Origin of the sequence: Paractinoplanes bogorensis (genome assembly GCF_018829635.1) — a bacterium.
In the GTDB taxonomy this organism is placed as follows: Bacteria; Actinomycetota; Actinomycetes; order Mycobacteriales; family Micromonosporaceae; genus Actinoplanes; species Actinoplanes bogorensis.
On sequence record NZ_JAHKKG010000004.1, the window covers coordinates 570874 to 683442 of the forward strand.

The 112569-nt window shown below is 71.7% G+C and carries 109 protein-coding genes (2 of these 109 cut by a window edge); 43 read left to right on the forward strand and 66 right to left on the reverse strand.

Annotated features, from left to right (window positions below; genetic code table 11):
* The 3 genes in view from KOI35_RS14450 to KOI35_RS14460 are tightly spaced (at most 60 nt apart) and all read right to left on the reverse strand, a layout consistent with a single transcriptional unit that may run on beyond the window.
* Positions 1-485, reverse strand: partial view of a carbohydrate ABC transporter permease gene (locus tag KOI35_RS14450; protein WP_215787544.1) — the 5' portion only. Its footprint begins 385 nt before the window's first position; the window shows 485 of its 870 coding nt (coding positions 1-485); its start codon is at positions 483-485; its stop codon lies beyond the left edge, outside the window.
* A complete protein-coding gene (locus KOI35_RS14455; protein WP_308120975.1) occupies positions 482-1363 on the reverse strand; it encodes a carbohydrate ABC transporter permease in 882 nt (293 codons plus the stop codon). Before KOI35_RS14455 ends, KOI35_RS14450 begins: the two co-directional genes overlap by 4 nt.
* Before the next feature lie 60 nt (positions 1364-1423).
* Complete coding sequence (locus KOI35_RS14460; RefSeq protein WP_215787548.1) at positions 1424-2755, reverse strand: ABC transporter substrate-binding protein; 1332 nt, start codon at positions 2753-2755, stop codon at positions 1424-1426.
* 150 nt (positions 2756-2905) lie between these two features.
* On the opposite strand from KOI35_RS14460, the gene uxaC reads away from it, so the two are divergent.
* A complete protein-coding gene (gene uxaC / locus KOI35_RS14465) occupies positions 2906-4303 on the forward strand; it encodes a glucuronate isomerase (RefSeq protein WP_215787550.1) in 1398 nt (465 codons plus the stop codon).
* Positions 4300-5520 carry a mannitol dehydrogenase family protein gene (locus KOI35_RS48905; RefSeq protein ID WP_308120976.1) on the forward strand — a complete coding sequence of 407 codons (1221 nt, stop codon included), beginning with the start codon at positions 4300-4302 and terminating at the stop codon, positions 5518-5520. Before uxaC ends, KOI35_RS48905 begins: the two co-directional genes overlap by 4 nt.
* Here KOI35_RS48905 and larC read toward each other — a convergent pair.
* The 6 genes from larC to KOI35_RS14500 form a co-directional block, all read right to left on the reverse strand.
* Complete coding sequence (gene larC / locus KOI35_RS14475; protein WP_308120977.1) at positions 5503-6750, reverse strand: nickel pincer cofactor biosynthesis protein LarC; 1248 nt, start codon at positions 6748-6750, stop codon at positions 5503-5505. The two genes, KOI35_RS48905 and larC, sit on opposite strands and share 18 nt — an antisense overlap.
* On the reverse strand, positions 6747-7421 hold the full coding sequence (gene larB, locus KOI35_RS14480) for a nickel pincer cofactor biosynthesis protein LarB (protein WP_215787552.1): 675 nt from the start codon (positions 7419-7421) through the stop codon (positions 6747-6749). The genes larC and larB overlap by 4 nt, the downstream gene beginning before the upstream one ends.
* Positions 7414-8274 (reverse strand): ATP-dependent sacrificial sulfur transferase LarE, encoded by an 861-nt coding sequence (larE, locus tag KOI35_RS14485; RefSeq protein ID WP_308120978.1) that lies wholly within the window; start codon positions 8272-8274, stop codon positions 7414-7416. The genes larB and larE overlap by 8 nt, the downstream gene beginning before the upstream one ends.
* Positions 8275-8418: 144 nt before the next feature.
* A complete protein-coding gene (locus KOI35_RS14490) occupies positions 8419-8634 on the reverse strand; it encodes a DUF397 domain-containing protein (RefSeq protein WP_215787556.1) in 216 nt (71 codons plus the stop codon).
* 232 nt (positions 8635-8866) lie between these two features.
* On the reverse strand, positions 8867-10483 hold the full coding sequence (locus tag KOI35_RS14495; protein WP_215787558.1) for a fatty acyl-AMP ligase: 1617 nt from the start codon (positions 10481-10483) through the stop codon (positions 8867-8869).
* 175 nt (positions 10484-10658) lie between these two features.
* Positions 10659-11516, reverse strand: coding sequence for an SDR family NAD(P)-dependent oxidoreductase (locus KOI35_RS14500; protein ID WP_215787560.1), 858 nt, complete (start codon positions 11514-11516; stop codon positions 10659-10661).
* A 57-nt stretch (positions 11517-11573) separates the two neighbouring features.
* Between KOI35_RS14500 and KOI35_RS14505 the strand changes: the two genes are divergently transcribed.
* A complete protein-coding gene (locus tag KOI35_RS14505) occupies positions 11574-12236 on the forward strand; it encodes a TetR/AcrR family transcriptional regulator (RefSeq protein WP_215787562.1) in 663 nt (220 codons plus the stop codon).
* Here KOI35_RS14505 and KOI35_RS14510 read toward each other — a convergent pair.
* Entirely contained in the window at positions 12211-12582 is a 372-nt protein-coding gene (locus KOI35_RS14510) for a hypothetical protein (RefSeq protein WP_215787564.1), read from the reverse strand. The genes KOI35_RS14505 and KOI35_RS14510 overlap by 26 nt on opposite strands.
* Positions 12583-12773: 191 nt before the next feature.
* Here KOI35_RS14510 and KOI35_RS14515 point away from each other — a divergent pair, with 191 nt between their 5' ends.
* Complete coding sequence (locus KOI35_RS14515; protein WP_215787566.1) at positions 12774-13130, forward strand: ArsR/SmtB family transcription factor; 357 nt, start codon at positions 12774-12776, stop codon at positions 13128-13130.
* A gap of 9 nt (positions 13131-13139) precedes the next feature.
* Entirely contained in the window at positions 13140-13937 is a 798-nt protein-coding gene (locus KOI35_RS14520; protein WP_215787569.1) for an SDR family oxidoreductase, read from the forward strand.
* Here KOI35_RS14520 and KOI35_RS14525 read toward each other — a convergent pair.
* The 3 genes from KOI35_RS14525 to KOI35_RS14535 form a co-directional block, all read right to left on the reverse strand.
* Positions 13869-16115, reverse strand: a complete 2247-nt coding sequence (locus KOI35_RS14525) for a putative bifunctional diguanylate cyclase/phosphodiesterase (RefSeq protein ID WP_308120980.1) — start codon at positions 16113-16115, stop codon at positions 13869-13871. The genes KOI35_RS14520 and KOI35_RS14525 overlap by 69 nt on opposite strands.
* Before the next feature lie 36 nt (positions 16116-16151).
* Positions 16152-16874 (reverse strand): copper homeostasis protein CutC, encoded by a 723-nt coding sequence (locus tag KOI35_RS14530; protein WP_215787571.1) that lies wholly within the window; start codon positions 16872-16874, stop codon positions 16152-16154.
* Between the two features lie 129 nt (positions 16875-17003).
* Positions 17004-17924 carry an SDR family NAD(P)-dependent oxidoreductase gene (locus tag KOI35_RS14535; protein ID WP_215787573.1) on the reverse strand — a complete coding sequence of 307 codons (921 nt, stop codon included), beginning with the start codon at positions 17922-17924 and terminating at the stop codon, positions 17004-17006.
* A gap of 102 nt (positions 17925-18026) precedes the next feature.
* Between KOI35_RS14535 and KOI35_RS14540 the strand changes: the two genes are divergently transcribed.
* Complete coding sequence (locus KOI35_RS14540) at positions 18027-18890, forward strand: helix-turn-helix transcriptional regulator (protein WP_215787576.1); 864 nt, start codon at positions 18027-18029, stop codon at positions 18888-18890.
* 57 nt (positions 18891-18947) lie between these two features.
* Positions 18948-20090 carry a hypothetical protein gene (locus KOI35_RS14545; RefSeq protein WP_215787578.1) on the forward strand — a complete coding sequence of 381 codons (1143 nt, stop codon included), beginning with the start codon at positions 18948-18950 and terminating at the stop codon, positions 20088-20090.
* A 59-nt stretch (positions 20091-20149) separates the two neighbouring features.
* On the opposite strand, the gene KOI35_RS14550 is transcribed toward KOI35_RS14545, so the two are convergent.
* Positions 20150-20983, reverse strand: a complete 834-nt coding sequence (locus KOI35_RS14550) for an oxidoreductase (protein ID WP_215787581.1) — start codon at positions 20981-20983, stop codon at positions 20150-20152.
* 60 nt (positions 20984-21043) lie between these two features.
* Here KOI35_RS14550 and KOI35_RS14555 point away from each other — a divergent pair, with 60 nt between their 5' ends.
* Together KOI35_RS14555 and KOI35_RS14560 are read left to right on the forward strand one after the other, a co-directional pair.
* On the forward strand, positions 21044-21904 hold the full coding sequence (locus KOI35_RS14555) for a LysR family transcriptional regulator (protein ID WP_215787583.1): 861 nt from the start codon (positions 21044-21046) through the stop codon (positions 21902-21904).
* Positions 21905-22230: 326 nt separating this feature from the next.
* Entirely contained in the window at positions 22231-22692 is a 462-nt protein-coding gene (locus KOI35_RS14560; RefSeq protein ID WP_215787585.1) for a nuclear transport factor 2 family protein, read from the forward strand.
* A gap of 12 nt (positions 22693-22704) precedes the next feature.
* On the opposite strand, the gene KOI35_RS14565 is transcribed toward KOI35_RS14560, so the two are convergent.
* The 4 genes from KOI35_RS14565 to KOI35_RS14580 all read right to left on the reverse strand — a co-directional run bounded on the left by KOI35_RS14565 (position 22705) and on the right by KOI35_RS14580 (position 27776).
* Positions 22705-24621: a glycoside hydrolase family 127 protein gene (locus KOI35_RS14565; RefSeq protein WP_308120981.1), complete on the reverse strand. Its 1917-nt coding sequence runs from the start codon at positions 24619-24621 to the stop codon at positions 22705-22707.
* Positions 24622-24811: 190 nt separating this feature from the next.
* Positions 24812-25630 carry a carbohydrate ABC transporter permease gene (locus KOI35_RS14570; RefSeq protein WP_215787587.1) on the reverse strand — a complete coding sequence of 273 codons (819 nt, stop codon included), beginning with the start codon at positions 25628-25630 and terminating at the stop codon, positions 24812-24814.
* Entirely contained in the window at positions 25627-26490 is an 864-nt protein-coding gene (locus tag KOI35_RS14575; protein WP_215787589.1) for a carbohydrate ABC transporter permease, read from the reverse strand. The genes KOI35_RS14570 and KOI35_RS14575 overlap by 4 nt, the downstream gene beginning before the upstream one ends.
* Positions 26487-27776 carry an ABC transporter substrate-binding protein gene (locus KOI35_RS14580; protein WP_246613059.1) on the reverse strand — a complete coding sequence of 430 codons (1290 nt, stop codon included), beginning with the start codon at positions 27774-27776 and terminating at the stop codon, positions 26487-26489. The genes KOI35_RS14575 and KOI35_RS14580 overlap by 4 nt, the downstream gene beginning before the upstream one ends.
* 196 nt (positions 27777-27972) lie before the next feature.
* Between KOI35_RS14580 and KOI35_RS14585 the strand changes: the two genes are divergently transcribed.
* Positions 27973-28977 (forward strand): LacI family DNA-binding transcriptional regulator, encoded by a 1005-nt coding sequence (locus KOI35_RS14585; protein ID WP_308120982.1) that lies wholly within the window; start codon positions 27973-27975, stop codon positions 28975-28977.
* Here the strand turns inward: KOI35_RS14585 and KOI35_RS14590 are convergent.
* The 9 genes from KOI35_RS14590 to KOI35_RS14630 form a co-directional block, all read right to left on the reverse strand.
* Positions 28946-31663, reverse strand: a complete 2718-nt coding sequence (locus KOI35_RS14590; RefSeq protein WP_215787591.1) for an AfsR/SARP family transcriptional regulator — start codon at positions 31661-31663, stop codon at positions 28946-28948. The genes KOI35_RS14585 and KOI35_RS14590 overlap by 32 nt on opposite strands.
* A 118-nt stretch (positions 31664-31781) precedes the next feature.
* Positions 31782-34532 carry an MXAN_6230/SCO0854 family RING domain-containing protein gene (locus tag KOI35_RS14595; RefSeq protein ID WP_215787592.1) on the reverse strand — a complete coding sequence of 917 codons (2751 nt, stop codon included), beginning with the start codon at positions 34530-34532 and terminating at the stop codon, positions 31782-31784.
* A gap of 112 nt (positions 34533-34644) precedes the next feature.
* Positions 34645-35460, reverse strand: coding sequence for an ATP-binding cassette domain-containing protein (locus KOI35_RS14600; RefSeq protein ID WP_215787595.1), 816 nt, complete (start codon positions 35458-35460; stop codon positions 34645-34647).
* Complete coding sequence (locus KOI35_RS14605) at positions 35450-37300, reverse strand: dipeptide ABC transporter ATP-binding protein (RefSeq protein WP_215787596.1); 1851 nt, start codon at positions 37298-37300, stop codon at positions 35450-35452. The genes KOI35_RS14600 and KOI35_RS14605 overlap by 11 nt, the downstream gene beginning before the upstream one ends.
* Positions 37297-38136 (reverse strand): ABC transporter permease, encoded by an 840-nt coding sequence (locus tag KOI35_RS14610; RefSeq protein ID WP_215787597.1) that lies wholly within the window; start codon positions 38134-38136, stop codon positions 37297-37299. Before KOI35_RS14610 ends, KOI35_RS14605 begins: the two co-directional genes overlap by 4 nt.
* Entirely contained in the window at positions 38133-39056 is a 924-nt protein-coding gene (locus KOI35_RS14615) for an ABC transporter permease (RefSeq protein WP_215787598.1), read from the reverse strand. The genes KOI35_RS14610 and KOI35_RS14615 overlap by 4 nt, the downstream gene beginning before the upstream one ends.
* The gene (locus KOI35_RS14620) at positions 39053-40678 is read right to left on the reverse strand and encodes an ABC transporter substrate-binding protein (RefSeq protein ID WP_215787600.1); all 1626 of its coding nucleotides are present in this window, start codon (positions 40676-40678) and stop codon (positions 39053-39055) included. Before KOI35_RS14620 ends, KOI35_RS14615 begins: the two co-directional genes overlap by 4 nt.
* Positions 40675-41817, reverse strand: coding sequence for an acyl-CoA dehydrogenase family protein (locus KOI35_RS14625; protein WP_215787602.1), 1143 nt, complete (start codon positions 41815-41817; stop codon positions 40675-40677). The genes KOI35_RS14620 and KOI35_RS14625 overlap by 4 nt, the downstream gene beginning before the upstream one ends.
* Entirely contained in the window at positions 41814-42992 is a 1179-nt protein-coding gene (locus KOI35_RS14630; RefSeq protein WP_215787604.1) for an LLM class flavin-dependent oxidoreductase, read from the reverse strand. The genes KOI35_RS14625 and KOI35_RS14630 overlap by 4 nt, the downstream gene beginning before the upstream one ends.
* Before the next feature lie 137 nt (positions 42993-43129).
* On the opposite strand from KOI35_RS14630, the gene KOI35_RS14635 reads away from it, so the two are divergent.
* The 4 genes from KOI35_RS14635 to KOI35_RS14650 are packed head-to-tail and all read left to right on the forward strand — an operon-like array spanning position 43130 to position 47550.
* Positions 43130-44386, forward strand: coding sequence for a sensor histidine kinase (locus tag KOI35_RS14635; protein ID WP_215787606.1), 1257 nt, complete (start codon positions 43130-43132; stop codon positions 44384-44386).
* A gap of 36 nt (positions 44387-44422) precedes the next feature.
* Positions 44423-45031 (forward strand): FKBP-type peptidyl-prolyl cis-trans isomerase, encoded by a 609-nt coding sequence (locus KOI35_RS14640; RefSeq protein WP_215787608.1) that lies wholly within the window; start codon positions 44423-44425, stop codon positions 45029-45031.
* 50 nt (positions 45032-45081) lie between these two features.
* A complete protein-coding gene (locus KOI35_RS14645; RefSeq protein ID WP_215787610.1) occupies positions 45082-47058 on the forward strand; it encodes an alpha-1,4-glucan--maltose-1-phosphate maltosyltransferase in 1977 nt (658 codons plus the stop codon).
* Positions 47059-47064: 6 nt separating this feature from the next.
* The gene (locus KOI35_RS14650; protein WP_215787612.1) at positions 47065-47550 is read left to right on the forward strand and encodes a ribonuclease FAU-1 family protein; all 486 of its coding nucleotides are present in this window, start codon (positions 47065-47067) and stop codon (positions 47548-47550) included.
* On the opposite strand, the gene KOI35_RS14655 is transcribed toward KOI35_RS14650, so the two are convergent.
* Positions 47462-48358: an SDR family oxidoreductase gene (locus KOI35_RS14655; protein ID WP_215787614.1), complete on the reverse strand. Its 897-nt coding sequence runs from the start codon at positions 48356-48358 to the stop codon at positions 47462-47464. The two genes, KOI35_RS14650 and KOI35_RS14655, sit on opposite strands and share 89 nt — an antisense overlap.
* Positions 48359-48426: 68 nt before the next feature.
* Between KOI35_RS14655 and KOI35_RS14660 the strand changes: the two genes are divergently transcribed.
* Complete coding sequence (locus tag KOI35_RS14660) at positions 48427-49098, forward strand: TetR/AcrR family transcriptional regulator (RefSeq protein ID WP_215787616.1); 672 nt, start codon at positions 48427-48429, stop codon at positions 49096-49098.
* A 70-nt stretch (positions 49099-49168) separates the two neighbouring features.
* On the opposite strand, the gene KOI35_RS14665 is transcribed toward KOI35_RS14660, so the two are convergent.
* Positions 49169-49567, reverse strand: a complete 399-nt coding sequence (locus KOI35_RS14665) for a VOC family protein (protein ID WP_215787618.1) — start codon at positions 49565-49567, stop codon at positions 49169-49171.
* Positions 49568-49629: 62 nt separating this feature from the next.
* Between KOI35_RS14665 and KOI35_RS14670 the strand changes: the two genes are divergently transcribed.
* From KOI35_RS14670 to KOI35_RS14690, 5 genes are all read left to right on the forward strand, one after another.
* Positions 49630-50559 (forward strand): helix-turn-helix transcriptional regulator, encoded by a 930-nt coding sequence (locus tag KOI35_RS14670; RefSeq protein ID WP_215787620.1) that lies wholly within the window; start codon positions 49630-49632, stop codon positions 50557-50559.
* Between the two features lie 92 nt (positions 50560-50651).
* Entirely contained in the window at positions 50652-51278 is a 627-nt protein-coding gene (locus KOI35_RS14675; RefSeq protein ID WP_246613060.1) for a hypothetical protein, read from the forward strand.
* Positions 51275-52789 carry a glycosyltransferase family 2 protein gene (locus tag KOI35_RS14680; RefSeq protein WP_215787622.1) on the forward strand — a complete coding sequence of 505 codons (1515 nt, stop codon included), beginning with the start codon at positions 51275-51277 and terminating at the stop codon, positions 52787-52789. The genes KOI35_RS14675 and KOI35_RS14680 overlap by 4 nt, the downstream gene beginning before the upstream one ends.
* A 351-nt stretch (positions 52790-53140) precedes the next feature.
* Positions 53141-53380, forward strand: a complete 240-nt coding sequence (locus KOI35_RS14685; protein WP_215787624.1) for a hypothetical protein — start codon at positions 53141-53143, stop codon at positions 53378-53380.
* A 9-nt stretch (positions 53381-53389) separates the two neighbouring features.
* A complete protein-coding gene (locus KOI35_RS14690; RefSeq protein ID WP_215787625.1) occupies positions 53390-53782 on the forward strand; it encodes a hypothetical protein in 393 nt (130 codons plus the stop codon).
* Here KOI35_RS14690 and KOI35_RS14695 read toward each other — a convergent pair.
* From KOI35_RS14695 to KOI35_RS14710, 4 genes are read right to left on the reverse strand one after another with little or no spacing between them, the layout of a single operon-like run.
* The gene (locus tag KOI35_RS14695; protein WP_215787627.1) at positions 53738-53950 is read right to left on the reverse strand and encodes a DUF2283 domain-containing protein; all 213 of its coding nucleotides are present in this window, start codon (positions 53948-53950) and stop codon (positions 53738-53740) included. The two genes, KOI35_RS14690 and KOI35_RS14695, sit on opposite strands and share 45 nt — an antisense overlap.
* A complete protein-coding gene (locus KOI35_RS14700) occupies positions 53950-54348 on the reverse strand; it encodes an ester cyclase (RefSeq protein ID WP_215787629.1) in 399 nt (132 codons plus the stop codon). Before KOI35_RS14700 ends, KOI35_RS14695 begins: the two co-directional genes overlap by 1 nt.
* Positions 54349-54376: 28 nt before the next feature.
* Positions 54377-55042 (reverse strand): DUF6891 domain-containing protein, encoded by a 666-nt coding sequence (locus tag KOI35_RS14705; protein WP_215787631.1) that lies wholly within the window; start codon positions 55040-55042, stop codon positions 54377-54379.
* Positions 55039-55764, reverse strand: a complete 726-nt coding sequence (locus KOI35_RS14710) for a TetR/AcrR family transcriptional regulator (RefSeq protein WP_215787633.1) — start codon at positions 55762-55764, stop codon at positions 55039-55041. The genes KOI35_RS14705 and KOI35_RS14710 overlap by 4 nt, the downstream gene beginning before the upstream one ends.
* Before the next feature lie 74 nt (positions 55765-55838).
* Here KOI35_RS14710 and KOI35_RS14715 point away from each other — a divergent pair, with 74 nt between their 5' ends.
* Complete coding sequence (locus KOI35_RS14715) at positions 55839-56741, forward strand: NADP-dependent oxidoreductase (RefSeq protein WP_215787635.1); 903 nt, start codon at positions 55839-55841, stop codon at positions 56739-56741.
* Here the strand turns inward: KOI35_RS14715 and KOI35_RS14720 are convergent.
* The 4 genes from KOI35_RS14720 to KOI35_RS14735 all read right to left on the reverse strand — a co-directional run bounded on the left by KOI35_RS14720 (position 56738) and on the right by KOI35_RS14735 (position 61745).
* Positions 56738-57355: an ATP-binding cassette domain-containing protein gene (locus KOI35_RS14720; protein ID WP_215787637.1), complete on the reverse strand. Its 618-nt coding sequence runs from the start codon at positions 57353-57355 to the stop codon at positions 56738-56740. The two genes, KOI35_RS14715 and KOI35_RS14720, sit on opposite strands and share 4 nt — an antisense overlap.
* Entirely contained in the window at positions 57348-60020 is a 2673-nt protein-coding gene (locus tag KOI35_RS14725; RefSeq protein WP_215787639.1) for a hypothetical protein, read from the reverse strand. Before KOI35_RS14725 ends, KOI35_RS14720 begins: the two co-directional genes overlap by 8 nt.
* Positions 60021-60065: 45 nt before the next feature.
* Positions 60066-60965, reverse strand: coding sequence for an LLM class flavin-dependent oxidoreductase (locus tag KOI35_RS14730; RefSeq protein ID WP_215787641.1), 900 nt, complete (start codon positions 60963-60965; stop codon positions 60066-60068).
* A 219-nt stretch (positions 60966-61184) separates the two neighbouring features.
* Positions 61185-61745: a hypothetical protein gene (locus KOI35_RS14735; RefSeq protein ID WP_215787642.1), complete on the reverse strand. Its 561-nt coding sequence runs from the start codon at positions 61743-61745 to the stop codon at positions 61185-61187.
* Between the two features lie 522 nt (positions 61746-62267).
* Between KOI35_RS14735 and KOI35_RS47355 the strand changes: the two genes are divergently transcribed.
* On the forward strand, positions 62268-64406 hold the full coding sequence (locus KOI35_RS47355; RefSeq protein WP_308120988.1) for a bifunctional copper resistance protein CopD/cytochrome c oxidase assembly protein: 2139 nt from the start codon (positions 62268-62270) through the stop codon (positions 64404-64406).
* A gap of 34 nt (positions 64407-64440) precedes the next feature.
* Positions 64441-64815 carry a hypothetical protein gene (locus KOI35_RS14750; protein WP_215787644.1) on the forward strand — a complete coding sequence of 125 codons (375 nt, stop codon included), beginning with the start codon at positions 64441-64443 and terminating at the stop codon, positions 64813-64815.
* Positions 64816-64821: 6 nt separating this feature from the next.
* On the opposite strand, the gene KOI35_RS14755 is transcribed toward KOI35_RS14750, so the two are convergent.
* Entirely contained in the window at positions 64822-65220 is a 399-nt protein-coding gene (locus KOI35_RS14755; RefSeq protein ID WP_215787646.1) for a RidA family protein, read from the reverse strand.
* Between the two features lie 88 nt (positions 65221-65308).
* On the opposite strand from KOI35_RS14755, the gene KOI35_RS14760 reads away from it, so the two are divergent.
* A complete protein-coding gene (locus KOI35_RS14760; RefSeq protein WP_215787648.1) occupies positions 65309-66280 on the forward strand; it encodes a helix-turn-helix transcriptional regulator in 972 nt (323 codons plus the stop codon).
* A 7-nt stretch (positions 66281-66287) separates the two neighbouring features.
* On the opposite strand, the gene KOI35_RS14765 is transcribed toward KOI35_RS14760, so the two are convergent.
* Entirely contained in the window at positions 66288-67670 is a 1383-nt protein-coding gene (locus KOI35_RS14765; protein WP_215787650.1) for a PepSY-associated TM helix domain-containing protein, read from the reverse strand.
* Positions 67671-67779: 109 nt separating this feature from the next.
* Between KOI35_RS14765 and KOI35_RS14770 the strand changes: the two genes are divergently transcribed.
* A complete protein-coding gene (locus tag KOI35_RS14770) occupies positions 67780-68580 on the forward strand; it encodes an alpha/beta hydrolase (protein WP_215787652.1) in 801 nt (266 codons plus the stop codon).
* On the opposite strand, the gene KOI35_RS14775 is transcribed toward KOI35_RS14770, so the two are convergent.
* The 7 genes from KOI35_RS14775 to KOI35_RS14805 form a co-directional block, all read right to left on the reverse strand.
* Positions 68562-70145 (reverse strand): diguanylate cyclase domain-containing protein, encoded by a 1584-nt coding sequence (locus KOI35_RS14775; RefSeq protein WP_215787662.1) that lies wholly within the window; start codon positions 70143-70145, stop codon positions 68562-68564. The two genes, KOI35_RS14770 and KOI35_RS14775, sit on opposite strands and share 19 nt — an antisense overlap.
* 284 nt (positions 70146-70429) lie before the next feature.
* Positions 70430-72610: a glycoside hydrolase family 3 N-terminal domain-containing protein gene (locus KOI35_RS14780; protein ID WP_215787664.1), complete on the reverse strand. Its 2181-nt coding sequence runs from the start codon at positions 72608-72610 to the stop codon at positions 70430-70432.
* 1463 nt (positions 72611-74073) lie between these two features.
* Entirely contained in the window at positions 74074-74946 is an 873-nt protein-coding gene (locus tag KOI35_RS14785; protein ID WP_215787666.1) for an NmrA family NAD(P)-binding protein, read from the reverse strand.
* A 36-nt stretch (positions 74947-74982) separates the two neighbouring features.
* Positions 74983-75201, reverse strand: coding sequence for a hypothetical protein (locus KOI35_RS14790; RefSeq protein WP_215787668.1), 219 nt, complete (start codon positions 75199-75201; stop codon positions 74983-74985).
* Positions 75202-75219: 18 nt separating this feature from the next.
* The gene (locus KOI35_RS14795; RefSeq protein ID WP_215787670.1) at positions 75220-76281 is read right to left on the reverse strand and encodes an SEC-C domain-containing protein; all 1062 of its coding nucleotides are present in this window, start codon (positions 76279-76281) and stop codon (positions 75220-75222) included.
* Between the two features lie 48 nt (positions 76282-76329).
* Positions 76330-77304 (reverse strand): hypothetical protein, encoded by a 975-nt coding sequence (locus tag KOI35_RS14800; protein ID WP_215787672.1) that lies wholly within the window; start codon positions 77302-77304, stop codon positions 76330-76332.
* 108 nt (positions 77305-77412) lie between these two features.
* Positions 77413-77838 carry a PPOX class F420-dependent oxidoreductase gene (locus KOI35_RS14805; protein ID WP_215787674.1) on the reverse strand — a complete coding sequence of 142 codons (426 nt, stop codon included), beginning with the start codon at positions 77836-77838 and terminating at the stop codon, positions 77413-77415.
* 77 nt (positions 77839-77915) lie between these two features.
* On the opposite strand from KOI35_RS14805, the gene KOI35_RS14810 reads away from it, so the two are divergent.
* The 7 genes from KOI35_RS14810 to KOI35_RS14840 all read left to right on the forward strand — a co-directional run bounded on the left by KOI35_RS14810 (position 77916) and on the right by KOI35_RS14840 (position 84009).
* The gene (locus KOI35_RS14810) at positions 77916-78221 is read left to right on the forward strand and encodes a GlsB/YeaQ/YmgE family stress response membrane protein (protein WP_308120989.1); all 306 of its coding nucleotides are present in this window, start codon (positions 77916-77918) and stop codon (positions 78219-78221) included.
* Between the two features lie 38 nt (positions 78222-78259).
* A complete protein-coding gene (locus tag KOI35_RS14815; protein WP_215787677.1) occupies positions 78260-78724 on the forward strand; it encodes a hypothetical protein in 465 nt (154 codons plus the stop codon).
* A 258-nt stretch (positions 78725-78982) separates the two neighbouring features.
* Positions 78983-79543, forward strand: coding sequence for an STAS domain-containing protein (locus tag KOI35_RS14820; protein ID WP_215787679.1), 561 nt, complete (start codon positions 78983-78985; stop codon positions 79541-79543).
* A 281-nt stretch (positions 79544-79824) separates the two neighbouring features.
* Entirely contained in the window at positions 79825-80541 is a 717-nt protein-coding gene (locus KOI35_RS14825) for a tetratricopeptide repeat protein (RefSeq protein WP_215787681.1), read from the forward strand.
* 232 nt (positions 80542-80773) lie between these two features.
* Positions 80774-81865, forward strand: a complete 1092-nt coding sequence (locus KOI35_RS14830) for an NAD(P)-binding domain-containing protein (RefSeq protein ID WP_215787683.1) — start codon at positions 80774-80776, stop codon at positions 81863-81865.
* A gap of 94 nt (positions 81866-81959) precedes the next feature.
* The gene (locus KOI35_RS14835) at positions 81960-82460 is read left to right on the forward strand and encodes an NfeD family protein (protein WP_215787685.1); all 501 of its coding nucleotides are present in this window, start codon (positions 81960-81962) and stop codon (positions 82458-82460) included.
* 40 nt (positions 82461-82500) lie between these two features.
* Complete coding sequence (locus tag KOI35_RS14840; protein WP_215787687.1) at positions 82501-84009, forward strand: flotillin family protein; 1509 nt, start codon at positions 82501-82503, stop codon at positions 84007-84009.
* On the opposite strand, the gene KOI35_RS14845 is transcribed toward KOI35_RS14840, so the two are convergent.
* The 7 genes from KOI35_RS14845 to KOI35_RS14875 form a co-directional block, all read right to left on the reverse strand.
* Complete coding sequence (locus tag KOI35_RS14845; RefSeq protein ID WP_215787689.1) at positions 84006-85130, reverse strand: Kelch repeat-containing protein; 1125 nt, start codon at positions 85128-85130, stop codon at positions 84006-84008. The two genes, KOI35_RS14840 and KOI35_RS14845, sit on opposite strands and share 4 nt — an antisense overlap.
* Positions 85131-85179: 49 nt before the next feature.
* Positions 85180-85797, reverse strand: coding sequence for a hypothetical protein (locus tag KOI35_RS14850; RefSeq protein WP_215787691.1), 618 nt, complete (start codon positions 85795-85797; stop codon positions 85180-85182).
* A gap of 103 nt (positions 85798-85900) precedes the next feature.
* Positions 85901-86887, reverse strand: a complete 987-nt coding sequence (locus KOI35_RS14855; protein ID WP_215787693.1) for an LLM class flavin-dependent oxidoreductase — start codon at positions 86885-86887, stop codon at positions 85901-85903.
* On the reverse strand, positions 86884-88086 hold the full coding sequence (locus KOI35_RS14860) for a threonine synthase (RefSeq protein WP_215787694.1): 1203 nt from the start codon (positions 88084-88086) through the stop codon (positions 86884-86886). Before KOI35_RS14860 ends, KOI35_RS14855 begins: the two co-directional genes overlap by 4 nt.
* A complete protein-coding gene (locus KOI35_RS14865; protein WP_215787696.1) occupies positions 88083-89246 on the reverse strand; it encodes a M24 family metallopeptidase in 1164 nt (387 codons plus the stop codon). Before KOI35_RS14865 ends, KOI35_RS14860 begins: the two co-directional genes overlap by 4 nt.
* Entirely contained in the window at positions 89243-90244 is a 1002-nt protein-coding gene (locus KOI35_RS14870; RefSeq protein WP_215787699.1) for a TIGR03619 family F420-dependent LLM class oxidoreductase, read from the reverse strand. Before KOI35_RS14870 ends, KOI35_RS14865 begins: the two co-directional genes overlap by 4 nt.
* Positions 90241-91539 (reverse strand): cytosine permease, encoded by a 1299-nt coding sequence (locus KOI35_RS14875; protein WP_215787701.1) that lies wholly within the window; start codon positions 91537-91539, stop codon positions 90241-90243. The genes KOI35_RS14870 and KOI35_RS14875 overlap by 4 nt, the downstream gene beginning before the upstream one ends.
* Positions 91540-91670: 131 nt before the next feature.
* On the opposite strand from KOI35_RS14875, the gene KOI35_RS48910 reads away from it, so the two are divergent.
* Positions 91671-92786 (forward strand): PucR family transcriptional regulator, encoded by a 1116-nt coding sequence (locus tag KOI35_RS48910; protein WP_215787703.1) that lies wholly within the window; start codon positions 91671-91673, stop codon positions 92784-92786.
* Here KOI35_RS48910 and KOI35_RS14885 read toward each other — a convergent pair.
* A complete protein-coding gene (locus tag KOI35_RS14885; protein WP_215787705.1) occupies positions 92746-94761 on the reverse strand; it encodes an MMPL family transporter in 2016 nt (671 codons plus the stop codon). The two genes, KOI35_RS48910 and KOI35_RS14885, sit on opposite strands and share 41 nt — an antisense overlap.
* Before the next feature lie 73 nt (positions 94762-94834).
* Between KOI35_RS14885 and KOI35_RS14890 the strand changes: the two genes are divergently transcribed.
* Positions 94835-95179, forward strand: coding sequence for a PadR family transcriptional regulator (locus KOI35_RS14890; RefSeq protein WP_215787707.1), 345 nt, complete (start codon positions 94835-94837; stop codon positions 95177-95179).
* Positions 95180-95192: 13 nt separating this feature from the next.
* Entirely contained in the window at positions 95193-95852 is a 660-nt protein-coding gene (locus KOI35_RS14895) for a permease prefix domain 1-containing protein (protein ID WP_215787709.1), read from the forward strand.
* Here KOI35_RS14895 and KOI35_RS14900 read toward each other — a convergent pair.
* From KOI35_RS14900 to KOI35_RS14910, 3 genes are read right to left on the reverse strand one after another with little or no spacing between them, the layout of a single operon-like run.
* Positions 95818-96819, reverse strand: coding sequence for a vWA domain-containing protein (locus tag KOI35_RS14900; RefSeq protein WP_215787711.1), 1002 nt, complete (start codon positions 96817-96819; stop codon positions 95818-95820). The genes KOI35_RS14895 and KOI35_RS14900 overlap by 35 nt on opposite strands.
* On the reverse strand, positions 96809-97381 hold the full coding sequence (locus KOI35_RS14905; protein ID WP_215787713.1) for a class F sortase: 573 nt from the start codon (positions 97379-97381) through the stop codon (positions 96809-96811). Before KOI35_RS14905 ends, KOI35_RS14900 begins: the two co-directional genes overlap by 11 nt.
* Before the next feature lies 1 nt (position 97382).
* Positions 97383-98666, reverse strand: coding sequence for a hypothetical protein (locus KOI35_RS14910; protein WP_246613063.1), 1284 nt, complete (start codon positions 98664-98666; stop codon positions 97383-97385).
* Positions 98667-98836: 170 nt separating this feature from the next.
* Between KOI35_RS14910 and KOI35_RS14915 the strand changes: the two genes are divergently transcribed.
* Complete coding sequence (locus KOI35_RS14915) at positions 98837-100243, forward strand: serine/threonine-protein kinase (protein WP_215787714.1); 1407 nt, start codon at positions 98837-98839, stop codon at positions 100241-100243.
* Positions 100244-100480: 237 nt separating this feature from the next.
* Here the strand turns inward: KOI35_RS14915 and KOI35_RS14920 are convergent, their stop codons facing one another.
* Positions 100481-101671, reverse strand: a complete 1191-nt coding sequence (locus KOI35_RS14920) for an alpha-amylase family protein (protein ID WP_215787716.1) — start codon at positions 101669-101671, stop codon at positions 100481-100483.
* A 107-nt stretch (positions 101672-101778) separates the two neighbouring features.
* Here KOI35_RS14920 and KOI35_RS14925 point away from each other — a divergent pair, with 107 nt between their 5' ends.
* The gene (locus KOI35_RS14925) at positions 101779-102690 is read left to right on the forward strand and encodes a sigma-70 family RNA polymerase sigma factor (RefSeq protein WP_215787718.1); all 912 of its coding nucleotides are present in this window, start codon (positions 101779-101781) and stop codon (positions 102688-102690) included.
* Here KOI35_RS14925 and KOI35_RS14930 read toward each other — a convergent pair.
* The 4 genes from KOI35_RS14930 to KOI35_RS14945 all read right to left on the reverse strand — a co-directional run bounded on the left by KOI35_RS14930 (position 102639) and on the right by KOI35_RS14945 (position 105728).
* On the reverse strand, positions 102639-103814 hold the full coding sequence (locus KOI35_RS14930) for a right-handed parallel beta-helix repeat-containing protein (protein ID WP_308120991.1): 1176 nt from the start codon (positions 103812-103814) through the stop codon (positions 102639-102641). The two genes, KOI35_RS14925 and KOI35_RS14930, sit on opposite strands and share 52 nt — an antisense overlap.
* 9 nt (positions 103815-103823) lie before the next feature.
* Positions 103824-103994: a hypothetical protein gene (locus KOI35_RS14935; RefSeq protein ID WP_215787720.1), complete on the reverse strand. Its 171-nt coding sequence runs from the start codon at positions 103992-103994 to the stop codon at positions 103824-103826.
* A 53-nt stretch (positions 103995-104047) separates the two neighbouring features.
* A complete protein-coding gene (locus KOI35_RS14940; protein ID WP_215787722.1) occupies positions 104048-104788 on the reverse strand; it encodes an SDR family oxidoreductase in 741 nt (246 codons plus the stop codon).
* Positions 104789-104975: 187 nt separating this feature from the next.
* The gene (locus KOI35_RS14945; protein ID WP_215787723.1) at positions 104976-105728 is read right to left on the reverse strand and encodes an NYN domain-containing protein; all 753 of its coding nucleotides are present in this window, start codon (positions 105726-105728) and stop codon (positions 104976-104978) included.
* 39 nt (positions 105729-105767) lie between these two features.
* Between KOI35_RS14945 and KOI35_RS14950 the strand changes: the two genes are divergently transcribed.
* Positions 105768-106763, forward strand: coding sequence for a proline racemase family protein (locus KOI35_RS14950; RefSeq protein ID WP_308120992.1), 996 nt, complete (start codon positions 105768-105770; stop codon positions 106761-106763).
* 79 nt (positions 106764-106842) lie between these two features.
* Here the strand turns inward: KOI35_RS14950 and KOI35_RS14955 are convergent, their stop codons facing one another.
* Positions 106843-107427 carry a peptidoglycan-binding domain-containing protein gene (locus KOI35_RS14955; RefSeq protein WP_215787728.1) on the reverse strand — a complete coding sequence of 195 codons (585 nt, stop codon included), beginning with the start codon at positions 107425-107427 and terminating at the stop codon, positions 106843-106845.
* A 392-nt stretch (positions 107428-107819) separates the two neighbouring features.
* On the opposite strand from KOI35_RS14955, the gene KOI35_RS14960 reads away from it, so the two are divergent.
* Genes KOI35_RS14960 through KOI35_RS14975 form a run of 4 tightly spaced genes read left to right on the forward strand, consistent with a single transcriptional unit; the run spans position 107820 to position 109990 of the window.
* Positions 107820-108227 carry a hypothetical protein gene (locus tag KOI35_RS14960; RefSeq protein WP_215787730.1) on the forward strand — a complete coding sequence of 136 codons (408 nt, stop codon included), beginning with the start codon at positions 107820-107822 and terminating at the stop codon, positions 108225-108227.
* Between the two features lie 38 nt (positions 108228-108265).
* Positions 108266-108871 carry a hypothetical protein gene (locus tag KOI35_RS14965; protein ID WP_215787732.1) on the forward strand — a complete coding sequence of 202 codons (606 nt, stop codon included), beginning with the start codon at positions 108266-108268 and terminating at the stop codon, positions 108869-108871.
* Entirely contained in the window at positions 108868-109185 is a 318-nt protein-coding gene (locus KOI35_RS14970) for a type VII secretion target (RefSeq protein WP_215787735.1), read from the forward strand. Before KOI35_RS14965 ends, KOI35_RS14970 begins: the two co-directional genes overlap by 4 nt.
* Before the next feature lie 13 nt (positions 109186-109198).
* A complete protein-coding gene (locus KOI35_RS14975) occupies positions 109199-109990 on the forward strand; it encodes a hypothetical protein (protein ID WP_215787736.1) in 792 nt (263 codons plus the stop codon).
* On the opposite strand, the gene KOI35_RS14980 is transcribed toward KOI35_RS14975, so the two are convergent.
* Positions 109977-111218, reverse strand: a complete 1242-nt coding sequence (locus tag KOI35_RS14980) for an APC family permease (protein WP_308120993.1) — start codon at positions 111216-111218, stop codon at positions 109977-109979. The two genes, KOI35_RS14975 and KOI35_RS14980, sit on opposite strands and share 14 nt — an antisense overlap.
* A 23-nt stretch (positions 111219-111241) precedes the next feature.
* Complete coding sequence (locus KOI35_RS14985) at positions 111242-111823, reverse strand: GNAT family N-acetyltransferase (protein WP_215787738.1); 582 nt, start codon at positions 111821-111823, stop codon at positions 111242-111244.
* 157 nt (positions 111824-111980) lie between these two features.
* On the opposite strand from KOI35_RS14985, the gene KOI35_RS14990 reads away from it, so the two are divergent.
* Positions 111981-112307, forward strand: coding sequence for a hypothetical protein (locus KOI35_RS14990; RefSeq protein WP_215787741.1), 327 nt, complete (start codon positions 111981-111983; stop codon positions 112305-112307).
* Here the strand turns inward: KOI35_RS14990 and KOI35_RS14995 are convergent.
* Positions 112304-112569, reverse strand: the end of a protein-coding gene (locus KOI35_RS14995; protein WP_246613064.1) for a TetR/AcrR family transcriptional regulator. 325 nt of this gene lie beyond the right edge of the window; 266 of the gene's 591 nt are visible here — the last part of the coding sequence; the start codon falls outside the window, past its right edge; the stop codon is at positions 112304-112306. The genes KOI35_RS14990 and KOI35_RS14995 overlap by 4 nt on opposite strands.

Genomic DNA, 112569 nt, shown 5'->3' on the forward strand with positions numbered 1-112569 from the left:
GGCAGCGCGAACGTCAGGTAGGCGATGAACAGGCCCCAGCGCGTACCGATCACGGTGATGCCGAGGTAGTTGCCGGCCGACGAGAACAGCACGAACACCGGCAGCAGCATGAGCGTGCCGGGGATGCTCTGCAGGCCGACCAGACCGCGCAGGATGGTCAGGCGGCCGAAGAACGTGTAGCGGACCAGAACGTACGCGGTGGTGGTGCCCAGGATCGCCGACGCCACCGCGGTGAACGCGCAGACGATCAGGCTGTTCAGGATGCCGCTGGACAGGTCGGCGGTCCGCCAGATCCGGCTGTAGCTGTCCAGGCTCCACGAGCTCGGCCAGAATTCGCCCGACGCCACGCCCACGTCGCTGTTGAGCGAGGCGAGCACTATGTAGAGCACGGGGATCAGAACGAGCGCGACGAGCACGGTGGTGAGCGTGGCGAGCAGCCACCGGGGGAGCAGCCGGGTGGCCTCCAAAGAGGCGGATGTGCTCACTTACGGCCCCCTTCCTCATGCACGTCCAACCGGACCGCGCGCAGGTAGACGAACAACGGGATCGCGATCAGCACCAGCGACAGCACCGCCATGGCCGCGCTCAGCCCGAACCGCAGGCTCTGGAAGCTGGTGACGTACACGATCATCGGCATCACGTTCACATCGTCCGGGGCCGGCGCCCCGAACAGAACGAACGGCAAGGTGAAGTTGTTGATGTGATTGAGCGTCGCCAGCAGGCAGGCGAGCAGCACCGGCCCGCGCAGGTAGGGCAGGATCACCCGGGTCAGCTTGGGCCACCAGGTCGCGCCGTCCACCGCCGAGGCCTCGTGCACCTCGTGGTCGACCGACTGCAGGGCGGCCAGCGCCATCAGATAGATGAACGGCCAGGCGGCCCAGATCTCGACCAGGATCAGCGTCCAGTACGAGCGCGGCCCGCTCAACCACAGCCCGCCGTCGACACCCACCTTGGACAGCCACGCGTTCACGATGCCGTCCGGCTGGAGCATGGTGCGCCACACCGAGGCGACCACGAACGACGGCAGCACGTACGGGATCAGGAAGGCGGCCCGCACCAGGCCGCGCCCCCGGTACTTGTTCTGCGTGACCAGCGCGGCGGCGATGCCGATGGGCACGGTCGCGAGGGTCGAGAGCACGGCGAACGAGACGCTGATCCAGATCGAGTTCAGCAGGCCCGAGCTGAACGACTCGACGTAGTTGCCGAGCCCGATGAACGGCGCCTCCACCCACCGCCGCAGCGTGTACTGGTCGAGGTCGATCAGCGAGATCCACACGGCCAGGATGAGCGGCAGCACGATGACCACGGTCATCAGCAGCCCGCCCGGCGTGAGCAGCCACAACGGCCGCTGACGCTCGGTCACACCCTTTCGCCGTACGTGTTGAGGTGGCGCTTTCTGCTCGGGAGGTGCGAGGGTGGCCATCTATTTGGCCCTGTCCAGCGAGGTCTGCGCGGCCTTCTGCGCGTCGGCGATGCGCGAGTCGAGCTGCGCGGTGTTCAGCGGGCCCTTGGTCAGTTCGGGCAGGGTCTGCACGGCCACGTTGGTCAGCGCCAGCTGAATGTCGGCCCAGGCCCCGGTGAACGGGGTCGCGACCGATTTCTTGGCCGCTTCGGTCACCGGCTCGAGCTGCGCGTCCGACGCCAGCGACTGCAGCGCGGCCGCGTTGGCCGGGAGGTTGCCGAATTTCTTGTAGTAATCGAGCTGCGCGTCGGAATCGGTGACCAGCTTGACGTACTCGAAAGCGAGATCCTTGTTCTTGGAATAGTCGGCGACGAGCAGATTGTCACCGGAGAGGATGCTGGCCGCCTCGACCCCGTTGGCCGGTCGTGAGGTGGCGCCGGGCGGCACGGTCGGCAGCAGTGCGAACTTCCACTTGCCCTTCACCGCGCCCTGTTCCAGCGAATTGCTGGCGGTCGTCGTGGTGAGCAGGAAATAGCCGGTCTTGCCCTTGGCGAAAGCGGCCAGCGCCTGCGGGTTGGTCCAGCCGATCGCCGCCGGGTCGACCACCTTGTCGTTGGCCAGCCAGCCGAAATAGGTCTGGTACGCCTTCTGCACGGCCGGGTCCTGCAGCTTCGCGGTCTTGCCGTCGACCAGCGGGTTACCGGCCTGGGTGGACATGCCCCAGACGAACTTCCACGGGTCGAAGTTGTCCTTGTAGGCGACCGCCAGTCCGTACTGGTCGCCCTTGGTCAGCTGCTTGGCCTGCGCGGTCAGCTCGTCCCAGGTGGTCGCCGGCTTGTCGATGCCGGCTGCCTTGAGCAGGTCGGTGTTGTAGGCCATCACGAACGGGCGGCTGACCCACGGAATGCCGACCTGGTTCTGCTCGTCCGGACCCGAGATGCCGAGCGTGGCCGGGTTGAACTTCTCCTTGCCGCCGATCTTTCCCCATTCGTCGTCGCCCATCTTGACGAAGGCGCCGGTCGAATAGGCGGTCGGGGTGAACGTGGTGCCGACCGCGTAGACGTCGGGACCGGAACCGGAGACCACGGACGTCTGAATCTTGGTCAGTTCGTCGTTGGCGCTGGCAAAAGTCTCGAATTTCACCTCGGCGCCGGTGGCCGCCTTAAACTTGGTGCTGATGTCCTTCTGCCAGGCCGCGAACTCGTCGGGGTACTGGGTGTTCGCTCCGATCAGCACGTTGAGCGTCTTGCCCGCCCCGCCGCTGCCGCCACCCTCGTCGTCGCCGCCGCACGCGGCCGTACCCAGCGCCAAAGCCGTCACCGCGGCCAGCGCGACAAAAGATTTTCTATTCATGAGCGTCTCTCCTAATTTGGGGAGTGATCGGGGTCACTGTGTGCCGCCCGTTAACCTCCGCGCAATCAGTTGCACTTTGTTGCCGTGCCGCCCAGGCAACTCGTGGCAACTGATTGCGCGTTCCGCGCGAACACACCGAGGCTCGGGCCCATGGCTGCTCTGACGTTGCACCCCGACCGGCTGCTGCCCGCCGACCCCGGGGTCCGCTCGATCGCCCGCCGTCTCTACGAGCAGGTCGCCGGGTCGGCGATCATCAGCCCGCACGGGCACGTCGATCCGCGGCTGATCCTGGACGACGAGCCGTTCGCCGACCCGGCGTCGCTGTTCATCCAGCCCGACCACTACGTGACCCGGTTGCTGCACGCCGGCGGGGTGTCGCTGACGGCGCTCGGGGTGGGGGAAGGGCCGCTCTCGTCCGAGCGGTCTCGCGAGGCGTGGCGGCTGTTCTGCGCGAACTGGCATCTTTTGCGCGGCACGCCGGTGCGGTTCTGGTTCGAGTCGTCCCTGGCCGACGTGTTCGGGGTCGACCAGCGGCCGTCGGCCGGCAACGCGGACACGCTGTACGACCTGATCTCGGAGCGGCTGGCGTCTCCGGAGTTCCGGCCGCGCGCCCTGCTCTCGCGGTTCAACATCGAGTTCCTGGCCACGACGGACGACCCGGCCGACGACCTGGCCGCCCACCGCGCGCTGCGCGACGACCCGGCGGTGGCCACCCGGATCGCGCCGACCTTCCGCCCCGACCGGTACCTCGAGATCGGCCGGGCCGGCTGGCCGTCCACGGTCAAGGAACTCCACGGCGACACCGGTGACTACGCCGGCTACATCGCGGCCCTGGAGGAACGGCGGCGCTGGTTCGTGTCGCAGGGCGCGGTCTCGGCCGACCACGGGCACTTCGACGCCGGCACCGAGCCGCTCGAAGTGAGCGAAGCCGAGCGCATCTACCGGTCCGCGCTCGCCGGCACGGTGACCCCGGCGGAAGCGACCGCGTTCCGGCGGCACATGATCTTCGAGATGGCCCGCATGTCGTGCGACGACGGCCTGGTCATGACCGTGCACCCGGGCATCTGGCGCAACCACCACCCGGACACGCTGGCCGGGTTCGGGCCGGACACCGGGCACGACATCCCCGTACAAGTGGAAATGACCGCGGCTCTGCAGCCGCTGCTGGAGCGCTTCGGCACGCACCCGAACCTGCACCTGGTGCTCTTCACGGTCGACCCCGACGTGTACAGCCGTGAGATCGCGCCGATGGCCGGGTTCTATCCCGCCGTGTACGCCGGTGCCCCGTGGTGGTTCCTCGACAACCCGAGCGAGATCCGGCGCTTCCAGCACGCCGTCACCGAGATCGCCGGGTTCAGCCGGATGTCCGGGTTCATCGACGACACCCGCGCCTTCTGCTCGATCCCGGCGCGGCACGACATGTCCCGCCGGCTCGACGCCGGCTTCCTGGCCGAGCTGGTCGCCACCCACCGGCTCGACGAGGACGAGGCGCTCGAGACGCTGACCGCGCTCGTCACCACCCAGCCCCGCGAGGTGTTCAAACTGTGAGGCCGATCCGGATCGTGCACCTCGGGCTCGGCGGGTTCTTCCGCGCCCACCAGGCCTGGTACACCGGCGCCGCCTCGGACGACTGGGGGATCGCCGCGTTCACCGGCCGCTCGGCCGGGCTGGCCGAGGCGCTGACCGCGCAGGACGGCCGCTACACGCTCGTCGTCCGCGGGCCGTCGGCGGACGAGCTGCAGGTGCAGGAGGCGCTGGTCGCCGCCCATCCCGGCAGCGACGCGTCGACCTGGCGTGACCTGGTGGCGGCGCCCGGGACCGCGATCGTCACGCTCACCATGACCGAGGCCGCCTACGCGCCGTCCGGCGTGGTGGCCGACCGGCTGGTCAACGGCCTGGCCGCGCGCCGGCTGGCCGGATCCGGTCCGCTGGCCGTCGTCTCGTGCGACAACCTGCCCGGCAACGGCGAGGTGACCGCGCGCGTGGTGCGCGACCTGGCGTCCCGGCTCGACCCGGCGCTGGACGACTGGATCGCCGGCCACGTGTCGTTCGTGACCACGATGGTCGACCGCATCACGCCCCGCACCACCGGCGACGACATCCGCCAGGTCGAGTCGGCCGGCGGGTGGGCCGACGCCGCCCCGGTGGTGACCGAACCGTTCACCGAGTGGGTGCTGAGCGGCGAGTTCCCGGTCGGCCGCCCGGCCTGGGAGAACGCCGGGGCCCGGTTCGTCGACGACGTCGTGCCGCACGAGACGCGCAAGTTGCTGCTGCTGAACGGCGGGCATTCCCTTCTCGCGTACGCCGGGAGCGCGCTCGGTCATGAATCGGTGGCCGACGCGGTGGCCGACACCCGGTGCCGGACCTGGCTCGACGAGTGGTGGGACGAGGCGTGCCGGCACGTGCCGCTGCCCGCCGGCGAACTGACCGCCTACCGCGCGGCCCTGCTCGACCGGTTCGCCAATCCGCGCATCCGGCACACGCTCGCGCAGATCGCCGCGGACGGCTCGCAGAAGATCCCGATCCGCGTGCTGCCGGTCCTGCGCGGCGAACGAGCGGCCGGACGCATGCCGGTGGGCGCGGCGCGCATCCTGGCCGCGTGGATCGACCACCTGCGCGGGATCGGGGCACCGGTGGCCGACGCGGGCGCGCAACCGTTCGCCGACCGCGCGGGTTCCGCCCGTGACGTGCTCACCCTGCTCGCCCCGGATCTGGCCGGCGACGACGACCTCGTCAAGACGGTGGAGTCACTGCTCCGGGCGTAGCTTCTCGGGCAGGGCGGCGCCCACGACCAGGCCCGCCCCGCTCGCGGCGGCGTAGGCGTCCAGCAGGACCAGACGCTCCGGGCGATCCTGGCGGCGGGCCAAGGCGGCGACGTCGTCGAACTCCGGCATGACCTGCACGACCAGGCCGTCGCGATGCGCGACCTTGACCGGGATGCGCGTGTCGCCCACGGTCACGTCGGCGAACAGCCGCTCCAGCGCCACCTTGCCGCGCGGGCTGTGCCGGACACCGATTGTGCTGGTGTCGCGGAAGATCTGATCGCGCAGCGCACCGGCCAGACCGGGCGGGCACAGCACGTTCAGGGTGTGCGCCGGGCGGCCCTTCTTCATCACGATCGGCACCAGCCAGGCGTCGGACGCGCCCGCGGCCAGCAGACGGGTCAGGATGCCCGGCCACAACCGCGGATCCAGGTCGTCGACGTTGGCCTCGAGCAGCAGGGCCGACTCGGTCGGCGTGTACTCCTCGGCCGATGCCGTCCGGGTGGCCGCCGGGACCCCCTCCACCGCGCCGACCAGCACCCGTACGGCATTGGCCCGGCCCGCCGGATCACGGGTGCCGGCCCCGACCCCGATCGACTCGAGCACCATCGGCGGCAGCGGCTCGCACGCCCGCGCGAACGTCCGCAACAGCGCCAGCCCGGTCGGCGTGGCCAGCTCGCCGTCGCCCCCGGCCGACACCTGCCAGCCCCGGGCCAGCTCGGCCACCGCGGGCACCGGCACCGGCAGACGGCCGTGCGTGGTGCGCACCGAGCCCGAGCCGAGCGCCACCGGCCCGGCCGAGACCGTGCTGACGTCCAGGTCGGCCAGCGCGACACAGCAGCCCACCACGTCGGCGATCGCGTCCAGCGCCCCCACCTCGTGGAAATGCACGTCCTCCGGCTTCATCCCGTGCACCCGGCCCTCGGCCTCGGCCAGGGCGGTGAACACCGCGACGGCCGTACGGGTGCCCGGTCCCGCCCGTTCGAGCATCTCGCGCACCTCCCGCCAGGTGCGGTGCGGCGGATCGTCGACGAGCGGCTCGACCTCGGCCTTGAGCGCGCGCAACCCGCCGCGGGTGACCTCGCGGGTCTGCACCCGCACGGTGCCGCCCGACACCAGGTCGACCGCCGACTGCACCGCGGTGAGCGAGGCCCCGGCGTCGAGCAGGGCGCCCAGCAGCATGTCGCCCGCGATCCCGGCGGACGCGTCCACCCACGCGTGCCGCCGCGTCACGGCTGACCCGGGGCGGCGGCGATCTGCGCCGCGAGATGGCCCGCGCCGTATCCGTTGTCGATGTTCACCACGGCCACTCCCGGAGCGCAGGCGTTCAGCATGGTCAGCAGAGCGGCCAGACCCTCGAAGGCGGCGCCGTATCCGACCGAGGTCGGGACGGCCACCACCGGCGCCGCGATCAGCCCGGCCACCACCCCGGGCAGCGCGCCGTCCATCCCGGCCACGACCACCACCGCGCGAGCCCGGCGCAGCAGCTCGACGTGGGCCAGGACGCGGTGCAGCCCGGCCACCCCGACGTCGACGACGAGGTCGGTCGCGCGGCCGAGATATTCCGCGGTCAGCGCCGCCTCGCGGGCCACCGGCAGGTCGGAGGTGCCGGCCGCGACCACGACGACGCGCTCACCGGTCGGCGCGGGCGGGTCCGGCGGCCAGGCGACCAGCTTGGCGATCGGGTCGTGAAAGGCATCCGGCAGCACCGCCCGTACGGCGTCCGCATGCTCCTGGTCGGCCCGGGTGAACAGGGTGACGCCGGTGTGGTCGCGCAGGGCTTGGGCGATGCCTTTCACCTGCTCCGGGGTCTTGCCGGCGCAGTAGACGGCCTCGGGGTAGCCGCGCCGCTTCGTCCGGTCCAGGTCGAGATTCGCGTACGAGGAGAGGTCGGGCTCAGCCACGGTCACCGTCTTCTGGCGGGTCGGTGAACGCGCTGGTGAAGGCGCCCGACTGGATGCCGGTCAGGTCGAGCGTGACGAACCGGAAACCGGCCTCGCTCACGGCCCGGCGGACGTGCTCGCGCATCGGCTCGCTCACCGCCCGGACGAGGTCGCCGGCGGGCAGCTCGACCCGGGCGATCTCGCCGTGATGGCGGACCCGCAGGTCACCGAACCCCAGCCGGCGCAGCGCGGCCTCGGCCTGCTCGACCTGGCTCAGTTTGCGCGGGCTGACGATCTGGAAGTGCGGGATCCGCGAGGCCAGGCAGGGCGCGGCCGGCTTGTCGGCACACGGCAGGTCGAGGGCGCGCGCGATCCGGCGTACGGCCGCCTTGTCCAGCCCCGCGGCGGCGAGCGGGCTCAGCACCCGATGGGCCGCGGCTGCCCGCGCCCCGGGCCGGTCGTGACGGCGTACATCATCGGCGTTCTCCCCGTAGGCCACGGCGTCCAGCCCGTGCTGAGCGGCAAGGTCCGTTCCGATCACCGTGAACAGCTCGTCCTTGCAGTGGAAACAGCGGTCCGGACCGTTCGCCCGGTAGGCGTCGCGCTCACCCTCGTGCGTTTCCACCTCGACCACCGGCACGCCGATGTGCGCGGCGACCGCGTGCGCGGCCGTCCGCTCGTCCGCGGCCAGGCTGGGCGACACCCCAAGGATGGCCAGTACCCGTCCGGGGCCGAGCGCGCGGGCGGCCAGGGCCAGCAGCACCGACGAGTCGACGCCACCCGAGAAAGCCACGCCCAGCCGGGCGACGCCGCGTATCTGCTCGGTGACCTCCGCGACGGCCGCGGAGACGTCAGAGGAGTCCGGATTCGTCACGCCGCTATTCCACGCTGTCCACCTGGGGCCATGGCAAGAGGTTGCCACTTGTTGCGGTCCGGCGTCGGCGATGGGCGAATTTCGGCCGGTCCGGCCGACCGGCGCGGTTGATGTCATCCGGGTCGATTCACTGTGCGGACTGTCCTATTTACTTAGTTCGCCGAGCTCGAACTCGTTGCCCTGGACGCCGGTCAGGAATGCCGCCCATTCCGACCGTGTGAAAGCCAGCACCGGACCACTCGGGTCACGGGAATTGCGTACCCCGATGACGCCTCCGACCAGCGCCACCTCTACGCAGTTCGTCTCTACGCTGCCGCTGGACTTGCGCCACCGGGCCGAACGGAAATCGGGCCGATGCATGACTCGCCACCTCCGTCGATCGGGTCGATGCACTCAGTCCATCGTATGAGTAAACGGAGTGGCGCGATGTCCAGCGATCTGTCCGGAAGCCGACTGTCAATTTATCGCAGTCAATCACTTGAATTCCGCGCGATTTTCCCGAAGGCCGGGCTGGGTCGCGCCGGGCCGGGCCGGGTCGCGCCGGGTCGCGCCGGGTCGCGCCGGGCCGGGTCGCGACCGCGGCCGCGGCCGCTCAGAGGAGCTCGCGGGCGGCCGCCCGGCGCAGCTTGCCCGACGGGGTCTTGGGCAACGAGCCGGGCGGCAGGATCCGCACCGCCGCCGGCCGGGCGTCGATCTCGGCCACCACCCGGGCGGTCACCTCGCGGGCGATCTGCTGCGCGGCCGCCTCGTCGCCGGCCTGCTTCGACTCGGCCAGCACCGCGAACGACTCGCGGGCGACCCCGTCGCCGGTCAGCAGGCGGACGGCGGCGACGTTGCCGTCGCGTACGCCGGGAACCGCCCCCGCCGCCCGCTCGATGTCGGTCGGATAGATGTTGCGGCCGCCCATGATGATCACGTCTTTGCGGCGCCCGCAGACCACGATCTGACCGCCGGCCAGGTAGCCCTCGTCGCCGATGTCGAGCCAGCCGTCGGCGTCGCGGGCCGGCTCGTAGCCGCCGGGCGTGATGTAACCGTCGGTCACCGACTCGCCCCGCAGCTGGATCCGGCCGACCTGGCGGTCGCCCAGCGGCTTGCCGTCGTCGTCGACCACCTGCACGTCGACGCTCGGGAAAGGACGGCCCAGCATCGGGATCTCGCGCGTGCCGCCGGTGGCCACGCGGTCGCGTTCGAGCGCGACCGGATCGACCGCGTCCAGCATCATCGGGTCGGACACCCCGGACAGCGAGATGACCAGGGTGCTCTCGGCGGCGCCGTAGCAGCAGTTGACCGCGCCCGGGTCAAATCCGAACCGGGCGGCGGCGGCGACGAACGCGCGCATGGTGGACGGGTCGATCGGTTCCGCGCCGTTGCACGCGACGCGCAGTTTCGACAAATCGAGCGTGCCCGGTTCGAGGCGGGCGAGCTGCCGGGTGAGCACCGCCCACGCGAAGTTGGGCGCGGTGGTGATGGTGCCGCCGTACCGGCTGATGAGTTCGGCCCACAGCAGCGGCCGGCCCAGGAAGTCGGCCGGGGTGACGCTGACCAGTTCCAGGCCGCTGAGCATGGGCAGGGCCAGACAGCCGATCATGCCCATGTCGTGGAACATGGGCAGCCACGACACCATCACGCCGTCCTCGCCGCAGCTCAGATGGGTGCTCGCATCGCTCAGATTGGCGAACAGGTTGCGGTGCGTGATGCGTACCGCCTTCGGCTCGGCGGTCGACCCGCTGGTGAGCTGGAGCAGTGCCGGATCGTCCTCGCCGGCCTCGACCGGCTCGCTCTCCGGCCCGCCGGCCAGTTCGGCGGCACCGGCATGAGCGATCCCGTACGCGTCCAGGGCCGGCGCCATCGCCTCGAACGGCGCGCCGACCACGACCAGCCGGGCATCGATCATGCGCAGCACCCGTACGGTGTCGTCGCGCCACACGGCCAGGTCGGTGCGCGGGGTGGGCTGGTGCAGCATCGTCACGCTGCCGCCGGCCAGCCAGACGCCCTGGGCGACCGGCGCGATCTCGGCCGGCATCCCGGCCAGCACGGCCACCGCCTGACCGGGCCGGAGTCCGCGCCCGGCCAGACCCCCGGCCACCCGGCGCGCCTGCCGGTGCAGCTCGCTCCACGTCCGGCGGTCCGCCTCGCCGGGTTCCCCGGTCACCATGCCGGTGCCCGCCCGGCCGGCGTTGGCGACAATTCCCTCGACGAAACGACTCACGCGATCCTCCCGCGGTGGACGGTTCTCGATCCGTCCTCACGCTACGCGGCCACCCTCAAGATCGCGTTTCGCTGTCCACAGCAGCCGTGCGGGCCGGCTGATTGTGGACAACGGTCGCCCGGGCCCGGAAACGGTGTACCGTCACGGGCCGGCCCCCTGGGTGGGCGGGGTGGGGTCAGTTGCCGGGCAGATCGGCGGGAAAGGGCTCGGCGAAGTCGGCCGAGCGGCTGACGGCGGCCCACTCGTCCACCTCGGCCAGCTGCGCGCGGGAGTAGTTCTGCGCGAGGCCGACCGCGCCCGCCCCGAGCACCAGGTGCGTGGGCAGACTGTCGCGCTTCATGACGCGCACCAGGATCTGCGCGGCCCGCTCGGGATCGCCCGCCACCTGCGCCGGCTGGGTGAGGCTGTTCGCCTTGGCGCCGACCGTGACCGCGTAGTCGGCCGGGATGTCGTGCACGCTCATCGACGATCCGGCCCAGTCGGTCGCGAAACCGCCGGGTTCGATCACGATCGTGCGGATGCCGAGCGGCGCGGTCTCGGCCGCGAGCACGCGCGTGAAGCCGTCGACGGCGAACTTCGCCGCCTGGTAGGAGCCCAGACCGGGGGTGCCGCCGACGCGACCGCCGATGGACGAGAACTGAGCGATGATGCCCGCCCGCTGCGCCTTCAGCACGGGTAGCACGGCCTGCGTGACGTGGTAAACGCCCCAGAAGTTGGTGTCGAACTGCCGCCGGAAGTCGTCCTCGCCGGTCGTCTCGATGGGCCCGATGTTCGCGTAGCCGGCGTTGTTGACCACTACGTCGATCCGCCCGAACTGCTCGACGGCACCGGCCACGGCGGCCACGGCGGCGCTCCGGTCGGTCACGTCCAGAGCCAGAGGCAAGACCCGTTTCCCGTACGCCGCCACGAGCGCATCGAGATCAGCGGGCTTGCGGGCCGTCGCGACGACCTTCTCGCCCGCCTCCAGGGCGGCGCGGGCGAGAGCAGCGCCGAAGCCCCGCGACGAGCCGGTGATGAACCATGTCTGTGTCATGAATTTAGTGAAACGCCGTTGCGCTAATATCGCAACGCTGTTGTGTAACATCGGGGTGTGACGTCCGCGACCCCGCACCGGGCCCGCAGTGCCGAGGCCAAGAAACTGCGCGAACGCGCGATCCTGGACGCCGCGCGCGCACTGGCGTCCGAGCGGAGCGTGCGTGAGGTGACGCTCACCGACGTGGCGGCCGCGGTCGGCATGCACAAGTCGGCGATGCTGCGCTACTTCGAGACGCGCGAGCAGATCTTCCTGGCCCTGACCGCGGCCGGCTGGCACGACTGGTCGGCCACTATCCGCACCGCCCTGCCGGAAACGAGCGACGCGTCCACGGTGGCGGCGGTGCTGGCGCGCACGTTGAGCGAGCGACCGCTCTTCTGCGACCTGCTCGCCCAGGCGCCGCTCAACCTGGAACGGAACGTGTCGTTCGAGACCGTCCGCGCCTACAAGCTGGCCGTGCTGGCCGAGGTCGGCGCGATCGCCGACGACCTGGAGCGTTCGCTGGGCCTCGACGGTGAGCAGGCCGTCGACGTGGTGGCGACGGCGACGAGCCTGGCCGGGGCGCTCTGGCAGATGGCCGCGCCGGGCACCCGGCTGCGCGAGTTCTACGAGTCGTCGCCCGAGCTGGCCCACGCCGTCGTCCACGTCGAGCCCCGCCTCGCCCGCATCCTCGAGGCCCTGATCGACGGGTTCCTCAGATCTCCAGCTGCTGCTCGATGAGACGAAGGCGGTGCCGCGCCATCGCCAGGTTCGCGCGGTCCCGGTGCAGGGCGAGATAGACGAACAGGCCGCGGCCGTCGGGTGAGGTGACCGGCCGGATCAGGTGGTACTGCGAGCCCAGCGTGACCAGGATGTCCTCGACCTTCTCGTGCATGCCGAGCATTTCCAGCGTCCGCAGTTTCGCCCGCAGCACCTCGGTGTTGGCGGCTGCCGCGACCGAGACGTCGAAGCCGAACCCGCCGCCCGCCGTGCCCAGCGCCATGCCGCTCGTCCAGTCCACGATCGCCACCGCGATCGCTCCGTCGACCTGCAGCGCGTCCTTGAGTGCCACATCCATCTCGGCCATGTCCCCGTGCTCCCTCCGTCGTGGGATCCAGCATGGATCGGAACGGTGATCGTCGATCGGACAGCGAGTCCGTCCGGCCGGGGCACTGCTGATTCAGGGTGGTGTCGAACGGGTCGCGAGTTGAAGACTTCCGCAATTCGGCAGATCTCCCATTGCGAAATCCTTCGACGAATGGTGGTGGGGAGTCGCCGATGTCCGTGCCGCTCTATCAGGCCAAGGCCGAGATGTTCCGGATGCTGGGCCATCCGGTGCGTATCCGGGTGCTCGAACTGCTGCAGGCCGGTCCCCGCCCGGTCCGCGACCTGCTGGCCGAGATCGACGTCGAGCCGTCCAACCTCTCGCAGCAGCTGGCCGTCCTCCGCCGCACCGGCGTGGTCGTCTCGTTCCGCGACGCCGGCCTGGTCATGTACGCGCTGAGCACGCCCGACGTGGCCGACCTGCTGGCCGCGGGCCGCCGCATCCTGGGTGCCGTGCTGACCGACCGCGACGGCCTGCTGGCCGAGTTGAGAGCGCACGCCCCGGCCGACCGGACGGGCGGAAACCGATAGGGTGCGTCGATGGAACGCACCGCGCTGGTCACCGGCGCCTCGTCCGGGATCGGCCGGGCCACGGCCGCCGCGCTCGCCGCGAAGGGCTACCGGGTGCTCGGCACCAGCCGGAATCCGGACACGGTCGAGCATCCCGTCCCGGGCGTCGAGTTCCTCGCGCTCGATCTGACCGATGCGGCCTCGATCGAGGCGCTGGCGAAACCCCTCGCGACGGTCGACGTGCTGGTCAACAACGCCGGCGAGAGCCAGTCCGGCCCGCTCGAGGAGCTGCCCGCCGAAGCGTTGAGCCGGATCTTCCAGGTCAACGTCCTCGGACCCGTACGGCTGGCGCAACTGGCCCTGCCCGGCATGCGTGAGCGGGGCTACGGGCGGGTGGTGATGATCGGCTCGATGCTGGCGTCGTTCCCGCTGTCCTACCGGTCGTCCTACGTCGCCACGAAGGCCGCGATCAAGGGCTTCGCCAACGGCGCCCGGCACGAATATTCCCCGTACGGCGTGTGGCTGACCACCGTCGAACCGGGCTCGATCAGCACCGGCATCAGCGAGCGCCGGACGAGCTACATCGGGCCCGGCTCGCCGCACCGCGCGGATTACGAGCGGATGCTCGCCGCGCTCAACCGCAACGAGGCCGCCGGGGTGCCGGCCGAGCGGGTCGCGGCCACCATCGTCACCGCCATCGAGGCGGACCGGCCACGCCAGCGTTATGCCGTGGGCAGCAACGCCCCGGTCGTGTTCCCGCTACGGCGCCTGGTGCCCGCGGCCCTGGTCGAGAAGCTCACCCACCGCCGGCACGATCTGAGCCGCTGAGTCCTCGGCGCGGGCGGGCTTTCCGAAGAAGTAGCCCTGCCCGTACCGGTATCCGAGTTCCCGCAGATAGCCGGCCTGCTCCGCGGTCTCGATGCCCTCGGCCACGGCCCGCAGGCCGAGCCCGTTGCTCACGTGGATCAGCGCGTCCACGATCACGGCCCGGCCGGTGCCGGTGATCTCGTCGACGAACGACTTGTCGACCTTGAGCACGTCGACCGGGACCGTGCGCAGCAGGCCGAGCGACGAGTGCCCGGTGCCGAAGTCGTCCAGCGCGATCGACACCCCGGCCCGGTGCAGCGCCTCGACCGCCTCGATGGCCACCCCACCGCCGAAGATGGCCGTCTCGGTCACCTCGACCAGCAGGGCGCGCGGTTCCAGGCCGCATTCGCGCAGGATGCCGGTCACCACCTCGGCGAAACCGGGCTCGCTGAGCTGCCGCGCCGACACGTTCACGCTGATGTAGGAGGGCGCGTCCGGCCGGTCGCGCTGCCAGTCGGCCAGTTGCCGGCACGCCGTCCGCATGATCCACTCACCGAGCTCGACGATCAGCCCGTTGTCCTCGGCGATCGGGATGAAGTCGGCCGGGCTGACGAAGCCGCGCACCGGGTGCACCCAGCGGACCAGAGCCTCGTAGGCCACCGTACGGGCGTCGGCCAGCTCGACGATCGGCTGGTAGACGACGTGGAAGTCGCCGTCGGTCAGGCTGTGCCGCAGGTCGGCCCCGAGCCGCTCGGCCGCCTCGGCCTGCTCGTCGAGCCCGGCACTGTAGACGACCAGGTGCCCGCCGCCGGTCTTGGCCGCGTACCGCGCGGTGTCGGCCCGTCGCACCAGCTCGGTCGCGTCGGCGCCGGAGCCGGAGGAGACGCCGAGCCGGGCACTCAGCAGCAGCTCGTGCTCGCCGGCGTGCACCGGGCGGCGGACCAGATCGGCCAGCCGGCCGGCCACCGCCTCGGCCTCGCCCGGGCGGGAATCGCACACCAGCACGGCGAACTCGTCGGCGCCCATCCGTGCGACCAGGTCGCCGTCGCGGACACTTTCGCGCAACAACCCGGCCACCGCGACCAGCGCCTGGTCGCCCGCCGCCCGGCCCAGCCGGTCGTTGATGTGCTTGAAGCCGGCCAGGTCGAGCATCACCACCTGACACGGTTGCCGGGTCACGGCGGTCGCGGCCAGCCGTTCGAACTCGCGCCGGTTGGGCAGGCCGGTCAGGTCGTCGCTGGTCGCCTGCCGGCGCAGCAGCACGGCCTGCTTGTCCACCCGGGCGATGTAGCCGTTCAGCCGGCTCGCCACGAGCACGAAAAGCGCCATCGAACCGAACGCCACGGTCAGCCAGCCGCTGCGCCCGCCGGCCCGCTCGCCCTGGAGCAGCATGACGGCCGGGACGAGCAGCATCGACCCGGTCAGAACGAGCAGCCGGCCCCGGCCCGGGTTGTCGTGCGGGCGTACGGGCGGAAGGGTCGCCGACGGGTGCATGGCGGCGGCGCCCCAGAACGCGTACGCGAGCAGATAGCCCGCGAACAGGAACGGCGCGAAACCGTCGGTGAGCGGGATCAGCGTGTACGCGCCGTTGGCCACTACGGTCAGCAGACTGCCCACGATGAGCAGCCACTGACTGACCGTTCGCGCACCCTGTTGCAACAGCATGGGCACGATGACCGCGCAGAGTACGGCGCCGGCCGTCGGGTAGCCGGCCGTGACCAGCCGGGCCAGCACCGGGATCGAGTCGTCGAGCAGGATCGGCTCGATCATCAGGGCCCAGTAGACGATGCCCACCCCGACCGTGATGATGGCCGAATCGATCAGGGTGCCGCCCGCGAGCCCGCCGCGCTGACGAGCGTGCAGGAACAGCGCCGCGACGAGCAACGGATAAGACCCGAGGTAGCAGCCGTCGGCCCACGACGGGAACGGCACCGTCGCGACCAGCGCGCTCTGGATGCCGTAGACGACGTCGCCGAGCACCCACAGGGCGATCCCGGCCGCGAACAGGTACCAGGAGGCGGCGGACAGGCCGCGCTGCCGGCGGGCGCCGAGGATCATCATCACGCACGAGCCGACCGAGACCGAGAACGACACGGTCGCCTGGACCGCCGTCGCCGTCAGCACGGGGGAGGCGAGCGCGGCCGTGCCCGCCAGGGCGAGCCAGACGGCCCACCAGCGGGCGGAGAACTTTCTCGGCACGTCCGTATTTCGGCGTTTTCGGCCGAAAGTTGAGAATTATGCCGGTCGGCGCAGCGCGTCCAGCATGCGGACCGCCTCGTCCCCGTCGGTGGTCTCGCGTCCCGCGCCGCCGGCCGGAGCGGCGGTGCCGAGCGAGACGGTGACCGCGTCGGGGATCAGGCGCTTGGCCGAGGCGTGCACCGCCTGCACGCCGGTGGCGACGACGGCGGTGACCGCGTCCGGCCGGATGCCGCCGCCGGCCATGATCTCGATGCGGCCGGCCGCGGCGGTGACCAGGGCCGACAGCGCGGGCAGGGCGTCGGCCACGCGGGCCGCGCCGGCCGAGGTCAGGATCCGCCGCACGCCCAGCTTGACCAGGTCGTCGAGGGCGGCGCCGCTGTCGGCCAGGGTGTCGAAGGCACGGTGGAACGTCACCTCGGCGCCGGTGTCGGCGATCCGGCCGATCAGATCAAGATCAACACGGCCTTCCCGTACGCCTCCGACCACCACTCCGGACGCACCGGCGGCCAGGGCGTGCCGCACGTCGGCCAGGGTGGTCGCCACCTCGGCGGGGGAGTAGTCGAACCCGCCCGGCCGGGGCCGCACCAGCACGTGCACCGGCGGGATCCCCGGGGTTGCCACGGCCGCCTCGATGAAGCCCAGCGACGGTGTGACCCCGCCCAGCGGCAGCGCCGAGCACAGTTCGATGCGATCGACCTCGAGGCGCGCGGCGACGTCCAGCCCGTGCGCGTCCTGAACAGCCAGTTCGAAGGCAACCATCAGGGCGCGGTCTCCAGTTGTCGGTGCGGGCCGGTGGACCCGGCCAGTATCGCACCAACAACTGTTAGCACTCCTATCAGATCCCGGCTTTCTCGCGCCGGCGTCCGGCCTTCGCCCGCGGCTCGCTGGTCAGCGGCTCCCGGCCTTCTCCAGCAGCTCGCCCGTGGCCTCCCACAGGCGGCGCTCCCGGTCCCGGTTGTGGGCGATCGGTTTGACCTCGGTGAGCTTGCCGCGAACGACGAAGGCGCCGTCGCGCAGCCCGGCCCACCGGGGGTCGAGGGCGAGCGAGGCCAGTGTGGGGCCGGAGTTCTCCGGTGTGGCGATGCCGGGGATGCGGGCCAGCGCGCGGCCCGCGGCCTGGGCCGCCTCGGGGGCGCCACGGCCGAGGGCGGTGCCGGGCATCCAGCCGGGCTCGTAGACGACCACGTTCACGCCGGCGCCGATCTGCCGCTGCAGCTCGTGGGCGTAGTAGAGGACGGCCAGCTTGGCGTTGGAGTAGGCGGTGCCGCTCGATTCCATCCCCGGGTTGGCGTCGCCGGTCGCGGGCCGGGACATCTCGACCGGGTCGGCCCACTTCGCCGGCGGCACGTGCAGCAGGCGCCGCCAGAAGTTGGCGTGATAGGTGTTCGAACCGATCAGGATGATGCGCGCCGACGGCGCGAACCGGTCGTTCAGGTCGGCGATGAGCTGCGCGTGGGCGAGATAGTTGACCGCGAAGGTCAGTTCGTAGCCGTCGGCCGACGCGGTGCGCGTATCGGTCGTCATGGCGCCCGCGTTCGCGACCAGAGCGCTCAACTTGCCGTCTTCTCCGAGCAGTTGCTGGACAGTGGCCGCGGCGGCGCGCACGTCGGCCAGGCGGGCCAGGTCGCAGCCGACCTCGTGCACGGTCGCGCCCAGCGCGCGGGCCTCGGCGGCGACCTCGGTCAGGCCCGGTCCGGCCCGGCCGACCAGGATCAGCTCGGGACGCTCGGCGGCCGGACGAGCGGCCATGTCCAGGGTGGCGGCGCGGCCCAGACCACGGGTCGGGCCGGTGATCAGCACGGTTGTCATGCTCCGAGTCTGGATGCCGGGCCCGGCCGCAGGCAGTCGTTCGGTTTTCGTAGGACTGGCAGGGCCAGGACACTTGTCGCGGCGGCGAGCAGACTGGGCCGTATGGAACTGGACCACACGGAGTCATGGGAGTTCGGCCGGACGCTGCGCCGCTGGCGTGACCGTGTGACGCCCGAGGCGGTCGGGGTGCCCACAGGCCGCCGGCGCCGGGCCAGCGGGCTGCGCCGGGAAGAGCTGGCCGGGCTGGCCGGCATCTCGGCCGACTATCTGACCCGGCTCGAGCAGGGCCGCGCCACCGCGCCGTCGGCCCAGGTGGTCGAGGCCCTGGCTCGGTCCCTGCGGGTCTCCGACGCCGAGCGCGACCTGCTCTACCAGCTCGCGGGCCACGCCGCGCCCGGGCTCGACGTGGTGTCGTCGCGGGTGCCGCCGAGCGTGCAGCGCCTGCTCGACCGCTTGTCGAACACGCCCGTCGTGGTCTACGACGCGAGCTGGACGCTGGTGCTGGCCAACGCACCCTACGACGCGCTCATGGGCGAGACCTCGGGCTGGCGCGGGCTCGAGCGCAACGCGGTCTGGCGCAACCTGCTGGCCCCGCCCAACCGGGTGGTGCAGACCGCCGGGGAACACGCCGTGCTGGTGGCCGGCCTGGTCGCCGACCTGCGGCTGACCGCGTCCCGCTACCCGGCCGACCGCGGGTTGCGGCGGCTGATCTCCGCACTGGCCGACGCCAGTCCGCGGTTCACCGAGCTGTGGGAGTCCGACGCGCCGCCGCCGACCGGCGACAAGTCCCGGCACAAGACGATCGAACACCCGTCGGTCGGCCGGATCACGCTCGACTGCGACGTGCTCCACGTGGCGATCGACGACCTGCGCATCATGGTCTACACGGCCGAGCCGGGCACCGAGGACGCCGAGCGGCTGGCGCTCGCCGTCGTGCTGGGCACCCAGAGCCTGACCGCGGGCTAGGGGGGCTGTCCCGCTGCCGACGCATGAGGTGGGTTCCTCTGCGACGATCCTCCGGTCATGCTCGACAGCATGGCCACCGCCGACCCACCACCCTCGCCTGTCACTCGTGCGCGGCCGGGCGGGAACCGCCTGGGCTGGCCGGGGGTCGTCGCCGGGTTTCTGCTCGGCACGATGGCCGCCGGCATCCTGGTCAACGTCGTCAGCGATGACGGCCGGGCCGGGCCGGCGCTGGCCGCGGTCACCGGCCTGGCCGCGACCCTCGCCCTGTACGGCTGGCTGCGCCGTTACCCTGGCTCGATCCTGCAGCGCGTTGCCCGTGCCGTCCTGTGGACTCTGGCCGGCGCCGCCGTGCTCCTCACCCCGTTCCGGCCGGGCTGGACGATCGGGCTTACCGCCGCCGCCGTCGCCCTGCTCACGGTCACTGTCCTGCTCGCGACCGCCTTGGAGACCGCGGGGCGGTTCCTCGGCGGAGCCGCGGTCGTCGGGGTCGGTGTGGCCTCCGTCGTGATCGGGGTGGCCGTGATGCGCAGCGAACCCGTGCTGGCCGGTGTCGGTTTCGTCGGGCTCGGTGTCGCGTCCATATTGCTGGGGGTGGGTGCGATGCGCGGCCGTGAGGTGTTGTCCAACCTCGCACTCGCCGGGATCGGCGTCGCCGCTGCGCTGTCTGGCGTAGCGATGATGAGCAGGGGCTTGGTGTTCGGCGGGGGCGCGCTGGCCGTGGGTGGAGTCGCGATCGCGGTGCTCGGACTGGCGTGGCTGCGCGACGGCCTCGTGCTGGCCGGTGTCGCTCTCGTGGGGGGCGGAGTCGCGATGGCGTCGCTCGGGGCGGCGCTCATGCTGTACGGCAACGCGCTGGCTGGTGTCGCGTGCATGGGCGGCGGCGCCGCTCTCACCGTGGCCGGGGTGGCGTGGCTGCGCGGCAACGCCGTGCTCATCGCTCTGGCGACTGTCGGACTCGGCCTCTCGGTCGTCGTGCTCGGAACGGCGTCGATGCGCGGCGGCGTGCTGTTCGGCATCGCACTCATCGCGGCCGGGATCGGGACCGCGGTGCTCGGGGTGGCGTCGTTGCCGGCCGGGGCTCAGGTGATTCCGTGGCGACGCTGGTGGACGGGGGTCACCGCTGATCGGCGTGGAACGGCGGAGATGCCGGTCGCGCCGGCCGACCGGCGAGCCGATCCCCGGGAGGAAACCACCCCCTGAGTCAACGGACCGGGTCACACCACCGCCCGGCCGACCGATCGCGCGGGCCGTCTTCCCCGCTAGAAGCTGGTCGCGCGCGAGACCTTCTCCCAGGCGGCCAGCTCGGTGCGGACGCCGTCGAGGTGGGTGATGATGCCGTCGACGGCGTCGTCGCCCAGCGGCAGGCGCAGCGGAGTGCTGTCGGCGTCCAGGGCCGTGAGAATCGCGGCGGCGGCCTTGGCCGGGTCGCCGGGCTGGGAGCCGTCGACCCCCTTGATCATCGTGCGGGTGGGGCCGACAGTTGATTCGTACGCGGGAAGGCTCCGGCTCTCGAGCAGGCCGCCGCCCGAGAAGCTGGTGCGGAAGGCGCCCGGCTCGACGATCAGGACCCGGATCCCGAGCGGTCCGACCTCGGCGGCGAGCGCCTCCGAGTAGCCCTCGAGCGCGAACTTGGTGGCGCAGTAGGCCGAGAAGCCCGGGTAGGCGACCTGACCGCCGAACGACGAGAACTGCACGATCGCGCCGTTCCCGCGTGCGCGCATGCCGGGCAGAACTGCGCGAACGAGCGCGGCCGGACCGAAAACGTGCACTTCGAAGAGGGACCGCAGCTCGTCGTCGGTGGTTTCCTCGGCCGCGCCGACCTGGCCGCGACCGGCGTTGTTGACCAGCACGTCGATCCGGCCGTAGCGGCGCTCGACATCCGCGACGACGGTGGCCGCGGCGTCGGCGTCGGTCACGTCCAGGCGTACGGCGTCGACCTGGTCGGGGTGGGCGGCCACCAGCTCGGCCAGCGTCCCGGGGCGGCGGGCGGTGGCGACCACGACGTCCCCGGCGGCGATCGCGGCCTCGGTGAGCGCGCGGCCGAAACCGCTGTTGGCGCCGGTGATCAGCCAGACTCGGTTGTTCTCAGACATGACCCCAGCGTGCGGCGCCGCCGGATCGCCGTCCAAGACACGCTGTGATAACCAAGTGGCATGGACGCGCACCTGCGGGATCTGCGGTACTTCCTGGCCGTGGCCGAGCACCTGCACTTCACCCGGGCCGCCGAGGAGCTCTACGTCAGCCAGCCGGCGCTGTCGAAACAGATCCGCGCCCTGGAGAAGCAGTTGCGCGTTTCGCTGTTCGAACGTGACCACCGCGATGTCCGGTTGACCGCCGCGGGCAAGGCCTTGGTGCCGCATGCGCAGGCGGTTCTGTCCGCTTGGCACGCGGCCGAACAGGCATTGCTGACCGCAGCGAACACATTGGTCGTCGGCATGAGCACGGCGCCGGGGCGGGGACTGCTTCCGGCCGTACGGGCGCGCTTGTCCGACGTCAGTCTGCAGGTGCGCCAGGTGCCGTGGCACGACCCGACCGGCGGGCTGGCGGCCGAGGAGACGGACGCGGCGTTCGTGTGGTTGCCGATGCCGGCGCCGGAACGCTACCGATGGGTGACCGTGGCCACCGAACCCCGGCTGGTGGCGCTGCCGGCCACGCACCGGTTGGCGGCGCAGACCACGGTGGACTTCGCCGACCTGCTGGACGAGCCGTTCCTGGCCCTGCCCACGTCGAGCGGCGCTCTGCGCGACTACTGGCTGGCCGTCGACGCGCGACCCGACCGCCCGGTCACCGTCGGCGCCGAGATCGCCAACACCGAAGAGACGGTCGAGGCCGTCACCGCCGGCCTGGGCGTGTGCCTGATCGCCGCCGGCAACACCTCGCTGATCGCCCGGGACGGCGTGGTCGTGCGGCCGGTCGGCAACCTGGCGCCCGGAGAGCTGGTGCTGGCCTGGCGCCGCGACGACCGCCGCCCGTTGCTGGCCGCACTGGTCGCCGCCGTGCGGGCGTCGCTGTAGCCGCGCGTCCGGCAGCCTTCCGTAGCCCTGCAGCCGTTGCCGCCGTCCGGCCGTGCGGCCGTTGCAGCCGTGCAGCGGTGTCCCCGTGCAGCCGTGCCCCCGTGCAGCCGTGCCCCCGTGTAGTCGTGCCCCGTGCAGCCGTGCAGCCGTGCCCCGTGCCCCCCGTGCAGCCGTGCCCCGTGCCCCGTGCAGCCGTGCCCCGTGCAGCCGTGCACCCGTGCACCCGTGCAACCATGCATCGTCATGCAGGTGCGGGCGGGTCCATAGCCGTTGGCTATCGCAGCAGGTCTTGGACGTGGTGCCGGGGCGCGTCAAGCATGGATTGCATGAGACGCATCGCTCTGCTCGGTATCACGTCCCTGTTCGTCCTCGCCGGTTGCGACTCGCCGTCGACAGCCACGCCGTCCGCGACCGGCGCTGCATCCGCGACCGGCACCGCGCCCTCAGCCGGCAACGCCCCGTCCGGGTCAGAGGCAGTCGCCGCGCCGGCCCAGGCCTATGTGGACGCCGTCGCCGCCCGTGACCTGGGCGCGCTCGCCGAGGCCTTCGCCCCCGACGCCGTGGTGATCGACGTGACCCGCCGGATCGAGGGCCGCGACGCCATCCGCGAGTGGGCGGACAACGAGGTGATCGGCGGCTCCCTGCGCGTCCTCTCGGCCACCCCGATGGACGGCGGCCAGGACCTGCTGGTGCACTGGGCGCCCTCCGGCTCGGCGGGCTGGGAGGCGCGCTACCGCTTCACGATGAACGGTTCGCACATCACCCAGGCCGACCTCCAGTACGCCTGAGCTGCGATCCGATCATGAACCCGACACGTCTCGCCCAGCCGTGTCGAGCAGCGGACCGGCTGTGTCGACAGTCGGACCGGCTGTGTCGGACACCGGACCAGCGGTGCCGAGTGGTGGCCTGACCTGGTCGAGCGGCAGCCAGACGCGCATCGTCGACGGGCCGCGGGAAGCCCAGTCGTGATAGGGCCGCAGGATGAGCTCGACGTTCTCGGTCTCCCGATCAAAGGCGTTCCCTCCGTACGGCCACCCGTCCTCACTCACGCGCACGAGCTGCCCCGCGGCGACCACCTCACCCGGGGAGTCGGCGAGCGGCACCGACGCGTCGATCCGGACCTGGTCGACGGTGGTGCCCGGCGGCAGATCGACCGACTCGGCGCAGTAGACGACCGGCCCCCGCTCGACGGCCACACACCCGCGCACGGCGTCGATGCGCGGATCCGGATACGTCAGCCGCGCCGCCATCGGCAGCGAGAGCCGCACCGTCTCACCCGCCGTGAACCGCCGTCGGATACGCAGCCAGCCCGGCTCGGCGTCGGCCGGCTCGTCGCCGATGGTGCAGGTGGCGCCGACCGCCCAGGCCGGGACGCGCAGTGTGAGTGTCCACGGAGTGCCGGGTGCGCGCCGGATGTGCACGACGATCTCGCCGCTCGCCGGGTAGTCGGTCTCGACCTCCAGCGAGACCTGCGAAGTGGTGAGCGTTGCGGACGCGTACTGGTGGATCTGCACGCCGTCGTTGTCCGTGGTGGCCAGGTAGGCGGTCAAGCTGGCGAAAGTGCGGGCCAGGTTGGTCGGGCAGCACGATACGGTGAACCACGGCGCCCGCAGGGTGGACGACGCCCGCGGGACCATTTCGTCCGGTGGGGGCTGCGCGCCGAGTGAGCGCTGGTGCAACGTGTTCGTGTAGAAGAAGCGCCGCCCGTCGTCCGAGGGCGATGTGGCGATCACGTTGAAGAGTGTGCGTTCGATCAGGTCCGCGTAACGCACCTTGCCCGTGGCGAGCAGCAGGCGCCAGGCGAGCATGACCGAACCGACACTCGCGCACGTCTCCGAATACGCGCGGTCGGGCGGGAGCACGTAGTCGTCGGCGAACGCCTCGTCCTGGTGCCGGGCGCCGACGCCGCCGGTCAGGTAGACGCGCCGGGCGACCGTGTTGCGCCACTGCCGTTCGATCGCCTCGAGCAGTTCCCCGTCGCCCGTCTCGACGGCCACGTCGACGGCGCCCGCGGTCAGATACATCGCCCGCACGGCGTGCCCGCGCAGGATGTCCGCGGCGCGCACCGGCATGTCGTCCTGGAAGTAGGAGCGGCCGAACTCGATGTCGGACAGCACCGGACCGCCGCGCCGCGAAACGAACAACCTCGCCTGTTCGAGGTAGCGCGTGTCACCGGTGACGCGATACAACTCGGCCAGCGCGGGCTCGATCTCGGGATGCCCGCACACCGACGCGATGCCGCCGGGACCGAACACCTTGCACACGTGATCGGCGGCGCGGATCGCCACCTGGACGAAGTCGTCGGTCCCGACCGTGCGGGCGCGGGCCACGGCGGCCTGGATCAGATGCCCGTACGAGTAGAGCTCGTGCCCCCACTCCAGGTCGCTGTAGCGGGGCGCCTGCCCGGGGCGGCCGAAGTTGGTGTTCAGATAGCCGTCCGGCTCCTGGGCGGAGGCGACGCGTGCGGCGATCGAGCGGAAACGCGCGTCGATCGCCGGTTCGCGCGTCCGGCCGTACTCCCAGGCGAGCGCCTCCAGGTATTTGTAGATCTCGGTGTCGGAGAACTCGCGGCCCCGGCGCGCCGAAGCGGGGGAGCCGAAGTTGGCCAGCCAGCCCGAGCGGTCGAGCCAGCCGGCGATGTGGTCGAGGGTGGCCGACGTGTTCACCTGTTGCCGGCGGGCCCAGAAGCCGTGCGCGCCGAGGACGACATCGCCCACCCCGAGCGGAGCGAGACGTCCGGAAGCCGGAACGACGGGAGCGAGACGTCCGGAAGCCGGAACGACGGGAGCGAGACGTCCGGAAGCCGGAACGACGGGAGCGAGACGGCCGGACGCCGGAACGACGGGAGCGTGACCGCCGGATGTGGACACGACGGAATCGGCCCGGTCTGATTCAGTCACTGGAGCATCAACCTTTGAGCGCGCCGGACATGAAACCGCGGACGTAGTGGCGTTGCAGGGCCAGGAACAGCACGATGCAGGGCAGCGCGAGCACGACCACGCCGGCCTCGGTGGCGCCGTAGTCGACGATTCCCATCACCTGGCCGCGCAGGTTGGCCACGGCCAGCGGCAGCGGCAACTTGCCGGTGTCGCTGATCAGCACCAGCGGCGTGATGAAGTCGTTCCAGGCGGCCAGGAAGGCGAACAGGCCGACCGTGATGAGACCGGGCTTGGCGGCCGGGATGAGCACCCGCTGCAGGGCCCGGAAGGAGCCGCAGCCGTCGATCAGGGCGGCCTCGCGCAGTTCGGCCGGGACCGCCTCGAACGAGATGCGCATCATGAACGTCGCGAACGGCAGTTGGAACATCGACAGCACGAGCGCCAGCCCGACCAGCGAGTTCTGCAGTCCGAGACTGTTGAGCAGGACGTAGAGCGGGATCAGCAGGGTCGCGTACGGAACCATCAGGATCGCCAGGACGAGCAGGAAGAGCGCGTCACGGCCGGGGAACCGGAAGATCGCGAACGCGTAGCCCCCGGTGACCGAGGCGAGCAGGGTGAACAGCACGGTCATGAGCGAGATGGCCAGTGAGTTGCCCAGATACTGCGCGATTCCGGCCTGATAGTGAGCGAGCGTGACGTAGTTGCCGAACCCCCAGCCGTCGGTCTGCCGGGTGCCGGCCTGCGGGGCCACCGAGGCGAGCGTCGCCCACACCAGCGGGAACAGGAAGATCAGGGCCAGTCCGCCGGTGAGCACGAACTGCGGCGTACGGGAGAAGAATCTGGTCATCGGTCCTCCCGGCCGCGCAGCGTGCGGAACTGCAGGATGTTGACGACCAGCAGGGCGGCCAGCACCAGGATGGACAGTGCGGCGGCCCGGCCCAGGTCGTTCGAGCCCTGGAAGGCCATGTTGTACACGAGCTGCACGATGGTGACCGTGCTGTTGTCCGGCCCGCCCTTGGTCAGGATGTAGAACTGATCGAAGGCGAGCAGCGAACCGGTGACGCACAGGATCGTGCACAGTGCGAGCGACGGCCGGAGCAGGGGCAACGTGATGTGGCGGAACGTCTGCCACCGACCGGAGCCGTCCAGGCGTGCAGCTTCGTACACATCACCCGGGATGCTCTGCAGACCGACGAGCAGCAACAGCATGTAGAAGCCGGCGAACCGCCACACGATGAGCGCCACGGTCGACCAGAGAGCCGACCACGGCGTACCCAGGAACGCGATCTGGCCCGGGAACGGGCTGGCCTGCGGCGAGTAGAGCGCATAGAACAGCAGGGACGCCGAGGCCAGCCCGAGGGCCGAGGGCACCAGGAACGACGTACGGAGAAGGCCGTTCCAGCGGGTGGACTCCTGCACGAGCAGGGCCAGGCCGAGCGCCAGCCCGAGCAGGATCACCGTCGTGAGCAGCGTGTACTTCACCGTGAAGCCGACCGCGGGCCAGAACAGGCGGTCGTCCACGGCGTCGGCGAAGTTCTCCGGCGCGTTCCAGCCGCGGTTGCCCGCGAAGAGCCCCCAGTCCGACACCGACATCCGGCCGACCAGCCCGATCGGCACGATGAAGAAGAGCAGGACGAACAGGGCGGTCGGGGTGGCGTACGCCCAGCCGGTCAGCGATCGACGGGTGAACAGAGAGCGTCCCGTCACTGAGCAAGGGAATCGGTGAGCGCGGCATTGTCCTTGCTCAAACCTGAGGGGTCGCCGTAGACCTGGTTCCGCACCAGCGTCATCCACGGGCTGCCGGGCGCGTTGAAGGCCTGCTGGAAGTTGACTGCGACGGGCGTCTTGCTCTGCGGCGACGCGGCCACCTTGTTCACCGTGGCGACCCGCGGATCCTTCTGCGAGTACTTGTTGTCGACCAGGTCGGTACGCGAGACCGTGCTGTCGTTGGCAGCCAGCACGTCGACCTGGGCCGCCTCCGAGGTCAGCCAGGCGAGGAAGTTCCAGGCCTGGTCGCTCTTCTTCGAGTCCTTGGAGATGCCGATGCCGTCGCCGCCCACGAACGTCGAGGCGCCCCCGTCGACACCCGGAATCGGGACGACGCCGACATCGACGGTCTTGGCCGCCGTCGACAGGAGCGTGGCCGGATAGGGCATCACGCCGACCTTGCCCTGCTGGAACGCGGCCACCCAGGTGGCGCCGGTCTCCTCCTTGGCGCCCGGGGCGATCGCGCCCGCCGCCTGCAGTTCACGCCAGGTCGCGTACACCTTCTGCGCGGCCGCGCCGTCGAGCAGCGACTGGGTGCCCTCGGGGTTCATCACCTCCTGGCCGCTGGCCCAGATCATCGGGAACCAGGTGAAGACGTTGCAGCCACCGCAGTTGCCACCGAAGTAGGTGCCGAACACGCCGGGCTTGTTCAGCTTCTGGATCGCCAGGGCCTGGTCCTTGAACTCGTCTATCGTGGTCGGACCCTTCGACGGGTCGAGCCCGGCCTCCTGGTAGAGCTTCTTGTTGTAGAAGATCACCGAGAGGTCGAGGACGAACGGGAGCACGTACTCCTTGCCCTCGAAAGTGCCCGCCTGCAAGTGCCCCTGGTTGATCGTTCCCGCGTACGGAAGCAGCTTGATCCGTTCGGTCAGGTCGGCGAAGAGCCCGGCCTTCGTCCAGTTCGGCACGTAGACGATGTCCGCCGCGAACAGGTCGGGCAGACCGCCGCCGCCGGCCGCCGCGCCCACCTTGGCGACATAGTCGTCGTTGGGCACGACGGTCAGCTTGACCTGGTTCTTGTGGCTCTTGTTGTACGCCTCGACCAGCTTGCGGGCCTGCAACTCGAGCGGGGCCCGGGTCCACAGAGCCAGTTCGGAGCCGTCGTCGGTGCCCTCGGCGGTGACCGTCCCGCCCGAGCTCCCGCCGTTGTCGTCGCTGCTGCAAGCGGCCGTGCCGGTCAGCAGGCCGGCGATCGCCAGGACGGCGACCGATCTGAAGATACGCAAGGTGCCCCTCCGTTCCGTCGCGCGAATCAGTTTCGCCGTACGAACCACGGGGAGTGTGGTGACAAGCCGTTATCGCAGCTCAAACCGGTTCCTAGGCCGGGAGCTGACACACCGAAAAGGTTTTCAGGAACGTAATGCGGCAGCTATTTTGCTGTCAAGTGCCGTGCCGTGTCTTGTCGTGTATGGAGGAATCCGGGTGGAGCGAGCGACCCTGCGCGATGTTGCGCGTCTGGCCGGGGTGTCGGTGGCGACGGCGTCCAAAGCGCTCAACGGGCAACCGCAGGTACGGGCGTCCACCCGGGCCCGGGTCGAGCAGGCCGCGTCCCAGCTCAACTTCTCGCCCAACACCCTCGCGCGGGGGCTGATCACCCAGCGCACCGGCACGGTCGGGCTGCTCACGTCCGACCTGGAGGGCCGGTTCTCGATCCCGATCCTGATGGGCGCCGAGGACGCGTTCGGCACCGACCGGACCTCGGTGTTCCTGTGCGACGCCCGCGGCGACACGATCCGCGAACGGCATCACCTGAGCGCACTGCTGTCCCGGCGGGTCGACGGGCTGATCGTGGTCGGCGCCCGCCCCGACAGCCGGCCCTCGCTCGGCCGCGATCTGCCGGTTCCGGTCATCTACGCGTACGCCCCGTCGGACGACCCGCGCGACCTGTCGCTCGTCAGTGACAACGAGGGCGGTGGGCGGCTCGCCGTCGATCACCTGATCCGGTGCGGCCGCCGGCGGATCGCGCACATCACCGGCGACGCGTCCTACGGAGCCGCGCAGGATCGTGCCCGTGGCGCGCAACAACGGCTGGCCGAGGAGGGGCTGGAGCCGGCCGGCGGCGAGGTCTGGTTCGGCATGTGGTCCGAGTCGTGGGGCCGCGGGGCCACCCGCATGCTGCTGGAACGCTGCCCCGACGTGGACGCGGTCTTCGCCGGCTCCGACGAGATCGCCCGCGGGGTGCTCGACGTGCTGCACGAGCAGCGCCGGGACGTGCCGGGCGACGTCGCCCTGGTCGGCTACGACAACTGGAACATCCTGGTCGCCAACGCCCGCCCGCCGCTGACCACGGTCGACATGAACCTGGAACAGCTGGGCCGGGTGGCCGCCCAGCGCCTGTTCGCGGCGATCGGCGGCACGCTCGGCTCGGGCATCGAGAAGTTCCCGGGCAAGCTGATCACCCGGGAGTCGACGGCACCGCTCCGATGAGGACGAGCAGCTCGCGCACCGCCGCCGCCCGCCGCGCGTCCATCGGCTCGAGCACGGACAGCGCCTGCCGCAGATGCCGTTCGCCCTCGTCGCGCCGGCCCAGGTCGTAGCAGGCCCGCCCCAGCTCGACCGTCGCCTCCGCCTCGAGCAGCACGTCTCCGGCCGTACGGGCCATCTCCGCCCCCTCCGCAGCGTGCCCGGCCGCCTCGGCCGCCCGCCCGTCGGCGTTGCCCGCCTCGGCCAGCCGCCGCAGGATCTCGGCCACGTCGCGTGGCCCGCAGTGTTCCCGGGCCAGCGCCAGCGCCTCGGTGAGGTGTCCGACGGCCGGGGCGAACCGCAGGTCGAGCAGGTAGGCCTCGCCCAGGTTGCTGGCGATCAGCGCCCGCAGATGCCCGGCCCCGGTCAGCTCGGCGCTCAGGGTCGCCGCCTCGTCGAGCCAGCGGATCGCCTCGGCGCCGTTGCCCGCGCTGTTGTGCACCGCGCCCAGGTTGAGAAGGGCGGTCGCCGCGCCCAGCCGGTCACCGCCGTCGCGGCGCAGCTCGTACGCCCGGCGGCAGCTCGCCGCAGCCTCCCCGGTACGCCCCAGATGGCTGAACGGCATGGCCAGGCGGCCGTGGATCATTGCCTCCCCGCCCGGGTCACCGGCCCGCGCCGCCGCGTCGGCCGCCGCCCGGTAGAGATCGATCCAGCGCTCCAGGTGCCGCCGCCGGACCAGCCAGCCGTACAGGGCGGCGGCGATCTGCCAGCCGATCTCCGGCACCGCCCGGCACCCGGTCACGACCGCCGCCGTGAGGTTGTCGGCCTCCGCGTCGAGCCAGGCCATGGCGTCGTCGGCCGATTCGAAGGAAAGAGGGGACGGTGACGCGAAGTTGGGCCGCTCGGCCGGACGCAGCACCCGGTCGGCCGTGTTGGCCACGTCCCGATACCAGCTCAGGACCCGGCGTAGCGCCGCGTTGCCCTCGTCCTCGTCCGAAGAGGAGGCGTGCTCACGGGCGGCCAGCCGCACCAGATCGTGCATCCGGTAGCGGCTCGGCGCCGGCAACTGCAGCAGGTGGACGGCGGCCAGCCGGTCGAGGACCGGGCGGGTGCCGTCGGCGTCCCGGCCGAGCAGGGCGGCGCACGCGTCCAGCCCCGGAGTCTGCCCGGGATGGACCGCGAGCAGGCCGAACAGGCGCCGCGCGGCCTCGTCGAGCGACCGCACCGAGAAGCCGAGCGCACGTCGTACGGAAACGTCGTCCTCGTCCACGTCGAGCACCGCCAGGCGGTTGCCCTCGTCCTCGAGTTCCCGCACGATCGCCGGCAGCCGCTGCGGCCCGTCCAGCCGCGCCGCCACCACGCTCACCGCCAGCGGCAGGCCCTCGCACAGATCGACCAGGCGGCCGGTCAGCCGGTCGTTCGCGCAGGCGTCGCGGGCGGCGATCCGGCGCAGCAGCGCGGCCGACTCCGGAGCCGACAGCGCGGCCAGCGGCAACCGCCGGACCCCCTCGGCGACCAGCCCGTCCAGGCGGCTGCGGCTGGTCACCACGGCCAGTGAACCCGGGTGGCCGGGCAGCAGCGGGCGCACCTGCCGGGCCGACCCGGCGTTGTCCAGGATCATCAGGACCCGACGGTCGGCCAGCTCGGACCGCAACTGGGCGGACCGCTCGTCCGGGTCGGGTGCGATCTGCTCGGGCGGCACGCCGAGCGCCCGCAGCATGCGGTCGAGGGCGTCGGCCGGCCCGATCGGCTCGCCGTCGCCGAAGCCGCGCAGGTCGATGTGGAGCTGACCGTCGGGGAACCGGGCCCGGGCCGACCAGGCCCAGCGCAGCACCAGGGCGGTCTTGCCGACCCCGGCCGGACCCACCACGGCGATCACCGGCACCTCGCCCTGCCCCTGCTCGAGGGCGGCCAGCTCCGGCTCGCGCCCGACGAAGGTGGCCGGGGCGGCGGGCAGCTGGGCCGGCCGGGAGCCGCGCAGCAGCACCCCGTGTTTCTCCCGCAGGGCCGGGCCGGGGTCGACGCCCAGCTCCGATTCCAGGTGCCGCCGGATCGTCTCGTACTGCGCCAGCGCCTCGGCCGTCCGGCCCGCCGCGGCCAGGGCCTCCATGAGCTCGAGGGCCAGCGCCTCGTGCAGCGGATCCGCGGCGGCCAGGTCGGTGAGCAGCGGAATCGCCACGGCCGGCTGACCCGCCCGGCGTTCCGCGGCCGACCAGGCCACTGCCGCGTCGGCGTACTGCCGCGACCAGGACTCGCGGGTCTGCCCGGCCCAGTCACCGGTCAGCCCGGCCAGCGGCTCACCCCGCCACAACGCCATCGCCGCGCGAAGCAGACCCAGCCGGTCGGCGCCCGGCTCGGCCGCCCGCGCGACCAGCCGGCCGAACCGGTGCACGTCGACCTGATCGGGCTCGACCGCGAGCACGTAACAGCCGGACGCGAACGTCAGGGCGGCCTCGGGCTGCAGCAGCCGGCGCAACCTGGCGATGTGGCTGTGCAGCGTGGCCCGGGCGGACGGCGGCGGGGACGGGCCCCAGACCCGGTCGATCAGCACGTCGGCCGGGGCCGGCTGCCCGGCCTCGGCCAGCAGGAAGGCGAGGACGGCCCGCTGGCGCGGATGTCCCGCCTCGACCCGCTGCCCGTCCCGCCGGATCTCCACCGCGCCCAGAAGGGTGAACTCCAGCACGCCCTGCCCTTCGCTGATCCGCACCATCGATCGGTCCCGAACGATGCTATCGGCGCAACCTGAGAGGTCACCGGGCCGCAAGGATTCCGCAAGCGCGCTGTGCGAACGTCAAGGCCACCGGGCGGTACGGGGGTCCGCCCGGTGGTCACTCACCCGGGCTGAGCTCGCCGAGCAGATCGGCCGCCGCCACCTGGGTCCACGGCTCGGCGGCGCGTCCGGTGACGGTCAGGGCGACCGATCCCGGCCCGACCGGCGACGGCAGTGACGACGCGTCCACGACGGCGGCGAGCACCGAGCTTCCGGACAGGTCGGGCCGGTCGTCGCCGACGCTCAGCACCTGGCCGGCCCGGCCCGCGGCATGCCAGCGGGCCAGGTCGAGCAGCCTCGTCCGGTGCCCGCCGGTGAAGTGGTCCCACTGGTCGGCCGCGGCCCGCGCCATCTGGTCGACGTGCCGTCCCACGCTGTGCCCGTACCCGCCGCCGGGCAGCGTCAGGTCGGTCCACAGCAGACGGCGGTCCTCGACGTCGATCACCATCGGCATCATCATCCTGGCGTCACCGCTCAGCGCGAACCGCTGCAGCACCCGCGCGCCGTCGAACTGCGCGCCCTCGGCCTCGGGCAGCATCAGGCCCGCGAACGCCTCGGTCATCTGCTCGAACGGCACCGCGTTGAAGCTGAGCACGGTCGGCACCACGTAGCGCACGTCGACCACGCGCAGCAGCGTCAGGTCGAGGTCGAGGAACTCGGTCGCACCGAGCGGGCCCGGCGCCGACGTGAGGTCGCCCGAGTGCACCGCCGCGTCCTGGCGGAACCGCAGCTCGGTGTAGTCGCAGTGGCCGATCCGCCGCCACCGCGCGTCGAAGAACACACACGACAGGTCCAGGTCGACCCGTGTCTCGGCCGGCTCCTCCCAGTGCAGGAAAAGACGGAGAACATCAGCCTCCGGCAGTTCCCGTACGCTCCCACGCGGCCACCCCGCCGTCTGAGCCGAGGCGGCACGCTCGCGCATCGGCGCCGGCACCTCGGCCAGCCCCTCGTCGATCAGCGCCACGTCGAAGCGTCCGAGCCGGGCCGCGCGGGCCGTCAGCTCGGCATCGACCGTTTCCCGTACGGCCTGGATCGCGCTCACCGTCAGCCGGGCGCGCCGCTCGGGCTCCGTCCACGTGGTGGTGACGCTGCCCCGCGGGAAGAACACACGCCGCGGCATCCCCGGTCCGGGCCGCCCGCCGACGATGCCGCCGGTTTCCGGCGCGTCCGGTGCCGCCGTGTCGTGGCCGCCCAGCAGCCGGCGCGTCGCCTCCCGGAGCGCGCTGCCGACATTGACGACGAGCGGCTCGTCGTGCACCCGTTCCGTGCGGGCCCGCGCCCCGGCCCGCGCCGTCGCGGTGGCCGCGAGCTGCTCGGCGTTCGCCCGCACGGTCCGGTCGCGGCCGGCCAGCGCGGCGGCGGCCGAGGCGAGCACGCCCGCCGACACCCGCCCCGCGGTCGCCTTCAGGGCGGCCAGAACCGGCGCGGGATCGTCGGATGCCCGCAGAAGCTGGTCGACCCGTCGCCACAGCTCGCCGGGCCGCTGGGCCAGCAGCCGTACGGCCTCGGGCACGTCGCCGTCCGCGACGGCGCGCTCCACCAGCGAGGCGTGCGTGCGCAGCCGCACACCGATCCGGTCGTCCGGGTGCGTGGTCAGTGTCAGGTGCTCGGGGTCACGCTCGAACGCCGCGAGGATGGCCGCTCCGAGGGCGCCTTCCCGAGGCGTACGGGAAGCGCGCAGCGCCGCGAACGCCACGGCCGCCGCCGGATGCGCGGTGACCTGCTCGAACGGGTGCAGGCGCTCGGCCAGGCGCTTCCAGATCGCCGGGTGCCGGAGCATGTCCTCGGCCGCGTTCGCCGTGCCGCGGGCGTCCAGGTGCGCGAGCACGGCCCGGCGCAGGGGACGGGGCAGAGCCCGTACGCGCGGAGCCGGAACCGCCACGACCGGCTCGTGACCGGGCCGCCACGCCGATCGAGGTCCGCCCGGCTGCGGCTTGCGGGGCAGCACGAGACCGGGGTCTCCGCCCGAATACGCCCACAGCGTGCGGGCGACGTCGGTGGCCGTGTCCCAGCGCGAACCGGCGGCCGCGAGCAGCTCGTCGAGCTCCAGCGGCGCGTCCAGCAGAGCCCACGCGATGACCACCGCGAGGGTCTCACGCACGGGCACCTCGGCCGGTAGCCAGTCGAGCCGCCCCGGCACGGTGGCGCCGATCAGCACGCGCAGATCGGCCCGGTCGGCCTCGCTCAGGGCGGCCGGGCGGGCGACGAGCTGGTCGCGCAGCCGCACGGCGGCCGCTCGCGGGTCGGTCTCGAGCGCGGCGAGGCGCATCGGCCACGGCGGTGGAGTCCTGGCGGCGGTGGCGGTGGCCGGCTCCGCGATCGTCAGGTAGTCGTTGTCCCCGGTGAGGCGCCGTCCGCAGATCGGGCACGCGCTGACCTCGTACGGGGAAAAGCATTTAGGGCAGACGAGATGACCGCACGGGTCGAGAGGTTCGCCCTGATCGTCGTCGCCGCAGAGCACGCAGGGCGCGCCCGGCATCGCGAAGAGGTGGGCCAGCAGCCGCTGGACGTAGACCGCATCGGTGTCGCGCGGCGTGTCGGGGAAACGGCGGTAGAGCGGCGCCATCGGACGGTCGGCCCCGGCCATCTCGTCGACCGTGGCCAGCAGCCAGTCGGCCCAGCGGATCCGGTCGAGCGACGGCATCGCGGTCGCCGCCGTGCGCAGATCGTCGCGCAGCACCCAGCCGCGCTCGGCCAGGTCGGCCTCGAGCGCGGCCACCCAGCCGGCACCGTCGTCCGGCGCCTCGCCCCGGATGTCGACCGCGACCCGGCCCGTGCGGCGCAGCAGCACCACCGCCAGCGGATCCATGTTTCCGTACCTCCCCGTGAGTGCGGTGGGCGGAGAGGGGCGACGCTAGCTTTATCCGAAAAAGTGGGGGAGAAGGAAGCACCGCCGGGAGCCGCCCACCGCAGCGACGATCTTAGGCGGACCGGCCGGTGACCTCATCCGAATTACCGGCGTGACTTCCGAGGCGGCCCGCACCGGCGAGCAGCGCGTACGCGTCGACCAGCCGCCGGTACTCGGCCCGGTCCAGCAGCTCGGCGTGGGTGCCGGTGGCGAGGATCCGGCCGCCGTCCAGCAGCACCACCCGGTCGGCGACGGCTGCCCCGGCCGGCCGGTTCGTCGTCACCAGCACGGTCGTGTCCAGGCCGCCGATGCCCTCGAGCACCCGCTGTTCGGCGCCGCCGTCGAGGGCCGAGGTGGCGTCGTCCAGCACGAGGAGCCGCGGCCGGCGCAGCACCGCCCGAGCCAGGCCGATCCGCTGCCGCTGCCCGCCCGACAGGGTCGCCCCGCGCTCACCGACCACCGTCCCGAGGCTGTCCGGCAGCTCCCGGACGAAGTCGTCGGCGGCCGCGATCCGCAGCGCCTCCCACAGCTCCGCCTCGGCGTAGGCGCCGCCGAGCGTCAGGTTCTCCCGGATCGTCCCGGCGAACAGGAACGGGCTCTGGTTCACCACCGCGACGGCGGCCGGCACCTCGTCGCCGGTCAGGTGCCGCACGTCGACGCCGTCGAACCGCACCACGCCCTCGGCCGGGGCCGAACCGGCCACGACGTCGAGCAGCGTGGTCTTGCCCGAGCCGGCCGCACCGACCACCACCGTGACCGTCCGCGGCTCCAATGTCAGGTCGGCGCCGTCCAGGATCCGGCGGCCCTCCCGGGTCACACCGGCGCCGCGCACCTCCACCCGCATCGGGCCGTTCCCGGTCGACCGGCGGATCTCCCTGCTACGCAACACGTCCCCTATCCTCTCCAGACCCGCGCCGGACATCGGCCGCATCGACAGAAAACGGCTGATCACGGTGAGCGGGATCGCCACAGTGATCAGCAGGTACACCACGCCCACCAGGTGTCCCACGGCCGGCACGGACCCGCCGCCCCGGTACGGCGTCGATCAGCTCCCGGGTGTAGTCGCTGGCCGGGTGGGCGAAGACGTCGGCGACCGGGCCCTCCTCGACCACCCGGCCCGCGTTCATCACCGAGACGGTGTGCGCGATCCGGGTGACCACCGACAGGTCGTGCGAGACGAACAGATAGGACACCCCGAGCGCCCGCTGCAACTCGGCCAGCAGGGTCAGGATCTGCTCCTGCACGAGCACGTCGAGGGCCGACACCGGCTCATCCAGCATGATCAGGTCGGGCTCGAGGGCGAGGGCCCGCGCGATGGCGACCCGCTGGCGCTGACCGCCGGACAGTTCACGCGGCCGCCGGTCGAGGTAGGCCGTGGGCAGTGCCACCTGGTCGAGCAGTTCCCGGGCGCGGGCCTCGCGGGTACGCCGGTCGCCGACCCGGAACGCGACGAGCGGCTCTGTCACCGACTGCCGGACGGTGAACTTCGGGTCGAGCGTGGCGAACGGGTCCTGATGCACGAGCTGGGCCTTGCGACGCAGCGGGCGCATCCGGTTCCACGACAGGCCGCTGATCTCGGTGCCGTCGAGGCGTACGGAACCGCTGGTCGCCGTCTCCAGGCCGAGCGCGATCCGCAGCGTCGTGGTCTTGCCGCAGCCCGATTCGCCGACCAGCGCGTGCGTGGTGCCACGGGGGACCGCGACGCTGACCTGGTCGAGCGCGTTGAAGCCACGGCGTCCGCGTCGCTTGTCGGTGACGGCGAACGTCTTGCTGACGTCGGTGAGTTGCAGGACGTTTCCCGGCATTTTCGCGCTGCCCTGTGGATATTCCGATTTGTCCGGTGTGGAGGGCGTAGGTTCTGCCACGTCCCTGGGTGGGCGGGGGAGGGCGGCGGCTGCTCCGGAAGATCGAAAAGCAGTTTCGGAAGATCCAGAACCGGAAGATCCAGAACTGGAAGATCCACTGGCGGCCAGCAGGCTTCGCGTGTAGGGCGAGGCGGGCGCGGCGAGCAGCGAGGCCGGCGAAGCCTCCTCGACCTTGCGGCCGTCGCGCATGACGACGATGCGGTCGGCCCGGTCGGCCGCCACGGCCAGGTCGTGCGTGATGATCAGCAGCGAGATGCCCTCGTCGCGGACCAGGCGGCCCAGGTGGTCGAGGATGCGCTTCTGCACGGTGACGTCGAGGGCGCTGGTCGGCTCGTCGGCGATGATCAGCTTGGGCCGGCCGGCGAGGGCGATCGCGATCAGCACCCGCTGGCGCAGGCCGCCCGACAGTTCGTGCGGATATTGCCGCACCCGCAGTTCGGGTTCACCGACGCCGGCCTTCTCCAGGAAGTGCGCCACCTCGGCGCCGACCAGCGGGGCGGGCACCCCGCGGAGCCGGACCGCCTCGGCGATCTGGGCGCCGATCCGCTTGGTCGGGTTGAGGCCGACCATCGGGTCCTGCGGGATCAGGCCCACGACCCGGCCGCGCAGGCGGCGCAGGGTGCGCTCGCGGGCACCCGCGGTCTCGACTCCGTCGATCACGGCCGAGCCGGCGGTGATCCGGCCGTTGGCGGGCAGCAGGCCGATCAGCGCGTTGGCCGTGGTCGTCTTGCCCGAGCCGGACTCACCGACGATGGCGACCACCTCGCCCGCATCGACGGTCAGATCGAGGCCGATGACGGCCGGCTGGACGGCGCGGTGCCGGGTGTAGCCGACGTCGAGGCCGCGGACGGCGACGAGGCTCATCGGGTCAGCTCCTGCAGGGTCTTGGAGATGTGGTTGAGGCTGAGCACCAGCAGGGCCACGAACAGGCCGGGCAGCAGGCTGAGCCACCACGAGGTGATCAGGTAGTTGCGGCCGTCGGCGATCAGGGTTCCCCACTCGGCGGCGGGCGGGGCGGCGCCGAAGCCCAGGAAGCTCAGCGAGGCGATGGCGATGATGGCTACGCCGGCGTCGAGGACGGCGAGCACGGCCACCGGGCCCCACGAGTTGGGCAGGATGTGCCGCAGCAGCACCCGGGTCCACGACGCACCCCCGGCGCGGGCGGCTTCCACGTACGGAAGCGTCTTGACCCGGAGCACCTCGGCCCGGGTGGTGCGGGCGAAGCCGGGAACGATGCCCACGCCGACCGCGACGGCGACCGGGACCGTGCCGTAGCCGAGCGCGGTGACGATGGACAGGGCCAGCAGCAGGCCGGGGATGGCCAGCAGCACGTCGACGAACCGCATCAGTGCCGAGTCGGTGAACCCGCCGAAGAAGCCGGACACGATGCCCAGCGCCAGCCCGGCCACGACGGCGATGCCGAGCGCGATCAGGGTGGCCTGGATGGTCAGCGGCGAGCCGTAGAGCACGCGCGTCCACAGATCCCGGCCGTAGATGTCGGTGCCGAACAGGTGGTCGAGGCTGGGCGCCACGGCCACCGCGGACGGGTTGGTGTCGATCGGCCCGTAGGAGGTGAACAAGCGCGGCCAGAACGCGGAGACGACCACGAAAGACACGTAGAGCAGGGCACCTGCAAAGAGCGGGCGGCGCAACTCGAGCCGGTTGACGGTGACTGCCGGAAGGCGGAGAGCAACGGTCATCGCGCGGCCCCCGAAACGGCGATCCGCGGGTCGAGCAGCGGATAGAGCAGATCCACGACCAGGTTGACCAGGACGAAGATGGCCGCCGCGACGGTGACCACGGCCAGCACGACCGGAACGTCCTGCGAGAGCACCGCCTCCTGAGCCAGCTTGCCCACGCCCTCGCGGGTGAAGACCGTCTCGACCACGATCGAGCTCGTCACGGTGAGCCCGACGATCACGCCGAGAATCGTCATGGCCGGCAGGGCCGCGTTCCGGAACGCGTGTCGGACATGCACGGCGGAGCGGGACAGGCCTTTGGCTCGCGCCGTGACCACGTACGGCTGGGAAAGGGTCTCCTCGAAGCTCTTGATGAGAACCTGGGCCAGCACCGAGGACGCCAGCACCGAGATGGTGATCACCGGGAGCACCAGGCCGCCGGTGGCCGGGAACCAGCCGAGCTGGAACGAGAAGAACTGGATCAGGAACAGGGCGATGAAGAACTGCGGGAACGACGCGCCCACCGCGGGCAGGCGGGTCAGGACGGTCCACCGGGTGAAGGTGGCCAGGTAGGCCAGCGCCGACCCGGCCACCAGCGACACCAGCGCGGCGCTGACGCTCAGCAGCAGCGTCGGCCCGATCCGCTGGGCCAGCAGGTCACTCACCGGCACCTGCTGGGTCAGCGAGGTGCCGAAGTCGCCGCGGAGCAGCCCGGACAGGTGGTGCCAGTACTGCAGCCAGATCGGCTGGTCGAGCCCGAACTGGTGCTTGATGGCGGCCACCTGGCCGGCGCTGAGGCTGTCCGGCTGCACCCCGGCCGCGGCCAGTTGCAGCTCCATCGGGTCGCTGGGCAGCAGGTAGAGGATCGCGAAGGTCAGCGTGTACGCGGCCCACAGCACCACCACCGCCTGCCCGATCCGGCCGAGCACGTACCTGGTCATGACTTGGTGACGTCGTTGAGCCGCAGGAAGCTCTCCGAGGTGAACGCGAAGCCCTGCACCCGGTCGCTGACCCCGGCGTTCTGCAGTCGCTCGAACAGCGGGAAGACCACGCCCTGATCGATCAGATAGTCCTGCAGTTCGGCGTAGGAAGACGAAGTCTGCGCGGCGTCCGTGGTCTCGAGCGCCTTGCGGAACAGATCCTGGATGCCCTTGGTGACCGCGGGCGAGGCCGACCGCTGGGCCAGGGCCTTGGAGTTGGCCACGTCCGGGTTGAGGATGAACTGCAGCGCGCCCGGATCGGCCCGGGTGAAGTAGGTCTGGGCCAGGTCGTAGCTGCCCTCGGTGGTGTAGGTGGCCTGCTGCGCGGTGGTCAGCGTGCGCAGTTCGAGGTTGATGCCGGCCTGCTTGAGCTGAGCCTGCAGCAGTTCGGCGCCGGCGCTGAACGCGGTGATCGGATACTCGATCGTCAGTTCGGTGCCGTTCCTGGCCCGGAACCCGTTGGCGCCGACGGTCCAGCCCGCGTCGTCGAGCAGCTTCTGCGCGCCGGGCAGGTCGTAGGCGAGCTTGGCCGACTCCGATTTGAAGTGCGGCGTCGTCGAGTTGAAGGCGCCCTGGATCACCGGGTAGTCCGGACCGAAGACCGTTTGCGCGTACGTCTTGAGGTCGATCGCCTTGTACAACGCCTTGCGCACGGCCGCGTCGGCCAGCGGGCGGCCCGCCGTGGTGTTGGGGAACAGCGCGTACGCGACACCCGGCAGCGCCCGCTTCTCCACCTTGTCGCCGGATTTCGTGATCAGCGCCGTGTCCTGTGGCGTGAACGGGTTGCGCGGCCAGGCGATGTCGGTGGCGCCGCTGATCAGGTTGCCGGTGCGGACGCTGTCCTCGGCCACATAGTTGAAGACGACCTTCTCGAGTTTCGCCTCGCCCTTGTTCTGCACCAGATCGGAGCCCCAGGCGTAGCCGGCTCGCTTGGTCAGCACGGTCTCGACCTTGGGCGTGTAGTGGTCGAGCACGAACAGGCCCGAGCCGACGACGCCCTTACCGGCGCAGCGCTCGGCCGGCGTCGACCGGAACTCGGCCGGGTCGGTGATGGCCAGGTTGGTCGTCGAGGTGGCCTGCAGGAACGACGAGTTGGGCTTGCTCAGCTGGAACTGCACGGTCAGCGGGCCGACCGCCTTGGCCCCGGTCAGACCCTGCACATAGGAGGCGCCGAACGCGGCGCCGTTGGTCGCCTTGACCGTGGCGATCCAGCCCGCGGCGTTGTCGGCGACCGCCTGCGCGTCCAGCTTCTTGCCGTTGCTGAAGGTGACGCCGTCGCGGAGCTTGAACGTGTAGGTCCGGCCGTCCGGGCTGATCTCCCAGCTCTGCGCGAGCCAGGGCACGATCTTGCCGGTCTCCGGGTCCTGGTCGGTCAGCGAGTCGGCGAAGTTGCGGATGATCGACCGGTGCTCGATCCAGTAGACCTGGAACGGGTCGATGCACGAGAACGACGGGTTGTCCGGCCAGAACGAGACCTTGAGCGTGCTGCCCGCGGCGCCGGCCGTCTCGTCGGCGCCGCTGCCGCACGCGGTCAGCGCCAGCAGGGTGGCGGCGGTCGCGGCAAGGGGTTTCACGAACTTCATCGGGGGGTGTCCTTCAACAGTCGTCGTCCACTGGCAAGGACCACGGCGTCCTCCTGAGGGGGGTGCACGCGAATGCAGAGCGCGTCGCGCAGGTGTCGTTCGAGGCTGTGGTGCCGGGACAGACCCGGGTTGCCGAGGGCGGCCACCGCGGTCTGGGTCGCGGCGATCACCGAGCGGGCGATGGCGACCTTGACGGCCGACAGGTTGGGTTTCTCGCCCGCCTCGACGCGCAGCAGGGCGCCGTGCAGCAGGGTCTCCGCCTGTTCGATCTGCAGGTCGATCTCGCCGGCCACGGCCTGGATGCGCTCGGTCTCGGCGATCGGCTGGCCGAGGGCGGCGGGCACGCGGGAGCGTGCGAAGGCGGCGAACGCCGTACGGGCGGCCCGCGCGACGCCGATGTAGAGGGCCGGATGCCCGAAGCTGCCCGCGCTCGCCGCCGCGGCCGGGTCGCGATAGACACCGTCCGGGCCGCGCGGGATCTCGGCGAAGGCGCCGGCCGGCACCCGCACGTTCTCGTAGACGACGTCGTGCGTGTTGGAGGCGCGCAGCCCGAGGTGGTCCCAGGTGTCGATCCAGGTGATGCCGGGACGGTCGCCCGGCACGATCACGTGGCCGACCCGCTCGCCGTCGGTGGCCCACACCACGTGATAGGCCAGACCCCGGCCCCCGGTCGCGTACGCCTTGTGCCCGTTCACCAGGAGAGAGTCGCCGTCCCGGGTGACCGTCGTCCTCGGTAGCCCGCCGCGGGCCGGCGCGCCTAGTTCGGGTTCGGCCCGGATGGCGTTGGCGAGGGCCGGACCGTCGGCCGACCGGCGCAGCAGGTCTTCGTAGTACGACTCGGGCCAGCTGGGCTGACTGGCGTGTGTGGCCAGCAGGTTGGCCGCGAGCAGCCCGACCGACGCGTCCCCTTCGCCGATCGCGGTGAGGATGCGGGCCGCCTGACGTGCTCCGACGCCCGGCCCGCCGTACCGCCGGCCGACCGTGGCGGTGAGCAGGCCGGCCCGGTGCGCGGCCTCGACACCCTTGGCCGGGAAGTCGCCGGTGCGGTCGTACTCGGCCGCGGTCGACGCGATCTCGGCGGTGACCAGGGCCAGCGCGTCGTCGGAGAGATCGGGCTGGGGGAACCGGAGCGTGGTCACGACCGGCCGGCCGTGGCGAGCCGGGCGTACTCGGGCGCGTAGTTGCCCGGGTGCCGGCCCTGGAACCCGCTGCGGCGGCCGGTGGCTGTGCGGTGGGCGATCTCCTCGCGTACGAGGGGAAGGATGTATCTGCCGTAGTCGACCGCGTCGGCCAGCGTGTCGTAGCCCCGGATCGAGACCAGCGACGCGCCCTGGTCGACGTAGTCGAGGATCGCCGCCGCCACCGTCTCGGGCGAACCCACGAGCGCGGTCGAGGCTCCGGCCGCGTTCGTCACCGCCGCCGTCTTGGTCCACAAGGCCCGGTCGTAGAGCTCGGCCCGCTCGGCGAAGGCCAGCGCGCGCTGCGAGCCGGCGTTCTGCGGTGTCCCGCCGGGCCGCGCGCCGGAGGCGATCCGCTGGACGTACTCGTGGGCCTTCTCCCAGGCCAGGGCGTCGGTCCGGGCGATGATCGGGCGGAACGTGACCCAGATGCGGGGGAGCGTGGTGCGCCCGGCCGCGCGGGCCAGGTCGTGCACCCGGTCGATCTCGCTGCGCAGGTCGGCGAGGGGCTCGCCCCAGAAGCTGAAGATGTCGGCCTTCTCGCCGCCGACCGCGAACGCCTCGTCCGACTGGCCGCCGATCGAGATCGGGATCGGTGACTCGTAGGGCGCGAAGCCGGGGCCGAAGTCGTCGAACTTGTAGAACTCGCCGTCGTGGCTGAACGGGGCCGGCTCGGTCCACGAGCGGCGCAGGACGTCGATGTATTCCGACGTGCGGGCGTACCGGCGGTTCTTGGGCAGGTAGTCGCCCTGGCGGGCCTGCTCGGCGTCGTTGCCGCCGGAGATCAGGTGGACGACCGCGCGGCCCTCGGTGAGCTGGTCGAGGGTGGCCAGCTTCTGCGCGCCGACCGTCGGGGGAGTGGTGTTGGGGCGCAGGGCGACGATCGGCTTGATCCGCTCGGTGAGCTGCCCGACCGCGCCGGCCACGACGAACGGGTCGGCCGTGCCCGAGCCGTAGGGGAGCAGCGTGTAGTCGTAGCCGCCCTCCTCGAGCGCGGCAACGTAGCGGCGGAAGTAGGGCAGGTCGATGCCCCGGCTCGGGATCGGCTCGAGTTCGGTCGACGGGTTCAGGTGCGAGAGGCTGATGAACTCGACCTCGGGCGAGGCGGTCGTCGGGATGCTGTCGTCAAAGCTCATGGTCGGTCCTCAGAACGCGCCGAATACCTACAACACCTAGTAACCTAGTAGGTATTAGCGGGACCTGTCCAACAGCAAATGGCAATCGCTGCGATCGCGGACGCTTATCGATCGCGGGCGGCTGTCATGCTGGGCCGGTGAGCGTCGAGGCCGAGCTGCGGGCGGAGTTCGACCGGGGGGAGCGCCAGGAGACCGCGGTCTTCAACGTCCTCCCGTACGCGCTGCTGGCCGCGGCCACCCTGCTGACCCTGCTGCAGCCCCTCTGGGGCGCGCCGGTGCGGCTTCCGGTGGTGCTCGCCCTGGCGGGCGCGGTCACGCTGTGGATGCTGTGGTTCCACACCCTCCACCCGCAGGGCCGGATGGGCCTCTATTACGTGGGTCTGATGGGCCTCACCACCGGTCTCGTGGCTCTGGCCCCGGTCTACGGCCTCTTCGCGTTCGCCGGCTACCCCCAGGCGTTCGCCTACCTGTCCGGCCGTTGGCGCTACGCCGGTGCCGCCGCCACGGCTACGGTCTCGGCGGTGGCCTACCTGGGCGGCGCGGCCGGCCTCGCCGCCGGGGCCTGGTGGGAATGGCTGGCCGTCAGCGCGATCAGCATCGCGCTGGCCTCGGTGTTCTTCGCGTTCAGCGAGCGGGTCGACGTCCGCGACCACCGGCAGAAGCGGGCGCTGGCCGCGCTGCGTGAGTCCCAGCTCGAGCTGCAGGCGGCTCTGGCCGAGAACGCCGAGCTGCACGCCCGCCTGCTCGAGTCGGCCCGTGCGGCCGGGGTGCTCGACGAGCGGCAGCGGATGGCGCGCGAGTTCCACGACACCGTGGCCCAGGGACTGGCCGGCATCGTGACCCAGCTCCAGGCGGCCGAGCCGGATCTGGACGGGCCGCCGGCCGCCCTCGGGCACGTGGGCGCCGCGATCGACCTGGCCCGCGACAGCCTGGCCGAGACCCGCCGCACGGTCCACGCCGTGCAACCGGCGATGCTGGCCGAGGCCGAGCTTCCGGCGGCGATCGGCGACGTGGCCCGGCGCTGGGGCGACGCCCACCGGATCGACGTCGAGCTGACCATCACCGGCGACCCCCGCCCGATGCACCCCGACGTCGAGCTGGCGCTGCTCCGGACCGCGCAGGAGGCCCTGGCCAACGTGGCCAAGCACGCCGGCGCCGGGCGGGTCGGGCTGACCCTGTCGTACCTGGACGATCTGGTGACCCTCGACGTCCGCGACGACGGGGCCGGCTTCGTGCCCGGCACGACGTGGGCCGGCGACGCCGCCCGGGGCGGGTTCGGGCTGGCCGGCATGCGGCAGCGGGTGCAGCGGCTGGCCGGCCGGCTCGAGATCGAGTCGGAGCCGGGCGGCGGCACGGCGATCTCGGTGGCCGTTCCGGCGATCCCGGCCGGTTGACACGTCACGCACAGCAACGTGTCGTATCGTCGTCCGATGCCCGAACCCGTGAAGAACCGCGGCCACGCCGCCCCGCCGCTCAAGACCAAGGCCGAGAAGCGGGCCGAGGCGAAAGTGGCCAAGGCGCGGGCCCGGCAGCGGGCCAAGCGCCGCCAGATGCTGCAGGTGGCCGGGGTCGTCGTGATCGTGCTGGCCCTGATCGGCGGACTGGTCTTCTGGATCGGGAGCTCGGGCTCGTCACCGGCCTCGTCACCGTCCACGGCGCCCTCGTCCGGCTCGGCGCTCAGCCAGAAGCCGGTCGTGACCGCGGGCACCGGCACGCTCACCGCGCTCAAGTCGGCCACGCTGATCGAGGGCACCGGCGCGGCGGTCCAGTCGGGCCAGACGCTCGAGGTCAACTACGTCGGTGTCACCTTCAAGGACGGCAAGGAGTTCGACTCGTCCTGGACGGGCGGTCAGCCGTTCAGCTTCACGGTCGGCACGGGCAACGTGATCAAGGGCTGGGACCAGGGACTCGTCGGGGTCAAGGTGGGCAGCCGGGTCCAGCTCGACATCCCGGCCGACCTGGCCTACGGCGAGAACCCGAGTGGCGGGCAGCCGGCCGGCGCGTTGCGATTCGTCGTCGACGTGCTGTCAGCCGCGTGAACGGACCGGCTTACCGAGCGGGTCACCGGGGGAGCGGCTAGCGTCGGGTCATGACTCGTCGCATCGGCCGCATTCCCGTCGTCGACGTCGCCCCGATCGTGGACGGCGGCAACCGGCCCGCCAAATCCGTGGTGGGCGAGGAGTTCGAGGTCACCGCCACGGTGTTCCGCGAGGGCCACGACGCCGTCAACGCCACCGTCGTGCTGCTCGACCCGGCCGGCCGGGAGCAGCGCCTGCCCATGACGAGAGTGAACGCCGGCCTGGACGCCTGGTCGGCGACCGTCGCGGCCGACCGGGCCGGCCACTGGACCTACCGGGTCGAGGGGTGGTCCGACCCGTACGGGACCTGGAACCACGACGCCGTCATCAAGGTCGGCGCCGGCGTGGACGTCGACCTGATGCTCGAGGAGGGCGCCCGCGTCCTGGAACGGGCCGTCGCCGAGGTGTCCCGCACCAAGGAACAGGCGACCGTGCTCGAAGAGGCGGCGACCGCCCTGCGTGATTCTGCGAACTCCCCGGGCGTACGCCTGAACGCCGGTCTTTCTTCGGCTGTGGTGCACGAGCTGCGCGAACGCCCGCTCCGCGACTTCGTCTCGCCCGGAGTCGATCTGCCCTGGCTGGTCGAGCGCGAGCTGGCCCTCTACGGCGCCTGGTACGAGTTCTTCCCGCGCTCCGAGGGCGCCCACTTCGACGAGTCGGCCGGCGGATGGGTCAGCGGCACCTTCCGCACCGCCGCCGAACGTCTGCCGGCCGTGGCCGCGATGGGCTTCGACGTCATCTACATGACCCCGATCCACCCGATCGGCCGGATCAACCGCAAGGGCCGCAACAACAGCCTCAAATCCGAAGAGCACGACCCCGGTTCCCCGTACGCTATCGGCTCCGTCGACGGTGGACATGACGCCATCCATCCCGACCTCGGCACCTTCGACGACTTCGACGCGTTCGTGGCCGAGGCCCGCCGTCTCGGGCTCGAGGTCGCGCTCGACCTGGCCCTCAACTGCGCGCCGGACCACCCGTGGGTCACCTCGCACCCGGAGTGGTTCACCACCCGGGCCGACGGGACGATCGCCTACGCCGAGAACCCGCCCAAGAAGTACCAGGACATCTATCCGCTGAACTTCGACAACGACCCCGCGGGCATCTACGCCGAGATGCGCCGGGTCGTCCAGGTCTGGATCGACCACGGCGTCACCGTGTTCCGGGTGGACAATCCGCACACCAAGCCGACCGAGTTCTGGGAGTGGCTGATCGCCGACGTGGCCGTCGACCACCCGGACATCGTCTGGCTGGCCGAGGCGTTCACCCGTCCGCCGATGATGCACAACCTGGCCAAGGTGGGCTTCCAGCAGTCGTACACGTACTACTCGTGGCGGCACTCCAAGACCGAGATCGAGGAGTACCTGCGTGAGCTGTCCGGCCCCGCGTCGGCCTACATGCGACCCAGCTTCTGGCCCACCACGCACGACATCCTGACCCCGTTCATGCAACGCAGCGGCCCGCCCGGGTGGGTCATGCGGGCCGCGCTGGCCGCGACGCTGGTGCCCACGTACGGCATCTACGCCGGCTACGAGCTGGTGGAAAATGTGGCCCGCCCCGGCGCCGAGGAACAGATCGACAACGAGAAGTACCAGTACAAGAACCGCCGCTGGGCCGAGCGCGGCGGCCGGTCGCTGGCGCCGCTCCTGACCCGGCTGAACGAGATCCGGCGGGCCCACCCGGCCCTGCACTGGCTGCGCAACCTGCGCTTCCACACCGCCGACAACCCCGACGTGCTGGTCTTCTCGAAGGCCCGGCGGGTCTACGACCGCGACGACGTCATCCTGGTCGTGGCCAACCTCGACCCGTCGGTGACCCGCGAGACGACGCTCCACCTCACCATGCCCGACCTGGGCCTGGGCTGGACCGACACGTTCGTGGCGCACGACCTGATCACCGGACAGCACTGGAACTGGGGCGAGCACGCCTTCGTCCGCCTGGGACCGGAGACCGAGGCCGTCCACATCATCCACGTCACGCCATACTGACGCACTGTGCGTCTACACAAGATCAAGCGTCCCGGCGGCCTCTACACGTTCGACTTCTCCACGGTCGCCGAGGACGACGACGGCACGTGGCTGCTGGCCCCGATCGGCTCGCCGTGGCGGGCCCCGCACGACTCCGGCCGGTCCACGGTGCCGGTGGTCGTGCTGCTGGCCACCGGCCGTCCGTGGGCGACCTGGTGGGTCGGCGACCCGGCCGACCGGCGGCTCGAGATCGACGTGTGCCTGCCGCCGACCCGCATCGAGGAGGGCTGGCAGTACGTCGACCTCGAACTCGACCCGGTGCTGCACCGGGACGGGAACCGCGTCGAGATCGAGGACTGGGACGAGTACGACGAGTCGATCCGTACCGGGAACATGACCTCCGACGACGCCAAGCTCGCCCTGGTCACGGCCGAGGGTTGTGCCCAGTTGCTCCGCCGCCGCTCCGAGCCCTGGCTGGAACGGGGCTGGAAACTGCTGGCCGATGCCGGTTGACGGTCGTGGCGATGAGCCGGTCGAGGGCCCGGTCGGGCAGGATCCGGGTCAGCCGGGTCAGCGCGGCCGCATCACGCCCGACGGTGTAGCGGGTACGCGGCCGGCGGCTGGTCACCGCCGTGGCGATGACCCGGGCGGCGGTCTCCGCACTGACCCCCGACCCGGTGCCCGAGGCCATCAGCGAGTTGATCGCGTGGACGAGGCCGCCGTAGCGGCCGGTCTGTTCCGGGGTCATCCCGTCGGCCAGGCGGTTGGCGGTGGCGATGCCGCGGCCGGCGATCTCGGTGCGCACGCCGCCGGGCTCGATCACGACCACGCGCATGCCCAGTGGCTCGACCTCACGGCGAAGTGAGTCGCTCACGGCCTCGAGAGCGAACTTCGTTCCCGCGTACGCCCCATAGGTGGGCATCGCCGCCCGTCCGCCCACCGAACTGATGTTGATCACCCGGCCCCCGCTGCGCAACAGCGCGGGCAGCAGCGCCTGCGTGACGGCGACGTGCCCGAACAGGTTGACCTCGAACGTCCACCGCCACTGATCCATCGGCAGCGTCTCGACCGGCGCGTTGACCTGGATGCCGGCGTTGTTGACGAGTGCCCGCAGCGGTCGCTCGTCGTCGGCCACGCGGGCCCTCAGCGCCTCGATGTGGGCGGGCTCGGTGATGTCGAGGATCACCGGCTCGACACCCGGGCCGGCGTCCTGCTCGCGCCGCACCCCGGCCAGCACGTGAAAACCCTGGCGGGCCAGTTCGCGGGCGGTGGCCGCGCCTATCCCGGTGGATGCTCCGGTCACCACGACCAGCTGGGTCATGTGTCGCTCCCGTCGTCGTTATTGACTGCTAAGGTAGCACCAGTCAATAACGCGTCGGAGGTGGCGAGGTGGCACGACCGGCACACGACCGGGCCGAGGCGATCGTGGCCGCGGCCCGGGCCGAGTTCCTCTCGGCCGGAGTCGAACAGGCCACGGTGGACGCCGTCGCCGCCCGGGCCGGGGTGGGCAAGGGCACGGTCTTCCTCTACTGGCCGTCCAAGGCCCGGCTGCGCGAGGCGGTGCTGCTGCTCGAGGTCGCCGGCACGTTCGCCACGCTCGCCGCCGAGCTGCGGGACGACCCGGCCCGGCTGCGTCTGGGGGTGATCGCCCGGCGCGAGATCGCCGCGATCATGGACAACCCGGAGATGGGCCCGTTCCTGGTGCAGCAGTTCGCCGGCATGACCGACCCGTCCGACGTGCCGACCCGTACCCTGCGCCGGATCATCGTCGCGCTGCGCCGCCACGGCCTGGTCCGCCGCACCGGCGACGACGAGGTCGTCATGGGCATGGAGACGGTGATGGCCGGCGCGCTGATCCGGGGCTTCGACCGCGGCGGCCGGGAGCCCCTGCTCGAGGCGGTCGACCACCTGGTGTCGTCCGCCTACGACATCCCGGGGGACGGCGCCGCGGCCCTGCCCGAGGTGCTCGCGGCCCTCGACGACGCGATCGATGAGCTGGTGGCGGCCGCCGCCCCCGACCGCCCCACCACCGCCCGGCTCAGGCCGGCAGTCCGGCCCTGATCAGCTCGGCGTAGGCGTCGTCGCCGAGCGCGCCCATCCCGGCCCGGCCTCCCGCAAGCCGCGGCCGTGATCAACGGGCCTTGAGCACGTCGTCGTAGTGCTGGTTGCGCATCACGCCGAGCACGTTACCGAACGGGTCGAGCACCGACGCGGTCACGAAACCGGGACCGCGTTCGGTCGGCTTGTCGTGCTCGGTGGCCCCGAGCGCGATCAGCCGCTGGTAGGCGGCCTCGACGTCGTCGACGGCCCAGTAGACGATCGCGCCGGACGGCGTGCCGGTGTGCGGGTGCGGGGCGTACCGGCTGTTCAGCAGGCCGAACTCGTGCTGGTAGTCGCCCACCCGCCATTCCAGGTAGGCGCCCTCCCGGACGAAGTACGGCTCGAGCTCGAACACCCGGGTGTACCAGGCGCGGGCGGCGTCGAGGTCGTCCGCGAAGAAGGAGACGGTGGTCAGTCCGCGAAGAGTCATGCGCACAGCATCGCGCCTTAAGTGCTCACCTCTTGAGCACTTTTCCGGGCAGACTGAAAATCATGCGAGCTGACCGTCTTGTTGCCGCTCTTCTGCTGATGCAGGCGCGGGGCCGGGTGACCGCGGCCGAACTGGCCACCGAGCTGGAAGTGTCGGTGGCGACGGCCCGGCGTGACCTGGAGGCGTTGTCGGCGGCCGGGATCCCGGTCTATCCGCAGCCCGGCCGGCACGGCGGCTGGCAGCTGGTGGGCGGCGCCCGCACCGACCTCAGCGGACTGTCGGCGGGCGAGGCCCAGGCCCTGTTCCTGCTGGCCGGACCGGCCGCGGAGTCGTCCGACGAGGTCAAGGCGGCGCTGCGCAAGCTGGTGCGGGCGCTCCCCGAGACGTATCGGAGCCAGGCCCAGGCGGCGGCGGGAGCGACGCTGGTCGACCCGGCCGGATGGGGTGCGGTGCACAAGGAGCGGCCCGACGAGGTGCGGCGGCTGCAGGCGGCGGTGGTCCGGCAGCAGCGGGTCCGGTTCGACTATCGCGGAGCGCCGCGCGTGGCCGACCCGTACGGCGTCATCGACAAGGACGGCGTCTGGTATCTGATCGCCGGCACCGACCGCGGGCAGCGCACGTTCCGGCTCGACCGGCTGGCCGGGCTCGACGTCACCGGTGACGGGTTCGAGCGGCCCGCCGATTTCGACCTCGACGCGGCCTGGGCCGAGGTGGTCGGCGAGATGGAGGACCGGCGGTCGCGTACGTGGGCCACCGTACGGATCCCGGCCCGGTTCGCCTGGGTGCTGCGCGACCACTTCGGCCGGCACTTCCACCCGGTGCTCGACGAGGGCGAGTTCGTCCGGGTCCGGGTCGGCGCTCCGGAGCCCCGCGACATCGCCCGGACGCTGTCCGGCTGGGGTTCGGCCGTGGAAGTCCTCGAGCCGGGGTCCGTACGTGCCGAATTGGCCCGCATCGGGTCCGAACTGGCGGACCTGTATCGCGGCGAGTGACGACGGTCACACCAGGATCTCTCAACGCGAGGGTCGGATCGCCGATCTGCAACTACCCCAGACCCGAACCGAAACCCCGCGGGACGAGCCGAATGAATCGAACCCTCCGCCTGGGCATGGCAGCCGTCGTGCTCTGTGGCAGCCTGTCCGGCTGCTCGAGCTTCTCCGAGCTCACCAGCAGCAGCAAACCCCTGCTCCCCGGCACCAGCACGCCCAGCGCGTCGCCGTCCGCGTCCCCCAGCGCGACGACGACCGTCGAGGCGGTCAAGCTGCCGGCCCGGGCGAGCGGCCCGCTCGACACCGGAACCGTCACCCACACGATCAAGCAGGGCACCTTCACCGTCCAGCTGACCTACTGGACCTCGGACAACGCCAAGCTCTACACGGCCGAGTCGCAGAAGACGATCAACATCTCCGCCCACATCGAGGACACCGACAGCACGCACCGGGTCCGGCTGACCACCTTCCAGGTCACCCAGGACGACGGCACCGCCCGGGCCGACGTCGCCACCGACACGGGCAAGTTCGACGTCACCCCGCCCTACCCCTACAACACCGTGGTGACGTTGCCGGCAGCGACGACGGGAGCGAAGACGCTCGCGCTGACCGTCCGGCTGGATCTGCTCGTCGAGACCGCCCCGAAGTCCAACAGCTACTACCGTTCCACGGCCCTCGACACCCTGACTCTGCCGCTGCTCACGAATGGTGCCACCCAGTGACCGAGAACGTTCCCGGATTCCGTCGCGCGTCCGACCGCCAGATCCTGCTGCCCCGCAGCGCGCGGGCCGCCCAGCTGGCCCTGCCGCCGGCCACCCCGCAGCTGACCGACCTGGAGACCATCGAGACGGTGTCCGGCGAGATCGCCCAGCGGTCGGCCAACGCGCCGCGCCACGCGACGATCAGCTGCATCATCCCCTGCTACAACGAGCAGGACACGATCGCCGACGTGCTCAAGAGCCTGCTGGCGCAGACCCGCCTGCCGGACGTCATCCACGTCATCATCAACAACACCGACGACGACACCCCGGAGATCGCCCGTACGTTCGAGGGCATCCACACCCGCATGGTCAAGGGTGAAGAGTTCACGACCCAGATCCACGTGCACGACATGGGCGTGAACCCCGACAAGAAGGTCGGCGCCCTCAACTACGGCTACTTCCTGTCCCGCGGCTACGACTTCATCCTGGGCGTCGACGGCGACACCACTCTGGCCCGCGACGCCGTCGAGCGCCTCGAACTGGAGATGACCGACGACCCGCGCATCGGCGGCCTCAGCGCCATCTACAGCATCGACAAGAGCCGCTTCCGCGGCCTGATGGCCCGCTTCCTGATCGCCGGCCAGCGCGCCCAGTTCGCCGCGTTCAACATGGACAACCTGCTGCGCGGCCGCAACATGGCCGTGCTCGGCGGCCAGTGCAGCCTGTTCAACGTCAAGGCGCTCGAGATGGTCATGGTGCGCCACCACCAGCAGGCACCCTGGGTGCGCGACTCCGAGGTCGAGGACAGCAAGCTCTCGCTGCAGATCAAGGACGCCGGCTACAGCACCAAGATCAGCGCCTCGGCCCGCGCCTTCGTCGGCCCGATGACCAACCTGCGGGCCCTGCACGGCCAGCAGGTCAAGTGGAACTTCGGCGCCATCGACCTGTTCTGGCCGGGCCAGCGCGGCGACAACAAGGGCCAGCCGCTGCACCCCAACCTGCGGCTGCGCTGGTACGAGAACATCTCGATGGGCTTCAACATCGCCTCCCGCCTCGGCTTCATGCTGCTGCTCGTCGCGGCGCTGTCCATCAACGCGTTCAAGTTCAACCCGATCTGGCTGATCCCGCCGGCCGTCGCCGTGCTGCTCAACCTGCGCCTGGCCCTGTCCATGAAGGACAAGAGCGCGTCCGACATCATGTACGCCGCGCTGGCCCTGCCGGCCGAGCTGTACATGTGGATCCGCATGGGCCACTTCGTCAGCGCCTGGGCCCAGTTCTTCGCCAAGACCGACCAGGACAACTGGGCCGCTCAGGCCAACGCCGAGAAGGGCAAGGGTTCCGCCTACGTCATGCCGCTGGTCGTGCTGGTGGCCATCATGGGCGGCGCCGTCTTCGCCTGGACCCAGCAGAGCGTCGCGGTGCAGTCGGCGATCCTCTCCCTGGGCTGGCCGATCCTCTACATCGCGACGATCGCCCAGACCGTCTTCATGGCGCGCAAGCTGGTCCGCCGTCACCGCGGTTTCGCCGTCTGACAATCCGCACCATCAGCCCGGCCGATCGACTCAGATCGGCCGGGCTTTTCCCGTACGCCGGCACAACCGACCCAACCGCACCATCCAGGTCCCCGCGGCTTCGCCGGCCTGAGTGCGACATCCGGCCGTAGCGCACGACCGGCGTGGACCCCCGGCCGCCTCGGTGGACTGCACCCGCGGCGGGCCCCCGCTGGACGAGAGCTTGCCGGGCCTGGTGTCGTTCGAGCTGATCGACCCCGACGGCAACCATCTGCGGTTCGCCGGCTCGTAGCGGCTATGCCTTGCGGTATAGGCAGGTCTCCGCCCGTCGCCAGATCCGCGCGGGCACCCCCGGCGGCCACACTTTCCCGCATGGAGAACACCGGCAAGACACGCACCTGGATCCGCCGCCTCGTGATCGGCCTGGCCTGCACGCCGCTGGCCGCGATCGGCGTAGTGCACGCGATGGGCCGCTCCGGCGACTTCGGCGTACTGGGAAAGTGGTGGGTGATGGTCCCGCTGGCCGTGGCCGGCATCCTCGCCTGGGAACTCATCGAGAAGGCCGTAGCCTGGGCCACCCGCGAGCCCGGCCGAGCCGAGCACGGCGCCTAGGGTTGGGTAATGCGGCAGCGGATCGAGGTGACCGGCGACGGCATCATCGTGACGTCGGTGACCGAGCCCCTGATCTCGGTTTTCGGCCAGGTCGTGCGGCCCGGAGCAACCGATGTCGTCGAGCTGCCGTGGGTGGAGATATCGCAAATCTCGGTTTCGGCGATCGAACTCCCACCCGACGGGCTCCGCTGGGTCAGCCTGACGGTGGACACCACGTGGGGTGAGTACTTCGAGCTGGCCGAGGACGCCGTGGGCTACGCCGCCACGGTGTCGGAGCTCTGCCGCCGATCCGGCCTGCGGCTGCCGGACAGCAGTGCGTCAACGCCGGCGCACCAGGTGATCTGGACGCCTGACCGCTCACAGCTGCTCGGCCTCAGCGAGGACGGTCGGGTGCAGCAGTGACCGGGCGCCGATCACCTCGACGCCGAGCAGGCGGCCCTCCGGATCGAAGTCGAGCACGATGTCACCACGGCCGGGACGCTCGACGACCACCTGCTCGAGGGCGGGCGCGTCGCGCTCCGCGACGGTGAAGTAGGCAGCGTCCGCCTCGGCGTCGTAGGTCGAGTGCATCAGGCGGCGGTCTGCGCTTGGAGGATGCGCTGCAGCTCGTCGGAGAGCACCCAGATGGCGCTTATCCGGCCGTCGTCGTCGAGGGTCAGCACGTCGATGCCCAGGCCGCTCACCACGCGGCCGGTCGGGGGCAGGTCGCCCAGCGGCGTCGACCAGACGCCGGTGTGCCGGGCCCGGTGCCGGAACGCCACGGTCAGCTTGCCCGGGGCGCGCACCCGGTCGACGATCTCGAACTCGTGGTCGGTGAACGCGCTGTGCAGGGCCGACGCCCGGGCGACCAGGTCGGTCACGGTCATCGGGGTGCCGTTGATGACGACCGGGTCGGCGTACACAAGCCGGAAGTCGGCCTCGATCGGCGGACCCAGCCACAGCGCGAACAGCTGTTCCTCGAACTCCATCCGTGCAGCGTCTCCCCGGCGGGCCGGCTCAGGCAAGCGGCGCGTACCAGCGGGCGCCGGTCACCTGGACCCGGGTCTCCTGTTTCCGGTTCCAGTTGACCTCCATGCCGTGCCGGCGCAGGACGGGGAAGACCACGTCGTCGAGCAGGCGTTCGACCCCGGCCCGGTAGTGCGCCTGCTGCTCGTCCTCGGTGAGGGCCGCGTACGCGTCGCGGTCGAAGTCGGCGGGCGGGTAGGCGCCGTAGCCCAGATAGACCGACCCGGCGGCGCTCTCGGCCAGCGCCTCGGCGTCCTGCTGGTGGTACCAGAGGTAGCCGTGCCAGTGCCGGGAGTCGTCGCGCTCGTCGTGGATCTCGGTCGCGGCGCAGGTGCCGCAGCAGGTGAAGTTCTCGCGGGCGAGCACGCCGGCCGCGTTGAGCTCGTCGAAGGCGCGGGTGAGGTTGCTGGTCACCGCTCCCCAGGCCTGCTGCTGGGTGCGCCGGGCGGCGACGGCGGCGTCGAACGCGGCGACCAGTTCCGCGTTGTCGACAGCGAAGACGCCGTCGAAGCAGTCGACGAAGTCGTCGGTGTCGGTCGCGCCGCGCACGATCCACGACCAGATCTGGTCCTCGATCTCGGTGCGGGCGGGTTCGGCGACCCGCTCGGGCACGAACCGGACGCCGGCCGGACGGTTGTTGTAGACCCAGTCATTCACGCCGGCGATGATGCCACGCCGCCCGAGCCGTGCGCGATCACGCGGTCGAGCCACTCGGCCAGCATCTGGCGTTCGACCGGTGTCAGCGCCTCGAGGCCGGGCGCCGCGGCCCGCACGGCGACGGCCGGCGTGACCGGGCCGGTGGCCGGCGGGGGCGCCACGTCCAGGATCTGGGCGAGGACGGCGTCGTACATGCCGGCCGCGAGACCGGGATCACGCTCCTCCGGCGGCGCGGCCAGGAGCACCTGGATGGTGCCGATCGCGGCGCTCTCGAGAAGCCCGGCGGCGCGCTGCTCGCTGACCCGGAGGCGGCCGGTGGCGGCGATCCGGTGGATCCGCTCCTGCAGGTGTTCGCGCCCGGTGCGCGCCGCGGGTGAGCGCCGGACCCGGCCGGGGTCGCTCAACAGGCGGAACAGGGCGGGGTTGGCCAGGCCGAAGGCGATCTGGTGCTGCCACGCCGTCCGCAGATCGGCTACCGGGTCGTCGCCGGCGGCGGCCGCGGCTTTGCCGGCCACGAGATCGGCCATCACGTGCTCGGCTACGGCCTCCAGCAGGCCGTCCTTGTCGCCGAACAGGCGGTAGATCATCGGAGCCTGCACGCCGGCCAGCTCGGCTATCCCGCGCGTGGTGACCGCGGCCGGCCCCTCCTCACGCAGCCGGCGGGCCGCGATCTCGATGATGCGGGACCGGGTGTCGGCGCGGCGGGCGGCGGTGGCGGACATGCGGACCACGATAACCGACGGGTGCTAACGTCGGAAGCAGGAAAGTGATTCCGTTGATAGCTGAGGGGCGCACGATGAAGGCAGTTCGTTACGACCGTTTCGAGGGCATCGACGGTCTGTTCGTCGACGAGGTGGCCGAGCCCGTGCCGGGGCCGCACGAGGTGGTCGTCCGGGTCGAGGCGGGCGCGCTCAACCCGGGGGCGTTGCCGGCGCTCAGCGGCAGCGAGTACATCCCGGGGCGCGACCTGGCCGGCGTCGTCGTGGCGGTGGGCGACAGCGCGACCGGGTTCGCCGTGGGCGACGAGGTGCTCGGCTGGCTGCAGAGCTGGGATGCCCACGCGGAACTGGTCGCAATCCCGGCGGCCCAGCTGGTGCGGAAACCGGAGGGCCTGTCGTGGGACGTGGCGGGGTCGCTCTACACGACTCCGATGGCGGGGCTGGGTGCGGTTCGGGCGGTCGATCCCCGTACAGGGGAAACGCTGGTGGTCTCCGGCGCGTCGGGCGGGGTCGGATTCACGGCGGCCCAGCTCGCGATCCGGGCCGGGGCAACCGTGATCGGACTGACCAGCGCGGCCCACTTCGACCTGCTGACGCGGCACGGCATCCGGCCGGTGCGCTACGGCGAGGGGGAGGACGAGCGGATCCTCAACGTGGCCGGCAGCAAGGGTGTGCAGGCGTTCATCGACGCGGTCGGCGGCGGCTACATCGACCTCGCGCTCGAACTGGGCGTGCCGCGCGACCGGATCGACACGGTGGTCGACTATCGCGGCGCCAAGGAGAAGGGCGTGAAGGCGCTCGGCACGATCGACGCCGGCGGCCTGCCCGCACTGGCCGAACTGGCCGGGCTGGCCGCCGAGGGCGAGTTGCACATCCCGATCGCGGCCACGTTCCCGCTCAGTGCGGTGCAGGACGCCTACCGCGCGCTGGCCAACCGCAAGTCCCACGGCCGCATCGTCCTGCGTCCGCAAGAAAACTAGGACAGGCGGCCCGAGTGCAGGGGCAGCAGGACGTCGGCCAGGTCGATGATGCGCTGGTCGTGGGTGGCGACCAGCACCAGCGTCCCCTCGGCGACCGCGGCCGTGAGCGCTTCGAGCACCAGCGCCACGTGCTCGTCGTCCTGGTGGGCGGTCGGCTCGTCGAGCAGGGCCACCGCGGGCGTCAGCACGAGGGTCCGGGCGATCGCCGTGCGCTGCTGCTCGCCCAGCGAGGTGTCGTGGGCGGGCCGGGTGGAAAGCGCGTCGAGGCCGAGCCGGATCAGCGACGCCGGGGGAGGCGTGCGGCCGCGCAGCCGGGCCGGCAGGTGCGCGTTCTCGCCGACGGTCAGTTCGGGGGCGAGGGCGGGCCGCTGGGGGAGCAGGGCGACCTGAGCCCAGTCGTGCACCGAGGTCGCGGGCGCGCCGTCGATCGTCACCGACCCGGACGACGGGGCCATCACACCGCCGATCAGGTGCAGCAGCGTCGACTTGCCCGACCCGGACCGGCCGGCCAGCACGGCGAGCCGGGCCCGGGGCAGGGCGAACGAGATCTCGCTGAGCACGGTGGTCGAGCCGCGCACGTGGGTCACGGACTCCAGGCGTACGAGGTCAGTCACGGTAGGCAGTCTCCTCGGCCGAGCGGCTGGTGGTGAAGAGGGCGGCCGCCACCACGGCGATCACGGTGACCGCGACGGTGATCAGGACGGCGGGCCCGACGAGTCCGAAGTGGAGCGCGGGCAGGCGGGTGGGTTCCTCGTCGAGCAGGCGCGGGCCGAGCGGCAGCAGTGCGGCCACCCCGGCGACCGCCCCGGCCAGGGCGACGGCGGCGAGCGCGAGGAGTTCCAGGATCCGGGCGCGCAGGGCTCGCGACCGCCCCAGGCCGACCCGGATCAGCATCAGGTCGCTCGCCCGGCGGATCGCGGCGGTGCGCTGGGCGTGCACGCACAGGGCGAGCACGGCCAGCAGCGCGAGATAGGCGGCCACGGCGACCTGGTAGCCGCGGGCCCGGGCGGCCGCCACGTAGATGTCGCGCTGGCGCAGCGTGGCGGCGGTGTTGACGCGTTCGGGCTCGACCCCGAGCGGCGACGTGATGGCGTCGGTGCCCTGCGAGCTCCACAGCAGCGTGCGGACGAAGGCGCCGCTGTAGGCGTTGGAGTCGCGCGGTCTCAGGCGCGGGTCGGCCGAGCCGAGCAGCGGGAAGAAAGAGCTTTCCGAGACCACGTACGTCGGTTTCGCGTCCAGCCCCGGGAACGCGGCGACGTGCGCGGCGATCTCGACCGAGCCCTTCCAGGCGCCGACGTCGAGGGACACCACGCTCTGGCCCGCGGCGGCCGGGTCGGCGACGGCCAGCGCGGTCAGGCCGGGGCCGGTCAGCCGGGGCAGGGCGGCGCGGGCGGCGGCCAGGTCGGGGCCGCGTCCCCACAGCGCGATCTCGCGGAACCGCACCGGATCGACCACGAGCAGGTCGCGCTGCGAGCCGTCGAGCGGCGACCAGGCGTCGTAGCGCCAGACCACCGACGCATAACCGGGCAGCGGTGGGGTGCGTACGCCGGGAACGGGCTTGTCGGTCGGCTCTTCCGGCACCTCGACCGCCGACGGATCGAGCTGGGCGGAGCCGCCGTCGAGCACGGCCACCGTTTCCGCGCCCGCCTGCACCGCGATCCGGTCGTCGACGCTGACGCCGGTCGCGGCCAGCGCGCACAGCGAGAAGAGCAGCATGCCCAGCCCCGCGGTCATGACGGCCACGGCCAACCGCCGTTCGCCCGAGTTGTCGGCCAGGCGCCGCCGGGTCAGCCAGCCCGCACCGCGCAGCGGCCGGTCGCGCGAAGAGCGGCGCCATCCGGTGATCCGCCCGAGCAGCAGCCCGGCCAGCACCCCGGCCGCGGCCAGCGCCAGCAAAGGCACAAGCAGATCGGTTTCCCGTACGCCGTCCGCCCCCGACCCGGCCAGCCCGGCCCCCGCGGCGAGCGCCACCACCAGCACGGGTGCGGCCCACGGCAACGGACGGCGCGGCGCGGCCGGGGTCGCCGGCCGGACGCTGCGAGCCGCGGCCAGCGTGGCCACGACACCGGTGACAAGCAGCCCGGCCCCGGCCGCGGCGAACGCGGCACCGAGCGTCGACGTGGCGGTGACCGCACCCGGCGGACCGGCCTGCGTGACCAGCAGCCAGGCCAGAGCCCAGCCCCCGACCGCCCCGAGCACGGCCGGCAGCAGATGCTCGGCCAGCCACAGTCCGCCGACGGCGAGGGGGACGATTCCCGAGCCGGCCGCGTGCCGCACCTCGACCGCCCGGCGGCGCACCGACAACAGGGCCATGACCAACACGGTGACGAGCGCGACGGCGATGGCCGCCCACTCGATCGGGCGGGTCCGCTGCCGTACGGTCTCGGACGCCGACGCCGCCTGATCCGCGATCTTGCCGATGCCGCTGGCCAGCCGCCCGGTCACCACGTCGGTGCCGCCGTCGAAGCTCTGCTCGCCCACCCGCCGCCGCAGGTTGTCGACCTCGCGGGCGGTCTCGCGGGCCTGAGCCAGGGTCGCGCCCGGCACGAGCGTCGACTCGGCCGTCCACAGGATCTGGTCGTGCACCGCCTCGGCCAGCCGTTCGGTGGCCGGCACGTCCGCGATGATCAGGTTGGCCTTGACCGTGGTTGTGGTCGTGTCGAACGGCAGGTCGCGATCGCGCAGCGCCCACGCCTTCCCGCCCGGCGGGTCGGCCGGGCGGCGGCCACCCGGCACGACCGCGTAGAGGCCGGTGACCGGCGCGGTGGCCTTCTTGTCCTCGACGGCGACGGTGACCGTCTCACCCGGCCGGAAGCCGAGCGTCTCGGGCAGCCAGACCCCGCCCGCCGGGCCGCTGCCGTCCGTCACGACCAGCTCGTGGGCCGGGTCGGTGACCGCGTAGAGCCGGGCCGAGGCCGTCCGGGTGCCGGTCGAGACGGTCGAGGCCCACGGCTTCGACCAGGAGAGTTCCTTGCCCGCCGAGCCGCCGTCGAACCGCGGCTCGGTCAGGTGCGGGATCGTGCGTAGCTCGGTCAGCAGCCGCTGCTGGCTCGCGCTGTCGGGGGAGCGGGAGCCGGTCAGCCGTACGACGTCGGCGTCGTCCTGCCGGGCCGACGGGGACACCGCCGCCCGTCCGGCTTGGAACGCCGCGTTGCGCCCGGCCTCGGCGAACAGCCCCGGGGCGGCGCTCGCCGTCGCCATCACGACGAAGGCCAGCACCACCAGCACCGACCACGCCCCGGCGCGGAACAGCGCCCCGAACGCGGCCCTGAGCAGCATGACGGACATCCTGCCGCACTCCGTGGGAGCGTGGGTGCCCGTGCGTCAGGCGGCCGCGCGCACCGCCGGCGCGATCTCGTTCGCCCAGCGGCCCAGCGACATCAGGTCGGGCGTCCCGCCGCCGGGGGAGAAGAGGACGAAGCCGGACGCGCCATGCTCCCGTACGGCCCCGGTCAGCTCCTCGACCCACTGGCCGGGCGAGCCGCCGATCCAGCGGTTGTCCCCGTCGCGGGTGCTTGCGAGCGGCCGCTCGGTGATGCGTCCGGGCAGGTTGTAGACCGTACGGACGTCGCGCGGATCCCGGCCTGCGGCCACCGCCGCCGCATCGATGATCGGCCGGGACTGCCGGTACCGCTCGCTGACCCAGTCGGCGGCGTGCCCCGGGATCCAGCCGTCGGCCACCCGGCCGGTGGCGGCCAGCGATCGAGGGCCGTTCGAGCCGGTCCACACGGGCGGCGCGGCGACCGGGGCCGGTTCGATCTGCTCCACCCGGTAGTGCCGGCCGTCGTGAGTGACCGGCGGGCCGCCGCCCGAGAGTTCCCGGACCAGGACGATCGCCTCCTCGAAGGCGTCCACAGCCGCGCCCGGAGTCAGCGGCGGCACCCCCATGGCGGCGATGCGGTCCCACAGTCCACCGGCGCCCATCCCGAGCACGACGCGTCCGCCGGACAGCGCCGACAGCGAGGTCACGGTCCGGGCCAGCATCGGCGCGGGCCGCAGCGGCAGATTGGTGACGTTGGCCAGTGCGGCCAGCCGCCGGGTCCGCCCGAGGACAAAACCGATTCCCGCGTACGCGTCCAGCCGCGCGCCGAAATACGGATGGTCGGACAACGAGAACAGGTCGAGCCCGTCCCGGTCGGCCTGCCCGGTCATGCGCAACAGTTCCGGGGCGTCGTCGATGGCGCTGTGCGCACCGAACCCGAACACGACGTCAGCGAGGGGCATGGTCCAGCCTTTCCGAGAGCGACATCGTCGACTGTCGCGCATCGCCCCGCTCCCAGGGAGGCCGGACCGAGACTGGTAGTGACAGGGAGCCTCTGACGGGGGCCTCGACCGTGATGGGAGTGTGTTCGCCGGGTGCGAGTGCCGCGGCGGATCTGCCGGGCCCGGCTGACCAGGAACAGGTAGCCGGCCGCGAACACGCGGCCGAGGTCAGGGCGGGACTCAGACCGACAGCGCGGGGACGGTCAGCTGAGTGGCGAACCGCAGCACCTCGCCGGAGGCCAGGCGTGCGTCAACGGTGATCGGCGTGTGTTCGCCGGGTGTGAGCGCGGCCGAGGCCAGCGCGAGGTTGTCGCTGAGCCGCTGCACCGGGACGGGTCCGGCTGCGGTCGCCACCGCCCAGGTGCGGATCGGGCCGGTCGCGAGCGCGGCGCACAGGTGGATGAGCGTGGCGCCGCCACCAGGCTCGGCGCGAAGGCGCAGTGTGTGGCCGGCGGTTGTGGCCACGTCGGAAGTCCGGGCCGGGCACGGGCCCTGTGGCGAGGTCCAAGCGCCGGGGTGGGTGCCGAGCAAGGCGGCCAACGCGACCACGAGGGCGACGGCCAGCGCGGCGACGACCGGGCCGCCCCGGCCAGGTGGGCCGGGGCGGGAACGCGGCCGGGATCGGACCACCAGCCGGCCGCCCGCGTGCCGCACGGTCAGCGGCGACCGCCGGGACGAGGCCGCCCGCCGGGGCATGCGGCAGCGTTGCCCACCGATGACCTGCTCGTCCGGGTCTCCCACCCTCGTATCGTCGCTCGGCGAGGCGGATTAGTTCCCGTCGTCGTCCACCGGCGCGGATCAGTTCCGTTCGGCGGGGCGGCAGCTGCGGCGAGCGGACCAGTTTCCCGTTCGGTGAGCGACAGGCCCCCGTTCGGCGGGTGGCCGACTCCCGCTCGGCACGTGGCCAAGACCGCGTTCGGCGGACGGACAAGTTTCTGTTCGGCGGGCGTCAGGCTCGCGTTCGGCGGGTGGCCGACTCCCGCTCGGCAGGTGGCCAAGACCGCGTTCGGCGGACGGACAAGTTTCTGTTCGGCGGGCGACAGGCCCCCGTTCGGCGGGTGGCCGACTCCCGCTCGGCACGTGGCCAAGACCGCGTTCGGCGGACGGACAAGTTTCTGTTCGGCGGGCGTCAGGCTCGCGTTCGTCGAGCGGCCAGGCTCCCGTTCGGCGGGGCGGAGAAAGTTTGCGGAACTCCGGGGGCGCCCGGAACGACTACCGCACGTGCAAGGTGGTGCGAAGACTCCGGTTGTGGTGGGTTCGGCCGTGGGAGCGGCGGCTGTGGTGCTGGTGGCGGCGCTCGTGTTCGGCGGCGGCGTGGACGGCGAGGTGTTGCCCGGCATACCCACGCCCGGGCCGGTGACCGAGTGGGCGCTGCCCGCGTTCACGCTGCTGGCCGAGATCCTGGGTGTGCTCACGATCGGGCTGGCGGTCACGGCGGCGTTCCTGCTGCCGGGTGACGGGCGCAGCGTGGCCGCGTACGGCTGGGTCCTCCTGCGCCGCACCACCTGGCTCGCGCTCGCGTGGGCGCTGAGCTCGACCGGCGTGGTGCTGTTCACCGTGTCCGACATCCTCGGTCTGCCGGTCGGACGGCTCAGCCCGCACGCCGTGGTCAGCTTCGCGTTCTCGGTCTCGCAGGGTCAGGCGCTGCTCCTGCAGATCGGGCTCGCGCTGGTCGTGGCGATCCTCACCCGGGCCGGGCTCTCCCGGGGCACGGCGGCGGTCACGGCCGGGCTGGCCATGGTCGCGCTGCTGCCGCCCGCGTTCACCGGGCACGCTTCCGGCGCCGGCAACCATCAGATCGCGGTGAGCAGCCTCGCGCTGCACGTGCTGGCCGCCGCGCTGTGGGTGGGTGGTCTGGCCGGCCTTCTTCTCGTACGCCGGCACCGCCGCTTCGCCGACACGGCCACCCGCTACAGCCGTCTCGCGCTCGCATGCTTCGTCGTCACGGCGGTCAGCGGCACGGTCAACGCGGGAATTCGGCTCGGATCGTGGGGCGCGATCATTTCCCCGTACGGGGAAATGGTGCTCCTCAAGGTTCTGGCCCTCCTCGCCGTCGGCGCGATCGGGGCCGTGCACCGCACCCGCACGCTGCGCGCCCTGAACCAAAGCGCCCTGAGCCAAAGCGCCTCGGACCGGAACGCCTCGGACCGGAACGCCTCGGACCGGAACGTGTCGGACCGGAACGTGTCGGACCGGAACGTGTCGGACCGGAACGTGTCGGACCGGAACGCCCTGGACCGGAACGCGTCGGGTCGGAACGCCCTGGACCGGAACGCCCTGGACCGGAACACCCCGGACCGGAGTGCCTCGGACCGGAACGCCTCGGGACGCCTCGCCTTTGTCCGCCTCGCTGCGGGGGAACTCGTCGTGCTGGCCGGCGCGGTCGGGCTGGCGGTCGCGTTGTCGCGCAGCCCGACGCCGGTGCCCGAGAACGCCACCGAACCCGATCCGCTGGTCGAGCTGCTCGGCTTCGCCATGCCCGGACCCATGTCCACCCGTGACATGCTCGGAAACCCGCTGCCCGACATGTTTCTGCTGACCTTCGTGGCGGTCGGGATCGCGGCCTACGTCACCGGTGTCATCCGCCTGCGCCGCGCCGGTCACCACTGGCCGATGGCCCGGACCGCCTCGTGGGTGGGCGGCCTGCTGCTGTTCGGCGCGATCACCGGGCTCGGCGTCGCCCGCTACGCGTACGTGCTGTTCAGCGTCCACATGGTGCAGCACATGGTGTTGTCCATGGCGGTGCCGATCCTGCTCGTCGGCGGCGCCCCGATCACGCTCGCGCTGCGCGCCCTGCGCCGCCCGGCCGACCCACAGGTGCGCGGCGCGCGCGAATGGCTGCTGGTCGTCCTGCACAGCCGGGCCGCCCGGTTCCTGACCCATCCGCTGATCGCGCTGGTGATCTACGTGACCAGCCTGTACGGGCTGTACATGGGCGGGCTGCTGGGCACGCTGATGCGCTACCACCTCGGGCACCTGGCCATGCTGGTGCACTTCGTGCTGGCCGGCTACCTGCTGTTCTGGGTGCTCATCGGGGTCGACCCGGGCCGCCGGCGGGTGCATCCGGCGGTGCTCACCGTCGTGCACTTCCTGGCCATGGTGGCGCACGCGTTCTTCGGGTTCGTGCTGCTGCAGTCGACCACGGTCATCGCCGCCGGCTGGTACACCGCCGTGCACCCGCCGTGGGCCGCCTCGCTGCTCGACGACCAGCATCTCGGGGCGTCGCTGGCCTGGGCCTTCGGCGAGCTGCCGGCGGTGGTCGTGATGCTGCTGCTCGTGCGGCAGTGGATCCGCTCCGACGAGCGCGAGCAGGCCCGGCTGGACCGGGCCGCCGACCGCGCCGACGCCACCGGCGAGGAGGATGAGCTGGCCCGGTACAACGCGTTCCTGTCCTCTCTTTAGAGATTTTTTGGCGGGGGCCGTCAATCTCGTCCTCATGAAGATTCGAGTTGCTCTCGTCGCCCTGCTGGCCACTGTCTCGCTGACCGGATGCGCGAGCCTCTTCGACGACATCCCGGACGCCAACGACGACGTCCCGACCACCGCGCCGGTCGCGCAGTGCGGCGACGACGCGCAGAAGGCGGTCGCCAAGGAGATGACCTCGGACGCGGTCGAGGTGGTCAAGGTGATCGGGAGCTGCACCCAGGTGCAGATCTCGACGTCGCTGGGCCCGGACGACAAGGACGCCGCCCGCGAGATCTGCGAGACGGCGGCCAAGGTCGCCTACGTGGGTGACATCAAGGTGGTCAGCGTCGAGGACGCGGACGGGCACGAGCTCTCGACCGGGTTCAACGGCACCCCCTGCATCTGACGGCGGTCAGGCGACGGCTGTCCCCTCCAGCTCGACCATGAGGGTCGGGAGGGCCAGCCGGGTCACGCCGAGCATCGTGGTGGCGGGTGCGGCCCCGGCGGCACCCAGCCGGGACGCCAGGATGCCGTAGTGCTCGAACAGCCGGTCGACGTCGGTGGTGTAGACGTTGAGGCGCACCAGATCGGTCAGTTTCATGCCGGCCGCGCCGAGCACGGCCTCCAGGTTGTCGAGGCTCAGCGCCAGCTGGGCCGCGAGGTCGCCGGGGTGCCGCGGCTCGCCGTCGGGACTCATCGCGGTCTGGCCGGCGCAGAAGAGCGTCCGGGCCGGGCCGGAGACCAGCTCACCTTGGTGATATCCCAGCCCGGCCGACCAGGTCCACGGGTTGACCGCCGTACGTTCGAGCATTGTTTCTCCGCTCCTCGAAGGTGTTCGCGTACAGCCTCGCCCGCAATACACGACAACCTGTGTCACGTATTGCTGGCATGATTCCGGCATGCGGGCGGACCGGCTGGTGGCGCTGGTGCTGCTGCTCCGGCGGCACGGCCGGCTCTCGGCGACCGTGCTGGCCCGCGAACTCGAGGTCTCGACCCGCACGGTGCTGCGCGACATCGAGGCGCTGTCCGCGGCCGGCGTGCCGGTCTACGCCGAGCGCGGGCGGCGCGGCGGGTTCGCGCTGATGCCCGGCTTCCGCACCGAGCTGACCGGCCTCACCCCCGACGAGGGCCTCGCGCTGCTGGTGGCCGGGTCGCAGCGCGGCACGCAGACGTTCGGGCTGGGCTCGGCGCTCGCCTCGGCGCTGCTCAAGGTGGTCGACGCGCTGCCCGACAGCCATCCGGGGGCCGCCCCCGACGCGGTCGAGCGGCTGCTGGTCGATCCGCGGGCCGACCTGCTGGCGCGGCCCACTGCCGCCGAGGAGGACGTGCCGGACGCCGTCATGGCCGCGGTGCGCCGGGCGGTGCTGGACGGGCGCAAGCTGCGCCTGCATTACGCGTCGGCGGGCCAGGATCCGCGGTGGCGCACGGTCGACCCGATCGGCCTCGTGAGCGTGCACGGGCAGGGCTACCTGCTGGCCACGACGTCCGGCGCCGACCGGACCTTCCGGCTGTCGCGCATCGTCGAGGCCGAGGAACTCGCCGAATCCGCGGACCGCCCCGGCCGCGTGGACCTGGCCCGGGCCTGGCGGGAGCGCAGCACGCGATTCCGCGAGGGTGGCGATCAGGTGGTGGTGCTCGTCCGGATCGATCCGGCGCGCCGGGCCGAGCTGACCGGCACCGCCCTGGCCGTCCGGGCCGAGGAGGCCGGCCCGGACGGCTGGTTGCGGCTCGAAGTGACGTTCCAGGACGGGCGGCACGCCGAGTGGGCACTGTGGCAGCTCGGCGTCGCCGCGGAAGCCGTGTCACCGCCGTGGTTGCGTACGGCCCTGCACGAGCGGGCCGCCGGCATCGCCCGGCAGTACGAACGCTGAGGTCCGGTCAGCTTCCGGCCGGGGGCGGCGAGACGGGAATCGTGGACCGGCGCGCGCGCAGCGTCCCCACCACGAAGTCGACCAGCAGGAAACCGGCCAGCGGAAGGCCGAACAGCGGCACCACCCAGGCGAGCCCGAACACCACCGGCACCCCCACGACGATGCCCCACGCCGGTAGCCGGAGCCAGGCGCCCCGGGCCGGCGGCGTACCGGCCACGGCGTGCCGGGGCCGCCGCTGCCACCACATCCGGTAGCCCCACACGATGACGCACAGCAGTCCCAGCGCCAGCAACGCGAGCAAGATCTGGTTGGCCAGGCCGAACAGCATGCCCATGTGGGCGCTCACCCCGAGACTGCTCAGCTTGGCCAGCAGCGGGTAGTCGGCGAAGTCGCTGCGGTCGACCACGGTCCCCGACATCGCGTCGACGGCGATCCGATCCTTCCGTACGGGAAAAGTGCTGTCGTCCTGAGCCACGGTCCACGCCGTCGTGGCATCGGCCGGCACGCTCACCTCGAGCGGACCGTCGAGCCCGTTCGCGCGGGCCACGCCGACCACGTTGTCCACAGTGGCCGGGTCGAACACCGCGGCGCCACCGGACATGCCGTGGTGGCCACCGGCCGCCACCTCGGTGGACAGCGACGGCGTCCCGGCTTTCAGGGCGTCCAGCGCCTCGCCGAAGTTGCCGCCCGCGTACCGCGACCAGGTCAGCCCGGTCGCCGACAGGAACAGCAGCCCGACACTCAGCCACAGCCCGGTCGAGGCGTGGAAACTGCGCGTTCGCCGCACACCCTTGCGCGCTTTGAGGTCGGGCCGGACGAACCGCTGCCGCCACCACAGCGCCAGGCCGCCGAGCGTGATGACCGCCAGCCAGCTGGCCGCGAACTCCGAGTAGTGCCGGCCGACGTCGCCGAGCTGGAGATTGCGGTGGAAGTCGTCCAGCCAGGTCCGTACGGGCGTGTAGGAGAACCACGTGGTGAGCTGGCCCTTCACCTCGGCCGTGTACGGGTCGACGTAGACCGTGTGCTGCCGGTCGCCGGTCAGGCCGGGCACGTCGAAGTCGACCTGCGTGGTGCCGTCGCCCTCGCCGGGCCGGATCGCCGCGACCGTGCCGTCCGGGTGCGCGTTCCGCGCAGCGGTGATCTGCTCGGACAACGGCCGAACCTGTCCGCCGGTGTCCGCCACGGTCAGTTCGTTCGCGTACACGATCTGGTCGATCTGCGGGGTGAAGACGTACGCCAGGCCGGTCAGCGCGGCCACGAACAGGAACGGCGCCACGAAGATGCCCGCATAGAAGTGCAGGCGTAACAGCAGGGGACCGAAGCCGCGTTTGCCGGCCGGTCTCGTGCGGGCCGCCGGGCGTTCGGTGGACGGGGGAGCGGTCGTCGACATGGGGCCACCTCGGGTCTGGGGATGAGTGACTCGCAGCGTTGGTCGCCGCCCGTGTCGCGAAAGTTCCCGGGGAGCGCGACCATCAGGAGTGAAATCGAGGGAGGCGACCATGACACTGACCCGGGAGTGGACGTACGACGGTTTGGCCGCGAAGGTCTGGGAGGGCGAGGAGGAACCGGCGCGCATCGTGCTCATCGCACACGGATACGGCGAACACATCGGCCGGTACGAGCATCTGGCCGCGCGTCTGGTCGCGGACGGTGCCGCGGTCTACGCGGTCGACCACGTCGGCCACGGGCGCAGCAAGGGTGAGCGAGTGCTCATCACCGACTTCGAGGACGTCGTCGGCGACCTGCACGGCCTGGACGACATTGCGCGCCACGAACATCCCGGGCTACCGGTCGTCCTGCTCGGTCACTCGATGGGCGGGCTGATCGCCGCGCGGTACGCGCAACGGTACGGCGACTCGCTGGCCGCCCTCGTCCTGTCCAGCCCGGTCGTCGGCCGCTGGGACGCGGTGACGCAACTGCTCGCGCTCGACGAGATCCCGGACGTGCCGCTCGACATCACCACCCTGTCCCGCGACACGCGGGTCGGTGAGAAGTACGCCGCCGACCCGATCGTCTGGCACGGCCCGTTCAAACGGCCGACGCTGGCCGCCCTCGACCGCGGCATCGACGCCGTCGCCCAGGGCCCGTCGCTGGGTTCGCTGCCGCTGATGTGGATCCACGGCGAGGCCGACCCGCTCGTGCCGATCGAGGGCTCCCGGTCCGGGGTCGAGCACCTGCGCGGGCCGGACTACCTCGAGCTGACCTGGCCGGAGGCCCGCCACGAGCTGTTCAACGAGCTCAACGCCGACGCGGTCATGAACGAGGTGGTCGCCTTCATCGGTCAGAAGGCCGCGACGTAGCGGTCCTTGCCGGCGTTCTTCGCGGCGTACATCGCACTGTCCGCCTCGCGCATCAGGTCGTCCGCGGTGGCGCCGCTGCCGCTCAGCGCGATCCCGATGCTGGCCGACACCCGCGCGGGCCCGCCGGCGATGTCGATCGGTGCGCGCACCTCGGCGATGACGCGTTCAGCGGCCGTACGGACGTCGTCCGGCACCGACACCCCTTCCAGGATCACGGCGAACTCGTCCCCGCCGAACCGCGCGACCGTGTCCGAGGCGCGCAGTCCGGTGCGCAGCCGGTCGGCGATCGTCCGCAGCACGATGTCGCCCGCGTGGTGACCGAGGCGGTCGTTGACCGCCTTGAAACCGTCCAGATCGACGAACAGCACGGCCAGCCGGTGCCCGGACCGGATGTGCCCGGCCAGCGCCTGGGTGAGCCGGTCGTGGAACAGCCGCCGGTTGGCCAGCCCGGTCAGCGCGTCCCGGAAGGCCAGATCCTGCAGTTCCCGCTCACGCTCGCGCAGGGTGGCCTCGACCTGCTCGCGCCGGGAGATGTCGTCGCGCAACTGGGCCGTGGCCTCGTCGACCCGTTGCAAGGCCCGGTTGCGGCTGCCGGTGAGCATGCCGGTCATCAGGCCGAGCAGCAGGGTGAGCGCGATCCCGGCGGCCATCGTGAACCGGCTCAGCCCGCGGTCGGTGGCCCGCAGCAGCTGAGTCGTGGGCCACAAGCTGACGTCCCAGTGCCGCTGCCCTACGGTGACGACCCGCTGCCGGGTGAGCGAATCATCGGGCACCCGCCGGCCCGGGCCGACCGTGGCCAGGGCGGACGCGCCGTCGGCGACGCGGACCTGGACGGCGCCCTGGCCGCGGTCGAGAAGCGTCTGCCCGAGGAAGTCCTGGCCGCGGACGGGCATCACGATCCAGCCCTGGAACACGTCGGGCGCGTCCGAGCCGAGCCCGGAATAGACCGGTCCGGCGAACGTCACCGAGGTCTGCCGCTGGGCCGCCTCGAGGTTGTCGTCGCGGATCAGCTGGAAGGCCGGGCTGATCGCCAGACGGCCGCTCTGCCGCGCGATGCGGACAGCTTCGCTCGCCGCCGGCCGTTGCGCGAGGTCGGCGCCGGCGATGTCGACCCCGTCGAACGGATGCTCGAAGATGACGAACTCGTGCATGTCCTGGCCCGGCGCGGGCTTCAGCGTCAGCCCCCGATCGCCCTGCCCGCGCCAGTGCCGCTGCAGGGCCGGGACCTGCGCGGTGGTGGCCGGCACGATGAAGTCGATGCTGGCCGCGCCCGGCAGCCGGACCGCGTCGAGGGTGGCGGTGATCCGGGTGAAGTCGTCGCCCCGCAGATCGGACTGGGCGCCGACGGCCGCGGCCAGGTCGGTCACCGTCTCGCCGTACCGGCCGGCCCGGTCGGTGACCGCGGCCGACAGGTCGTCGGCGTACCGGTCCATGACCTGGCCGGCGTAGCGGTCCTCACCGTGCTCGACCACGTCGTACGCCCCGGCCGTCACCGCGGCGCCCATGCCGAGCACGGCGACGACCAGGAGCGTGCCGGTCCACCGCCGGCCCCGTCGTCCCCGCACATCCTCCTGATCGGCACGGGCACCCGATCCGTTACCGCCACTTGCTCTCGCGCGTTGCGGCTGTCCGCGGTTGCTCGGTGTTGCGTGTTCCGACCGTCCGCTGTTGGGCGTTGCGGCTGTCCGCGGTTGCTCGGTGTTGCGCGTTCCGGGCATTCGCTGTTGGGCGTTGCGGTTGCGCGCTGTTGCGCGTTCCGGCCGTCCGCTGTTGCGCGCTGTTGGGCGTTCTGGCCGTCCGCTGTTGCGCGTTGCGGCTGTCCGCTATTACTCGTTCCGGGCCCGGCGCGCTAGCCGGTGACCTCGAACGTCGCGGTCAGGTCGGCCGTCGAGCTGCCGCCGACCCAGACGTCGAACACCGACTCGTCGAGCACCCAGTCGCGCTCGGCCGCGTTCCAGTAGCGCCGCTGGTCGGGCCCGACCCGGAACTCCACCCGCCGCGACTCCCCGCCCGGCAGCACGACACGCTCAAAACCCTTCAGCTCCCGTACGGGCCGGGAGGCGCTCCCGGAGCGCTGGTGCAGATACAACTGCACGACCTCGGCCGCCTCACGGTCGGAATCGTTGCGCACTTGGACAGAAACGGTCACTGTGCCGTCGCGTACGGGGGAAGGATTGTCGATTGTGATGTCGGAAAAGCTGAACGACGCGTAACTCAACCCGTGGCCGAACGGGAAGAGCGGGGTGCTCTCCTCGTCCCAGTAGCGACGCGCCTGGTTCTCCGGCTCGTGCGAGATGGTGTGCGAATAGACGATCGGGATCTGCCCGACCGTACGCGGCCAGCTGAACGGCAGCTTGCCGCCGGGGGAGACGGCCCCGAAGAGCAGGTCGGCCACGGCGTTGCCGCCCTGCGTGCCCGGATACCAGATGTCCAGGATCGCCGGCACGTGCTCGGCGGCCCAGCGCAGGTCGAGCGGGCGGCCGTTCATCACCAGCAGGACGGTCGGCGTGCCGGTGGCCACCACGGCCTGCACCAGTTCGAGCTGCCGGCCGGGCAGGTCGAGCGAGGACCGCGACGCCGCCTCACCGATCATGTTCTGCCACTCGCCGACCACCACGACGGCGACGTCGGCCGCGGTCGCCGTCTCGACCGCCCGCGCGAACTCGGCGTCCTCGTCGAAACCCTCCGGGTCGGACGGCGCGTTGCCGCCGAACATGTCGAACATCGACGGGAACGTCCGCTGCACGACCGGCACACCTTGCGCGAAGGTGACGTTCTGCTCGCCCACCGCGCGCCGGATACCGTCCAGAACGGTTACCGTCTCGCTCAGGTCGTAGTCGAACACCCACGGCCCGATGATGTCGCGCCGCGAGTCGGCCAGCGGCCCGAGCACGGCGATCGAGGCGTTCCGGTCGAGCGGGAGCAGGCCGCCGTCGTTGCGCAGCAGCACCGCCGACCGCTGGGCGGCCACGCGGGCCACGTCCCGGTGGGCCGGGTCGGTGAGCGTTTCCTGCGCGAGTCGCTCATCCACGTACGGGTTGTCGAACAGTCCGAGCTTCGCCTTGGCCTCGAGCACCTTGCGGACGCGCGCATCGAGCACCTCGTCGCTCACCGCCCCGGGCAGATGCGCGTACGCGGGATCGCCCATCGCCATCTCCATGTCGACGCCCGCCGTGACCGCCCGGGCGCCCGCCTCGGTCAGGTCGCGCGCATATCCGTGCGTGACCAGATTGCGCACGGCGTTCGCATCGCTCACCACGAACCCGTCGAAGCCCCACATGTCCCGCAGCACCTCGGTGAACAGCCACTTGCTGGCCGACGCGGGGATGCCGTTGAGATCCATGTACGCCGTCATGACGTTCCCGGCGCCGGCCTCGACCGCGGCCTGGAACGGCGGGAAGTAGACGTTCCACAGTTCGTAGTCGGAGATCGAGGCCTCGTCGTAGTCGCGCCCACCGACCGCCGCGCCGTAGCCAGCGAAGTGCTTCGGGCCCGCGATGACCGTGGGCTGGAACCCGCGCACCTGCGCGGCCGCGACCGCCGCGCCCAGGAACGGGTCTTCGCCCGCGCCCTCCACGATCCGGCCCCACCGGGCGTCCCGCGCGATGTCGACCATCGGCGCGAACGTCCAGTGGATGCCCACCGCACGCGCCTCTCGAGCGGCGACGGCCTGCCCGCGCTCGATCGTCTCGAGATCCCACGACGCGGCCATACCGATCGGCACCGGGAAGATCGTCCGCAGCCCGTGAATGACATCGAACCCGAACAGCGCCGGAATGCCGTGCGCGTTCCCCTCGATCGTCATCCGCTGCAGCCGGTTGATCTCCGCCGCATCCCGCACGAACAGCAGCGACCCCGCCTCACCACGCCCGAGAGCTTCCTCCACCCCGCGCGGCTGCGCTTCCAGGTCGAGTCCCAGCGCCGGGTCGGGCTCGGCCCCCGCCGGCAGTTTGAAGTAGAAGTACTGGGTGAGCTGGGCCGCCTTCTCCTCCGGCGACATGCGCGCGAGCAGTTCCTCGACGTGATCCATGGACTTCTTCTCCTGTTTCAGCGGGACGGTCGCTGTCTGTTTGCCGCTTCGGCGTGGTGGGTCCGCCGCGGGTTGAGCGTTTGTCGAGCGTCGGTAAGTGAGCGTCGGCGAGCGATTCGGCCGACTCGCGTTGAGCGTGGCGGCGTTTCTTGTCCGGACTCGCCTCACGTTTGAGCTCACGTTTGAGCTCACGTCTGAGTTCTCGTCTGAGCGTGACTGAAGTTCGTGCGGAACTGTGGCGTTGAGCGGAACTGCGCGTTCGGTAGTCGGTCCCGACATCCTTGCTTACACGTGTAAGCAAGGAGCCTACTCCGGCGACGCCCGACTGTCATGGCCCGGATTTCCGTGATGCTCACCGCTCACCGGCGAGACCCCGGGATCGCGGTCGCGGCGTGCTGCCCGTCTGCCCCTCGGCCGCGGCGTGACGCGATTTGGGTTCGCGGCCACGGTGGGTGCTGTCCCAGGTCTGGTCGCGGTGGTTCGGCCCCGGTCCCGGCTACGCGCGGCGCCATCTAGGCCTCGGTTGCGTTGCGGCGCGGTCTGGGTTCGCAGCTGCGGCGTGGTGCCCGTCCGCCTCTCGGCCGCGGCGTGACGTGGTTTGGGTTCGCGGCCACGGTGGGTGTTATCCCAGGTCTGGTCGCGGTGGTTCGGCCCCGGTCCCGGCTACGCGCGGCGCCGTCCAGGCCTCGGTTGCGTTGCGGCGCGGTCTGGGTTCGCGGCTGCGGCGTGGTGCTATCCAAGGTCGGGCCACGGCGATACAGCCCCGGCCATGGCTCGGCGGCACCCGGGCCTCAGTCATGGTGTGGCGCTACCTCGGTCGCCGCCGCGACGCGGTGCCATCCCGCCCTCGATCGTGGCGTGACACTTTCTTCCGTTCGCGGCATCGTCGCGGCGCTGTCCGGGCCCGGTCGCGGTGTGGCGTCATACAAGCCTGATCGCGGTGTGGCGCTCCTTCAGTTCGCGGCTGCGGCGTGGCGTTATCCCAGCTCCGGCCACGGCGGCGCTGCCCTGGAACTGGCCTCGTCGCGGCGCTGTCCGGGCTCGGTCACGGCGTGGCATTGCCGCGGTTCGCGGCTCGAAGTGGCGCCATCGCGGTCGCCGCAGCCCCGGTTATGGCGGGCTGTCCGAAACGCGGGCTGTCGGCGGCGTTGCCCGAGCGACGGTGGTAGCGGCGTCGCCGCAGCCCCGGTTATGGCGGGCTGTCCGAAACGCGGGCTGTCGGCGGCGTTGCCCCAGCGACGGTCGTAGCGGCCTCGCCCCGGCTCGGGCACGGCGGCCTTGTCCCGGGTCGCGGCCGTGACGTGGTGCTACGCGGCTCACGGCCGCGAGGCGCGCCAACTCGGCCCCGGCCGGATTTGCGCCCGCTGACTCAGGCCCGGCGTGGGGTTACTCCGGTTCGAGGTTGAGGCGCGCCGCCACCCGGTGGCCGCGGATGAAGCAGGACGCCCCGCCGGCGTGACCGGTCAGCTCAGGAGTGGGCGCAGCGCTGCGTGTGCCCAGGCCTCGAGCGTGGTCGGTGTCGTCGTCACGAAGGAGCGCTCCTGCTCGGGTGTGAAGTCGTCTCGGGTGCCGGCTGTCATTCCTACTACTCCGGCGGCGGCGGGCTCGGACATTCCGGCGGAACGCAGTGCCTGGCGCAGGTCGTCGTCGGTGATCTGGGTGGCCTGGATGTTGTGGCCGGTGGCGGTGGACAAGATGGTGGCTACCTCGGACCAGGACAGGTCGGCGGGGCCGTGCACGGCCTGGATGTCGTGGCCGGACCAGCCGGCCAGCAGGCGAGCGGCGGCCACCTCGGCGATGTCGCGCGGGTCGACCCAGGCCGAACGGCGGTCGAGGGGCATCGTGGTGGCCAGGGCACCCGCCCTGATCGCGTCGAGCATGCCGAACAGGTTGCTGAAGAAGTAGCCGCAGCGCAGCGTCAGCAGGTCGGCCCCGGTGGCGGCGAGCTGTTCCTCGTTGCGGGCCAGGCCGTCGATCAGGCCGGCGCCGTGGCGGCGCTCGGCTCCCACGCTGCTGATCTGCAGCACCCGGGTCACGCCGGCCGCCTCGACGGCGGCGGCCGCATTCGCACCCATGGCGATCATGTCGGCCAGCGGGTCGGGTGCGGTGAACGCCTCGGGACTGGCCCAGAACAGCGCCTCGGCACCCTTCACGGCGTCGGCCACGAACGAGGCGTCGAGCAGGTCGCCCTGCGCCACCTCGACGTGCGGGCGCACGGCGTCGGGCAGCCTGGCCGGGTCACGAACGAGCACGCGCGGGCGCACACCCGCCTGGACGAGCAGCTGGACGACTCGAGAGCCGACATTTCCGGTCGGTGTAGTCACGGCAATCGTCATAGCCACATGGAACACCGGGGGTATGACAATTTCCGGTCAGCGGTGGATGACCCCGACGAAGACGGCTCCGTTGTCGGCTGATTTCTCCAGCTCCCGGCCGACCCAGCCGTTCACCGCCATGATCACGCCGCCGCACACGACGACCAGCAGGATCGCCAGGGCGACCAGCCACCAGCCGTCGGTGCGGCGTTTCTCGGGCACGCTGTCGTCCGGCTCCTGATAAGGAACCAGCGGCTCCTCATCAGGAACACTCACCGACAAAGCGTATCGAACTTACCGGCGCGAACGCGGCAAGCAGCACTTCTTGTACTTCAGGCCCGATCCGCACCAGCAGACACCGTTGCGCTCCGGCGGCCACGGGATCTGGCCGGCGCGGGTGCCCTGCTGAGCGGCGTAGCCCGACCGGACCTTGGCGTCGGACGGGTCGGTGTCGGTGCCGGCGAACCCGGTCAGCCCGGTCACCGTGCCGGGCAGCACGGTCAGGCCGGTGCGGCCCGCGTTGGTCAGCCGGACCAGCTCACGTTCGAGAATGCCCCGGTGCTCGTCCCAGTCGGCGCCGTAGGCGGAGGCCAGCGCCGGCCACGTCTCGATCAGCTTGCTGTGCTCGGCCCGGGGCCAGAACAGCAGGTCGACTGTCGCCACGGCCGGCTCGACGTTCGCCAGCCGGGTCTCGAGGCGCTCGGCCAGGTTGTCGTGCGTGTCGTGCTGCAGGCCCAGCGCGTGCCGCAGGCGGTGCCGCTGCTGCAGCAGGAAGAACGCGACGCCGGCGTCCTCGGCCGTGGCCGGTTCGGACGACGCGGACCGGGGAGCCGAGGTCGACACCGGTGCGATCGAGGTCGCACCCTGCGGGCCCGGGGCGGACGACGCCGAGGGGGAGGGCAGTGCCTCCTTGACCGCCTCGGTCAGCCACTGCTCGGCCAGCCGCGCCTGCCCACCGGCGGCCAGGGCGGCCGTGATGTACGCCGACGCGTCGCCGTGCTGGGTCAGCAGCGGGCGCAGCGGCTCGAGGTCGGCCATCGCCTCCTCCGGCCGCCCGGCCCGGAACAGGATGCGCGCCCGCAGGGCTTTCGCACCCCCGGCCTGGCTGTCGTCGCGGGACCCGTACGCCTCCACGGCCCGTTCCGCGTAGCGCAGGGCCGCGTCGAACTTCGACCGGCTCTCCGCGATCTCGGCGGCGAGCGCGAGGGCGTACCCCGCGTCGTCCTTGTCGGCCAGTCGTCCGGCCTCGGCCGCATCCGCCAGCTCGGCGGCCACGCCGAGCGGGTCGGCCGCGCCGAGCGCGGACTGCCGGATATCAGTGAGGTCCGCGCTGGTCAGCTCCGTCTTCAACACCACGCCGAAACCGTACAACCCGCGCCGCACTCACCGCTGTTGATCTGAGTCTCAGTTTGTGAACACGCCCGCGGCCCGGGCGACGCGGACCCGCCGCCACGCGAACCAGATCAGCCACACCGCACCCGCGGTGAAGATCGCGTTGCCGATCAGGTCGATCGTGACCGCGGCCGCGCCGACCGGGGACTCGGCGAACGAGTGCCACGCGTACGTGAGCAGCGCCCCCGCGCCGATCGCCAGGTAGTGCCGCTCGTCCCAGCCGTCGCGGGCCGACCAGCGCGCGATCAGCACCAGATAGACGGCGACGTCGACCACCCACACGGCTACACCGGCCCAGGTCGGCAGGTCGACCAGCGTCAGTCCCTGGAACACCCCGCCGGCCACCAGCGTGGCGATCAGGACAGTCCGGGGTGCGGGAGCGGCGCCGGGGAGCGACAGCCGGGGCGGGCGGACCAGGAGACCGGCCGCCACCAGAAGAACCACGATGACACCGGTGACAGCGAACTGCCCGGCCGTGGCGGTGTAGGGCCACTGTGACATGTTGATCGCGGTGCTGATGGCGATGCCCGCCGCGAACATGACACCGGTGATAACCAGCCCGGTCCGGCCGAGCCACGGCGTCGTGCGCCACTCACCCGCGACCGCCTCCATGATCAGGATCGACGCGCTGATGCTCCAGAACGTATGCAGCCCCAGCACATAGATCGTCCACGGAATCGCGATGCCCAGCGCCGGCACGAACCCGTCGACCAGCAGATGCGCGTCGGCATAGTCCGGGTTGAAGAGCGACTGCGTGGTCAGACCTTCTTCCAGTACGGCGAAAGCCAGCCCCAGGACGACGATGCCGGCCCACCCCAGTCCCCGCCGGCGCACCAGCTCGCGGATGAGCAGAGCGCCCCCACCGTAGAAGGGGGCGAGCACCAGCGCCGCCGGCAGGAAGGTGATCGGCAGGTTGCCCAGCAGGAACTCGGCCACGAGCGGGGCCACGAAGAACAACCCGGCAGCAGGAGCGATCCGACGTCTCATACCTCTACTGGACCGCTTCGCCGCCGCCCGCACGTGGGCCGGACAGCCGAGATCGGCCGTGACAAATGTCAGCCCGCACCGGGCCGGGCAGACCGGCCCGGGACGCGGTCAGCGCATGCTCTGCCCGTACACCTTCTCGACGTGCAGGACCAGCAGCACCCGCCGGTCCGAGACCATCACCGACCGGTACTCGGCCCAGTCCGGGTGCTCGCCGGCCGCCCGGCGGTAGTAGTCGACCAGCGCGTCCACCTCGGGCCCGTCCGGGTCGGTGGACGGGCCGACGAGCTCGGCCGCACCCTCCGCGGTCGCCCACGCGTAGCCCTCGGGGTGCGTCACCTCGAGCGCCGCCCGCGGATCACGGCGCAGGTTGGCCGTCTTGGCGCGGCCCTCGGTGACCGACACATAGATGCGTTCGGCCTCGCGGTCGTAGAACGGGGTCACCGGCGAGAGCTGCGGCAGCCCGCCGGCCTTGATGGTGGCGAGCACGCCGAGGCGGCTCTCGGCGAGCAGGGCACGGGGATCGAAGTTCGTCACGCGTTCATTCTGCCTCGCCGGGCGGGCTTCGACAGGGCCCGTTACCCTGCTTGAACGCTGACGTGGGAGGGAAAAGAGTGCAGCCTGAGGATTATGTGGCGGCGATCGTGTTCGGGGCTGTCATCGGTGTCATCGCCCGGATCGTTCTGCCCGGCCGCCAGCGGATCGGGATCATCCTGACCGTACTGATCGGCATGGGCGCGGCGGTGGCCGGCACCTGGGCCGCCGACCGGTGGGATCTGCACAGCGACAAGACGTTCGAGCTGGTCAACCGTACGTTCGACTGGCTCGTGCTGGGCGTGCAGGTGGGCATCGCGGTCGTCGGTGTCGCGATCGCGGCGCTGCTGGCCCGGGCGTTCGGCACCGATCGCGACGTCGACTAACCCTTCAGTCGCCTCGACGACTGCCGACAGTGTGCGGCATGCGTCCGTCTCGAACACGACCATGGCTGTGGGCCGCCGTCGCCCTGGTGCTCATCGCCGGCGTCGCGCTGGTCACGTCGTACGGGAAAAGCTCGGACGTCGAAGACACCGGTGTCAAGAGCGGTTCCTTCGGTACGCCGGTGACCCGCGACGGTCTCCTCGAGTACACGCTGAGTGCGCCGATCTGCACCGCGACCGCCTGCACGGCCGGCATCACGGTGCACAACGTGAGCGATGTCGCGCGTAAGCCCGGGATCGCGTTCGCCACCGCCTACGACGCCCGCGGCGCCGAACACCTCATCGACGCCGTCGCCGAGATCCGCGGCAACACGGCGCTGCTCGACGACCTGGCGCCCGGCGCGCAGATCACCGACCGGCTGATCTACGCGATGCCGGCGATCAGCTCGCTGCTGTTGCGCGAGACCCCCGGCTCGCCCGGCATCAGCTTCGCCGTCGCCGGCTGACGCGTTCGCCGGCTGAGGCACGCCGCCGGTTGCCTGCCCTGGGCCGGAGGTGACGCGGGTTGCGTTGTCCTGCGCGGGAGGTGACGCGGGTTGCGTGGTCCTGGGCCGAGGCGCGTCGCTGCGGGCTGATCGGTGTGCGCCCGCTGGATGATCCGCAAGCGACGCCCCGATGTCACCGGACCGTCATGTTCCGGGGCATGCCTTGCGACATCCCGCGGCCACGCTGGATCTCACGACGGACTGCGATGGGGTGACCACATGACCGCAGGCGTGCACGCTGCCGGCGTCCAACTGATCTGCGACGAGTGCGACACCACGACGGTGGCCGGCGGTGGCCCGATGGACCGGGACGCGGTCTCCGGCGCGGTCGCCGGTACCGACTGGACCGGCTCGCCGTTCGTCGGCGGAGTCCACCGCTGCCCCGACTGCAGCGGCGGCGGAGGCAGCCCCGAACTGGCGCCTCTGGGCATCGCCCCCACCGAGGTCTCGATCGCGGTCACCGACCCCGCGGTCATCGTCCGCGTCACCGGTGACATCGATATGCACCTCGTCGCCGAACTTCGCTCCACACTGGACAGCGCCGTCGCCTTGCGGCCGTTCGTCATCGTCGACCTCACCGCCGCCCGCAGCGCCGACGCCGCCGGCCTGGGCGTTCTGATCCGTTCCCGCCGCGAGGCCCGCCGGCAGCGGGGCGACCTGGTCGTGGTGGCGTCCCGCGAGTTCAGCCGCGGCCAGCTGCGGGCCCGGCGCCCGCACGTGCCGCTGCGCACCTACGAGACCGTGCCTCAGGCCATCACCGCCGCGCTGGGCCGGTCCTGATGCGGGCGCGCTGCACCCCCGAGCAGCCGAGCTGGTGGGGCTGGCGGCTGTTCTCCGGCCTCCCGCCGCACGGTTTCTGCCCGCGGGACAGCGCGCGCCGCCCCCAGCTCCACAGCCGGCGCCGCCGCCGCTAGCGCACACCGCCCCCAGCCCCACGGCCGCCGCCGCTAGCGCGCACCGGCCCCAGCCCAACGGCCGCCGCCGCTGACGCGTGCCACCACAGCCGACGCCGCCAGCTCGCGCTGGACGCAACCCGACGCCGGCGCCGTTAATCTGCCGCCATGGGTTTCAGTGAGCGGGTGCGGTCGGCCTTCCGGCGCGGGGACAGCGACGACGTGGTCGAGATGAGCGAGGCCGAGATCGCCCGGGCCCAAGCCGCCGGTGACATGGCCGGCGAGGTCGAGGCCCGCTACAGCCTGGCCCGGGTCGCGATCCGCGACGGCGAACTGGAACTCGGCGAGGTCCGCGCGCGCGAGGCCCTCGAGGTCGCCCTCCGATCGGGTGACCGCAGCCTCGAGGAACGGCCCCGGCACGTGCTGGCCGCCGTCGCGCGGATGTCCGGCGACCTCGTCCGGGCCCGCGGGCTCTACCTCGAAAGCATCGCCGTCAACGATGCCCTGGGTCGCCCCGAGGCGGTCAACGGCGAGTACCACAATCTCGCGTTCGTCGAGCTCGGACTGGGCAACCTCGACGAGGCCCGCCGCCTTTTCGCCGAGGGACGTGAGCGCGTCCTCGGCAACGGGTGGACCAGCTTCGTCCCGTACGTGTGCCTCGCCTCGGCCGCCCTGGCCGAAGCCGAGGGCGACCACGCGCGGGCGGCGCTGATGACCGGTGTCACCGACGTCGCGTTCCTGGCGATCGGCCAGGTGCCCGACCCCGACGACGCCAAAGACCTTGCTTCCGTACGCGCGTCCGCCCTCGCGGCCCTCGGCCCCGAGGCGTTCGCCCAGCAGTGCGCCCGCGGCCAGTTGCTGGACCCGCGCGACGCCCTGGCCTGAGTGCTGCTCGCGCGAGGTGAGCTGCTGGATCCGCGCGACAGCCCCGGTCCGAGTTCTGACCGGGCCACGCGCACGGTCCGGATCGCCTCGAGCGGGGCCGACGGGGGCGAGCACGAATGAAGGCGGTCGTGGTCGACGCCGGCCGCGACCGTCAGGTGCGTCTCGTAGTGCGCCACGGCCCGAATGGTGACGCCCGGGAATAGCGGTCGCCGACCGATGCGTTCGGGAGATCGTGACGGAGAGAACGGCCACCGTGGTGGTGATCGGAAGCGGTCAGTCCGGCCTGTCCGCGGCCTACCACCTGGCTCGGCGCGGATTCGTCAGCGCGCTCGCGCCGCACCACGACACGGACGACACGTTCGTGGTGCTGGATGCGAACGCCGCGCCCGGTGGGGCCTGGCAGCACCGCTGGGAGTCGCTGCGGATGGCCACCGTCAACGGCATCTTCGATCTGCCGGGCCTGGCCAAACCGCCGCTCGACGACGCCGAGCCCAGCCGGACGGCTGTTCCGCGCTACTTCGCCGACTACGAGCGGACGTTCGCGCCGCCGATCCTGCGTCCGGTCACGGTTTCCGCCGTGCACGACAAGGGTGACGGCGGGCTGGTCGTCGAGTCGAGTGCCGGGCGGTGGCACGCCCGGGCGATCATCAACGCCACCGGCACCTGGACCAACCCGCTGCGGCCGCACTATCCGGGGCAGGAGACGTTCGCCGGACTGCAGCTGCACACCTCGGACTACGTCTCGGCCGAGCGGCTCGCCGGGCGACGGGTGGCGGTCGTCGGGGGCGGGATCTCGGCCGTCCAGCTGATCGACGAGATCTCGCGGGTGGCGACCACGTTCTGGTACACGCGCCGCGAGCCGGTCTTCCGCGAGGGCGAGTTCGAACCCGAGGTGACCGGGCGCGACGTGATCGCCCGGGTGACCGCCGACGTCGAGGCGGGCCGGCCGTCGCGCAGCATCGTGTCGTACACCGGGCTGATCTGGACCCCGTACGCGCGGGCGGCCTACGAACGCGGGGCCCTGAACCGGCGGCCCATGTTCACCGCGATCGAACCCTACGGCGTACGGGAGAACGACGGCTCCTTCACCACGGTCGACACGATCCTGTGGGCGACCGGGTTCCGCCCGGCGCTGTCCCATCTCGACCCGCTCGGGCTGCGCAACGAGGCCGGCGGCATCCGCCTGATCGGCACCCAGGTCGCCGCCGACCCGCGCGTGCACCTGATCGGTTTCGGTCCGTCGCAGTCGACCGTCGGCGCCAACCGGGCCGGTCGTGAGGCCGTCGCCGCCATCGTCAGGCTGCTGCGGACATCCTCCCGGTAGCGCGGGCCCGCCCCTTGTCCGGATGCGGCCGCTGTGAGGAAGCTGGCAACGCTGCACTACCCTGATCCCGTAGTTCCGACAGGAAGGCGGGCCGATGGAAACGACGGTCTTCCTTGTGTTCGGCGGTGTCGGGGTGGCGCTGCTCGCACTCGCCCTGCTCGGCGGTGAGCTGCTCAGCTTCCTGCATTTCGGCGACGGCCCGGTGTCCCTCGAAGTGGTGGCCGGCTTCCTCGGCGCGTTCGGGTTCGCCGCGGCGATCGCCTCCGAACTGGGCGCCGGCCCGATCGGCGCCGCGGTCATCGGACTGGTGGCCGCCGCCCCCGCCGCCTGGCTCACCCTGCGGCTCTCGCGCGCGGCCCGCACGATGGCCACCGACGCCACGCCCACCCGGCACGACCTGGTCGGCACGCTCGGCGTCATCGTCACCGCGGTCCCGGCCGGCTCCGGCTACGGCGAGGTCCGCGTCCTGCTCGGCGGTCAGCCGGTCAAGCTCAACGCCCGCGCCCAGCAGCGGATCGAGGCCGGCGCGCAGGTGTTCGTCATCGAGGCGCCGTCCGACACGAGCGTCGTGGTCGAGCCGACACCCGGCCCCTGAACTTCAGTAAGCGAAACACAACCCTGGAAAGGGGTTCACCATGTCACCTGTCCTGATCGCAGTCGGCGGCGCCGTCCTGCTCATCGTTCTGATCGTCCTGTTCGTGCTGTCCCGCATCAAGGTGGCCGGCCCGAACGAGGCGTTCATCATCACCGGTCGCAAGGGCCGGGTGACCCAGTCGGCCGACGGCACCAGCACCACCGACCTGTCCGGGCAGAAGGTCGTCATGGGCGCCTCGGTGTTCGTGCTGCCAGTCGTGCAGAAGCTGCAGTCGCTCGACCTGTCCAGCCGCCGCATCGACGTCAGCATCAAGGGCGCGGTGTCCAAGCAGGGCATCCGTACGGAACTGCACGGTGTGGCGATCGTCAAGGTCGGCGGTAACGAGGGCGCCATCCGAGCCGCCGCGCAGCGTTTCCTGCAGCAGCAGAACGAGATCGAGCAGTTCACCCGCGAGGTGCTGGCCGGTGCGCTGCGCTCGATCGTCGGCCGGCTGACGCTCGAGGAGATCATCCGGGACCGGGCCGCGTTCGCCAGCGCGGTGGCCGAGGAGGCCGAGCACTCGATGACCAACCAGGGTCTGGTGCTCGACACGTTCCAGCTCCAGGACATCCTGGCCGAGGGTTCCTACCTGCAGGACCTGGGCCGTCCCGAGGCCGCCCGTGTGCTCAAGGACGCCGCCATCGCCGAGGCCCGGGCCCGGCAGGCCGCGGAGCAGGAGCGGCTGCTGGCCGAGGAGGCGATCGCCGAGGCGCAGCGGAACCTGTCGCTCAAGCAGGCCGGCATCCAGGCCGAGATCGACGCGGCCAAGGCGAAGTCGGCCGCGGCCGGCCCCCTCGCGCAGGCCGAGCGGGACCAGCAGATCCTGGCCGAGCAGCAGAAGGTGGCCGAGCGCAACGCCGAGCTCAAGCAGCGCCAGCTCGACACCGAGGTGCGCAAGCCGGCCGACGCCCAGCGCTACAAGGTCGAGCAGGAGGCCGAGGCCGCCCGCGCCGCTGCCGTGCTCAACGCCGACGCCCAGCGCCAGGCCGTCATCGCGGCCGCCCAGGCCTCGGCCGAGCAGGCCCGTCTGACCGGTGAGGGCGAGCGCGCCCGCCGCGCCGCGCTGGCCGAGGCCAACGCGATCGAGGGGGCCAAGGAGGGCGAGGCCGAGCAGCGCCGGCGGTCCGCGATCGCCGAGGCGATCGAGCGCGAGGGTGCCGCCGAGGCGGCCGCGATCCTGGCCAAGGGCGGGGCCGAGGCCGAGGCGATGGCCCGCAAGGCCGAGGCGTTCTCCGCGTACGGCGAAGCGGCCGTGCTCGACCTGCTCGTCCGGGTGCTGCCGCAGGTCGTCGAGGCGGCCGCGGCCCCGATGGGCGCGATCGACAAGATGACCGTCATCTCCACCGACGGCGCGTCGTCGCTGACCAAGTCGGTCGCCAGCAATGTGGCTCAGGGCCTGCAGCTGGGCACCGACCTGACCGGCATCGACCTGGCCGGGCTGCTCGGCAAGCTGGGCGCGACCAAGTCGGTCAACGGCACCACCCCCGAGCTCGAGACCGAGAAGAGCTAAGGGGTCCAGATCCACGTCGCGTTGGTCAGGGTCTGATCGTTCCGGGCGCCACCGAACACCAGCATGCGCGCGCCGGCAGCCACTACTGTGGGGCTGCCGGCGCTGTCGTTCACGGGCGGGCGCGGCAGCGTGCGCCACGAGCCGGTTCTGGTGTCCAGCACCGAGCCGGCCACGTCGAGATAGAGGGCATCGGTGCCGTCGTGGACGCCGGCCACCCGCTCCGGCGGGTCCGGCAGGGGAGTCCAGGCGCCGTTCGAGGGGCGGACGATGCCCCCGTCCGGATAGCTCCGGCCCCAGCCGTTGATCCGGCCGCCGTCCGCGCTGCTGGGCAACGGGTTGACCAGGCGGTCGCCGGTGACGAACCACGGACCGGTCGACAGCATCGGCGCCTCGGGCAGCGTCCGCCACCCGCCGCTGGTCAGGTCGAGCACCGCGCCCCGGGTGAGGGCCGGCCCGTCGGCGCCGGGGTTGGGCACCAGCTTGTGGTCGAACAACGCGACCTCCCGCCCGGTCCACACCATTGTCCGGTCCCAGGCGGGGCCGAGTGGGTCGGCAGGAAGGGCGGACCATTTTCCCGTACGGACGTCGAGCACCTGATCCACGAGAGGCCTGAGCTCGTCGGTGCCCGCGTACGCGATCAGCCGTTCGCCGGCGGCCACGAGCCGGTAGCCGTCGTCGCTGTCGAACGGGGCCGGAAGCCGTTTCCACGAATCCCCGTCGACGTCGTAGACGAGGATCTCGCGCTTGGATCCGTACGGGAGAAGGAAGGCCTTGGATCCGACCACCGCACCGAAAGCACCGAGCACGGGAACTGGGGCGGTCCTGAGCGGGCGCCAGCGGTTCGTGTCGGGGTCGAGGGCGGCGGAGTCGGAGAGCGGGGTCGGGTCCATCGCGCAGCTCGACGTGTCCGAGCACGGTGGCAGGTCACTGCCGCCGAAAAGTAGCACCTCGCGGCCGGTCCACAACCCGAGCGCCTGATCCCGCGGGCTGAGCGGGCTGCCGGTCACCTCACGCCAGCCCGCTTCCACGGCCGCGGCTGTCACTTCCTTCTCGGAGGGCTGAGCACATGCCCCCACCAGCACGATCGAACACAACGCCGCGCCGAGCATCCCCGTTCTCATGCCCCTGAGACTGCGGCAAGGGGCCCGGGGTTCCTACGACACCGGCTTTCTAGGAAGTGGCGCCGCGGTCGACGAAGCTGTAGGAACCGCGCGGCCCGCCGTCGCCGAGCTCCTGGATGTAGAGCTCCGACCCGTCGTTACGCACCTGCACGGCACCGTACTTCTCGTTGGTGATGGTGTGGGTCGGACGGCCCTGGTCGTCCTTCTTCCCGTTGGCGGTGATCCGGAACAGGGTGGTCTCGTTCTCGGCACACTTCACCGTGCCGACCCCGACCGGCTCCTCCCGGGTGTCGGCGCGGACGCACCATTCGCCGCCCTCCTCGCGGGCCCGCAGCGCCTGGATCAGGTACTGACCCTCGCCGGTCCTGGCCGGAACCAGCCGGAACCGTGCGCCGTCGTCGGTGCCGTCCCCGATCGCGATCGGCCCCTCGTAGGTGGCACTCCAGTCCTTGTCGTCCTCGGCGATGTGGATCAGGGCCTGCCGCTTCCCGGCCAGGATGTCCTCGACCGGCGCAACCGCCGCCGAGGAGGGGGCCGACGAGGGGGAGCCAACCGCGGTTGACGCCGGGGCGGCGGCCGGCGCAGGTTCTTCGGACGTTCCGCAGGCCTGCAAGGTCAGGGTGAGGGCGACGACGGAGCCGGATGTGAACACGCGAGCTGAACGCACGGGCTGGAGATCCTCCCAGGTCGGTAGCACTGACGTTGTCAGGCGGTACCCGGTCTCGCCTCGCGAGACACATCAGACTCGGAGTTGCCTTGGTCAGCGGGCTCTAGGCTTTTGAGTCGCGACCTCGCTCCGAGGACAGTCGCTCGGCGACCAGCTGCGCCATTCGCAGCGTCTCGACCGGGTCTACCGCCGGATCGTCGCGGATCACGGCCACGTCGAGGCCGGCGTCGGCCAAGCGGGACAGGCCGTGGGCCACGTCGTCCGTGGTGCCGGCGACCGCCACCTCGTTCAGCAGCTCGTCGGTGACCAGGTCGGTGCGCGGCGAACCGCTCAACCAGCCCGCCCGGAACTGTGCCGCCAGATCGGGCGACACCCCGGCCTGCCGGGTGATCAGGTGGTCGCCGTGGACGCCGAGGAACTGGGCCACCATCGGCCGCAAGCGGGCGCGGGCGGCCGCCGGGTCGTCGTCGACGGCGATGCCTACGTAGGCCGACAGCTCGGAGGACGGCCCGGCCCGGTCGCGCACCCAGCGGACGTATCCGGGTCCGGCCAGGATGGACAGCAGCAGGCCGTCGGCCATCGCGCCGCCCCGGGTGATGGCGCGTGGTCCCTTGACGCCGAGCACGATCGGCGGGCCGGTGCGTACGGGACGGAAGGAAAGCTTGGTGTCGACCCGGAAGAACTCGCCCTGGAAGTCGACCGGGGAACCGGTCAGCAGCTGCCGGATCAGGTCGACGGATTCCAGGGTGCGGGCGAGGGGCCGGTCGAACGGGATGCCCATCCGGTCGGTCATCCAGTGCTGGTTGCTCGCACCCAGGCCGAGCACCGCCCGGCCGCCGCTCAGCTCGTCGAGGGTGGCGAACTCCATCGCGGTCAGCGCCGGATGCCGGGTCCACGGGTTCACCACGCCGAGACCGATGCGCACCGACCCGGTGCGGGCGGCCACCGCCCCGGCCAGCGCGAACGCCCCCCGCTCGAAGTAGTCCTCGGTCAGCCAGACGTCGTCGAAACCGGCCTCCTCGGCGGCGACGGCGGCCCGCACCGCCCCGGCCGAGTCGCGATGCCCCGAGATCGAGAAGGCCAGCCTCATCGCAGAACCTTGTCCAGAGCGACGATCGAGGGCTCGATGACGGGCACCGGGGGCAGGACCGAGGCCGTCGCGCCGACGTCTTTGAGCCCGGTCGATGTGCCGATGACCACGGCCGTCTCGTCCGGAGCGAGCCCGGCCTTGCGCAGCGCCACCACGGCCGTCACGCTCGATGCCTCCAGGTAGATGCCCGCGGACGAAGCGAGCTCGAGCTGGGCGGCCAGGATCTCGTCGTTGTCCGGGGTGGCGATGGCCGCGCCGTTGCTGCCGCGCAGAGCGGCCAGGCTCTGCCGGGTGCCGAACGGCGACGCCGTCGAGAAGGCCACCGACGGCCCCACCGGCACCGGACCGGCACTGTCCGCGCCCCGGGCCAGGGCGTCGGCGAGCGGCCCGAACGGCTCGGCCGCGATCAGCCGCGGCACCCGCTCGATCACCCCGAGGGTGGCCAGGTCGGCGAATCCGCGGGCGATGCCGGACAGACCGTCCCCGTACGCGACCGGCACCACCACGACGTCCGGCGTCACCGGCAGCTGCTCGATCAGCTCGTAGGCGATGGTCTTGTAGCCGTCCACGCCGTACGGGTGCGAACCGGCCGGCGGGTCCGCGTAGCCCGACATCGCCATCCAGCCGCGTTCCCGCACCAGCTCGCGCATCAGATGCCAGCGGTCGGCCGGTTTCGGCAGGGCGACCACCTCGGCCCCGTACGCCTGCATCAGCGTCTTCATCGTGGTCGGCACCGAGGCCAGCGTCAGCACCACGCAGCGCAGCCCGGCCCGCGCGGCGTACGCGGCGACGGCGGCACCATGGTTGCCGGTGCTCGCCACCACCACCGTCCCGGCGCCCGACTCGACCGCCTTGGTCATCGCCACCGCGGCCAGCCGATCCTTGTACGACCAGGTCGGATTGCGGCTCTCGTCCTTGATCCACACACGCTGAGGGCCCGGCAACGAGACGACCGGCGTGTTGCCCTCACCGAGGCTGACCGGCGTGACCTCGCCGGACAGCGGCAGCAGCTCGCGATAGCGGAAGATCCCGGGCTGGCTGCGGTCGACCGGCAGGTTGCCGAGCCCGCGCAGGTCGTAGGCGGGCAGCACGTTGGCTCCCGGGCACTGCGGGCATCCGGCGCCGATCAGCTGCGTCGCCGGCTCGGCATAGGAGGTGCCGCAGAAGACACAGACCAGGCTTCCCGCGTACGCCGTCACGCCGGCACCACCAGCAGGTCCCGCTCCCCGGAGCAGAGCATCTCGTACCCGTCCCCGGTGATCACCACGGTGTCCTCGACCATCATGCCGCCCCACCCCAGCTCGTAGTACGGCGTCTCGAAACAGAACGTCATCCCGGCCCGCAGCGGCGTGTCCCCGCCCGGCGCGATGATCGGTGGCTCGTAGATGGACAGCCCGATCCCGTGCCCGCAGTGCTGCCGCCGGTAGCTCGGCACGCCGGCCCCGGTCGCCTCGAACCCGAGCCGGAACAGTTCGCCGGCCGTGATGCCGGGCCGGGCCGCTTCGAGCTGGGCCTGCTCGCCCGCGTGCACCGCGGCGTACACCTCCCGTTGTCGCGCGGAGGGTTCGCCCAGGACGGCCGTGCGCCCGATGTCGGACCAGTAGCCGTCGACCACGCAGCCGACGTCGAACCGCGCGGTCTCGCCCGGCCGCCAGGCCCGCTCGGTCGGCACCACGTCGGCCAGCGCGCTGCGCTCTCCGGTGGTCGCCACGATGAACCGGGGGTCGGCCCCGCCCGCGCTCATCGTGGCCGAGATGACCTCGGCCAGTTCCCGCTCGGTGGTGCCGGGCCCAGCACCGGCCAGTGCCGCCCCGACCGCCGCCTCGCACAGCCGGGCCGCGTAGCGCAGCAGCGCCACCTCGTCCGGCAGCTTGATCATGCGGGCCTCGGTGGCCAGGGTGGTCCCGGTCTCCCGGGCGACCCGCGTGCCCGGCGGGAGCTGCCCGAGCGCGGTCTCGAGGGCCGTCTCCAGATCAGGGTGGCGGTCGGCCATCCGGGTCAGCGCCTCATCCGGAGCGGCGGCCTCCACATAGAACCGCCCGAACGGCACCAGCCGCTCGACCGGGATGCCGGACGCGGCCGCGGCCGGGGCGTCGGCCGCCGTGCAGACCAGCCACAAGTCGTCGCCGGTGACGATCGCGGCCATGCGGTGGGTGCGAAAGACCTGGCCCGGCATGCTGCGATAGCCGGTCGCGTACAGGATGCTCTCGGGCTCGGTCAGCACGATCGCGTCGAACGGCGCGCCGGCCAGTCCGGCCCGCAGCCGCCTCAACCGGTCGGCGGCCAGCTTCCCGAGGTCGATCGCGGGCCGCTCCGGCAGTGCGAACGGGCGGGTGGGCGTTTGGCCGGGCGCGGTCATCGGGCGATCACCTCGGTGCCGAACTGGGCCATCATGTCCTTCGTCTCGTCGACCGAGTCGGCCGCGAACAACAGCGCCGCCATGGTGTTCACGCCGGCCTCCTCGTGCGCCGCGACCTGCTCGGCGATGTCCTGCGGGGTGCCGATCAGATTGCGCGAGATCAGGTCGTCCACGCCCTGGTCCTTGAGTGTCGTCCTGGACAGCGACACCAGGTGGTGGAACAGCTGCGACGACTCGAACCGCCGCCACGCCTCCTCCCGGGTCGGCGCCACGCTCACGCACACCTGCAGCGCCACCTCGAAGTCGCCGGTCAGCTCCCGTCCGTGCTGCTCGGCCTCGTCACGGATGAGACCGAGACCGGACGCGGCTTCGGCGGGGGAGAGGCACGCCGGCAACCAGCCGTCGGCCAGGCGCGCGGCCCGTGACCGGCTCCCGGGCGAGTTGCCACCGCTCAGGATCGGCAGGGGCGCCTGGACGGGTTTGGGATAGCTCTCCACGTCGTCGAACTTCACCCACTTGCCCTCGTACGAGGCCCGCCGCTCGGTGAACAGCAGGCGCAGCCCGGCGATCGCCTCCTCGGCGTGTTCGCCCCGGTGCAACGGCACCCCGGGCGCCATCGCCTGGAACTCCTCGCGGTAGGCGCCGATCCCCACGCCCAGCACGGCCCGCCCGTGCGACAGGTGGTCGAGCGTGGCCACCTGCTTGGCCGCGACCACGGGGTTCCGGAACGGCAGCACCATGATCGCCGTGGCCAGCCGGACCCGCGACGTCACCGCGGCCACATAGCTGAAGTAGGCGAACGGGTCGTAGTAGCGCGGCGGGGTCTCGAAGCCGTCCCGTACGTACTTCTGGGTGGTGATGTGGTCGTTGCCCCACACCGATTCGAAGCCGGTCCGTTCCGCGTGCACGGCGAGCTCGACCGCCTGGTCGATGTCGGCGTAGGGGACGGCGTACATGAGTCCCTCGGTGCCGGTCGGGACGCCCAGTCCGTACCTCATGCGGCCGCCTTCACACGCTTGAGGCCGAGCCCGGCGATCGTGTAGAGCACGAACCCGGCCACCAGGCCCTCGATCGCGTTCACGAGCAGGAAGTCGCCGTAGTAGGCCAGGAGCGCGGCGGCGATCCAGCAGACGAGCGATTCCCACCGTACGGCGGGAAGGTTTTTCAAAGCCTCGGCCGCGTTGCGCTGGACGATCCAGAAATGCGCGATCAGCAGGCCGGCGAACGGCGGGACGACGACCCCGATGACGCCCAGGAACTTGCCGAACTGGTCGGCCACACCCAGGAACGCGATGGCCACCGCGATGACCACGGCGACGACGGTCCAGACCGGCTTCTTCAGCTTGAGCTTGAGCAGGTTGGAGGCCGAGGTGAAGGCCAGCGAGGCCGAGTAGATGTTGTTGTCGGCGGTGTTCCAGAGGGCCAGGAAGAGCAGCACGGCGGCCGGGGCGAGCAGGCCCAGGCCCTGCATGACGACCACGAAGTTGCTGTTGCCGACCTTCATGGCCGAGACGGTGGCGATGACCTCGAAGATGCCGACGCCGACGACGAAGCTGAGCACGCACGAGATGACCACATCGCGGGCCTTGAGGGCGTAGCGCTGCACGTCGGAGACGAGGGCGGCGCCGGTGACCCAGGTGGCGATGACCGAGCTGACCGCGGCCGAGAAGCCGATCGTGGCGACCGGGCTGGCGCTGAAGACCTCGCCGAAGCCGCCGTCCAGGGTGCCGATCCGGAACAGCGCGAACAGGCCGATCGCCACCTGCACCGGCACGGCGACCAGCGAGAACGTGTGCAGGCCCTTGAAGCCGAAGATCGCCGTGGTGAGGATGGCCACGGCGAACACGATGACGAAGACCGAGGAGGGAATAGCCGGGATCAGCTTGTTGACCGCGCCGCCCCAGGTGTCCATCAGCACGCCGATGAAGCCCATGGCGACCACGCCGAGCACGATCGAGACCAGGATCGAGCCGGACCGGCCGAACACCGCCCGCGACGCGAGATAGCTGGTCAGGCCGGTGCGGAAGCCGATGATGCCGATCAGCGAGGCGACCACGGCCAGCACGACGTTGCCGAGCCCGATGGCCAGCATGCCCTCGCCGAACGTGGTGCCGGCCCCGATCACGCCGCCGACCAGGAAGTTGCTGACGCTGATGTTCCAGCCGACCTGCACGACGATCAACTGGAGCAGCGGCTTGCGGCTCGAGGCCGGCACCGGGTCCAGGGCGTGGTCGTCCATGGTCGCGGCGAGATCGCCCTCGACGGCCTTGGCGGCCCGTTCATCGGTCGTCATGCTGGTCTCCTCGTTTAGCGATTCCCAACATAATGTTGAACGCGACTCGTGGAGACTACCCAGGCAGGCTGGAAGAACGGCGGTCACTTCTTGTGGACATCCCACAACGAGCACAACTTCTTCTCAGTCGTGTGAACGATCTCGCTCAGGTTCTGGTCACCGATGTTTGGCGCCAGTTACCCGGATATGACGAGGACCGCATGGACCTCGCCGACCTGGCCGGCGCGATCACCCCCAACGTCCGGACCATGCTGCTCTGCGTGGCCGAGCACCGGCGGCCGGCGCCGGAGGAACTGACCACGGCGGCCGAGCTGGGGGAGCGGCGGGCCATCCAGGGCGTGCCGATCGAGGCGGTGGTGACGTCGTGGCACCGGGCCGAGCGCGAGGTCTTCTCGTGGCTGGCCACGGTGGCCGCCCCGCTGACCCCGGACGAGCACCGGCAGGTGACCCGCGACCTGGCCGCCGCGATCGATCTGATGACCACCACGTCGACCGAGGCCTACCGCCGCGCCCGTACGGAGGTGGCGGCGCACCTGGAGCAGATGGCCACCGACCTGGTGTCCCGGCTGACCGGCGGCGAACTGCTCGACCCGGCCGTCATCGAGGACCGGGCCAAACTCATCGGCGTCGCCGTGCAGGGCGAACACCGGGCCTTGGCCGTACGCGGTTCGGCGCTGCTGCCCCGGGCCCAGCGCCTGGTCCTCGACGCGCTGCGCCCCCTGCTGCACAGCCGCACGGTGGTCGGCACCCGGGACGACGTGGCGGTGATCGTGACGCCCGAGGTGCCCGGCCTGATCGCCGCGCTGACCCGGGTCGTCCGCCGCGAGAACATGGTGATCGGCGTCGGCCTGCCCCGCCCCCGGTTCGGCGAGGTGGCCGGCTCGTGCCGCGAGGCGATGGCGGCGGCCGAGGCCGGACGGCGTACGGGAAACGCCGGGGTGGTGGAATTCGCCGCCGTGGCCGCCGACGTGCTGCTGCTGGAGAACCCGCTCGACGCCGGCCAGGTGGTGCGGAGCGCGCTGGGCCCGATCCTGGCCAAGCCGGCCCTGGTCGACACGCTGCGCGTCTACCTGCACAACGGCTTGTCGACCCGGGCCACGGCGGTTGCCCTGCGTCTGCACGAAAACACGGTGACCTACCGCCTGCGCCAGATCACCGAGGCCCTCGACGCCGACGCTCCGGCCGCCCTGGTGCGGGCCGACATCCTCATGGCGCTGCGCTTTCGCGAGCTGGACGGGCCGCGGTGAACAGCCGCGGCGTCCACCACGCGCGCTCGCCGAGCAGGCCCATCACGGCGGGGACGATCAGGCTGCGGATGACCAGCGCGTCCAGCAGCACGGCGGTGGCCATGCCGAGGCCCATCATCTGCAGCATGCGGTCGGGGCTGAGCAGGAACGCGCCGAAGACCACGACCATGATGGCCGCGGCGGCGGTGATCACGCTGCCGGTGGTGGCCAGGCCTTCCCGTACGGCGTGGGCGGCATCGCGCGTCCTCGTCCACTCCTCGTGCATGCGGGAGACCAGGAAGACCTCGTAGTCCATGGACAGGCCGAACACGATGGCGAAGATCATCACCGGGACGTAGGCCTCGATCGGGCCCGGTTCGGCCCCCAGCCAGCCGTTCTGGAAGACCAGCACCATCACGCCGAGCGAGGCGCCGATCGAGAGCAGGTTGAGGATCGCCGCCTTGATCGCGATCGCGATCGAGCGGAACACCAGCAGGAGCAACAACGCCGACAACCCGACGACGGCCCCGATGAACAGCGGGAACTTCGCGCTCACGGCCGAGCCGAAGTCGACGGCGGCCGCGGTCGGGCCACCCACCAGCACCCCTGAAGGCAGATCGGCGCGCAGAGCCTCGACCAGGTCGGCCGTCGCGGCGTCCTGCGGCGAGGTGGTGGGAAAGGCCAGGCTGGTGAACAGCTTCCCGTCCGCCGACGGCTGCGGTCCGGTCGCGCTCGCCACACCGGGATAGGTCTTCAAGGTCTCGTACGCGGCCGGGGCCGTCCGCTCGTCGGCCACCACCACCAGCGGGCCGTTGGCGCCCGGCCCGAACGCGCCGGCGATCAGGTCGTACGCCTGCCGGGTGGTGCTGGACGCGCTGTCGTTGCCCTCGTCGGCCAGCCCCAGCCGCATGTCGAGCGCGGGCACGCAGAGCGCGGCCAGCGCGGCGACCGCGATCAGCAGGGCCGGAACCGGACGGCGCTGCACCAGCGTGGCCCACGACCGCCAGCGGCGACCGGACTCGCGGCCTCTTTTTCGGATGCTCCGCTCCAGCCGCTTGCCGAAGATCGTGAGCAGCGACGGCAACAGGGTCAGCGAGGCCAGCATGGTCAGCAGCACGGTCAGGGTCACGCTGAGCGCCACGCCCTCGAGTGCGCTCAGCCCGAGCGTGTACAGCCCGAGGAGCGCGATGACGACCGTGGCCCCGGCGAACAGCACCGACCGGCCGGCCGTGTCGAGTGCCGTACGGCCGGCCTCCTCGCGGGACCGGCCCAGCAGCAACTCGGAGCGGAACCGCGCGAAGATGATCAGCGCGTAGTCGATGCCGACGCCGAGCCCGACCAGGATCAGCATCGGCGCCGTGTAGTCCGGAATGGTCAGCCCGTGCGAGGCCAGCCCGACCAGCCCGAACGTGGTGCCGACGGCGAACACGGCGGTGATCAGCGGCAGCGACGCGGCCAGCAGCGAGCCGAACAGGAACAGCAGGATCACCAGGGCGGCCAGCATCCCCGCGCCTTCACTCGCTCCGCCGCCGGACTCCTGGACCTCGCGGATCGCGTCGCCCGACAACTCGACCCGCAGGCCGTCCCGGTCGTGGCTGAGTCCGGTGTCGAGAATGGCCCGCTTGTCGGCCGACGGGATCAACCCCGCGGCGTCGTCCAGCACGACGGTGGCCAGGCCCACCGTTTCTGTACGGGTCTCCGGCGGCTGAACCGCCGCCACGTGCGGGAGCTTCCGCAGGTCGGCCAGCAGCGCGTCGATCTGCGCCCGGCGCGCGTCGAGCCCGGCGTCGGCCTGCACGACCACGACCACGCTGTCGCCGCGCTGCTCGGTGACGTCCATCAACTGCTGCGACTCGGTGCCCGGCAGCGAGAAGTCGTTGCGGAAATCGCTGCCCGCCGCCGACGACCCGGCCAGGATCGCGGCCAGCGCGACCACCCAGAGCGCGATGGCGGCCCAGTGATGTCGCTGGGACCAGCCCGCCAGTCGTTTCATCATGAGGTTCTCCCCGTTAAGTAGCGTGACTACATGTAGACGGCCAACATAACGGGGTCGTGTGTAGGCTGTCTACATGAAAGCCGACGCTCTCCGCGGCCACCTCGACGCCCTGATCCTGGCCACGCTCGAGCACTCGCCGCTGCACGGCTACGCGATCATCGAGGCCCTGGCCGCCCGCAGCGGCGGCGAGCTCGACCTGCCCACCGGCACGGTCTATCCGGCCCTGCGACGTCTGGAGAGCGCGGGTTACCTGCGCAGCGACTGGTCCGAGGAGACCGGGCGCCGCCGCCGGACGTACACGTTGTCCCGGGCCGGCCACAAACAGTTGGCCGCCGCCCGCAGCGAGTGGACGACGTTCTCGCGGGTCGTCGGCGGCCTCCTAGGGGGCATACCGGATGCGGGCCCGGGCTTTCCGTAGGAAGGATGGGCGCGTGACCTATGTTGCGCGGCTCGACGCCGCCCTCGTCGGGCCACGTCGGGCCCGACGCGACCTGCTGCAGGAGGCGGCCGACCACCTCGACGACGCCACCGAAGCGCTGGTCGGGGCCGGCTACCCCGAAGCGGAGGCGCGGGCGCGGGCCGAGGCCGACTTCGGCCCGGTCGACGTGGTGGCCGCCGGCTATCAGACCACTCTGGCCGTGGCCGCGTCCCGTCGTACGGCGTGGCTCCTGCTGGCCGCCCTCATCGGTCAGCCGTTCCTGTGGGACGAGGGGATCGACCTGATCGGCCTGGCCCACGGGAGCGCACCCGGCACCCGGACGTACGCCGTGCTCAACGAGACGATCGAGGTCGTCGGCGGGCTGATGCTGCTCGGCGCGGTCGCCGCCGTCGTGGCCGCCGGGATCGGCAACCGCTGGGTGCACGCCGGCCGCCGGATCGCGCGGGCCACCGCGGCGCTCACCCTGGTGGCCGTCGTCTTCCTGCCGCTGAACGCGGCCGGCCTGCTCACGGCCAGTGCCGACGGGCCCGCGGTGTGGTGCGTCGTGCTGGTGCTGCTGGTGCTACCGCTGCTGGTGGCGGCGGGCAGCGCCCGCCACACCCTGGCCGCGGCGGCCCCTACGCCTCCCCGGACGGCGGGCCGGGCACAGTAGCCCGGCCGTGCGCGATCACGATGGGCGGCGGGCGGCGCCGGCGCCGGGAGCGGCGCAGCAGTAACCACGTGACGAGCAGGCCCGCGGCGACCACCCCGGCCGTGGCCGCGGCCAGTGCGATCAGCAGGCGGTCCGGTCCGTCGGCGGGTGGTGCGGCGGCCGGGGCGGCCAGGGTGACGTCGGCGGTCAGGGTCAGGTCGGGTGTGGTGACCTGCACCGGAACCGTGGTCGGGAGGTCGAGCGGGGTCGGGAACGTGACCAGGTAGCGGCTGCTCAGCGTCGTCTCGACCTGGTCGAGGGCCGGCACCACGGCGGGATTGCCGGCGGGCGCGAAGAAACCGCCGGTGGCCTCGGCGGCGGCCGTCCAATAGGGGCTGGCGTCGGCGGTGGTGGCCACGACCAGGATGACCCCCGCCGCCTTGAACTTCTCGGCCAGGTCGCCCGCCGAAAGACCGCCGGCGTCGGCGGCGCCGGTGTAGACGACGGCTATCTTGCGGCCCGCGGGGACGTCGGGGAACTGGGCGGCGGCCAGACTCAGGGCCTGGGCCGTGTCGCGGGGGCCCTTGGGCTCGACGGCGTCCAGGGCGGCCACGATGCCGGTCGGGTCCTGCTGCGGCGGGGCGATCACGGTGGCGGGGGCCGAGTCGCCGATCACCGTGGCCCGGGTGCCGGTCGGTGCCTCGAGGATGAACCGGGCGCCGGCGCTGAGCCAGGCCGGAACCGCCCGTACGTCGGTGGCCGACGTGTCGACCACGATCGTCACGGCCAGACCGGCCGACATCAGCGGGACGACCGGGACGGTGCGGCGCTCGCCGTCGATCGTCACCGCGGCCGAGCCGGGGGCGGGGCCGCCGGCCGCGCTCAGGTCGACCACCACCGAGGTCTGGTCGCCGTCGGCCAGCACCGCCTCGACCGGCAGCGGGACGGCCACGGCCAGCAGCAGGGCGGCGAGAGCCTCAGACCACATCGGCGTACGCGATCACGTTGTCACGATAACTGCCGGCCGCGTGGTCGAACGTGCCGCCGCAGGTGACCAGGCGCAGTGTGGGGTCGAGGGACGGGGCGTACACGAGGTCGGTCGGGAAGCGGGTCTTCTCCACGCGCGACACCTTCGTGATCGTGAACTTGGCGACGCTCTTGTCGGCCCGGACCACCTCGACCAGGGTGCCGGCCTTGACCTTGTGCAGGCCGGCGAAGATGCCCGGCCCCGCCTTGGAGTCGACGTGGCCGAGGATCACCGCCGGACCGTCCTGGCCGGGGCGCGGGCCGCCGTCGAACCAGCCCGCCTCGTGCACGCTCTCCGGCACCTCGACCGCGCCGTCGTCCTGCAGCCCGAGGTCGATGATCGGGCTGTCGACATGGAGCGCCGGGATTCGGAGGCGTACGGGAAGCGCGGTTTTCTCGTAGGTCGTGCTGGAGCGGAAATCGTCAGCCGGAGCGGACGAAGCCGGCGCCGGCGCGACCGGTGGGGAGGAGCCGTGGCACGACGAAAGAAGCACCAGGAGAAACAGGGCGAGGAGGCGGCGCATCTCAGACGTGCCCGGCCAATCCGCCGAAGCCGGTCGCCGCACCACCCTTGGGCAGCTTGGCCGCCACCGTCGAACCGAACGCGTCGGCCAGGGTCCGGGCCAGGTGGAACATGTGGTCGTAGGTCTCGTAGGCGATGTCGTGGGCCGACTGGTAGTTCTTGGCCGCGTAGAGGTCGGCGTGCTGCATCAGCATCCGGTCGTGCTCGCCGAGCGCGGCCTCGAGCGCGGCCGGCGTGGCCCGCCCGTTCGTCGCGGCCGAGAGGAACTTGGCCAGATCCTTCTGGAACTTGGTCAGGGTGTCGCGCGCCATCTGCTGCTTGGCCGTGTCCTTGGCCGCGGTCGCCGCCGCGTACGCCACCAGCGCCTCGACGTGCGTGCCCCAGAGCTGCTGGAACTGCTTGGCCGCGGCCGCGTTGAACAGCGTGTCGACGGCGGCGGCGATGTCGCTGGTGTTGGCGTTCATCGACTGGCCCGAGGCGGTGAAATCGGGCGTCCGGGTCACCGCGGCGCGGGTCGTGTCCTCGATCAGCACGGCGTGCTCGGCCAGCAGCTTGCCCAGTTGCGAGCGCAGCCGCCACACCGGCTCGTCCAGCACCGCCGTGTCGGACGGCGGGAGCAGCGCCTTGGCCAGGCCCAGACCCAGGTCGTACGTGTGCTGGAACCCCATCCGGAAGAGCTCGTCGGCCTTGGTGTAGTCGCCGGCCGCGTACGCGTCGGCCTGCCCGGTCAGGTGCTCGATGTGCGTGACGACGAGGGGCAGGGCGGTGGCCATCGGGAGCCGCCCCTGCGACGCCCCGGAGAAGAACTGGGCCAGCCGGGTCTCGTACTCGGTGAGCTCGGCGAGCGCCTTCGCCTTGGCGGTGTCGTCGTGGTCGGCGAGCGCACCCGCGTACGCGAAGAGCATGACGACGTGCTCCGACCACAGTGGCCGGAATTTGGCCGCGGTGGCGTCGCCGAACAGTTTGCCGACCAGACCGGTCATGTCGTCCGTGTTGCGGCCCAGCGAGGCATTTGCCGCCTGCACGAAGTCGTCGTCGCCGCGGAACCGGCTGCGCATCATGTTCGACGCCAGCACCGAGTGCTGCCCGAGCAGCGCCTCGAAGTCGACGGCCAGGTCGGCCGGGCTGGTGCTGTCGGGCGCCGCCTTCACTTCCGCCCCGGCCACCATGCGGCCGACCGTGGTCGTCGTCGCCTCCGACGGCGCCACCAGACGCACCGCCGTCACGGTCGCCGCCGTCGCGGTGACCACGGCGACCGCCGCGATCCGATATCCCAGTTTCCGCATAGCCTCGCCAGCCGGTCGTTCCTGCAGGTCAGGTTTCGCGAGCCGACCATACGCCCGATCCGGATGACCTTCGACTCCACCGGACGGATGAGGCATGCCGACACATGTACCGATGGTGATCAATAGTTCGCCGACGTTCGGGGAACGCCGATCGGGGTAAGTTCGGGCGTATGACGGCGGCCGGCGACCTCATCGGCTCGCGCTGGCGTGTGCTCGGACCGCTGGCCAAGGGCGGGCTCGGCCATGTCTGGCTGGGCGCCGACGAACGCACCGGCCGCACGGTGGCACTCAAGAAGTGCGGCCTGCCCAAATCATTGACGGCGGAGAAGCGTTCCCTCGTACGCCTGTGGGTGCCCCGAGAGGCACGCGCCTTCGCCCGGATCCAGCACCCCAACGTCATCCGCACCCTCGACGTGCTGCTCGACGGCGACGCCCCGTGGATCGTCATGGAGTACGTGCCGTCCCGCTCGCTGCTCGACGTGATCCTGGCCGACGGCCCGCTCCCGCCCGCCCGGGTCGCCGCGATCGGCCTCGACCTGCTGGCCGCACTGACCGCCTCGTGGGACGCCGACGTGCTGCACCTCGACGTCAAACCGTCCAACGTGCTGATCGCCGAGGACGGCCGCGCCGTGCTGACCGACTTCGGCCCGGCCGGCAGCAAGGCCGGGGTGGCCGCCCTGGCCGAGGCCGAGGTCATCCTGGGCTCACCCAAATACGTGGCCCCCGAGCGGCTCTTCGAGCTGATCACCGACGAGCGCTCCGACCTGTGGTCGCTGGGCGCGACGCTCTACCACGCGGTCGAGGGCCGCACCCCGTTCACCCGCGAGACCACCGACGACGCCCTGCACGCGGCCGACGCGGGCCGCCCCGACCCGGCCGTGCTGGCCGGCCCGCTCGAGCCGGTGCTGTTCGGCCTGATGCGCCGCGACCCGGCCGAACGCATGGCGGCGGCCGAGGTCCGCCGCCGGCTCCGCCGCATCGCCCCGGCCAGCCGCCGCACCCGCGTACTGCGTACGGCCACCGCGGTCGCCGCGGCCGGGGCGGTCGCGTTCGCCGGGGTGGCGTTCGCCGGCCAGAGCCCGTCGCCGGCCCCGTCGTCCTCGCCGACGCCGCCGCCGAGCGCACCGGCCCAGGTGGCCGCGCCCGCGCCGACCCTGCCGCCCGGTTTCGTCTGGTGGACCCACCAGCGCGCCGACTTCCGGGTCGCCATGCCCAAGACCTGGAAGCCGGCCTGGAAGGCGGGCACGCTGCGCTGCACGTCCCCGACCGGCCACCCGACGATGACCGTGTCCCCGTGGACCGACCCCGGCAACGTGCTGGCGGCCCTGACCCGGGCCGAGTCGGAGAAACCGCCGCCGGGCTACCGCCGCCTGCGCATCCAGCCGCTGGACGACAGCCCCGGCGCCATCTGGGAATACACATTCCAGGATCCACAGGCGGGCCGCATGCGAGCAATGCGCCAGGTCGTCAAGGTCGGCCCGTCCTGGTACGCCCTCGACTGGCGGGCCCCGGCCACGGACTGGGCAACCGACCTGCCGACCCTGCTCGAGGTCGTACCGACCCTGACCGTCAAGTAGCGCGCCGCCGCCGGTCTAGGAGAGGCCGAGGACCCGTCCGGCCAGGCCGGCGTCGTGAAAGCGCGAGTACCTCGTCCGGGCGTGCATGACCTGCACAGCGAAGCGGTTTCGCTGCCGGCGCCGGGCCGAGAGCCGCCCAGGGCCCGAGGACGCGCGTCTGGTCCCCGCCGCCGGCCACGTACGTGTGCGCGTGCGGCTCCATGGCGAAGCCGTGCGGCAGCCGCGCGGCCCCGGTCGTCAGGCGATCACCGCCCAGCCGTGGGCGGGGACCACCGCCGGATCGCCCGCGTCGGCTGAGGATTCGAGGACCTCGGCCGCCGGGTCGATGCCGGGGAAACGGTACGGCTCGTCGCTCAGGTTGAGCAGCGTGGTGATCCAGTTGCCGTCGTGGGTCGAGGTCAGCGCCACCGCCTGGTTGGTGAGGTGGGGCGCGGTCGTCACCGCGTACGTCAGCCAGGGGTTTCGGCGCCGCAGGCCGATCAGGCGCTGATGCAGTCGATAGGTCGGCCACCCGAACTCGGCCAGCTCGCCCGGGGTCGCCGGGAACGCGGGCCGGATCGCGTCGTCGCCGCCCGCGCGGTCCTCCTTGATGCCGGTGAACGCCTGCTCGTCGCCGTAGTAGAGGCTCGGGATGCCGCCGACGGTGAACAGCACGGCCAGCGCGTGGGCGAGGTGTCGCGGATCGTCGAGTTTGCTGGCGATGCGGGTGACGTCGTGGTTGCCGACGAACGTCATCGGCACGCCCGCCGCGAGCACGGCCGCGTGCCGCTCGAGGGCCCACGCCAGCTCGAAGAAGTTCCCGTCGTTGATGCTGCTCCAGATCGCCTTCCACAATTCGTACTGGGTCAGCGAATCCAGCGTCGTCTCGCGCAGGATCGCCGGATAGTCGCCCTGGATGTATTCACCGACAAACCAGGAATCAGGAGCGGTTTCCCGTACGCGGGCAAGCGCGGCCCGCCAGAATTCGGGCGGGACGCCGTAGGCGACGTCGAGCCGCCAGCCGTCGATGCCCCGCTCCAGCCAGTGCTGCATCACCTTGACGACATGGTCCTGCACCTCGGGCTGCGAATGGTCGAGCTCGCGCAGACTGTCGTGCCCCTCGAAATCGCCGCCGGTGAACCAGTGCGCGGGCGCCTGGAAACTGCGCCCGACATGGTTGAAAACGCCATCGAGCAGCACCCGTACGCCTCGGGACCGCGCGGCCGTGATCAACGCGTCGAAGTCGGCCTCGTCGCCGAGCCGCGGATCGATGCGGAAATGGTCGGTCGTGTCGTAGCCGTGCGTCTCGGAGGCGAACACCGGGCCCAGTTGCAGCCCGTTCGCGCCCAGCTCGACGGCGTAGTCGAGCCATTGCTCGATCTGCCGCAACGGCCCGAAGCCGAGCGGATATACATGCCACCAGATAGCGTGCCCGGCCCACGAATTCACCCGCCGACCCTACTGCCAAACATGGCTCCGGATCAGATAGCGTGCCCGGCCCACGAGTTCACCCGCCGACCCTACCGCCGGTCGCGGGGGCCGGTCAGGATAGGGCGATGGGGCTGAACGATCTTGACGAGGCGGCGCGGGTCTTCACGCAGGTGCGGCCGCGGCTCTTCGGGATCGTCTACCGCATGCTGGGCAGCGCCGCCGAGGCCGAGGACGTGGTGCAGGACGTCTGGGTGCGCTGGCAGACCTACGACCGGGAGACCGTGGACAATCCGGGCGCCTTCCTGGCCACCACGGCGACCCGGCTGGCGATCAACCAGCTGCGCTCGGCCCGGGTGCGCCGCGAGGCCTACGTCGGGCCGTGGCTGCCCGAACCGGTCGACACCGGCGCCGATCCTTATCTGGGGGCCGAGACCGGCGACCTGCTCGAGACGGCCGTGCTGGTGCTGCTCGAGAAGCTGACCCCGAACGAGCGGGCGGCTCTCGTGCTGCGCGAGGCGTTCGATTATTCGTACGGGGAAATCGCTTCTATTCTGCGGAGCAACGAGCCCGCCGTACGGCAGATGGTGTCGCGGGCCCGCAAACGCGTGACCGGGGAGCGGCGGGCGCCGGTGCCGGTGGACGCCCATCGTGAACTGCTCGCCACGTTCATCACCGCGGCCCGCACCGGGGATGTCGCCCGGCTGGAGAAGCTGCTGGCGGCCGGCGTCTCCACCATCACCGACGGCAACGGTGCCCGGTACGCGGCCCGCAAGGTGGTCACCGGTGTGGCCAAGGTCGCCCCGTTCCTGGCCGCCTTCCCCGACAAGTGGTGGGTCGGCGTCGAGCCCCGGTTCGTCACCGTCAACGGCGGGCCCGGCGCCGCCCTGATGCGGGGCGACGAGCTCGCGGGCTTCCTGACCATGGAGGTGTCCGCGGACGGCATCGAGCAGCTGTTCTGGATCCTGAGCGCGGAGAAGCTCGCCGGCTATCTCGTGAGCCGTGATCCGGAAATCGACGGCTTTCCCGAGCCCAGGTAGAAGATGCCGGGCAGGCCCGCGGTCTCGAAACCGGCGCTCGGGTTGCCGCGCACCTGCGAGTTGCGCAGGCGCAGGATGCCGGTGCGGTCGTTGCTGACGAAGAAGATCGCGCCGCCGCCCTCGGCCGCCTTGTTGTCGCGGATCACCGTGCCGTCCAGGGTGAGTGTGAAGGTGTTGCCGTCGAGATAGATGGCGCCGCCGCTGCCGCCGCCCGGGGTGCCGCCGCGGGCCGGGTTGGCGCCGCTCCCGACGGCCGAGTTGCCGCTGAACACGCTGTTGAGCACCGTCCACGAGACGCCGATGCTGCTCAGAGCGGCGCCGTTCGAGCACACACCGCCGGTGAAAGTGCTGCCGGAGACGTACACGGGGAGGTCTTTGCTCTGGTCGAGGGCGCGGATGGCGGCGCCACCGAGGTCGGGGCCGGTGCGGTCGCAGCGGTTGCCGGTGAACCGCGAGTTGACCACCTTGAGACGGCCGCCGCGGGCGAAGATGGCGCCGCCGCCCCCGCCCTCGGCCTTGTCGCCGGTGCTGTTGCCCTGGGTGAAGACCAGGTTCTGGACGGTGAGCCGCGGCGACTCCTGGTCGTTGCAGTGCGACGTGGTCCACTGCTGGGCCTGGTCACAGGTGTTCTGGTAGAGGATGCGCCGCTTCCCGCCGCCGCTCAGCGTGACCTTGCCGCCGCCGTCGAGCACGACCGTCGAACTGGTGTTCCGGACCTTGGCCGTGGCCGTCATCGTGATCGTGACCGGGGCCGGGCCGCAGTCGAACGTGATGATGCCGCCGCGGGCGACCGCCTTGACGACGGCGGCCGAGGTGCAACTGGCCGGGGTGCCGGTGCCGACCGTGCGGTCCGGTTTGCCGGTGTCGACCGGGCGGGCGTCGGACGGGATCTTGGCGTTGCCGTCCGAGTTGCCGGGCTTCGGCAGCTTTGTGTCGGCCGGCTTCGACGGCGTCGGTTTCACCGCCGACTTCGTGGGGGCCGGCGCGCTCGACGGCCCGGACAGAACGGGCGCCGGCGCCGACGACGCGGGCGCGGACCATTGCGGAGCCGCGGCCGTGTCGTCCGCGCAACCGGCCACCAGGAACAGGCCTGCCAGGGCGATCACCAGTCGACGCTTGAGCACTGGCCGACTCTAGAGATCACCGCGTCGGCCCGCCAGTCGCGGCACCGGCCCGCCGGCCACCGCGCCGGCCCGCCGGCCACCGCGCCGGCCCGCGGCCACCGCGCCGGCCCGCTGGCCGCGGCGGATGGCCCGCCAGTCGCAGCACCGGCCCGCCAGTCGCAGCACCGGCCTGCCAGTCACCGTGCCGGCCTGCCAGTCACCGCGCCGGCCCGCCAGTCGCGGCGGATGGCCCGCTACTTCTGGGTGGCCAGCCACTCCCGGAACGTCGTCGTCGCGATGACCGCGTCGCCGGGGGCGGTCAGCACATCGCCCTCGACCGCGCCGAACATCCCGGCCGCCGGATCGGTGACCACCGGCCGCGGATCACCCTGGGCGGCCAGCGCCACCCGGCCCAGCTTGTCGAGCGTGAACACCTCGGGCCCGGCCACGTTCCGGACGCCCAGCAGCGGCGGCCCGGCACAGACGCCGGCCACGGCCCGCGCGATGTCGGCCGACGCGAGGGGCTGCACCGGCGTGGCCGGCAGCCGGACCGTGTCGCCGTCACTCGTCCACGACAGCACCGACTTCACGAACTCGAAGAACTGGGTCGCCCGCACGATCGACCACGGGACCGGCCCGCCCTTCAGCACGTCTTCCTGCAGCACCTTGGCCCGGTAGTAGTCGAGCGCGGGCACCTGGTCGACACCGACGATCGACAGGATCACCGCGTGCCCGACGCCCTGCCGCTGCGCTGCGGCCAGCATGTTCTCCATGGTCACCCGGAAGAACTCGGGCGACTTCTCGTCGAACGTCGGCGAGTTCGTCAGGTTGACCACCACGTCGGCGCCCTTGAGCCCGGCGTCGAGCCCCTCACCGGTGAGCAGATCGACCCCGTTCGACGGCGACAACGGCTCCGCGTCGTGCCCGTCGGCCGCCAGAAACCCGACGACCTGCGACCCGATCAGCCCGGTCCCACCCAGCACGGCGATCCTCATGTCTCCACAACCCTTCGTGTTCCGTCTCGGTCATCACTCATGACCGGACAGTCCCCGCGGTTGTGACCGGACGCGCGACGTGTCCCGCGTCACGCGGCCGCTTTCCGAGCAGCGTCGGACTCGTCCGTCGCCCCTCTTGGTGCGGCGGCGCTCATCCCGTACGGGAAGGATCGTCGTCTTGGCCTTGTCAGCCCTCTTTCTTGGCGCGGCGGCGTTTGTCGCGTACGTGGATGACCGCCTTCTTGCCGGCGCCGGTGTCGCGCCGCTCGACATCGAACAGGTTGATCGCGGTGATCAGGTCGCTGAGCTTGCTGTAGCCGTAGGTGCGCGAGTCGAAGTCGGGGCTCTGGTTGGTCAGGATCTGGCCGACGTGGGCGAGGGTGGCCCAGCCGTCGTCGTCGGAGGCCGCCTCGACCGCGTTGCGCACCTGGTTGAGCAGCGCGTTGTTGGTGCGCAGCTGCTCGGCCACGCTCAGCGGGGCCGGCTCGGGGGCGGTCGGGCCGGTCAGGTTTTCCGTGTAGACGAACTTGTCGCACGCGGCCACGAACGCCTTGGGCGTCTTGCGCTCGCCGAAGCCGTAGACGGTCAGGCCCGACTCGCGGATGCGCGAGGCGAGCCGGGTGAAGTCGCTGTCGCTGCTCAGGATGCAGAACCCGTCGAACCGGCCGGTGTAGAGCAGGTCCATCGCGTCGATGATCATCGCCGAGTCGGTGGAGTTTTTCCGGTTCGTGTAGGCGAACTGCTGCATCGGCTGGATCGACTGGGCCAGCAGCTCGTCCTTCCAGCCCTTGAGGTTGGGGCCGGTCCAGTCGCCGTACGCCCGTTTGACGTGCGCGGTGCCGTATTTCGCGATCTCGGCCAGCAGCGCCTCGATGATCCGCGCCTGGGCGTTGTCGGCGTCGATGAGCACGGCTAGCTTCGCATCGTTTTCGGTGGCCACGGTCGACAGCGTACGGGCGGGGTGCGACAAGATCTCCTGGTGATCACAACAGTCGACTACCACACCGCCGGGGAGCCGTTCCGGATCGTGCCCGCCCCGCCGGTCGAGCTGCCCGGTGAATCGGTGGCGGACCGGCGCGTACGGGCGCTGGCGAGCAAGGACGCCCAGGCCCTGCGCGAGCTGCTGTGTTTCGAGCCGCGCGGGCACGCCGACATGTACGGCGGTTTCCTCGTGCCCCCGGACGACGACGGCGCCCACCTGGGCGTGCTGTTCTGGCACAAGGACGGCTTCTCGACCGCCTGCGGCCACGGCACCATCGCGCTCGGCGTCTGGGCGGTCGACACCGGGCTGGTCGAGGCGCCGGACGACGGTACGGTCGACGTGGTCATCGACGTGCCGTCGGGCCGGGTTACTGCGCGTGTGCACCGAGAGGGCGGCCGTACGGTGGCGGTCGACTTCGTGAACGTACCCAGCTATGTCATCGCCCGCGACGTCACGCTGAGCACCTCGCGCGGCGAACTCGCCGTGACCGTCGCCTACGGCGGCGCGATCTACGCCACCGTCGACGCGACCACCGCCGGCCTGACCGTCGATCCCGCGCACTACCAGGAGCTCATCGCCCTGGGCCGGGAGATCAAGTGGGCCCTGAACGACAGCGAACACGCCGCCCATCCCGACGATCCGCGGCTGAGCGGCATCTACGGCACCATCCTGTACGAGGACCTCGGCCTCACCGACGGTGACGTGCACCAGCGCAACGTGACGGTGTTCGCCGACGGCGAGGTCGACCGCTCACCGTGCGGCTCGGGCACGTGCGCCCGGCTGGCCGTGCTGGCCGCCGAGGGCCGGGTCGCGCCGGACGGTCCGCGGCTGCGCCACGAGTCGATCGTCGGCTCGGTGTTCACCGGCGCGATCGTGTCCGCTTCGGACGGCGCCGTGCGGCCGCAGGTAACCGGAATGGCCTACCGGACCGGCACACACACCTTCGAGATCGACCCGTTCGACCCCCTCACGCCGGGCTTCGTCCTGCGCTAGCGGGGTCCTGGCTGTGACCGACCGGCCCACCGCCGGCCCGGGATGCCGGGCGGCGATGGGCCGGTCACGGGCGCAGCGATCAGTCGAGGACCAGGTCGCAGAAGACGCCGGTGGCGATGCCGTACGGTCCCGGCGCCAGGGCGCCGAGCCCGCCGCAGAACACGGACTTGCCGACCTTGCCTTCGGTGGACGGGTTGAGGCCGGGTACCGCCGCGCCGATGTCGCAGCCCCAGCCCAGGGCGGTGTTGCAGGGCAGGCCGGTGCCGTGGGTGGCGAGGGATCTCGCGGATTTGGTCTCGAACCATTGACGCAGCGCCGCGCGGGAGCGGGTGCCGAACTTGCCGTTGGGGATGACGCTGGGAACGTAACGCTGCTGGAAGGTCACGACGAGAGCGCGGGTCCGCTCGGTGTAGAGGCCGTCGACCGGGATGCGGGTCTGTTTGGTGCCGACGGCCCAGTTCATCCAGGTCTGCAGGCTGATGATGCAGGAGCCGGCGGTGCCCAGGTACATCAGGTCGCATTCGCTCATGTCGAGCGTGATGCGCGTGTTGTACGGCGACTGGATGCCGGGATCGGCGTGGGCGGCGGTGCCGGCCCCGATGATCAGGGCGCCGGCGATGGCCATGGCGGCGAGCGCTCGGCGGAAGGGTCCGTACCGTCTCATGATTTCTCCTTCGAGTCGGCGAGTTGGTGCTGCTGACACGGCCGGGTCCGGCGGCCCGTTCAACCGGGCACGCCCGAAGATGAGTCGCTCACCCGAAAGAGGGGCGTCTTCCTGCAGGTCATGACGAATCTCCGTGCGCCGGGGACCGGATGTGTTCCAGCCTCGGCGACGGCGATGATCAAGGCGCGCAAGCTTGCTGCGCCGGCGTCGAGAAAGTCGAGTTGACGCGGGCTCAGCCGGGCCGACGCGTACGGACGCTGATCACCATTCCCGCTCGCGGGTGCGCTGCCGGCTCGTCGTCTGCCATGTCGGACAGACTGGAAGTGAGCGGGGTTGCGAGGCCTTACCACTTCAGACACTCTGGCCCTCTCGCGTTACCCGGGGGTGAGGACGTGGCACGAGCGAAGGCCAAGGGCCGGACCGACGGGTTCAGTCTCGTGATCATTCTGCTGACGCTGCTGATCATGTTGTTCGGGCTTGTCATCGGTGCGCTGTGGTTCGACGAGGTGGCCGACGCGTCGCCGTTCGGGCGGGCGGGCACCGTGGTTGTGGCGGTCGTGATGGCGGTGATCGCGGTGGCCTCGACGATCGTCGCCGCCCGGGGCATGGTGGCTGCCCGGCGCGTCGCGTCGGTGGCCTGTTTCGCCGCGGCCGTCGTGGCCCTCGTCCTGGCGCTGTTCATCCTGCTCTCGGGCGGCATCGCGATCAGCCTCGGGTTCCTGCTCGGTTACGCCACGCTCGCGTTCGGCCTGATCGGGAACGCCGTGCTGCGCAACACGACATCGGCAACGGGGGGATGAGACGGGTGGATCCCGATCGGATTCGTGAGATTCAGCAGATGGGGCGGCTGGCGCACGAGCTGGCCGCGGTTGCGCCGAGCCGCACCGAGGGCAACGACGCGACCGGCTTTGTCCATCTCGTCCTCGGCGCCGACGGGGTGCCGGCCGAGATCCGGGTGCGGGACCGATGGGCGCAGCACCTCCCGCCGTCGCGCCTGGGTGCGGCCGTTCTCGAGGCCAACGCCGACGCCGTACGCCGTGCCCTGCGCATGTGGACGGATGCGCTCGACGACTCCGGGTGGCCCGCCCCGGCCGCCGACCCGGTCGATCCGCCGCTCCCGGCCGGGCGCGACCGCGACGTCAACGTGGTCGCCGAGGAGGCGATCGCCGCGCTCGAGAAGGCGCGGGCCGAGCCGGACGTGCCGGAGGGCAGCGACGACGGCCGGCACGTGACCGTCCGGGTCGGCGCCGGCGGGCTGGTCGCTTGCGTCGTCGACGCAGACTGGGCACAGAACCGGGACGGCGCGTCGCTGACCGCGGCTCTGGCCACCGCGCTGGGCCGGGCGACGGCACAGCGGGCGGCCCGATCCGAGACCGGCCCGGCCGCCGACGCCCTGGCCACCCTGACCGCGATCACCCGACCGACCGAAGGCGGCGAACGATGACGCAACCCCCGAACGCGGAACAGGTCGCCGTGGCCACCGGCGCCCTGCGGTCCGAGGCCGGTGTGTGGGACGAGCAGAGCGGCCGGCTCGGCGAGCTGAGCACCAAGTCGGCCGGCATGGAGTTCGGCCGGCTCGAGGCGGGCGTCTTCCAGATCATGGTGAGCCCGTACAACGACGTCGTGCACGTCGTGGCCGGCCGCACCGGTGAGGGCGCGACCGCGATGACCGAGATCGCCGCCACGCTGCGCAGCGTCGCCGACACCTACGATGCCGAGGACAAGGCGTCCGAGCATCGCATCCGCAACGTTTACTGACGGGGACTTTCCGATGTTCAGCCAAGCCCAGTACGAAGCCGTCATCCAGGAGATCGACTCCGGCATGACGACGTTCCAGGCCAAGCTCGGTGAGGTCGTGCCGACCGCCAACGCGGCGATGAGCAGCCCGTTCATCCCGCCGCCGGTGGCCCAGGGGTTCAAGTGGATCGCCGAGCAGACTGTCAAGATCGGCACCGAGATCCTGGAGTGGTTCAAGGACCTGCTCAAGGGCGTGGCCGCCCCGGTCTACCTGTTCATCGACGCGTGGCACTGGATGGAGATCAAGGGCGTCGCCAACGGCGTCTCCACCGATCTGTCCGGGGCCGCCCTGGTCGTCGACGACTCCGACTGGTCGGGCAAGGCGCGTGACGCCTACCTGAGCGTGGCCGGCGCCCACTCGGCGGCGGCGGCCCGGGTCGGCTCGATTGCCAACGGCACGTCGGTCAACCTGATGGTGAGCGCCACCGCCGGCCTGGCCTTCTACACCACCCTGGCCGCCGTGCTGGCCAAGCTGATCAGCGCGCTGGTCGTCTCGATCGCCGCGATGGGTTCCGGCATCTTCTCGGGTCCGGGCATCGCGCTGTTTCTCGAGGAGGCCGGCGTCAACACCGCCCTCATCTGGGGCGCCGTCGCGACGCTGGGCACGTTCCTGGGCTCGCAGGCGACCGCGCTGATCACCCTGCACGGCGAGGCGGTCGACCCGACCAGCTTCCCGAACGGCGCGTGGCCGCGTACGGACACCGGGCTCTACAGCGACGCCACGGTCAAGGACGGCGACGCCGACTGGTCGCTCAAGGGCGCCTGACCCTGCGCGCGGCGTAGATCAGCGCGCCCAGCGCGATCACGGCGGCGCCGGAAACCACCGCGGTGACCGGCAGCGAGGCGGCGAGGAGCAGGCAGCCGGCCAGGCCGACGATCGGGACGAGCCGGGCGGGCCGGTGCTCGGCGCGGCTCAGGGTCAGCGCCGAGGCGTTCGCGATCGCGTAGTAGAGCAGCACCCCGAACGACGAGAATCCGATCGCTCCGCGCAGGTCGACCGAGGCGGCCAGCACCGCCACCACCAGCCCGACGGCGAGTTCGGCCCGGTGCGGCACCTCGAACCGGGGGTGGACGGCGTCCAGCTGCGGAGGCAGGTGGCGGTCGCGGGCCATCGCGTACGTGGTGCGGGAGACCCCGAGGATCAGGGCCAGCAACGACCCGAGCGCCGCGACCGCCGCCCCCACCCGCACGACCGGGGTCAGCCAGCCCGCACCGGCCTCGGTGACGGTGGCGGCCAGCGGTGCGGTGGCCGATCCCAGGCCCTGTGGTCCGAGCACGCTCAGCACGGCGACCGCGACCGCGGCGTAGACGACGAGCGTGATGCCGAGTGCGGCGGGGATCGCGCGCGGGATCGTGCGTTCCGGGTCGCGGACCTCCTCGCCCAGGGTGGCGATCCGGGCGTAACCGGCGAACGCGAAGAACAACAGGCCGGCTGACTGCAACACACCCCGTACGGGAAAATCGCCGGTGGGAAGAAGTTGCTCGGCCGAGGCCGCCGGTGACGAGAGCCCGGCAACGACCACGGCGGCCAGCACGCCGAGCACGACGGCGACGATGACGCGGGTGGCCAGCGCCGACTTGTGCACGCCACGCCAGTTCAGCGCCGTCAGCGCGAGCACGGCGACCACCGCGGCCGGCCGCTCGAAACCCGGGGCGGCGTAGGCGGCGAAGGTCAGCGCCATGGCCGCGCACGAGGCCGTCTTGCCGATCACGAACGCCCAGCCGGCCAGGTAGCCCCAGAACGGGCCGAGGCGTTCCCGGCCGTAGACATAGGTGCCGCCGGACGACGGATAGCGGGCGGCCAGCCGGGCCGACGAGGTGGCGTTGCAGTAGGCCACGACGGCCGCGATGGCCAGGCCCGCGAGCAGCCAGCCACCCGCGGCCCGGGCGGCCGGCGCGAACGCGGCGAAGACGCCGGCCCCGATCATCGCCCCCAGCCCGATGACGACGGCGTCGCGCGGGCCGAGCCGCCGGGCCAGGCCACGTGGTTGCACGGCCGGACGGTACCTCAAGCGGGTTACCGGCCGGCAGACTCCGGGCGTGCTGCCCCGGTGACCTCGAGGCGGGCCAGCACGCCGACCCCGCCGTCGAAGGTCAGGCCGGGGAACCAGAAGTCGCGGGTCACCTCGGTGAAGCCCAGCTCGGTGTGCAGATCGAGCGACGACTGGTTGTGCGCGTTCGCGAAGTACCAGATCTCGGTGGCCCGTCCGGCCACGGCCTCGAGCCGGGCGACGGTGAGCGCCCGGCCGATGCCCCGGCGCCGGTGTTCGGGCGCCACGACCAGGCCCAGCAGGTACCAGCCGGCCGGCGCCGCGTTGGGTGGCGCGTCGTCCGGAGGCGTCCACCGGGTGGCCCGGGCGTAGCCGGCGATCCGGCCGTCGCTCAGTTCGGCCACGAACAGCATCCGCTCGGGGTCGGTCACGCTGTCGGTCAGGCTCGTCTCCCACGGTCCGCGATCCAGCAGCAGAACCCGCTCGACCAGGTCGAGACAGGCGGGTACGTCGGCCACCACTGCCTCGCGCACGGTCGCCGGCCGGTCGTGCTCGTCGCGCCCGGTGGGTTCCGGTTGATAGGCCGCGTAGACCCCGATGTCAACCATGCGCCCGATGGTCGCACAAGCCTCCCGGTCGATGCTGTCCCCGATCGTGGTGGACGGCGTGGACCGGCGGCGGTGAAAGCCCGTGCCGACGATCCATGCCCTGGCGCTGGCAAGTGGCCGGCGTGACAGATCTTTGCAGGTCAGCTAGCATCGCCGCGTGACTGAACGCGTTCAAAAAGCTTGGCTCCGGGCGAGCGCGGCCTACGTCGTGGTGGTGCTGGCCCTGAGCGTCGGCACGGTGGTGTCGGACTCGTATGGCGTCGTTGTTGCCCGGCTGCTTGTCTGCGCGCCGTTCAGTCTGATCGTGGGGCCTTTCGAGGTTCTTTTCCTGTACGCCGTCAGTGCGTGGCTCGGCTCGGGAACGGCGATCGCCGCCGTGGCAGCGGCCCTGGACGTGCTGGGGTGGGGAATGCTGGCGGCGCTGCAGGCCTACGTCGCGTACGCGATGGTGTCGCTCGTCCGGGCGCGGCTTCGCACCAGTTAGGCGCGCAGGACGGCGATCGCCTCGTCGAAGACCTGGACCGGGTCGGCTGTTCCGTTCGAGGCGGCCCACGCGTCGACGGCGGCGTCCAGTGCGGCCAGCGCCGCCGCCACGAAAGCGCGCGCCCGCGGGTCGGGGGTGTCGGTGGCGGGCAGGCCCAGGCGGCGCTGGATGTCGGGGGCCAGCAACTCCTGCCAGCGCAGATGCTTCTCGAGCAGGCTCGCCCGCAGGGACGGCGCGTCGTGGTGGATGCGGGCCAGCGCCA

Excerpts from the sequence above, each read along its gene's own strand:
- KOI35_RS14460 (WP_215787548.1), bottom strand. The coding sequence starts at position 2,755 with ATGAATAGAAAATCTTTTGTCGCGCTGGCCGCGGTGACGGCTTTGGCG.
- uxaC (WP_215787550.1), top strand. The coding sequence starts at position 2,906 with ATGGCTGCTCTGACGTTGCACCCCGACCGGCTGCTGCCCGCCGACCCC.
- KOI35_RS14490 (WP_215787556.1), bottom strand. The coding sequence starts at position 8,634 with ATGCATCGGCCCGATTTCCGTTCGGCCCGGTGGCGCAAGTCCAGCGGC.
- KOI35_RS14500 (WP_215787560.1), bottom strand. The coding sequence starts at position 11,516 with ATGACACAGACATGGTTCATCACCGGCTCGTCGCGGGGCTTCGGCGCT.
- KOI35_RS14510 (WP_215787564.1), bottom strand. The coding sequence starts at position 12,582 with ATGGCCGAGATGGATGTGGCACTCAAGGACGCGCTGCAGGTCGACGGA.
- KOI35_RS14515 (WP_215787566.1), top strand. The coding sequence starts at position 12,774 with ATGTCCGTGCCGCTCTATCAGGCCAAGGCCGAGATGTTCCGGATGCTG.
- KOI35_RS14520 (WP_215787569.1), top strand. The coding sequence starts at position 13,140 with ATGGAACGCACCGCGCTGGTCACCGGCGCCTCGTCCGGGATCGGCCGG.
- KOI35_RS14530 (WP_215787571.1), bottom strand. The coding sequence starts at position 16,874 with ATGGTTGCCTTCGAACTGGCTGTTCAGGACGCGCACGGGCTGGACGTC.
- KOI35_RS14535 (WP_215787573.1), bottom strand. The coding sequence starts at position 17,924 with ATGACAACCGTGCTGATCACCGGCCCGACCCGTGGTCTGGGCCGCGCC.
- KOI35_RS14540 (WP_215787576.1), top strand. The coding sequence starts at position 18,027 with ATGGAACTGGACCACACGGAGTCATGGGAGTTCGGCCGGACGCTGCGC.
- KOI35_RS14545 (WP_215787578.1), top strand. The coding sequence starts at position 18,948 with ATGCTCGACAGCATGGCCACCGCCGACCCACCACCCTCGCCTGTCACT.
- KOI35_RS14550 (WP_215787581.1), bottom strand. The coding sequence starts at position 20,983 with ATGTCTGAGAACAACCGAGTCTGGCTGATCACCGGCGCCAACAGCGGT.
- KOI35_RS14555 (WP_215787583.1), top strand. The coding sequence starts at position 21,044 with ATGGACGCGCACCTGCGGGATCTGCGGTACTTCCTGGCCGTGGCCGAG.
- KOI35_RS14560 (WP_215787585.1), top strand. The coding sequence starts at position 22,231 with ATGAGACGCATCGCTCTGCTCGGTATCACGTCCCTGTTCGTCCTCGCC.
- KOI35_RS14570 (WP_215787587.1), bottom strand. The coding sequence starts at position 25,630 with ATGACCAGATTCTTCTCCCGTACGCCGCAGTTCGTGCTCACCGGCGGA.
- KOI35_RS14590 (WP_215787591.1), bottom strand. The coding sequence starts at position 31,663 with ATGGTGCGGATCAGCGAAGGGCAGGGCGTGCTGGAGTTCACCCTTCTG.
- KOI35_RS14595 (WP_215787592.1), bottom strand. The coding sequence starts at position 34,532 with ATGGATCCGCTGGCGGTGGTGCTGCTGCGCCGCACGGGCCGGGTCGCG.
- KOI35_RS14605 (WP_215787596.1), bottom strand. The coding sequence starts at position 37,300 with ATGAGCCTCGTCGCCGTCCGCGGCCTCGACGTCGGCTACACCCGGCAC.
- KOI35_RS14610 (WP_215787597.1), bottom strand. The coding sequence starts at position 38,136 with ATGACCGTTGCTCTCCGCCTTCCGGCAGTCACCGTCAACCGGCTCGAG.
- KOI35_RS14615 (WP_215787598.1), bottom strand. The coding sequence starts at position 39,056 with ATGACCAGGTACGTGCTCGGCCGGATCGGGCAGGCGGTGGTGGTGCTG.
- KOI35_RS14620 (WP_215787600.1), bottom strand. The coding sequence starts at position 40,678 with ATGAAGTTCGTGAAACCCCTTGCCGCGACCGCCGCCACCCTGCTGGCG.
- KOI35_RS14630 (WP_215787604.1), bottom strand. The coding sequence starts at position 42,992 with ATGAGCTTTGACGACAGCATCCCGACGACCGCCTCGCCCGAGGTCGAG.
- KOI35_RS14640 (WP_215787608.1), top strand. The coding sequence starts at position 44,423 with ATGCCCGAACCCGTGAAGAACCGCGGCCACGCCGCCCCGCCGCTCAAG.
- KOI35_RS14645 (WP_215787610.1), top strand. The coding sequence starts at position 45,082 with ATGACTCGTCGCATCGGCCGCATTCCCGTCGTCGACGTCGCCCCGATC.
- KOI35_RS14655 (WP_215787614.1), bottom strand. The coding sequence starts at position 48,358 with ATGACCCAGCTGGTCGTGGTGACCGGAGCATCCACCGGGATAGGCGCG.
- KOI35_RS14665 (WP_215787618.1), bottom strand. The coding sequence starts at position 49,567 with ATGACTCTTCGCGGACTGACCACCGTCTCCTTCTTCGCGGACGACCTC.
- KOI35_RS14670 (WP_215787620.1), top strand. The coding sequence starts at position 49,630 with ATGCGAGCTGACCGTCTTGTTGCCGCTCTTCTGCTGATGCAGGCGCGG.
- KOI35_RS14675 (WP_246613060.1), top strand. The coding sequence starts at position 50,652 with ATGAATCGAACCCTCCGCCTGGGCATGGCAGCCGTCGTGCTCTGTGGC.
- KOI35_RS14685 (WP_215787624.1), top strand. The coding sequence starts at position 53,141 with ATGGAGAACACCGGCAAGACACGCACCTGGATCCGCCGCCTCGTGATC.
- KOI35_RS14690 (WP_215787625.1), top strand. The coding sequence starts at position 53,390 with ATGCGGCAGCGGATCGAGGTGACCGGCGACGGCATCATCGTGACGTCG.
- KOI35_RS14695 (WP_215787627.1), bottom strand. The coding sequence starts at position 53,950 with ATGCACTCGACCTACGACGCCGAGGCGGACGCTGCCTACTTCACCGTC.
- KOI35_RS14700 (WP_215787629.1), bottom strand. The coding sequence starts at position 54,348 with ATGGAGTTCGAGGAACAGCTGTTCGCGCTGTGGCTGGGTCCGCCGATC.
- KOI35_RS14710 (WP_215787633.1), bottom strand. The coding sequence starts at position 55,764 with ATGTCCGCCACCGCCGCCCGCCGCGCCGACACCCGGTCCCGCATCATC.
- KOI35_RS14715 (WP_215787635.1), top strand. The coding sequence starts at position 55,839 with ATGAAGGCAGTTCGTTACGACCGTTTCGAGGGCATCGACGGTCTGTTC.
- KOI35_RS14725 (WP_215787639.1), bottom strand. The coding sequence starts at position 60,020 with ATGCTGCTCAGGGCCGCGTTCGGGGCGCTGTTCCGCGCCGGGGCGTGG.
- KOI35_RS14730 (WP_215787641.1), bottom strand. The coding sequence starts at position 60,965 with ATGCCCCTCGCTGACGTCGTGTTCGGGTTCGGTGCGCACAGCGCCATC.
- KOI35_RS14750 (WP_215787644.1), top strand. The coding sequence starts at position 64,441 with ATGAAGATTCGAGTTGCTCTCGTCGCCCTGCTGGCCACTGTCTCGCTG.
- KOI35_RS14755 (WP_215787646.1), bottom strand. The coding sequence starts at position 65,220 with ATGCTCGAACGTACGGCGGTCAACCCGTGGACCTGGTCGGCCGGGCTG.
- KOI35_RS14760 (WP_215787648.1), top strand. The coding sequence starts at position 65,309 with ATGCGGGCGGACCGGCTGGTGGCGCTGGTGCTGCTGCTCCGGCGGCAC.
- KOI35_RS14765 (WP_215787650.1), bottom strand. The coding sequence starts at position 67,670 with ATGTCGACGACCGCTCCCCCGTCCACCGAACGCCCGGCGGCCCGCACG.
- KOI35_RS14770 (WP_215787652.1), top strand. The coding sequence starts at position 67,780 with ATGACACTGACCCGGGAGTGGACGTACGACGGTTTGGCCGCGAAGGTC.
- KOI35_RS14780 (WP_215787664.1), bottom strand. The coding sequence starts at position 72,610 with ATGGATCACGTCGAGGAACTGCTCGCGCGCATGTCGCCGGAGGAGAAG.
- KOI35_RS14785 (WP_215787666.1), bottom strand. The coding sequence starts at position 74,946 with ATGACGATTGCCGTGACTACACCGACCGGAAATGTCGGCTCTCGAGTC.
- KOI35_RS14800 (WP_215787672.1), bottom strand. The coding sequence starts at position 77,304 with ATGAGACGTCGGATCGCTCCTGCTGCCGGGTTGTTCTTCGTGGCCCCG.
- KOI35_RS14815 (WP_215787677.1), top strand. The coding sequence starts at position 78,260 with ATGCGTCCGTCTCGAACACGACCATGGCTGTGGGCCGCCGTCGCCCTG.
- KOI35_RS14820 (WP_215787679.1), top strand. The coding sequence starts at position 78,983 with ATGACCGCAGGCGTGCACGCTGCCGGCGTCCAACTGATCTGCGACGAG.
- KOI35_RS14825 (WP_215787681.1), top strand. The coding sequence starts at position 79,825 with ATGGGTTTCAGTGAGCGGGTGCGGTCGGCCTTCCGGCGCGGGGACAGC.
- KOI35_RS14835 (WP_215787685.1), top strand. The coding sequence starts at position 81,960 with ATGGAAACGACGGTCTTCCTTGTGTTCGGCGGTGTCGGGGTGGCGCTG.
- KOI35_RS14840 (WP_215787687.1), top strand. The coding sequence starts at position 82,501 with ATGTCACCTGTCCTGATCGCAGTCGGCGGCGCCGTCCTGCTCATCGTT.
- KOI35_RS14845 (WP_215787689.1), bottom strand. The coding sequence starts at position 85,130 with ATGAGAACGGGGATGCTCGGCGCGGCGTTGTGTTCGATCGTGCTGGTG.
- KOI35_RS14855 (WP_215787693.1), bottom strand. The coding sequence starts at position 86,887 with ATGAGGCTGGCCTTCTCGATCTCGGGGCATCGCGACTCGGCCGGGGCG.
- KOI35_RS14865 (WP_215787696.1), bottom strand. The coding sequence starts at position 89,246 with ATGACCGCGCCCGGCCAAACGCCCACCCGCCCGTTCGCACTGCCGGAG.
- KOI35_RS14870 (WP_215787699.1), bottom strand. The coding sequence starts at position 90,244 with ATGAGGTACGGACTGGGCGTCCCGACCGGCACCGAGGGACTCATGTAC.
- KOI35_RS14875 (WP_215787701.1), bottom strand. The coding sequence starts at position 91,539 with ATGACGACCGATGAACGGGCCGCCAAGGCCGTCGAGGGCGATCTCGCC.
- KOI35_RS14885 (WP_215787705.1), bottom strand. The coding sequence starts at position 94,761 with ATGATGAAACGACTGGCGGGCTGGTCCCAGCGACATCACTGGGCCGCC.
- KOI35_RS14890 (WP_215787707.1), top strand. The coding sequence starts at position 94,835 with ATGAAAGCCGACGCTCTCCGCGGCCACCTCGACGCCCTGATCCTGGCC.
- KOI35_RS14900 (WP_215787711.1), bottom strand. The coding sequence starts at position 96,819 with ATGTGGTCTGAGGCTCTCGCCGCCCTGCTGCTGGCCGTGGCCGTCCCG.
- KOI35_RS14905 (WP_215787713.1), bottom strand. The coding sequence starts at position 97,381 with ATGCGCCGCCTCCTCGCCCTGTTTCTCCTGGTGCTTCTTTCGTCGTGC.
- KOI35_RS14910 (WP_246613063.1), bottom strand. The coding sequence starts at position 98,666 with ATGCGGAAACTGGGATATCGGATCGCGGCGGTCGCCGTGGTCACCGCG.
- KOI35_RS14915 (WP_215787714.1), top strand. The coding sequence starts at position 98,837 with ATGACGGCGGCCGGCGACCTCATCGGCTCGCGCTGGCGTGTGCTCGGA.
- KOI35_RS14925 (WP_215787718.1), top strand. The coding sequence starts at position 101,779 with ATGGGGCTGAACGATCTTGACGAGGCGGCGCGGGTCTTCACGCAGGTG.
- KOI35_RS14940 (WP_215787722.1), bottom strand. The coding sequence starts at position 104,788 with ATGAGGATCGCCGTGCTGGGTGGGACCGGGCTGATCGGGTCGCAGGTC.
- KOI35_RS14955 (WP_215787728.1), bottom strand. The coding sequence starts at position 107,427 with ATGAGACGGTACGGACCCTTCCGCCGAGCGCTCGCCGCCATGGCCATC.
- KOI35_RS14965 (WP_215787732.1), top strand. The coding sequence starts at position 108,266 with ATGGGGCGGCTGGCGCACGAGCTGGCCGCGGTTGCGCCGAGCCGCACC.
- KOI35_RS14970 (WP_215787735.1), top strand. The coding sequence starts at position 108,868 with ATGACGCAACCCCCGAACGCGGAACAGGTCGCCGTGGCCACCGGCGCC.
- KOI35_RS14975 (WP_215787736.1), top strand. The coding sequence starts at position 109,199 with ATGTTCAGCCAAGCCCAGTACGAAGCCGTCATCCAGGAGATCGACTCC.
- KOI35_RS14985 (WP_215787738.1), bottom strand. The coding sequence starts at position 111,823 with ATGGTTGACATCGGGGTCTACGCGGCCTATCAACCGGAACCCACCGGG.